Source organism: Arthrobacter sp. B0316-1-20, assembly GCF_059091865.1.
The window spans coordinates 112,737-224,748 of record NZ_JBNHHC010000006.1 but is presented as its reverse complement, the minus strand read 5'-3'; the positions used below and the strand labels follow the sequence as shown (position 1 = coordinate 224,748).

General features: G+C 69.1%; 108 protein-coding genes, 1 tRNA gene, 1 pseudogene and 1 riboswitch (2 of these 111 only partly in view). Of the genes and pseudogenes, 49 read left to right on the top strand and 61 right to left on the bottom strand.

Annotated features, from left to right (window positions below):
* From AC5RW2_RS12430 to AC5RW2_RS12405, 6 genes are all read left to right on the top strand, one after another.
* Positions 1-380, top strand: the 3' end of a protein-coding gene (locus tag AC5RW2_RS12430; protein WP_494012864.1) for an asparaginase. It extends 625 nt beyond the left edge of the window; only the last 380 of its 1,005 coding nucleotides appear in the window; its start codon lies off the left edge, out of view; its stop codon occupies positions 378-380.
* A 21-nt stretch (positions 381-401) separates the two neighbouring features.
* Positions 402-764, top strand: a complete 363-nt coding sequence (locus tag AC5RW2_RS12425) for a sterol carrier family protein (RefSeq protein ID WP_494012865.1) — start codon at positions 402-404, stop codon at positions 762-764.
* Between the two features lie 10 nt (positions 765-774).
* Entirely contained in the window at positions 775-1,263 is a 489-nt protein-coding gene (locus AC5RW2_RS12420) for a hypothetical protein (protein WP_494074001.1), read from the top strand.
* A 72-nt stretch (positions 1,264-1,335) separates the two neighbouring features.
* A complete protein-coding gene (gene purF, locus AC5RW2_RS12415; RefSeq protein ID WP_494012867.1) occupies positions 1,336-2,889 on the top strand; it encodes an amidophosphoribosyltransferase in 1,554 nt (517 codons plus the stop codon).
* Positions 2,886-4,001: a phosphoribosylformylglycinamidine cyclo-ligase gene (gene purM / locus AC5RW2_RS12410; RefSeq protein WP_494074000.1), complete on the top strand. Its 1,116-nt coding sequence runs from the start codon at positions 2,886-2,888 to the stop codon at positions 3,999-4,001. The genes purF and purM overlap by 4 nt, the downstream gene beginning before the upstream one ends.
* Before the next feature lie 102 nt (positions 4,002-4,103).
* Positions 4,104-4,604: a 2'-5' RNA ligase family protein gene (locus tag AC5RW2_RS12405; protein ID WP_494073999.1), complete on the top strand. Its 501-nt coding sequence runs from the start codon at positions 4,104-4,106 to the stop codon at positions 4,602-4,604.
* A gap of 121 nt (positions 4,605-4,725) precedes the next feature.
* Here AC5RW2_RS12405 and AC5RW2_RS12400 read toward each other — a convergent pair whose 3' ends face one another.
* Positions 4,726-4,956 (bottom strand): DUF3073 domain-containing protein, encoded by a 231-nt coding sequence (locus tag AC5RW2_RS12400; RefSeq protein WP_494000679.1) that lies wholly within the window; start codon positions 4,954-4,956, stop codon positions 4,726-4,728.
* A 264-nt stretch (positions 4,957-5,220) separates the two neighbouring features.
* Here AC5RW2_RS12400 and AC5RW2_RS12395 point away from each other — a divergent pair, with 264 nt between their 5' ends.
* Positions 5,221-6,396: a septum formation family protein gene (locus tag AC5RW2_RS12395; RefSeq protein ID WP_494073998.1), complete on the top strand. Its 1,176-nt coding sequence runs from the start codon at positions 5,221-5,223 to the stop codon at positions 6,394-6,396.
* Between the two features lie 93 nt (positions 6,397-6,489).
* Here the strand turns inward: AC5RW2_RS12395 and clpB are convergent, their stop codons facing one another.
* Positions 6,490-9,114 carry an ATP-dependent chaperone ClpB gene (clpB, locus tag AC5RW2_RS12390; RefSeq protein ID WP_494073997.1) on the bottom strand — a complete coding sequence of 875 codons (2,625 nt, stop codon included), beginning with the start codon at positions 9,112-9,114 and terminating at the stop codon, positions 6,490-6,492.
* Positions 9,115-9,372: 258 nt separating this feature from the next.
* Here clpB and AC5RW2_RS12385 point away from each other — a divergent pair, with 258 nt between their 5' ends.
* Both AC5RW2_RS12385 and AC5RW2_RS12380 read left to right on the top strand, forming a co-directional pair.
* On the top strand, positions 9,373-9,909 hold the full coding sequence (locus AC5RW2_RS12385; RefSeq protein ID WP_494012872.1) for a GNAT family N-acetyltransferase: 537 nt from the start codon (positions 9,373-9,375) through the stop codon (positions 9,907-9,909).
* Positions 9,910-9,934: 25 nt separating this feature from the next.
* Positions 9,935-10,492, top strand: a complete 558-nt coding sequence (locus AC5RW2_RS12380; protein ID WP_494073996.1) for a HutD/Ves family protein — start codon at positions 9,935-9,937, stop codon at positions 10,490-10,492.
* A gap of 76 nt (positions 10,493-10,568) precedes the next feature.
* Here the strand turns inward: AC5RW2_RS12380 and AC5RW2_RS12375 are convergent, their stop codons facing one another.
* On the bottom strand, positions 10,569-11,135 hold the full coding sequence (locus AC5RW2_RS12375; RefSeq protein WP_494000684.1) for a YceI family protein: 567 nt from the start codon (positions 11,133-11,135) through the stop codon (positions 10,569-10,571).
* A gap of 229 nt (positions 11,136-11,364) precedes the next feature.
* On the opposite strand from AC5RW2_RS12375, the gene AC5RW2_RS12370 reads away from it, so the two are divergent.
* Entirely contained in the window at positions 11,365-11,835 is a 471-nt protein-coding gene (locus AC5RW2_RS12370; RefSeq protein ID WP_494073995.1) for a pyridoxamine 5'-phosphate oxidase family protein, read from the top strand.
* 33 nt (positions 11,836-11,868) lie between these two features.
* Here the strand turns inward: AC5RW2_RS12370 and AC5RW2_RS12365 are convergent, their stop codons facing one another.
* Complete coding sequence (locus AC5RW2_RS12365) at positions 11,869-12,300, bottom strand: YccF domain-containing protein (protein ID WP_494000686.1); 432 nt, start codon at positions 12,298-12,300, stop codon at positions 11,869-11,871.
* Positions 12,301-12,506: 206 nt separating this feature from the next.
* The gene (locus tag AC5RW2_RS12360; RefSeq protein WP_494025320.1) at positions 12,507-14,204 is read right to left on the bottom strand and encodes a DEAD/DEAH box helicase; all 1,698 of its coding nucleotides are present in this window, start codon (positions 14,202-14,204) and stop codon (positions 12,507-12,509) included.
* A 237-nt stretch (positions 14,205-14,441) separates the two neighbouring features.
* On the opposite strand from AC5RW2_RS12360, the gene trmB reads away from it, so the two are divergent.
* On the top strand, positions 14,442-15,353 hold the full coding sequence (gene trmB, locus AC5RW2_RS12355; RefSeq protein WP_494073994.1) for a tRNA (guanosine(46)-N7)-methyltransferase TrmB: 912 nt from the start codon (positions 14,442-14,444) through the stop codon (positions 15,351-15,353).
* Positions 15,354-15,390: 37 nt separating this feature from the next.
* On the opposite strand, the gene AC5RW2_RS12350 is transcribed toward trmB, so the two are convergent.
* Together AC5RW2_RS12350 and AC5RW2_RS12345 are read right to left on the bottom strand one after the other, a co-directional pair.
* Positions 15,391-16,050 carry a zf-HC2 domain-containing protein gene (locus AC5RW2_RS12350; protein ID WP_494000689.1) on the bottom strand — a complete coding sequence of 220 codons (660 nt, stop codon included), beginning with the start codon at positions 16,048-16,050 and terminating at the stop codon, positions 15,391-15,393.
* The gene (locus AC5RW2_RS12345; protein ID WP_494000690.1) at positions 16,047-16,544 is read right to left on the bottom strand and encodes a sigma-70 family RNA polymerase sigma factor; all 498 of its coding nucleotides are present in this window, start codon (positions 16,542-16,544) and stop codon (positions 16,047-16,049) included. Before AC5RW2_RS12345 ends, AC5RW2_RS12350 begins: the two co-directional genes overlap by 4 nt.
* A 245-nt stretch (positions 16,545-16,789) precedes the next feature.
* Between AC5RW2_RS12345 and AC5RW2_RS12340 the strand changes: the two genes are divergently transcribed.
* Complete coding sequence (locus AC5RW2_RS12340; RefSeq protein WP_494022350.1) at positions 16,790-17,350, top strand: COG4315 family predicted lipoprotein; 561 nt, start codon at positions 16,790-16,792, stop codon at positions 17,348-17,350.
* 82 nt (positions 17,351-17,432) lie between these two features.
* Here AC5RW2_RS12340 and AC5RW2_RS12335 read toward each other — a convergent pair whose 3' ends face one another.
* The 5 genes from AC5RW2_RS12335 to AC5RW2_RS12315 all read right to left on the bottom strand — a co-directional run bounded on the left by AC5RW2_RS12335 (position 17,433) and on the right by AC5RW2_RS12315 (position 23,855).
* Positions 17,433-17,855: a heat shock protein transcriptional repressor HspR gene (locus tag AC5RW2_RS12335; protein ID WP_493978112.1), complete on the bottom strand. Its 423-nt coding sequence runs from the start codon at positions 17,853-17,855 to the stop codon at positions 17,433-17,435.
* Positions 17,856-17,921: 66 nt separating this feature from the next.
* A complete protein-coding gene (locus AC5RW2_RS12330; RefSeq protein ID WP_494000692.1) occupies positions 17,922-18,890 on the bottom strand; it encodes a DnaJ C-terminal domain-containing protein in 969 nt (322 codons plus the stop codon).
* 131 nt (positions 18,891-19,021) lie between these two features.
* Entirely contained in the window at positions 19,022-19,687 is a 666-nt protein-coding gene (locus AC5RW2_RS12325; RefSeq protein ID WP_494012881.1) for a nucleotide exchange factor GrpE, read from the bottom strand.
* A 2-nt stretch (positions 19,688-19,689) separates the two neighbouring features.
* A complete protein-coding gene (dnaK, locus tag AC5RW2_RS12320) occupies positions 19,690-21,564 on the bottom strand; it encodes a molecular chaperone DnaK (RefSeq protein WP_494012882.1) in 1,875 nt (624 codons plus the stop codon).
* Between the two features lie 146 nt (positions 21,565-21,710).
* The gene (locus AC5RW2_RS12315) at positions 21,711-23,855 is read right to left on the bottom strand and encodes an MMPL family transporter (RefSeq protein WP_494012883.1); all 2,145 of its coding nucleotides are present in this window, start codon (positions 23,853-23,855) and stop codon (positions 21,711-21,713) included.
* Positions 23,856-23,971: 116 nt separating this feature from the next.
* On the opposite strand from AC5RW2_RS12315, the gene AC5RW2_RS12310 reads away from it, so the two are divergent.
* The 5 genes from AC5RW2_RS12310 (at position 23,972) to pabB (ending at position 29,737) form a co-directional block, all read left to right on the top strand.
* Positions 23,972-24,454, top strand: coding sequence for a MarR family winged helix-turn-helix transcriptional regulator (locus tag AC5RW2_RS12310; RefSeq protein ID WP_494073993.1), 483 nt, complete (start codon positions 23,972-23,974; stop codon positions 24,452-24,454).
* A gap of 57 nt (positions 24,455-24,511) precedes the next feature.
* The gene (locus AC5RW2_RS12305; RefSeq protein ID WP_494073992.1) at positions 24,512-25,318 is read left to right on the top strand and encodes a class I SAM-dependent methyltransferase; all 807 of its coding nucleotides are present in this window, start codon (positions 24,512-24,514) and stop codon (positions 25,316-25,318) included.
* A gap of 27 nt (positions 25,319-25,345) precedes the next feature.
* Complete coding sequence (locus AC5RW2_RS12300; protein ID WP_494073991.1) at positions 25,346-26,920, top strand: phytoene desaturase family protein; 1,575 nt, start codon at positions 25,346-25,348, stop codon at positions 26,918-26,920.
* A gap of 35 nt (positions 26,921-26,955) precedes the next feature.
* Complete coding sequence (locus AC5RW2_RS12295) at positions 26,956-27,576, top strand: LysE family transporter (protein WP_494073990.1); 621 nt, start codon at positions 26,956-26,958, stop codon at positions 27,574-27,576.
* A 130-nt stretch (positions 27,577-27,706) separates the two neighbouring features.
* Positions 27,707-29,737, top strand: coding sequence for an aminodeoxychorismate synthase component I (pabB, locus tag AC5RW2_RS12290; protein WP_494073989.1), 2,031 nt, complete (start codon positions 27,707-27,709; stop codon positions 29,735-29,737).
* A 96-nt stretch (positions 29,738-29,833) separates the two neighbouring features.
* Here the strand turns inward: pabB and cls are convergent, their stop codons facing one another.
* Complete coding sequence (gene cls, locus AC5RW2_RS12285) at positions 29,834-31,312, bottom strand: cardiolipin synthase (protein ID WP_494073988.1); 1,479 nt, start codon at positions 31,310-31,312, stop codon at positions 29,834-29,836.
* A gap of 86 nt (positions 31,313-31,398) precedes the next feature.
* Between cls and AC5RW2_RS12280 the strand changes: the two genes are divergently transcribed.
* The 3 genes from AC5RW2_RS12280 (at position 31,399) to AC5RW2_RS12270 (ending at position 34,042) form a co-directional block, all read left to right on the top strand.
* Positions 31,399-32,274, top strand: coding sequence for an aminodeoxychorismate lyase (locus tag AC5RW2_RS12280; RefSeq protein ID WP_494000702.1), 876 nt, complete (start codon positions 31,399-31,401; stop codon positions 32,272-32,274).
* A gap of 61 nt (positions 32,275-32,335) precedes the next feature.
* The gene (locus tag AC5RW2_RS12275; RefSeq protein ID WP_494073987.1) at positions 32,336-32,701 is read left to right on the top strand and encodes a VOC family protein; all 366 of its coding nucleotides are present in this window, start codon (positions 32,336-32,338) and stop codon (positions 32,699-32,701) included.
* A gap of 165 nt (positions 32,702-32,866) precedes the next feature.
* Positions 32,867-34,042: a zinc-dependent alcohol dehydrogenase gene (locus AC5RW2_RS12270; protein ID WP_494073986.1), complete on the top strand. Its 1,176-nt coding sequence runs from the start codon at positions 32,867-32,869 to the stop codon at positions 34,040-34,042.
* Between the two features lie 57 nt (positions 34,043-34,099).
* Here the strand turns inward: AC5RW2_RS12270 and AC5RW2_RS12265 are convergent, their stop codons facing one another.
* From AC5RW2_RS12265 to AC5RW2_RS12255, 3 genes are read right to left on the bottom strand one after another with little or no spacing between them, the layout of a single operon-like run.
* Entirely contained in the window at positions 34,100-34,897 is a 798-nt protein-coding gene (locus AC5RW2_RS12265; RefSeq protein WP_494000705.1) for an energy-coupling factor transporter transmembrane component T family protein, read from the bottom strand.
* A complete protein-coding gene (locus AC5RW2_RS12260; RefSeq protein WP_494073985.1) occupies positions 34,894-36,411 on the bottom strand; it encodes an ABC transporter ATP-binding protein in 1,518 nt (505 codons plus the stop codon). Before AC5RW2_RS12260 ends, AC5RW2_RS12265 begins: the two co-directional genes overlap by 4 nt.
* Positions 36,412-36,419: 8 nt before the next feature.
* A complete protein-coding gene (locus AC5RW2_RS12255) occupies positions 36,420-37,040 on the bottom strand; it encodes an ECF transporter S component (protein WP_494000707.1) in 621 nt (206 codons plus the stop codon).
* 43 nt (positions 37,041-37,083) lie between these two features.
* Positions 37,084-37,216, bottom strand: a riboswitch (TPP riboswitch).
* Between the two features lie 171 nt (positions 37,217-37,387).
* Between AC5RW2_RS12255 and AC5RW2_RS12250 the strand changes: the two genes are divergently transcribed.
* A complete protein-coding gene (locus AC5RW2_RS12250) occupies positions 37,388-37,648 on the top strand; it encodes a DUF4235 domain-containing protein (RefSeq protein WP_494000708.1) in 261 nt (86 codons plus the stop codon).
* A 338-nt stretch (positions 37,649-37,986) separates the two neighbouring features.
* On the opposite strand, the pseudogene mnhG reads toward AC5RW2_RS12250, so the two are convergent.
* The 6 genes and pseudogenes from mnhG to AC5RW2_RS12220 form a co-directional block, all read right to left on the bottom strand.
* Positions 37,987-38,364: pseudogene (gene mnhG, locus AC5RW2_RS12245) on the bottom strand (monovalent cation/H(+) antiporter subunit G); the annotation flags it as partial.
* The gene (locus tag AC5RW2_RS12240) at positions 38,354-38,638 is read right to left on the bottom strand and encodes an MrpF/PhaF family protein (protein ID WP_494000709.1); all 285 of its coding nucleotides are present in this window, start codon (positions 38,636-38,638) and stop codon (positions 38,354-38,356) included. The pseudogene mnhG and the gene AC5RW2_RS12240, both read right to left, overlap by 11 nt.
* Entirely contained in the window at positions 38,635-39,195 is a 561-nt protein-coding gene (locus AC5RW2_RS12235; RefSeq protein WP_494000710.1) for a Na+/H+ antiporter subunit E, read from the bottom strand. The genes AC5RW2_RS12240 and AC5RW2_RS12235 overlap by 4 nt, the downstream gene beginning before the upstream one ends.
* Positions 39,192-40,814, bottom strand: coding sequence for a Na+/H+ antiporter subunit D (locus AC5RW2_RS12230; protein ID WP_494000711.1), 1,623 nt, complete (start codon positions 40,812-40,814; stop codon positions 39,192-39,194). The genes AC5RW2_RS12235 and AC5RW2_RS12230 overlap by 4 nt, the downstream gene beginning before the upstream one ends.
* Entirely contained in the window at positions 40,811-41,284 is a 474-nt protein-coding gene (locus AC5RW2_RS12225) for a Na(+)/H(+) antiporter subunit C (RefSeq protein WP_493989594.1), read from the bottom strand. The genes AC5RW2_RS12230 and AC5RW2_RS12225 overlap by 4 nt, the downstream gene beginning before the upstream one ends.
* Positions 41,281-44,283: a Na+/H+ antiporter subunit A gene (locus tag AC5RW2_RS12220; RefSeq protein ID WP_494073984.1), complete on the bottom strand. Its 3,003-nt coding sequence runs from the start codon at positions 44,281-44,283 to the stop codon at positions 41,281-41,283. The genes AC5RW2_RS12225 and AC5RW2_RS12220 overlap by 4 nt, the downstream gene beginning before the upstream one ends.
* 318 nt (positions 44,284-44,601) lie before the next feature.
* Between AC5RW2_RS12220 and AC5RW2_RS12215 the strand changes: the two genes are divergently transcribed.
* Positions 44,602-45,900: an MFS transporter gene (locus tag AC5RW2_RS12215; protein WP_494074070.1), complete on the top strand. Its 1,299-nt coding sequence runs from the start codon at positions 44,602-44,604 to the stop codon at positions 45,898-45,900.
* Positions 45,901-45,915: 15 nt separating this feature from the next.
* Here AC5RW2_RS12215 and dcd read toward each other — a convergent pair whose 3' ends face one another.
* The 4 genes from dcd to AC5RW2_RS12195 form a co-directional block, all read right to left on the bottom strand.
* Positions 45,916-46,497 carry a dCTP deaminase gene (gene dcd / locus AC5RW2_RS12210; RefSeq protein ID WP_494000714.1) on the bottom strand — a complete coding sequence of 194 codons (582 nt, stop codon included), beginning with the start codon at positions 46,495-46,497 and terminating at the stop codon, positions 45,916-45,918.
* A 202-nt stretch (positions 46,498-46,699) separates the two neighbouring features.
* Positions 46,700-47,557, bottom strand: coding sequence for a tryptophan 2,3-dioxygenase (locus tag AC5RW2_RS12205; protein ID WP_494073983.1), 858 nt, complete (start codon positions 47,555-47,557; stop codon positions 46,700-46,702).
* 92 nt (positions 47,558-47,649) lie between these two features.
* Positions 47,650-48,267 (bottom strand): DinB family protein, encoded by a 618-nt coding sequence (locus AC5RW2_RS12200; protein WP_494049430.1) that lies wholly within the window; start codon positions 48,265-48,267, stop codon positions 47,650-47,652.
* 52 nt (positions 48,268-48,319) lie between these two features.
* Positions 48,320-49,135 (bottom strand): DUF1684 domain-containing protein, encoded by an 816-nt coding sequence (locus tag AC5RW2_RS12195; RefSeq protein WP_494073982.1) that lies wholly within the window; start codon positions 49,133-49,135, stop codon positions 48,320-48,322.
* 219 nt (positions 49,136-49,354) lie between these two features.
* On the opposite strand from AC5RW2_RS12195, the gene AC5RW2_RS12190 reads away from it, so the two are divergent.
* The 5 genes from AC5RW2_RS12190 (at position 49,355) to AC5RW2_RS12170 (ending at position 53,931) form a co-directional block, all read left to right on the top strand.
* Entirely contained in the window at positions 49,355-50,674 is a 1,320-nt protein-coding gene (locus AC5RW2_RS12190; protein ID WP_494049428.1) for an extracellular solute-binding protein, read from the top strand.
* 14 nt (positions 50,675-50,688) lie between these two features.
* Entirely contained in the window at positions 50,689-51,648 is a 960-nt protein-coding gene (locus tag AC5RW2_RS12185; RefSeq protein ID WP_494013010.1) for a carbohydrate ABC transporter permease, read from the top strand.
* Positions 51,648-52,490 (top strand): carbohydrate ABC transporter permease, encoded by an 843-nt coding sequence (locus AC5RW2_RS12180; RefSeq protein WP_494022333.1) that lies wholly within the window; start codon positions 51,648-51,650, stop codon positions 52,488-52,490. The genes AC5RW2_RS12185 and AC5RW2_RS12180 overlap by 1 nt, the downstream gene beginning before the upstream one ends.
* A 24-nt stretch (positions 52,491-52,514) precedes the next feature.
* Complete coding sequence (locus AC5RW2_RS12175; RefSeq protein ID WP_494073981.1) at positions 52,515-53,783, top strand: ABC transporter ATP-binding protein; 1,269 nt, start codon at positions 52,515-52,517, stop codon at positions 53,781-53,783.
* 74 nt (positions 53,784-53,857) lie between these two features.
* Positions 53,858-53,931, top strand: a tRNA-Gly gene (locus AC5RW2_RS12170).
* A 72-nt stretch (positions 53,932-54,003) separates the two neighbouring features.
* Here the strand turns inward: AC5RW2_RS12170 and AC5RW2_RS12165 are convergent.
* Complete coding sequence (locus AC5RW2_RS12165; protein ID WP_494073980.1) at positions 54,004-54,879, bottom strand: hypothetical protein; 876 nt, start codon at positions 54,877-54,879, stop codon at positions 54,004-54,006.
* 138 nt (positions 54,880-55,017) lie between these two features.
* On the opposite strand from AC5RW2_RS12165, the gene panD reads away from it, so the two are divergent.
* Positions 55,018-55,431: an aspartate 1-decarboxylase gene (gene panD, locus AC5RW2_RS12160; protein ID WP_494000722.1), complete on the top strand. Its 414-nt coding sequence runs from the start codon at positions 55,018-55,020 to the stop codon at positions 55,429-55,431.
* 16 nt (positions 55,432-55,447) lie between these two features.
* Here the strand turns inward: panD and AC5RW2_RS12155 are convergent, their stop codons facing one another.
* Positions 55,448-55,927, bottom strand: coding sequence for a nucleoside deaminase (locus AC5RW2_RS12155; RefSeq protein ID WP_494000723.1), 480 nt, complete (start codon positions 55,925-55,927; stop codon positions 55,448-55,450).
* Positions 55,928-56,036: 109 nt separating this feature from the next.
* Here AC5RW2_RS12155 and AC5RW2_RS12150 point away from each other — a divergent pair, with 109 nt between their 5' ends.
* Complete coding sequence (locus AC5RW2_RS12150) at positions 56,037-57,023, top strand: hypothetical protein (protein ID WP_494073979.1); 987 nt, start codon at positions 56,037-56,039, stop codon at positions 57,021-57,023.
* Between the two features lie 79 nt (positions 57,024-57,102).
* Here the strand turns inward: AC5RW2_RS12150 and AC5RW2_RS12145 are convergent, their stop codons facing one another.
* From AC5RW2_RS12145 to AC5RW2_RS12070, 16 genes are all read right to left on the bottom strand, one after another.
* Entirely contained in the window at positions 57,103-59,142 is a 2,040-nt protein-coding gene (locus tag AC5RW2_RS12145; RefSeq protein ID WP_494025299.1) for an NHL domain-containing thioredoxin family protein, read from the bottom strand.
* The gene (locus tag AC5RW2_RS12140) at positions 59,139-61,340 is read right to left on the bottom strand and encodes a bifunctional copper resistance protein CopD/cytochrome c oxidase assembly protein (RefSeq protein ID WP_494073978.1); all 2,202 of its coding nucleotides are present in this window, start codon (positions 61,338-61,340) and stop codon (positions 59,139-59,141) included. Before AC5RW2_RS12140 ends, AC5RW2_RS12145 begins: the two co-directional genes overlap by 4 nt.
* Complete coding sequence (locus tag AC5RW2_RS12135) at positions 61,333-61,989, bottom strand: copper resistance CopC family protein (protein ID WP_494073977.1); 657 nt, start codon at positions 61,987-61,989, stop codon at positions 61,333-61,335. The genes AC5RW2_RS12140 and AC5RW2_RS12135 overlap by 8 nt, the downstream gene beginning before the upstream one ends.
* A gap of 49 nt (positions 61,990-62,038) precedes the next feature.
* Positions 62,039-62,650 carry a hypothetical protein gene (locus tag AC5RW2_RS12130; protein ID WP_494000728.1) on the bottom strand — a complete coding sequence of 204 codons (612 nt, stop codon included), beginning with the start codon at positions 62,648-62,650 and terminating at the stop codon, positions 62,039-62,041.
* A gap of 145 nt (positions 62,651-62,795) precedes the next feature.
* Complete coding sequence (locus AC5RW2_RS12125; protein ID WP_136785733.1) at positions 62,796-63,080, bottom strand: HU family DNA-binding protein; 285 nt, start codon at positions 63,078-63,080, stop codon at positions 62,796-62,798.
* 417 nt (positions 63,081-63,497) lie between these two features.
* On the bottom strand, positions 63,498-63,803 hold the full coding sequence (gene rpsN / locus AC5RW2_RS12120; RefSeq protein WP_127512988.1) for a 30S ribosomal protein S14: 306 nt from the start codon (positions 63,801-63,803) through the stop codon (positions 63,498-63,500).
* 2 nt (positions 63,804-63,805) lie between these two features.
* Complete coding sequence (gene rpmG, locus AC5RW2_RS12115) at positions 63,806-63,973, bottom strand: 50S ribosomal protein L33 (protein ID WP_127512989.1); 168 nt, start codon at positions 63,971-63,973, stop codon at positions 63,806-63,808.
* Positions 63,973-64,209, bottom strand: a complete 237-nt coding sequence (gene rpmB, locus AC5RW2_RS12110; RefSeq protein WP_136785732.1) for a 50S ribosomal protein L28 — start codon at positions 64,207-64,209, stop codon at positions 63,973-63,975. Before rpmB ends, rpmG begins: the two co-directional genes overlap by 1 nt.
* A 412-nt stretch (positions 64,210-64,621) precedes the next feature.
* A complete protein-coding gene (locus AC5RW2_RS12105; protein ID WP_494012910.1) occupies positions 64,622-65,113 on the bottom strand; it encodes a MarR family winged helix-turn-helix transcriptional regulator in 492 nt (163 codons plus the stop codon).
* A 79-nt stretch (positions 65,114-65,192) separates the two neighbouring features.
* Entirely contained in the window at positions 65,193-65,972 is a 780-nt protein-coding gene (locus AC5RW2_RS12100) for an SGNH/GDSL hydrolase family protein (RefSeq protein ID WP_494000730.1), read from the bottom strand.
* A 48-nt stretch (positions 65,973-66,020) separates the two neighbouring features.
* Entirely contained in the window at positions 66,021-66,359 is a 339-nt protein-coding gene (locus tag AC5RW2_RS12095) for a YnfA family protein (protein WP_494000731.1), read from the bottom strand.
* A 40-nt stretch (positions 66,360-66,399) separates the two neighbouring features.
* On the bottom strand, positions 66,400-67,755 hold the full coding sequence (locus AC5RW2_RS12090) for a transaminase (protein WP_494000732.1): 1,356 nt from the start codon (positions 67,753-67,755) through the stop codon (positions 66,400-66,402).
* Between the two features lie 30 nt (positions 67,756-67,785).
* Complete coding sequence (locus AC5RW2_RS12085; RefSeq protein ID WP_494000733.1) at positions 67,786-68,583, bottom strand: ABC transporter permease; 798 nt, start codon at positions 68,581-68,583, stop codon at positions 67,786-67,788.
* Between the two features lie 11 nt (positions 68,584-68,594).
* A complete protein-coding gene (locus AC5RW2_RS12080) occupies positions 68,595-69,530 on the bottom strand; it encodes an ABC transporter permease (protein WP_494000734.1) in 936 nt (311 codons plus the stop codon).
* Positions 69,530-70,693, bottom strand: coding sequence for an ABC transporter ATP-binding protein (locus AC5RW2_RS12075; RefSeq protein WP_494000735.1), 1,164 nt, complete (start codon positions 70,691-70,693; stop codon positions 69,530-69,532). Before AC5RW2_RS12075 ends, AC5RW2_RS12080 begins: the two co-directional genes overlap by 1 nt.
* Entirely contained in the window at positions 70,693-71,916 is a 1,224-nt protein-coding gene (locus AC5RW2_RS12070; RefSeq protein ID WP_494000736.1) for an ABC transporter substrate-binding protein, read from the bottom strand. The genes AC5RW2_RS12075 and AC5RW2_RS12070 overlap by 1 nt, the downstream gene beginning before the upstream one ends.
* Positions 71,917-72,287: 371 nt before the next feature.
* Between AC5RW2_RS12070 and AC5RW2_RS12065 the strand changes: the two genes are divergently transcribed.
* Positions 72,288-72,782: an Lrp/AsnC family transcriptional regulator gene (locus AC5RW2_RS12065; RefSeq protein ID WP_494000737.1), complete on the top strand. Its 495-nt coding sequence runs from the start codon at positions 72,288-72,290 to the stop codon at positions 72,780-72,782.
* A gap of 74 nt (positions 72,783-72,856) precedes the next feature.
* On the top strand, positions 72,857-74,245 hold the full coding sequence (locus tag AC5RW2_RS12060; protein WP_494001304.1) for an aspartate aminotransferase family protein: 1,389 nt from the start codon (positions 72,857-72,859) through the stop codon (positions 74,243-74,245).
* 75 nt (positions 74,246-74,320) lie between these two features.
* On the opposite strand, the gene AC5RW2_RS12055 is transcribed toward AC5RW2_RS12060, so the two are convergent.
* The 5 genes from AC5RW2_RS12055 to AC5RW2_RS12035 form a co-directional block, all read right to left on the bottom strand.
* Positions 74,321-74,872: a hypothetical protein gene (locus AC5RW2_RS12055; protein ID WP_494012911.1), complete on the bottom strand. Its 552-nt coding sequence runs from the start codon at positions 74,870-74,872 to the stop codon at positions 74,321-74,323.
* 141 nt (positions 74,873-75,013) lie between these two features.
* The gene (locus AC5RW2_RS12050) at positions 75,014-76,063 is read right to left on the bottom strand and encodes a siderophore-interacting protein (protein ID WP_494012912.1); all 1,050 of its coding nucleotides are present in this window, start codon (positions 76,061-76,063) and stop codon (positions 75,014-75,016) included.
* 103 nt (positions 76,064-76,166) lie between these two features.
* A complete protein-coding gene (locus tag AC5RW2_RS12045; RefSeq protein WP_494012913.1) occupies positions 76,167-77,033 on the bottom strand; it encodes an ABC transporter ATP-binding protein in 867 nt (288 codons plus the stop codon).
* Positions 77,034-78,131 (bottom strand): FecCD family ABC transporter permease, encoded by a 1,098-nt coding sequence (locus tag AC5RW2_RS12040; protein WP_494013011.1) that lies wholly within the window; start codon positions 78,129-78,131, stop codon positions 77,034-77,036.
* A gap of 161 nt (positions 78,132-78,292) precedes the next feature.
* Positions 78,293-79,411, bottom strand: a complete 1,119-nt coding sequence (locus tag AC5RW2_RS12035) for a FecCD family ABC transporter permease (protein ID WP_494012914.1) — start codon at positions 79,409-79,411, stop codon at positions 78,293-78,295.
* Positions 79,412-79,620: 209 nt separating this feature from the next.
* On the opposite strand from AC5RW2_RS12035, the gene AC5RW2_RS12030 reads away from it, so the two are divergent.
* Positions 79,621-80,364, top strand: a complete 744-nt coding sequence (locus AC5RW2_RS12030; protein WP_494012915.1) for an alpha/beta fold hydrolase — start codon at positions 79,621-79,623, stop codon at positions 80,362-80,364.
* Between the two features lie 37 nt (positions 80,365-80,401).
* On the opposite strand, the gene AC5RW2_RS12025 is transcribed toward AC5RW2_RS12030, so the two are convergent.
* Entirely contained in the window at positions 80,402-81,439 is a 1,038-nt protein-coding gene (locus AC5RW2_RS12025) for an LLM class flavin-dependent oxidoreductase (RefSeq protein WP_494012916.1), read from the bottom strand.
* Between the two features lie 163 nt (positions 81,440-81,602).
* Here AC5RW2_RS12025 and AC5RW2_RS12020 point away from each other — a divergent pair, with 163 nt between their 5' ends.
* On the top strand, positions 81,603-83,636 hold the full coding sequence (locus tag AC5RW2_RS12020) for an acyl-CoA dehydrogenase family protein (protein ID WP_494012917.1): 2,034 nt from the start codon (positions 81,603-81,605) through the stop codon (positions 83,634-83,636).
* A 14-nt stretch (positions 83,637-83,650) separates the two neighbouring features.
* Here the strand turns inward: AC5RW2_RS12020 and AC5RW2_RS12015 are convergent, their stop codons facing one another.
* Complete coding sequence (locus AC5RW2_RS12015; RefSeq protein ID WP_494012918.1) at positions 83,651-84,535, bottom strand: hypothetical protein; 885 nt, start codon at positions 84,533-84,535, stop codon at positions 83,651-83,653.
* A gap of 89 nt (positions 84,536-84,624) precedes the next feature.
* Entirely contained in the window at positions 84,625-85,674 is a 1,050-nt protein-coding gene (locus tag AC5RW2_RS12010) for a DMT family transporter (RefSeq protein ID WP_494012919.1), read from the bottom strand.
* An 85-nt stretch (positions 85,675-85,759) separates the two neighbouring features.
* Here AC5RW2_RS12010 and AC5RW2_RS12005 point away from each other — a divergent pair, with 85 nt between their 5' ends.
* Complete coding sequence (locus AC5RW2_RS12005; RefSeq protein WP_494012920.1) at positions 85,760-86,533, top strand: MerR family transcriptional regulator; 774 nt, start codon at positions 85,760-85,762, stop codon at positions 86,531-86,533.
* 12 nt (positions 86,534-86,545) lie between these two features.
* Here AC5RW2_RS12005 and AC5RW2_RS12000 read toward each other — a convergent pair whose 3' ends face one another.
* The 3 genes from AC5RW2_RS12000 to AC5RW2_RS11990 all read right to left on the bottom strand — a co-directional run bounded on the left by AC5RW2_RS12000 (position 86,546) and on the right by AC5RW2_RS11990 (position 90,129).
* Positions 86,546-87,304: a gamma-glutamyl-gamma-aminobutyrate hydrolase family protein gene (locus AC5RW2_RS12000; RefSeq protein WP_494012921.1), complete on the bottom strand. Its 759-nt coding sequence runs from the start codon at positions 87,302-87,304 to the stop codon at positions 86,546-86,548.
* Positions 87,305-87,308: 4 nt separating this feature from the next.
* Positions 87,309-88,433 (bottom strand): glutathione S-transferase family protein, encoded by a 1,125-nt coding sequence (locus tag AC5RW2_RS11995; RefSeq protein ID WP_494012922.1) that lies wholly within the window; start codon positions 88,431-88,433, stop codon positions 87,309-87,311.
* 76 nt (positions 88,434-88,509) lie between these two features.
* The gene (locus tag AC5RW2_RS11990) at positions 88,510-90,129 is read right to left on the bottom strand and encodes a PucR family transcriptional regulator (RefSeq protein WP_494073976.1); all 1,620 of its coding nucleotides are present in this window, start codon (positions 90,127-90,129) and stop codon (positions 88,510-88,512) included.
* 156 nt (positions 90,130-90,285) lie between these two features.
* Here AC5RW2_RS11990 and AC5RW2_RS11985 point away from each other — a divergent pair, with 156 nt between their 5' ends.
* The 3 genes from AC5RW2_RS11985 (at position 90,286) to AC5RW2_RS11975 (ending at position 94,446) form a co-directional block, all read left to right on the top strand.
* Complete coding sequence (locus AC5RW2_RS11985; RefSeq protein WP_494073975.1) at positions 90,286-91,779, top strand: CoA-acylating methylmalonate-semialdehyde dehydrogenase; 1,494 nt, start codon at positions 90,286-90,288, stop codon at positions 91,777-91,779.
* Positions 91,780-91,790: 11 nt separating this feature from the next.
* Positions 91,791-93,161 (top strand): aspartate aminotransferase family protein, encoded by a 1,371-nt coding sequence (locus AC5RW2_RS11980; RefSeq protein ID WP_494012925.1) that lies wholly within the window; start codon positions 91,791-91,793, stop codon positions 93,159-93,161.
* A 193-nt stretch (positions 93,162-93,354) separates the two neighbouring features.
* Positions 93,355-94,446 (top strand): GTP pyrophosphokinase, encoded by a 1,092-nt coding sequence (locus AC5RW2_RS11975; protein ID WP_494012926.1) that lies wholly within the window; start codon positions 93,355-93,357, stop codon positions 94,444-94,446.
* 97 nt (positions 94,447-94,543) lie between these two features.
* On the opposite strand, the gene AC5RW2_RS11970 is transcribed toward AC5RW2_RS11975, so the two are convergent.
* Both AC5RW2_RS11970 and AC5RW2_RS11965 read right to left on the bottom strand, forming a co-directional pair.
* A complete protein-coding gene (locus AC5RW2_RS11970) occupies positions 94,544-95,812 on the bottom strand; it encodes an MFS transporter (RefSeq protein WP_494073974.1) in 1,269 nt (422 codons plus the stop codon).
* A 108-nt stretch (positions 95,813-95,920) separates the two neighbouring features.
* On the bottom strand, positions 95,921-96,970 hold the full coding sequence (locus tag AC5RW2_RS11965; protein WP_494074069.1) for an iron-siderophore ABC transporter substrate-binding protein: 1,050 nt from the start codon (positions 96,968-96,970) through the stop codon (positions 95,921-95,923).
* Positions 96,971-97,223: 253 nt separating this feature from the next.
* Between AC5RW2_RS11965 and AC5RW2_RS11960 the strand changes: the two genes are divergently transcribed.
* From AC5RW2_RS11960 to AC5RW2_RS11910, 11 genes are all read left to right on the top strand, one after another.
* Positions 97,224-98,936: an amidohydrolase gene (locus AC5RW2_RS11960; protein WP_494073973.1), complete on the top strand. Its 1,713-nt coding sequence runs from the start codon at positions 97,224-97,226 to the stop codon at positions 98,934-98,936.
* Complete coding sequence (locus tag AC5RW2_RS11955; RefSeq protein WP_494073972.1) at positions 98,933-100,369, top strand: NAD(P)/FAD-dependent oxidoreductase; 1,437 nt, start codon at positions 98,933-98,935, stop codon at positions 100,367-100,369. Before AC5RW2_RS11960 ends, AC5RW2_RS11955 begins: the two co-directional genes overlap by 4 nt.
* Positions 100,370-100,380: 11 nt before the next feature.
* Complete coding sequence (locus AC5RW2_RS11950) at positions 100,381-101,859, top strand: gamma-aminobutyraldehyde dehydrogenase (protein ID WP_494073971.1); 1,479 nt, start codon at positions 100,381-100,383, stop codon at positions 101,857-101,859.
* Positions 101,860-102,005: 146 nt separating this feature from the next.
* Positions 102,006-102,518 (top strand): methylated-DNA--[protein]-cysteine S-methyltransferase, encoded by a 513-nt coding sequence (locus tag AC5RW2_RS11945; protein ID WP_494073970.1) that lies wholly within the window; start codon positions 102,006-102,008, stop codon positions 102,516-102,518.
* 47 nt (positions 102,519-102,565) lie between these two features.
* Positions 102,566-103,090 (top strand): RNA polymerase sigma factor, encoded by a 525-nt coding sequence (locus AC5RW2_RS11940; RefSeq protein ID WP_494073969.1) that lies wholly within the window; start codon positions 102,566-102,568, stop codon positions 103,088-103,090.
* Positions 103,087-103,719 carry a methylated-DNA--[protein]-cysteine S-methyltransferase gene (locus tag AC5RW2_RS11935; RefSeq protein WP_494073968.1) on the top strand — a complete coding sequence of 211 codons (633 nt, stop codon included), beginning with the start codon at positions 103,087-103,089 and terminating at the stop codon, positions 103,717-103,719. Before AC5RW2_RS11940 ends, AC5RW2_RS11935 begins: the two co-directional genes overlap by 4 nt.
* A complete protein-coding gene (locus AC5RW2_RS11930) occupies positions 103,716-104,381 on the top strand; it encodes an alpha-ketoglutarate-dependent dioxygenase AlkB family protein (protein WP_494073967.1) in 666 nt (221 codons plus the stop codon). The genes AC5RW2_RS11935 and AC5RW2_RS11930 overlap by 4 nt, the downstream gene beginning before the upstream one ends.
* A 70-nt stretch (positions 104,382-104,451) precedes the next feature.
* Positions 104,452-105,054, top strand: a complete 603-nt coding sequence (locus AC5RW2_RS11925; RefSeq protein WP_494073966.1) for a DNA-3-methyladenine glycosylase I — start codon at positions 104,452-104,454, stop codon at positions 105,052-105,054.
* Positions 105,055-105,199: 145 nt separating this feature from the next.
* Positions 105,200-105,592 carry a universal stress protein gene (locus AC5RW2_RS11920; RefSeq protein ID WP_494012935.1) on the top strand — a complete coding sequence of 131 codons (393 nt, stop codon included), beginning with the start codon at positions 105,200-105,202 and terminating at the stop codon, positions 105,590-105,592.
* Positions 105,593-105,595: 3 nt separating this feature from the next.
* The gene (locus AC5RW2_RS11915; protein WP_494073965.1) at positions 105,596-106,135 is read left to right on the top strand and encodes an AlkA N-terminal domain-containing protein; all 540 of its coding nucleotides are present in this window, start codon (positions 105,596-105,598) and stop codon (positions 106,133-106,135) included.
* Positions 106,027-106,449: a DNA-3-methyladenine glycosylase family protein gene (locus tag AC5RW2_RS11910; protein WP_494074068.1), complete on the top strand. Its 423-nt coding sequence runs from the start codon at positions 106,027-106,029 to the stop codon at positions 106,447-106,449. The genes AC5RW2_RS11915 and AC5RW2_RS11910 overlap by 109 nt, the downstream gene beginning before the upstream one ends.
* Before the next feature lie 79 nt (positions 106,450-106,528).
* Here the strand turns inward: AC5RW2_RS11910 and AC5RW2_RS11905 are convergent, their stop codons facing one another.
* The 3 genes from AC5RW2_RS11905 to AC5RW2_RS11895 form a co-directional block, all read right to left on the bottom strand.
* On the bottom strand, positions 106,529-107,440 hold the full coding sequence (locus AC5RW2_RS11905) for an aldo/keto reductase (protein WP_494073964.1): 912 nt from the start codon (positions 107,438-107,440) through the stop codon (positions 106,529-106,531).
* Positions 107,441-107,529: 89 nt separating this feature from the next.
* Complete coding sequence (locus AC5RW2_RS11900) at positions 107,530-108,825, bottom strand: MFS transporter (protein ID WP_494073963.1); 1,296 nt, start codon at positions 108,823-108,825, stop codon at positions 107,530-107,532.
* Between the two features lie 354 nt (positions 108,826-109,179).
* Positions 109,180-110,526, bottom strand: coding sequence for an NAD(P)/FAD-dependent oxidoreductase (locus AC5RW2_RS11895; protein ID WP_494073962.1), 1,347 nt, complete (start codon positions 110,524-110,526; stop codon positions 109,180-109,182).
* Between the two features lie 257 nt (positions 110,527-110,783).
* On the opposite strand from AC5RW2_RS11895, the gene AC5RW2_RS11890 reads away from it, so the two are divergent.
* Positions 110,784-111,434 (top strand): hypothetical protein, encoded by a 651-nt coding sequence (locus AC5RW2_RS11890; RefSeq protein WP_494073961.1) that lies wholly within the window; start codon positions 110,784-110,786, stop codon positions 111,432-111,434.
* Here the strand turns inward: AC5RW2_RS11890 and AC5RW2_RS11885 are convergent.
* Positions 111,431-112,012: the final stretch of an L-serine ammonia-lyase gene (locus AC5RW2_RS11885; RefSeq protein ID WP_494073960.1), read on the bottom strand. It continues 846 nt past the right edge of the window; only the last 582 of its 1,428 coding nucleotides appear in the window; the start codon falls outside the window, past its right edge — the gene reads right to left on this strand; its stop codon occupies positions 111,431-111,433. The two genes, AC5RW2_RS11890 and AC5RW2_RS11885, sit on opposite strands and share 4 nt — an antisense overlap.

Genomic DNA, 112,012 nt, shown 5'->3' with positions numbered 1-112,012 from the left:
CGAAGGCTCCGGCGGACAAGAACGCCGATGCCCGCGCCGCCACCATCGCCACCGCCATGCTGGACTACCCGTGGGCGGTGCACGGCTGGGGCCAGGAAAACACCGTGGTGATGGAGCAGCTGGGGGTCTTTGCCAAGTCCGGCGCCGAGGGCGTGATGGTGATGGCCACCCCCAATGGCGTCTCGGTGGCGGTGAAAATCCTGGACGGCAGCGGCCGCGCCGGTTCCCTGATCGCGCTGACACTGCTGGCCGCCTGCGGCGCCGTCGACGTGGAGAAGGTGGGCCCGGTGCTGGAGGACGTGGTCAAGCCCGTCCTCGGCGGCGGCCAGCCGGTGGGCAGGCTGCGGCTGGCGCCGCCCATGGTCGCGCTGCTGGACTGAGCCCCGGAAGGACCTGAATCGATGGGAGTACGACGCCGGATCCCGGCTCGGGAGGGCGACGCCGCCGTGGCTGCGTGGCGCGGCGGGGCCACGGACCGTCAGACCACTGCCACGGCGGTGCGGTACGCGTTGGAGGAACTGGCGGACCGTGCCCCCGGCAACAGCGTGGAGGTGCGGGTGCCGCCGTTCGGCGTCGCCCAGTGCATCGAAGGCCCCAAGCACACCCGGGGCACACCGCCGAACGTGGTGGAAACCGACCCCGCCACCTGGCTTGCCTTGGTGACGGGGGCGCTCGGGTGGGACACCGCCGTCGCCGAGGGCAGGGTCGCTGCCTCCGGGCTGCGGGCCGAACTGGCGGACAGGCTGCCGCTCTTCGCCCGGTAGGCTGGAACGTATGACTTCTGAGCAAGAACCGGCTCGCGACCGCAGACCCATCGAGCCGGAGCGCCGCGACGTCACCGTTCGCCGGGCGCCGAAGTATGCGCCCTTCATCGCCGTCTGGGCCGTGCTGGGCGTCGTGCTGGCCGCCGTGTCCGCCTACACCGGGCCGGAGAACGCGGAGTTCACCCGCGGCACCGTTTTTGCCTTCCTGGCCGTGCTGTTCGGCTTGGCCGGCATCCTGATTGGATCGTTGCTGTTCCTGCTCATCGACCGGGCCAGCGTCAAACGCGCGAAGCACCTGACGGCAGTTGCCGAACCCGGGCAGGAAGACTCCGCGGACCCGGCTGCGGATCCGGGCCCCGCCGACGTCCCGGAGACGCCCCGCGATCGGGACGGGAGCACCCCCGTCACCCGCGAACGGGACCGCGAAACCGGGGCCGGAACCGAGGGCGCAACCGGGGGCGAAACCGGGGGCGGAACCGAAGGCGAACGCCAGGCGTAACCTGCCGGCGGGCCCCCGTAATCCCCGTCACCCCGGTGCGGCCGCGCGCCGGGCGCATGAGAGAATGGGCGGGTGGCACGCGGTGACGGAAAACTCTCCCATGAACTTCTTCCCGGCGAAAAGGGACCCCAGGACGCCTGTGGCGTTTTCGGCGTCTGGGCACCCGGCGAAGAAGTAGCAAAACTTACCTACTACGGCCTGTACGCCCTGCAGCACCGCGGACAGGAGTCCGCCGGTATTGCCACCAGCGACGGCAAACGCATCAATGTCTACAAGGACATGGGCCTGGTGTCCCAGGTCTTCGACGAGACCACCCTCAACACGCTGAGCGGGCACATCGCCGTCGGCCATTGCCGCTACTCCACCACCGGCGGCTCCACGTGGGCAAATGCGCAACCGACGCTGGGCGCCACCGCCACCGGCACCGTCGCGCTGGCCCACAACGGCAACCTGACCAACTCCGCGGAGCTGTACGAGAAGGTGCTGGAGAAGTTCGGCAAGCCCGACCGCGGCGAGCTGGCCCAGGGCAACACCACGGACACCGCGCTGGTCACCGCGCTCATGGCCGGCGAGGAGGGCCAGACCCTCGAGGAACGCTCGCTGGAGCTGCTGCCCAAGCTGCGCGGCGCCTTCTGCTTCACCTTCATGGACGAAGGCACGCTGTACGCCGCCCGCGACCCGGCCGGGGTCCGCCCGCTGGTGCTGGGCCGGCTGGAGCGCGGCTGGGTGGTCGCCTCCGAGACCGCTGCGCTGGACATCGTGGGCGCATCCTTCGTCCGCGAAGTCGAACCCGGCGAATTCATCGCCATCGACGAGAACGGCCTGCGCTCCCAGCGCTTCGCCGAGAAAAAGCCTGCCGGCTGCGTCTTCGAATACGTCTACCTGGCCCGCCCGGACACGTCCATCAACGGCCGCAGCATCCACGCTGCCCGCGTGGAGATGGGCCGGAAGCTGGCCAAGGAACACCCGGCCGAGGCCGACCTGGTGATTCCGACGCCGGAATCCGGGACCCCGGCCGCCATCGGCTATGCCGAGGCCTCGGGCATCCCCTACGGCCAGGGACTGGTCAAGAACGCCTACGTGGGCCGGACCTTCATCCAGCCCAGCCAGACCATCCGCAAGCTCGGCATCCGGTTGAAGCTGAACCCGCTGCGGTCGGTGGTGCAGGGCAAACGGCTGGTGGTGATTGACGATTCGATCGTCCGCGGCAACACCCAGCGTGCCCTGGTCCGGATGCTGCGCGAAGCCGGTGCGGCCGAGGTGCATGTGCGCATCTCCTCTCCGCCCATCAAGTGGCCGTGCTTCTACGGCATCGACTTCGCCAGCCGGGCCGAGCTCATCGCGAACGGCATCGGGGTCGAAGATGTCAGGGCGTCGCTCGGCGCCGACAGCCTGGGCTACATCTCCGAAGAGGGCATGATCGAGGCGACCGAACAGCCGCGCGAGCGGCTGTGCACCGCGTGCTTCACGGGCGAGTATCCGATCGAACTGCCCACCGCCGACCGCCTGGGCAAGAACCTGCTGGAACGCGGCGAGGCGGACCAGGAACACGGCTCGTGCGACCCCGGGCCGGATTCGGACCTGGAGAAGCTCCTGACCGCCGACGACAAGAAAGAGCGAGTATGACCTCCCCCGAACAGGGCCAGATCACCTACGCCAGCGCCGGCGTCGACGTAGAGGCCGGCGACAAGGCCGTCGAGCTGATGAAGGGGGCCATCAAGGCCACTCACAACGCCAACGTCATCGGCGGGGTCGGCGGTTTCGCCGGCCTGTACGACGTTTCGGCACTGCTGAAGTACCGCAAGCCCCTGCTGGCCACCTCCACCGACGGAGTGGGCACCAAGGTCGCCATCGCCCAAGCCATGGACATCCACGACACCATCGGCTTCGACCTGGTCGGCATGGTGGTGGACGACATCGTGGTGGTCGGGGCGGAACCGCTGTTCATGACCGACTACATCGCCTGCGGCAAGGTGGTCCCGGAGCGGATCGCCGACATCGTGCGCGGCATCGCCGCCGCCTGCGAGGTGGCCGGCACCGCACTGGTGGGCGGGGAGACCGCCGAGCACCCCGGCCTGCTGGGCGAACACGAATACGACGTTGCCGGCGCCGCCACCGGCCTGGTCGAGGCCGACGACCTGCTGGGCCCGGAGCGGGTCAAGGACGGGGACGTCGTCATCGGCATGGCCTCCTCGGGCCTCCATTCCAACGGGTATTCCCTGGTCCGCCGGGTGATCAACCATGCCGGCTGGGCACTGGACCGGCAGGTCAGCGAATTCGGCAGGACACTGGGAGAGGAACTCCTGGAGCCCACCCGCGTCTACGCGGCGGACTGCCTGGATCTGGCACGCTACGAAGCAGCCGGTGTCCACGGCTTCAGCCATGTCACCGGCGGCGGCCTGGCCGCGAACCTCGCGCGCGTGCTGCCGCAGGGACTCATGGCCACCGTGGACCGTTCCACCTGGGAGCTGCCGGCCATCTTCAAGCTCATCGGCGAACTGGGCAACGTCCCGCAGGCCGACCTGGAACGGACCCTGAACCTCGGCGTCGGCATGGTTGCCATTGTGGACCGCGCCGGTGCCGATGCCGCCCTGCAGCGCCTGAATGAGCGCGGCGTGCCAGCCTGGGTGATGGGCCAGGTCGGTCCCGCCGACCCGTCCCTGGCCGGCATCGATTATGTCCAGGGCGCCAAGGGCGTCGACGGCGGTGCCGTCCACCTGGTGAACTCCTACGCCTAGGCCCGCCCGGACACCGGACCGCCCCTGCACCGCGAACGCGACGGTCCGGGGGCGGTTTTGTCCGGCATACCGGCCGGCCGGTCCGGGTGGCACACTGGACGGATGGGTGCGTACGTGGTGGTGGCGTTCGTCAGACCGGTGAGCGCCGGCTACGCGTTCCCGCGCAGCCGGTGGCCGCTGCACATCACGCTGGCCCGCTTCGATACCCGGGAGCCGGCCGAGGCCGTCGGTTGGCGCGTCGGCCGGACTCTCGCCGGACGACAGGGGTTTGACGTGCGCATCGGCGCCGACGACTTTTTCGGCCGGAACGGTTCCGTCCCCGTCTCGTTGGTACAGCCGGAACCACGGTTGCAGTTGCTGCACGAAGGCGTGCTGGACGCACTCGGCGAGAATTCCCATGTGCTGAGTCCGCACCATACCCGCCGGCATTTCCGGCCGCACGTCAGCCATCAGGCGGAAGGCCGCCTCCACGCCGGCGACACCGTCCATGTGGGCCAGGCGGCCCTGGTGGACATGCGTCCTGACGGAGACCCGAGGCATCGCCGGGTGATCGAGGTGTGGCCCCTGGCGGACGCCCCGGAACCGCAGCAGTCCGGCACCTGAGTTCGGGAGTCCGGGCAGGCACTTCCGCGCACGCCATGCGCCCCCGCTGGCAGACCCCGAGAGGGTGCAGGAGGGTGAGGCTGGTGCGTGATCCCGTCCGGGAAGAAACGACCGAAGCCGGCTAGCCTACGTTGCGGCTGCCGTGGTCTTCGTCGTCGTCGTACTGATCTGCGTACTTGTCCACGTAGTCCGAGTAGTCCGGCTCATATGGCTCCTCGGAAAACGTGTCGGAGTTATGGCGTTTCGCAGCGCCGAGTTCGCGCTGGAGTGCAGTCAGGTCAGTGGCCGGGCTGAAATACTTCATGTCCCGGGCCTGCCTGGTTGCTTTTGCCTTCTGACGGCCGCGCCCCATGGCGTGACCCCCTTTGTACGTCGATCCGGAAGTGGTCGCACGACTGGCGCACGAGGTCCCGGAATAATTGATCAATTCTGTCGTACCTATAGGGTACATGGTTTTCACGACCGCTCGTGGCAGGCGAACAGTGGCCGCGAGGGGCCCCTCCCGGCTCCCGAAAGGACTAAATCGTGCAGCAACGCGGGAATGTTGGCTAAAGTCATCGTGGACCGGTTCTCCCGTTCTCCCGGAAGACAACACGCACGGAAGGCAAGTTTCCCCATGAGCGAACAGGACAAGCGGCCTGACGACGACGGGAGGCCTCCGCTGGAGCGCCCCGAGAGCCCCGAGAGCCCCGAGGTACCCGACCCCAGCCTGCACATCAGCGCGGACGAGGTGGAGCTGGCCGAGCCAACCCTGGGGCAGGCGAGCATCAGCGAGGATGCCGCGGCCGAGGCCGACCTGGCCAAAGCTGCCGCCGAAGCCGAAGAGGTGGAGAAGGAAGCCGATGCCGCCGGCCAACTGGTGGGCGGCACCCGGGAGGACCGCGCCGTCAAGGCCCGCGGCACCGCGCCCGCGGGAGCACCCGCCGGCGACCAGGGCCCGGCGGGCGACGCCCCGGCGGGCGACCGGACAGCGGAGGAAGCCTCGAAGCCCGACTCGCCTCAAGCCGCCCGCGGGGCCACCGCCGTCACGGGCACACCGGTAACCTCGAAGCCCGATGCGGCCCGCAACCCCGCCCCCGGGGCCGGTGCCGCGACCGGGGCGCCGGCATCGCCGGCTGCGGCCGTCCCGCCGTCGGCCTGGGAGCCCGCGCCGCCCGGCACCGAAGGCTCCGCGCCGGAAAAGAAGTGGTACTCCACCGCCGCCGACGGCCTGCGCCGCGGCGGCGCCGGTGACGAAGCGTCCGGCGGTCCCGCCGCGGGCCCGGCCCGGAAAATGGACTGGAAGCCGCTGGTCATCATCGGCGCGGTCGTCATTGTGGCGATCGTGATTATCGCCATGATCGTGTCCAGCCTGACCGGCGGCTCCCCTGCCGGCGGGGCGGCCAGTCCGGCGTCGTCGCAGACCGCCGCAGAGACGCCCAACGGGGACGGCGTCGTCGCGGAGAACGTCTCGCCGTTCGATTTCCAGCAGGGCCAGTGCTTCACCGACTTCGAGGCCGTCATGCGTGAAGCAACCGTCGTCACCTGCGACACGCCGCACGAGGCGCAACTGGTGGGCACCTTCTCCTACGGGGACGACGAAGAGTTCCCGGGCGCCGACGAACTGAACATCAAGGCCCAGGAGGTCTGCACGGCCGTTGCCCTCAACGACTCCGCGGCCGACCAGCCGGATCTCAAGGACTCCTACGGCATGCCGTCGAAGGAGACGTGGGCGCAGGGCGATCGCCGGATCGACTGCTTTAAGATCGCCGAGGAGGGCCAGGAGATCACCGGCTCGCTGGTCGACCTGTAACCCGGCACGGAACAGTCCGGCGGTCCCGCCGTGGCGGGGCCGCCGGGGCGGGGCCGCCGGACTTCTTCCGCGACCCGGCCGGGGCCGCTCAGGTCAGCCGCCCCGGACCGCCCCCACCTTCGACTGCACGATCAGCCCGCCGGCCCCGCCGTCGACGTCGAGCTCCGGCACATCCACCAGCACGGTGTCGCCGTCGCTGATCGCGCCCGCGAGCAGGCCGCGGGCCAGCTTGTCGCCGATCTCGCGCTGGACCAGCCGGCGCAGCGGCCGGGCGCCGTAGGCGGGATCGAAGCCGGTCAGGGCCAGCCACTCGCGGGCGGCGTCCGTGACCTTGAGGGTCAGCCGGCGTTCGGCCAGCCGCGCAGCCAGCGCCGCCACCTGCAGATCCACGATCCGGGAGAGTTCTTCGATGCTCAGCGGGTCGAAGATGATCACGTCGTCCAGCCGGTTGAGGAACTCCGGCTTGAAGCTGGCGTTCACCACGTTCAGGACCGCTTCGCGCTTCGTGTCTGCGTCCATGGTCTGGTCCACGAGGAACTGCGAGCCGAGGTTTGAGGTCAGCACCAGGATCACGTTGCGGAAGTCCACGGTGCGGCCCTGCCCGTCGGTGAGGCGTCCGTCGTCGAGCACCTGCAGGAGGATGTCGAAGGCCTCGGGATGGGCCTTCTCCACCTCGTCCAGCAGCACGACGGAGTAGGGACGGCGGCGGACGGCCTCGGTCAACTGGCCGCCTTCTTCGTAGCCCACGTACCCCGGAGGGGCGCCGACCAGGCGCGACACGGAGTGCTTTTCCGAGTACTCGCTCATGTCGATCCGGACCATGGCCCGTTCGTCGTCGAACAAGAAGTCCGCCAGCGCCTTGGCCAGCTCGGTCTTGCCGACGCCGGTGGGACCCAGGAAGAGGAACGAGCCGGTGGGCCGGTCCGGGTCGCTGATGCCCGCCCGGGCGCGCCGTACCGCGTCCGCGACCGAGGCAACCGCCTTGGACTGGCCGATCAGCCGTGAGCCGATGTGCTCCTCCATCTGCAGCAGCTTCTGGCTTTCGCCCTGCAGCATGCGGCCGGCCGGGATGCCGGTCCACGCGGAGATGACCTCGGCGATGTCGTCGGCGGTCACCTCCTCGGAGACCATCTGGTCCCGCCCCGCGCCGCCCTGTTCCTCGGCGGCCTGCGCCTGGGCCAGCTCCTTTTCCAGCGTCGGGATTTCCCCGTACAGGATCCGGGATGCCTCGGCCAGATCGCCCTCGCGCTGGGACTTGTCGGCCTGCGAGCGCAGCTCGTCCAGCTTGGCCTTCAGGTCGCCCACGCGGTTCAGCCCGGCCTTCTCCGCCTCCCACCGGGTGTTCAAAGCCGCCAGCTGCTCCTTCTTGTCTGCCATGTCGGCACGCAGCGCTTCCAGCCGTTCCCGCGAGGCCGCGTCGGTCTCGTTGGCCAGCGCCAGTTCTTCCATGGTGAGCCGGTCGACGGCGCGGCGCAGCTGGTCGATCTCCTCGGGCGCCGAATCGATCTCCATCCGCAGCCGGGAGGCGGCCTCGTCCACCAGGTCGATGGCCTTGTCCGGCAGCTGCCGGCCCGAGATGTAGCGGTTGGACAGCGTCGCGGCGGCCACCAGCGCGGAGTCCCCGATCGATACCTTGTGGTGCGCCTCGTAACGCTCCTTGAGTCCGCGCAGGATGCCGATGGTGTCCTCGACGCTCGGCTCCCCCACGTAGACCTGCTGGAAGCGCCGCTCCAGCGCCGGATCCTTCTCGATGTTCTCGCGGTACTCGTCCAGCGTGGTGGCGCCGATCAGCCGCAGCTCGCCGCGGGCGAGCATCGGCTTGAGCATGTTGCCGGCGTCCATCGAGCCTTCGGAGGCCCCCGCGCCGACGACGGTATGCAACTCGTCGATGAAGGTGACGATCTGCCCGTCCGAGCTCTTGATCTCTTCCAGCACGGCCTTCAGCCGTTCCTCGAACTCGCCCCGGTACTTGGCGCCGGCCACCATCGCCGCGAGGTCCAGCGACATCAGCGTCTTGCCGCGCAGCGATTCAGGCACGTCGCCGGCCACCATCCGCTGGGCCAGGCCCTCCACCACGGCGGTCTTGCCGACCCCGGGTTCGCCGATCAGCACGGGATTGTTCTTGGTGCGGCGCGAGAGCACCTGGACCACGCGGCGGATTTCCGCATCCCGGCCGATCACCGGGTCCAGCTTCCCGGCGCGGGCGATGGCGGTCAGGTCGGTGCCGAACTTCTCCAGCGCCTGAAACGTGTTCTCCGGATCGGCGGTGGTGACCTTCCGGTCTCCGCGCAGGCCGGGCAGGGCGGCGAAGAGTGCTTCGTGGGAGGCACCGGCGTCGCGCAGGATCTTCCCGACGGCGGCGTTGTCCGCCGCGAGGCCCAGCAGCAGAAATTCCGTGGACACGTAGGTGTCCCCCCACTTTTCCGACTCCTGCCGGGCGATCTGGACCGCTTGGAGCAGGCCCCGGGAGTACTGCGCCTGCGCCACGGAGGATCCCGACGACGACGGCAGGGCCTTGATCGCGGTGCTCGCCTGAACACTCACCGAGTCCGGATCGGCCCCGGCGGACTTCAGCACGGCTACGGCCACGCCGTCGCGCTGGTCCATCAGGGCCTTGAGCAGGTGGGCGGGCTCGATCTGCGGATTGCCCGCCGTCGAGGCGTTCATCGCCGCGGCCGACAGCGCTTCCTGGCTTTTGGTGGTGAATTTAGCGTCCAACGCATCTCTCCGTTCGCTCCGGAATGGATCTGGCCAGCCCCGTTAGTGCCGGCCCTGAAACTAAGTTGAGTGTAGTCCACTCAACTTAGTATGTAAAGTTATCCACAGGCTGCGGAGCGAGGCTCACCGCCTTCCGGAGCTCTGCTCCCCCGCCACCGAAGCCTCCTTGCCCGCCTCCATCTTGTCGCCCCGGCGCCCCTGCCCGGAAGGGCGTCCGGCGAATAGGCTGTAGCGGGGACGTGCAGGAGGCGGACGGAGGTGGCCCTGACGGAAACCATGTTGGAAACTGCCCGGCTGCTGCTGAACCAGCCGACGCCGGAGGACATCAGTGCCATGTTCCGGATCCTCTCCGACCGGCGCACCACGCGGTTCAATCCTTCCGACGCGCTCATCTGGAACGAGGAAGCCGAGGGCCTGTTCCAGCGCTGGGAAAGGCAGTGGGAGGACCACGGCGTGGGCTACTTCGCCGTCCGCCTGCCCGGCCGCGAAGACGCCATCGGCTTTGCCGGCGTCAAGCACGTGGCGCTGTCCGGCCGCCCGGTGCTGAATCTCTACTACCGTTTCGACCCCGCCGTGTGGCACCGCGGTTACGGGCGCGAGGCGGTGGCCGCCGTCGTCGCCCATGTCAACGAGTTTTTGGAACTGCCGCCGATCCTGGCGCTGGTCCATCCGGCCAACACCGCGTCCCGGCGCATCGTCACGTCGCTGGGGTTCGAACGGAACGAGGCCGCGGCGGTCAGCGGCCCGGACGGCTACCAGGACGCCTATGTGCTGAACTGGGACCGGCAGCTATAACATAACATCCGGTCAAGGAGTCCCAGTGGAGATCATTCGCGCAGCCGCGCTCAAGGAACAGCGGTGGCGGAACGGCGGCGGCGTCACCAGGGAACTGGCGGCCGGTGACCTCGGCACGGACGGGCTCCCCGGTTGGCGGTTAAGCCTGGCGGACATCAGCTCGGACGGCAGCTTCTCCGAATATCCGGGCGTGGACCGGATATTCACCATTGTGGACGGCGACGTCGCTTTCCTGACCGTGGACGGCAGCCAGCACCGAATGGAACGCTACCGCCCGTTCCGCTTCGACGGCGGGAGCAGCGCGGACTGCAGCCTGCCCACCGGGCCGTGCCGCGCGCTGAACGTCATGACCCGCCGCGGGGCCTGGGGCGCCGGCCTGCTGATCGTCGAGCTCTCGAAGAAACAGCCGCTGCGGCTGTCGGACGGACAGTACCTGGTGCTGCTGCAGGGCCAAGCACAGGCGACTGCTGACGGCACCGCCCAGCCGCTGCATCCCTACGACACCGTGGTCGGCTCGGTCGCGGCCGAGGTCAGCGGCCGCGGGTTCGCGGCACTGGTGTCGGTCTATCCCGCCGGGGACTGAGGCGGCCGGGCCCTGAGGGCGCCGGGGTTTGAGGGCGGCCGGGCCTCCGGAGCCGGTTCCTCATTGCGCCGGTTCCCTACTGCGCGGCGGCGTCCTCGACCTTCACGGCGGAGACCTCGAACTCCAGCATCACGCGGTCCGACACGAGCATGCCGCCCGAGTCCAGGGCCGTGTTCCATTTGACCCCGAACTCCTGCCGGTCAATGCGCCGGGAGCCCTCAAAGCCCGCCCGGAGCTGCCCGCCCGGGTCCCGCTCCACGCCGATGAAGTCGATCGGAACCGCAACCTGCTTGGTGATGCCGCGGATGGTCAGGTCGCCGTTCACAATGAAGTTTGCGCTTTCCACCTGATCGATGCGGGTGCTGACGAACGTAATCTCCGGATAGTTCGGCGCATCGAAGAAGTCGTTCGTGCGCAGATGCTCGTCGCGTTGCGGGCTGCGGGTATCAATGCTGGCGACCTTGATCGTGACCTTGACGGACGAGTTGGCCGGGTTGTCCACGTCGGCCTGGATGATGCCTTCCACGTCGTTGAACGCGCCCCGGACTTTGGTCACCATGGCATGGCGGGTGGAAAATCCGATCCGGGTATGGGCCGGGTCGAACCGCCACTCCCCGGACAGATCAGGAGATAGTTCGGACATGGCAGCGCTCCTCCTCTGGCACAGGCACTGCCTTCCCCAAAGCCAGATGGATGCGCCCGGCCGTCTCCTTCAGCCGCATGCGGCTCGTGTGGTAATTCCAACACATAATGGGACGCAGTGCACCACCTGGGCGCCTCAATTTCGGGGCCGCCCCGGCGACCCTCAGCGGCACCCGACCGGCGGAATCCGCGCCCTATCCCAGCCTGTCAGCGGTCAATAGACTGATGCCATGACCACCGCGAACGAGATGCCTCCATCGACGACACAGCTGCCTGTGGCCGATTGCTGGAAATTGTTCCGCAGCGCTGACTTCGGCCGGCTCGGAGTCGTCGTCGATTCCCACCCGGAGATCTTTCCGGTCAATTACGTCGTGGATCACGGCAGCATCGTGTTCCGCTCCGCCCCGGGAACCAAGCTCGACGCCGCCCTCGCCGGCGAAGTGGTTCTGGAGGTGGACGGCTTCGACCCGGCCACCGGCGTCGCCTGGAGCGCCGTCGCGCGCGGCAGCGCCCAGCGGATGAGCAGCATTGAGGACGTCCTGGAATCGGCAATGCTGCCGCTGTTCCCCTGGCAGTCGGGCGAAAAGAACAATTTCGTCCGCATCGTTCCCACGGTGGTCACCGGACGGCGTTTTGTGGTGCCGGCATCGGCCCGCCGCACGCCGGGGCTCAGCGACAGCCGCCGGCTGCAGATCGAGTAGCCGCCCGCATGGCCGGCCGGCCGCACCGACGGGTCAGCGCCAGGTAACGGGTCCCGGCTGATAGCCGGGAATGTAGCCCGGGAACGCCCTGTCGGTGGGCACGATCTGTTTGCCCAGCGGCGTCAGGGACACCGGAATCATCTTGAGGTTGGCGATCGCCAGCGGGATGCCGATGATGGTGATCGCCTGCGCCACCGCCGTCAGCACATGCCCGATCGCGATCCAGATGCCGGCGACCAGCAGCCAGATGATGTTTCCCAGCGTGGACATAAAGTAGGTGCGCCCGCCGCGGTCCACCACCATGCGGCCGAACGGCCACAGCGCGTAGCCCGCGATGCGGAACGACGCAATGCCGAACGGGATCGTCACGATCAGCAGGCAGCAGACGATGCCGGCCAGGAAGTAGCCCAGCGCCAGCCAGATGCCGCCGAACAGGAGCCAGATAACGTTCAGGAGTGCCTTCATCCCACCATTCTGGCCACGGAGGCGCTCGGCCGCCATACGGGACGTCCCTGAGTGGCCCCCGATGTGCCGTTGGGGCGCGGGTCGTCGGTGGAGCATCGCAGTGCGGCCCCCGGCACGACAAGACTTCCCTGTCGAAAATTAAAGGCCGCAGGGCGGCCCCTTCCGTACGGAGGGGCCGCCCTGCGGCCTTCGGCTCTGCGCCCGGCCTAGCTGGTCCGGCGCTTTTCCTGCGAAGCCGGCGCCGTGGCGCGGCGCGGGCCGCGGCGGGCCGGACGCTCGGAAGCCGGAGTCTCCGACCGGAAGACCGGGCGGGTGCCGCCGGCCGTGGAGCGCTGCGGACCGCCGGCGGTGCGCGGCGCGCCGCCCGACCGGGCCGGGCCGCCGGAACGCGCCGGCCCCGCACTGCGGCCGCCTGCCGCGGTTCCCGACTGGCCGCGGCGTCCGGCGGTATCCGCCCCGGCGGCGCTGCGATGGCTGCCGTGGCTGCGGGCCGCAACGTCCCGGCCGGCCTGGCCGCGGTTTTCGCCGCGGGCCGGCTGGCGCTGGCCGCTCTCCGGACCGCCGGCGCGTGCGGCGCCGGAGGCCTGGCGGGCTTCACCGGAGCGGGTCCGTCCGCCGCGGCCGCCGGACCGCATGGCCCGCTTGCGCTGGGCGTTGGCGCCGGTGGAGGTGCCGCCGCCGTGCTGCGGCAGGTTCGCTGCCTGCTGCTGGGCCCGCAACTGCGGATCGACCGGTGCGGCCACCTCGCCTACCAGTTTCACCAGCAGGTCCGAGGACGCGGTGACGCTTTCGAAGGCTACGTCCACGCCGGCCGCCTTCATCAGCTTGCCGACTTCCAGCCGCTGTTCCGGCAGCGCCAGGGTCACGACGGTGCCGTCGGAACCGGCGCGGGCGGTACGGCCGGAACGGTGCAGGTACGCCTTGTGTTCGGTGGGCGGATCCACGTGGATCACCAGTTCCACCTCGTCCACGTGCACGCCGCGGGCGGCCACGTCCGTGGCGACCAGCACGCGCACATGGCCGGAGGAGAACTCGGCGAGGTTGCGGTCGCGGGCGTTCTGCGACAGGTTGCCGTGCAGGTCCACCGCCGGGATGCCGGCGGCGGTGAGGGCCTTGGCCAGCTTCCGGGCGTGGTGCTTGGTGCGGGTGAACAGCACGCGGCGCCCGGCTCCGGCGGCCAGCCGGTTGAGCACCTGCTTCTTTTCGGAGGCATCGCGGGTTACGAGCACATGGTGTTCCATCGTGGTGACCGCGGCCTGCGGGTCGTCCACGGAGTGGGTCAGCGGACTGGACAGGTAACGCTGCACCAGCTTGTCCACGCCGTTGTCCAGGGTTGCGGAGAACAGCATGCGCTGCCCGCCGGCCGGGGTGGTGTCCAGCAGCTTCTTCACCACGGGCAGGAAGCCCAGGTCGGCCATGTGGTCGGCCTCGTCCAGGACGGTGATTTCCACCGATTCCAGCGTGATGATCTTCTGCTTCATCAGGTCTTCGAGTCGGCCCGGGCAGGCAATCACAATGTCGACGCCGGCGCGCAGCGCCTTTTCCTGGCGTTGCTGCGAGACGCCGCCGTAGATCACCGTGGTGTTCAGGCCCAGCTCCGACGCCAGCGGCTCAATGGTGGCGTTGAGCTGGGTGGCCAGCTCACGGGTCGGCGCCAAGACCAGGCCCAGCGGGCGTCCGGGTTTGCGGAAATGGGCGGCCTCGCGCTCGGCGAGCCTGGCGACCAGCGGCAGCGCGAACGCGAGCGTCTTGCCGGAGCCGGTGCGGCCGCGGCCCAGCACGTCCCGGCCGGCCAGCGTATCGGGCAGCGTCTCGGTCTGGATGGGGAACGGGGCGTCGATGCCATCGGCAGCGAGCTTCGAAGCAAGGGCCTTGGGCACGCCAAGGGCAACAAAAGTAGTCATAAGAAAGTGAGAATGTCTTCCGGTCAGTGTCCCCGCGGCAGGTTAGCCCAGGGTCGCCGAAGAAAAATCAGACAGTGCCAACCGCCCGGACCTGTCCGGTCACGTCGTTAGACGGAAAGCGGCGGCGCAATTGAAAGCGTTCATCGACGCAGGGAAACGCGTCAAACTGCGCCTCCGAGTAGCACCAGTCTAGCAGCACGTCCGGGCCGCCCGCACACGGGCGATACTCTGGTGGGGATGACCAGCGACTCCCCCACCCCTGATTTTCCCGCGAACGACGACGGTGCGCGCCTCGCGCAGCCCACCCACCTCGCCCGTCCGGTCAGCTTTGTGCGCCGCGGATCCCGGCTGCAGGGCCGCCGCCAGCAGGCCTGGGACGAATACGGCCCCAGGTTCGCCGTGGACCTCCCGCGCCACGGCGGCGACACCACCGTGGACCCGGACTATGTCTTCGACGCGGCGGCAGCCTTCGGACGCGAGGCACCCCTGGTGGTGGAGATCGGATCCGGCCTCGGGGAGGCCGTCTGCCATGCGGCGGAGCAGCATCCGGAGTGGAACTTCCTGGCCCTGGAGGTCTACCGGCCGGGGCTGGCGCAGACCCTGCTGCGGATCGGCCAGCACGGCCTGTCCAACGTGCGGGTGGCGCAGGTCAACGCGCCTGACGCCCTCGCGACCATGCTGCCCGAGTCCTCGGTCGCCGAGCTCTGGGTGTTCTTTCCCGACCCGTGGCACAAGACCCGCCACCACAAGCGGCGGCTGGTGCAGGAGAGCTTCGCGGACCTCGCCGCCCGCGTCCTGCAGCCGGGCGGAATCTGGCGCCTGGCCACCGACTGGTCCGACTACGCGATCCAGATGCGCCGGGTGGCCGACGCCTCGCCGGACTTCCGCAACCTGCATGCCGGCGAGCGCACCGGCGAGAACAGCCCGCTGACCCAGGTCTGGGAAAGCGGCGTGGAAGGCGTGGTGGGCGGCGCCCCGGTGCGCGAAGGCAAGATCCCGGTCAGTACCGGAAATGCCAGCACCGGTGAAGGCATGGATGAGCACGGCGGCTGGGCGCCCCGCTTCGACGGCCGGACCATGACCAGCTTCGAGCAGAAGGCCCACGACGCCGGGCGGATGATCTTCGACCTGGCCTACCGCCGGAACTGATCCCCGCCTGAGCTAAACCGCACTGGACCCCGCGGGCTCAGTCCGTAACCACTGCCGCCAGCGTTGTGTCCGCCCCGTTGCGCAGCTCCACCTGGACAATCTCGTCGGTGGCCATGGCGCAGGCTGCGGTGAGCGTGGCGCGGCCCGCCGGCGTCGCCTGCCAGGAGGCCACCTGATAGGTGTAGCCGGTGTCTCCTGTCACCCAGAGGGTGAGTAGTCCGTCCCGCGGCAGCTGCTCCCCCGCTACCTGCATCTCGGTGCCCCACGCCTTGTGCACCAGCGCCAGCTCCAGCTGCAGGCCGCCGTCGGCGGTCATCACATAACTCTCCGTCGCCGGCGGCTGCTGCTGCTGGGTCAGCAACGGCCCGATGGCCGCCCCGGCGACCAGGCACACGCCCGCCACCGCCGCCACCAACCCGGCCCACCGCCGTCGCTCCTTCCGCCGCCGGCGGGCGAGTTCGTCCACCAGTTCCCGGGTGCGTTCCTCGACTTCGTGTTGCGGCGGTGCCGCCAGCTCCAAGGCGGCGTCGCGTGGCAGCGCGTCCAGCAGATCGGGCAGCGTTTCCAGCTCCGCGGCCTCCCGGCGACACGCGGGGCAGGAGGCCAGGTGTTCTTCGAAGCCCGCCCGTTCGCGGCGGTCCAGTCCGCCCAGCACATAGAGGCCGAGCAGTTGGTGCTGTTCCTCGTTGGCATTCACTGCTGCCCCACCCCCATCTCGTCCAGTACGGCACGCAGGGCCTTGGCCGCGTAGAACGCCCGCGACTTCACCGTGCCCAGCGGAATGCCCAGCGACCGGGCTGCTTCGGACGACGTGAGCCGCTGGTAGTGCAGGGCGAGGATGATGTTGCGGTGCTCGGGGCTGATGCGTGCCAGCGCTTCCTCCATGACCACGCGGAGCAGGAGCCGCTCCAGCTGGTCTTCTTCGCTGGCCGGCTCGTCCTCGCCCAGGCCGGTCTCGCCCGGCCGCCGGGTGCGGCGCCGGTAGCCGTCGATAATGACGTGACGGGCGGTTTGGTAGAGGTAGCCGCGCATGTTGTCGGTTTCCGGGCCGCGCTTCCACACCCGCAGGATCGTCTCCTGCACCACGTCCTCCACCTGGTCCGCGTCGGAGGTCGCCGCGCGCACGAACCGGCGCAGCGCCGTGGCGTGGTCGCGGTAGAGGCGGGCCACGGCCTCGTCGTCCAATGCCACGGCCGCCTCCTTCCTCCCGGCAGCCCCGGCCGCCCCGCCGGCGGCGGACGTCCCAGTGCAGCGTCCCACGCGGCGTCCTACCGGGTACGACGACGGCGGCGGCGTTCCGGTTCATCCAGCCCGCGGGATCCACTGCGCCCGACGTTGAACCATTGTGGGTGCGGCCGGCGTCTTTGCCAATAGCGGGCCGCGCGCCCCGCGGCACGACGTTCCGGGCACCGCCCGGGAGACCGCAAAGGAACCCCATGAAAATCACGCAGACAGCCGCGGCAGCCCTGCTGGCCGCCGCCATGATGGGCCTCGCCGGGTGCGGAGGAGGCTCGGGTACGGAAACGCCTGCCGGCCCGGAGGCACCGCCGGCAGGCGAGGCGCCGACGACGGGCGCCCCCGGAATGACCACGCCGGCGGCGCCGGAGACAGACGGCGGGGAGACCGGCGGCGCGCAGGCATCCGGCGCCGCCTCTACCCTCACGACGGCCGAATCCGACCTGGGCGAAATCGTGGTGGACGGCGAAGGCATGACCGTTTACTACTTCACCAAGGATGTCCCGGACTCAGGCGAGAGCGCCTGCACGGGCGACTGCCTGGCCGCGTGGCCGCCCGTGCTGGCCGAGGAAGAGCCGGAACTCGACGGGGTCACCGCGGAGGTGGGCCTCATCGACACCCCGGACGGGCAACAGCAGGTGACGCTGAACGGCATGCCCATCTACTACTGGGCGCAGGACAAGGCCCCGGGAGACACGACCGGACAGGGCGTGAACGACGTCTGGTTTGTGGTCGCCCCCGACGGCGAAATGATCAAGTAGCTCCACGCCGCCATCCTGCCCGCAGCCGCCTGCCCGGGGACGGCAGCTGCGGGCGTCCGATCACAGGCGCCGGCCGGACGGGTCAGCGCTGCGGCCGCCAGACCATCAGCGCCTGGCTGCGCGGACGCGGCCGCTGGCCGCGGGCCAGCGTCACCACGTCGCCGGCGAGGCCGGCGGCGAACACCCGGCTGGAGTCGGTGCCCCGGCGCTGCCGTGCCATCAGTTCCTCGGAAAGGTCCCGGACCTGGGCCTTGAGCGCGGCGACCTCGTTTTCCAGCTGGAGGATGCGCTTGATCCCTTCCAGCGAGACGCCCTCCTGGGACAGCCGCTGGACCTCACGCAGGGTGTTCACGTCCTTCTGCGAATAGCGGCGCTGCCTGCCCCGCTGGCGCGACGGAGAGACCAGGCCGAGACGGTCGTACTGGCGCAGCGTCTGCGGGTGCATGTCCGCCAGTTCGGCCGCCACCGAAATCACGAAGATCGGCGCGTTCATATCGATGCTCATGGTGCTCTCCCTCCTGCGCTTCGCGCGTTTCCCGTCCGGACTGTCCCGACCTGTCGTAACTTCCCGCTACAGCCTGGCCTTGGCGGCAAGATTCCCGCGCGGGTCGGACCCGGCAGTCGCCGCCGCGAAGGCGTTAACCGCGTCTTCGGCCTCTTTTCCAAGGTTCTGCGGGACCACCACGTCGATGGTCACGAGCAGGTCGCCGGTGTTCTTGGAGGTCTTCACCCCGCGTCCCTTCACGCGGAGCGTTCGGCCGGAGGGTGTTCCTGCCGGCACCTTGACCTTGACGAATTCACCCGTCAGGGTCGGCACGTCGATCTGCGCGCCCAGCGCGGCCTCCGGGAACGTGACCGGGACGTGGATCCGGATGTTGTCGCCGTCGCGCTGGAAGAACGGGTGGGGCTTGACGTTGACGGTCACCATCAGGTCGCCCGCGCCGGCGGGGCCGGCCTGGCCCTTGCCGCGGACGCGGACCTTCTGGCCGTCTTTAATCCCGGCCGGGATCCGCACGTCGATCACTTCGCCGCTGGGTTCGCGCAGCCCGATGGTGGTGCCGTTGATGGAACCGGCGAAGGAAATGCTGGTGGTTGCGGTGCGGTCGGCGCCCCTGCGCGGGGGCTGCTGCTGCGGGAAACCGCCGAAACCGCCGAACAGATCGGCGAACTCCGGCGGCACGGTGCCCGCGGAGCCGGGGCGGGTGCGGGTGCCTTGGCCGAACAGGTTGCCGAAGATGTCCTCGAAGCCGCCCGCGCCCGGCCCGCCGGCGCTGCCGGGACCGCCGGCGCTGAAGCGCGCGCCGCTGCCCATGGCGCGGATCGCGTCGTACTGCTCGCGCTCCCCCGGGTCCGAGAGGACCGAGTAGGCCTCGGAGATGTCCTTGAACTTCTTTTCCGAACCTTCATCCCCCCGGTTGGTATCCGGATGGTGGGTCCGCGCGAGCTTGCGGTACGCCTTCTTGATGTCCGCGTCGGATGCGTCCTTGGAGACACCGAGGATCTTGTAGAAGTCCTTCTCGACCCAGTCCTGGCTAGCCATGCAGGCGCCTCCTTTCAGTTGTCACAAAGTCTATGGGCACCGGCGCCCCCGGACGGTGACGGGTTGGCCTCCGAGCGTCCGAAGGCCAACCCGTCATCAGGGGCTGGGCGCCGTGGCGCCCGCTGCCGGTGTCATTCTGCCGGTACGGCTACCACTACCTGGGCGGCGCGCAGTACCCGGTCGCCGGCCCGGTAGCCCAGGCGCAGGACCTGGCTGACGGTGTCCAGCTCCACCTCGGCGTCGGGCTGCTGCATCAAGGCCTCGTGGATGTTCGGGTCGAATTCGACGCCGGTCTCCTCGATGCGGGCCAGGCCGTAGGTCTTGAGCACACCGTCCAGCTTGGTGGCAATGGCCGCGAACGGTCCGTCCGCGAGATCGCCGTGCTGGCGCGCCGCGTCGATGTCGTCCAAAACGGGCAGCAGCGAGTTCAGCACGCCGATGACGGCCATCTCGCCGGCCACGGCGCGGTCGCGTTCCACCCGCTTGCGGTAGTTCACGTACTCCGCCTGCAGCCGGAGCAGGTCGTTCTTCAACTCCTCGGCCTCCTGCGACGTGGTCCCCTGGGCAACAGATTCCCCGGCCGGGACCTCGGCCCCGTTCAGGATCTGCTCCGCCTGGGCCAGCGCGTCGGCGTCGGCGCCCTGGCCGGCCGCGGGGGTTTCTCCCGCGGCCTGCCCGGCGTTCCCGGCTGCTCCCGAAGCCCCGCGGACCTGTCCGGTTTCCGGATCGATCTTGCGGTTGTCGCGGAAGTTCACCGGCTCGCTCTGGTGTTCTTCTTCGTTACCTTTTTCCGCCATGGTTACTTCTTCTCGTCTTCGTCGACCACTTCGGCGTCCACGATGTCCTCGTCGGCCGCACCGGAGCCGGCATCGGAGGCGCCGTCGCCGGCGGCCGCACCGTCACCGGCCGCGCCGGAGGACTGCGCCTGCGAGTAGATGGCCTCGCCCAGCTTGGTCTGGGATGCCTGCAGCTTCTCGAACGCGGCCTTGACCTCGTCGTCGTTGTCCTGCTTTTCCAGTGCGGACTTCAGGGCGTCAACGTCGGCCTTGACCTCGGTCTTGACCTCTTCGGGCAGCTTGTCATCGTTGTCGGCGAGCAGCTTGTCCACCGAGTAGGCCAACTGCTCGGCCGAGTTGCGGACGTCGGCGGCCTCGCGGCGCTTCTTGTCCTCCGCGGCGTGCTCTTCGGCCTCCCGCACCATGCGGTCGATGTCATCCTTGGACAGCGCGGTGCCGCCGGTGATGGTCATCGACTGCTCGGCGCCGGTGCCCTTGTCCTTGGCGGACACGTGCACAATGCCGTTGGCGTCGATGTCGAAGGTGACCTCGACCTGCGGCACGCCCCGCGGCGCCGGCGCGATGCCGGTCAGCTCGAAGGTGCCCAGCGGCTTGTTGTCGCGGGTGAATTCGCGCTCGCCCTGGAAGACCTGGATGGCCACGGAGGGCTGGTTGTCATCCGCGGTGGTGAACGTCTCGGACCGCTTGGTCGGGATCGCGGTGTTGCGCTCGATCAGCTTGGTCATCACGCCGCCCTTGGTCTCAATGCCCAGCGACAGCGGGGTGACGTCGATCAGCAGGACGTCCTTGCGCTCGCCCTTCAGGACGCCGGCCTGCAGGGCGGCGCCAACGGCCACGACCTCGTCGGGGTTCACGCCCTTGTTCGGCTCCTTGCCGCCGGCCATTTCCTTGACCAGTTCGACGACGGCGGGCATGCGGGTGGAGCCGCCGACCAGCACGATGTGGTCGATGTCGGAGACCTTGATGCCGGCTTCCGTGATCACGTCGTGGAACGGCTTCTTGGTGCGCTCGAGCAGGTCCGCGGTCAGGTCCTGGAACTTGGCCCGGCTCAGGTGCTCGTCCAGGTGCACCGGTCCCTCCGGGGTGACGGAGAGGTACTGCAGGGAGATGTTGGTGGAGGAGGCCGAGGACAGTTCCTTCTTGGCCTGCTCCGCGGCTTCCTTCAGGCGCTGCAGGGCGATCTTGTCCTTGGACAGGTCGGCGCCCTTGGACTTGGCCTGCTGCAGCAGGAAGTCGACCACCCGCTGGTCCCAGTCGTCGCCGCCGAGGCGGTTGTCGCCGGAGGTGGCGCGGACCTGGATGGTGGAGAATTCGTCCTCGTCCTTGCCGACTTCCAGCAGGGACACGTCGAACGTGCCGCCGCCGAGGTCGAAGACCAGGATCAGTTCGTCTTCCTTGCCCTTGTCGAGGCCGTAGGCCAGGGCCGCCGCGGTGGGCTCGTTGACGATGCGCAGCACGTTCAGGCCGGCAATTTCGCCGGCTTCCTTGGTGGACTGGCGCTCGGCGTCGTTGAAGTACGCCGGCACGGTGATGACCGCGTCGGTGACCTTTTCGCCCAGGTAGGACTCGGCGTCGTGCTTGAGCTTCTGCAGGATGCGGGCGGAGATTTCCTGGGCGGTGTAGTTCTTGCCGTCGATCTCCACCTTCCAGTCGGTGCCCATGTGGCGCTTGACCGAGGCGATGGTGCGCTCGATGTTGTTGACGGCCTGGCGCTTGGCGATCTCGCCGACCAGCACCTCGCCCGACTTGGAGAACGCGACGACGGACGGCGTGGTGCGGCCGCCCTCGGCGTTGGCGATGACGGTGGGTTCGCCACCCTCCAGAACTGAAACAACGGAGTTGGTGGTTCCGAGGTCGATACCTACTGCACGAGACATACGCGTGTCCTTCCTTTGCGGCCGCCGCAACGGCCTGGATTACTGTGGCGGCCCGACCCCCGGAGTATCCGGGGCGGCGCCGCGGTGGGCGGCAGCCGATGTGAGCCTTCTGCACTCAAGTTTACTCGGACGACAGGCTTTGTCAATCAAGTTGAGTGCACCGGACTCAACTTCTGCTCCGCCGGGTCCCGCGGGAGGCCCCGCCGGGACAACCCGGCCGGCCACCAGATCTTCGGTCCGAGGTCGTAGGAAAGCGCCGGGATCAGCAGCGACCGCACCAGGACCGTGTCCAGCAGGACCCCGAACGCCACGATGAACGCCAGCTGGACCAGGAACAGGATCGGGATCACCGCAAGCGCGGCGAAGGTCGCCGCCAGCACCACGCCGGCCGAGGTGATGACGCCGCCGGTGGAGCCCAGCCCCCGCAGGATGCCGGGCCGGGTGCCCAGCCGCAGGGATTCCTCGCGCACCCGGGTCATCAGGAAGATGTTGTAGTCGATGCCCAACGCCACCAGGAACACGAAGCCGAACAGCGGCACCGATGCATCCGCCCCCGGGAAGCCGAAGACATGGTTGAACACCAGCGCCGAGACCCCCAGGGCGGTGAGGTAGGACAGCGCCACGGACAGCACCAGCAGCACCGGGGCCAGGATCGAGCGCAGCAGCAGGATCAGGATGAGCAGGATGACGCCCAGCACCATCGGGGTGATCTTCAGCAGGTCGGCCTGCGCCGTCAGATTGGTATCCAGCGCCACCGCGGTGACGCCGCCGACCAGCGCGCCCGGATCGGCGCCGTCCAGCGCCCCGCGCAGGTCGGCGACGGTGCCCTCGGCGGCTTCGGAGTCCGGCACGTCCCGGAGCGTGGCATTGATCAGCACCCGGCCGTCCAGTTCCACCACCGCGTCGCCGCGGGTGTAAAACTCCGCGGACGCCACGCCCTCCTGGTTGCGGACCACATCCAGCACCTCGTCCCGTGCCGCGGCATCGGCGACGACGACGGCGGGGCTGCCGGTACCGGCGTCGAAGTGCCGGCCCAAGGCCTCCTGCCCGTCGGCGGAATCCGTCTGCACCATCACCAGCTCCGACTGCGGCACGCCGTGCGCCTGCAGTTGCAGCACGCCCAGCGCCCCGGCCACCAGGACCAGCACCGAAGCCAGCCACGTCACCCGCGGCCTGCGGGCAACCAGCCGGGCCACCTGCAGCCAGAGCCCGCGCAGGCCCTCGGTCCCGGCCACGGGGCGGTCGGGCCGCGCGCGGTGCAGGTGGTGGCCGGGACGGGGGACGATCGGCCAGAAGGCGGCGCGGCCGGCCAGCAGCAGCACGGCGGGCAGGAAGGTCAGCGCGGCCAGCACGGCGAACACGATGCCGACCGCGGCGATCGGCCCGAGGCTGCGGTTGGAGTTAAGGTCCGAGAACAGCAGGCAGAGCAGGGCCAGGATCACCGTGGCGCCGGAGGCTGCGATCGGCTCGACGGACCCCCGGTAGGCGGTTTTCATTGCCGCCCATTTCGACTCCTGCCCGCCCAGTGCCTCGCGGTAGCGGGCCGTCAGCAGCAGTGCGTAGTCGGTGGCGGCGCCGATTACCAGGATGAACAGGATCCCCTGGCTCTGCCCGCTGAGCCGGATCCAGCCTTGCAGGGCGAACCAGTACACCACGAGGATGGCCGCACAGAGGGCGAACACGGAGGTGAGCAGGACCAGGAACGGCAGCAGGACCGCGCGGTAGACCAGCAGCAGGATGACGAACACGGCGCCCAGCGCCACAGCCAGCAGGAGCCCGTCGATCCCGCCGAAGGCCTCCACCAGGTCGGCGATGAACCCGGCCGGTCCGGTCACATAGCCGGTGGCGGAAACCGGGAGTTCGGCCGCCAGCACGGCGCGGAGGCCGGCGACCACCTCGCCGGTATCCAGGTCCTCGGGCACCGGGACGATGAACTGCACCGCTTCGAAGTCTTCGGACGGAATCGGGCCGACCACCCCGGCGGCGCCACCTCCCGCAGTCCCGATAGCCTCCGACAGCTGTTCGGCCAGCGGGGCATACTCCGCCAGTTGCTGCGGCTGGAGCGGGTCGTCGAATTCGACCACGACGATGGCGGGGACCGCATCGGCATCCAGGAACCGCTCCTGCCATTCGCCCGCGGCGGTGGATTCGGCGCCGGCCGGAAGGAATCCGGCCTGGTCGTTGGTGGACACCTCGGAGAGCTTGCCGAAGGTCGGTCCGCCCAGGCCCGCGGCGGCGAGCCAGGCAACCGCCACCAGGGCGGGCAGGAGCATTCTGAGCCAACGGGCCATGGGAAACCGAGCCTTTGCAAGTCGACCGACTAAAACAAGCTCCACTATAGAGTAGTTCCACCGTAGAGATAAGTCTCGGGTGAACTATCCTTGGAGAGGTTGCCGGAGGGAGGAACGTGGCGCACAGTGAAGAGCGGCTGCTGCTGTTGCTGCAGCAGTTCGTCGTGGAGAGCGAACGCTACATCGAAGCGGTCAGCCAGCGGGACGCCCTGCACCGCACCGACCTCAACGCCCTGGCCGCGATGGTCCGGGCGGCCGCCGAGGGCCGCACGGTGACCCCGGGCAGCCTGCGGAACGAGCTGCACCTCAGCTCGCCGGCGACCACCGCGCTGGTGGACCGGCTGGACCGCTCCGGCCACGTGAAGCGGACCCGCAGCGACACCGACCGCCGCAAGGTGCACCTGGAGCTGACGGACCTGGCCCGCGCCACCGGCGGCGCCATGTTCGCGCCGCTGGCCCGCAACATCGGCCGGGTGCTCTCCGACTATCCGGCGGAAGACCGGCAGCGGCTCGCGGCGTTCCTGGCGGACATCATCGCCGCCACCGAAACCGCCTGCGCCGAAGTCTCGTCGGCCGAGGTCACGTCGGCCGACAAATAGCGCAACATTCCGGCACGGCAGCCGCCTGGCCGCGGGGGCGCGGAGTAGTCTCCCACTATGAAGGACGAGGTCTACTCCCACGGACACCACAAAAGCGTGGTCAAAGCCCATGCCATCCGGACCGCCGAGGACTGCGCGGCCTACCTGCTGCCGGAGCTCAAGCCGGGGATGATGCTGCTGGACGTGGGCTGCGGCCCGGGCAGCATCACCGTTGACCTGGCCGAGCGGGTGGCCCCGGGACAGGTCACCGGACTGGACCGGTCCGACGATGTCCTGACCCAGGCGGCCGAACTCGCCGCCCTGCGCGGAATCGAGAACGCCACCTTCGTCGCTGGCAACATCTACGACCTCGAGTTTGATGACGACACCTTCGACGTGGTGCACGCCCACCAGGTCCTCCAGCACCTGACCGACCCGGTGGCTGCGCTCTACGAGATGCGGCGGGTGGTCAAGCCGGGCGGCATCGTGGCCGTCCGGGACGCCGACTTCCACGGCATGAGCTGGTACCCGGAACTGCCCGAACTCGACGACTGGATGGAGACCTACCAGCAGCTTGCCCGCGGCAACCGCGCCGAACCGGACGCCGGCCGGCACCTCATCGCCTGGGCGCAGGCGGCCGGTTTCCACGACATCACTCCGTCGTCATCCAACTGGCTGTACGCCACCGAGGAGCAGCGCCGCTGGCAGGGCGAGGTCTGGTCGGAGCGGGTCCTGCATTCCGGCTACGCGGAACAGTCGCTGGAGCGGGGACTGATCGACCGGTCCGGGCTGGAACGGATAGCCCGGGGATGGCTGACGTGGGCCGCTGCCCCGGATGCGTGGTTCCTGATTCCCAACGGCGAGATCCTGGCCCGCAAACCCTGATCCCGCCGGCGGGACGGAAGGACTGATATGCCTCACTACGACGTGATCATCGCCGGCGGCGGTCACAACGGCCTGGTGGCGGCCGCCTACCTTGCCCGCGCCGGGCGGAGCGTCCTCGTGCTGGAGCGCGAAGACCAGGTCGGCGGCGCCGCGGTTTCGGCGGAAGTCTTCCCCGGCACCGGGGCCCGCATCTCGCGCTATTCCTACCTGGTCAGCCTGCTGCCGCGTCGCATCATCGAGGACCTGCGGCTGGACCTGCGGCTGCTGCGCCGGCGCTTCTCGTCCTACACTCCCCTGCCCGGGACCGCGGCGGGCCTGCTGGTGGACAACCAGGACCCGGACGCCACCCGCTCCTCCTTCGCCACGGTGGGCGCGGCCACCGACTTCGAGCCCTTCACCGGGTTCTATCAGCGCACCGGCCGGCTGGCGCGGGCCCTCTGGCCCTCCGTCACCGAACCGCTGCCCCGCCGCTCCGAGGCGCGCAGCAGGGTCGGCGACGACGAGGCCTGGAACGACTTCATCGACCGGCCGATCGGCGAGGTCCTCGAGCGCAGTTTCGGCTCGGACCTGGTCCGCGGGGTGGTGCTCACCGACGCCCTGATCAGCACCTTTGCCGGCGCCCACGACGCCTCGCTGCAGCAGAACAAATGCTTCCTCTACCACGTGATCGGCGGCGGGACCGGTGACTGGGACGTGCCCGAAGGCGGCATGGGTGCGGTCAGCGCGGCGCTGGAAAAGGCGGCCCGCAGCGCCGGCGCGGAGCTGCGGACCCGGGCGCGGGTCACCTCCGTCTCCCCCGAGGGAGAGGTGACGTACGACGACGGCGGCGCGTGCGGCGTCGTCGTCTCGGCGGAGCGCGTGCTCGCCAACGTCTCCCCCGCCGTCCTCAACGGGCTGCTCGCCGCCGCCGGGGCCGGGCCGGCCACCCGGCCGGAAGCGGCGCCGGAAGGCGCGCAGGCGAAGGTGAACCTGCTGCTGTCCCGGCTGCCGAAGCTGCGCGATGGCCTGGTGGCGCCGGAGGCGGCGTTCGGCGGCACCTTCCACATCAACGAGTTGTACTCGCAGCTGGAAGGGGCCGCCGCCGAAGCGGCCGCGGGCCGGGTGCCGGATCCGCTGCCCGCCGAGATCTACTGCCACTCCTTGACCGACCCCTCCATCCTCTCGCCGGAACTGCAGGCAGCCGGAGCCCACACGCTCACCGTGTTCACGCTGCAGACCCCGCACCGGCTGATCACCGAGGAGAACAACGACGCGATGCGGCAGCGGCTGCAGGACGCCGTGCTGGCCTCGCTCAATTCCGTGCTCGCCGAGCCGATCGAGGACTGCATCCTGCGCGATCCACGCGGAGAGCCGTGCATCGAAACCAAGACCACCCTGGACCTCCAGCGGGAGCTGAACCTGACCGGCGGCAGCATCTTCCACGGTCCCCTGGACTGGCCGTTCGCCGAAGACGACGAACCGCTCGACACCCAGGCGCGGCGCTGGGGCGTGGGCACGGCGCACGAGCGGATCCTGCTCTGCGGGGCTGGCGCGCGGCGCGGCGGCGGGGTCAGCGGCCTGGGCGGCCACAACGCGGCCATGGCCGTGCTCGAGTCCCGCTGACCGAAACCTGCCGGTCCGCACCGTAGGATCATCTGGTGCAAATCTCCTTATGGCTGGCGCTGCTCGGCGCCACCCTGGTCATCAGCTTCACCCCCGGCGCCGGCGCCATCAACACCATGAGCAACTCGCTCAACGCCGGCTTCCGCCGTTCCATCTGGGGGATTTTGGGCCAGCAGGCCGCCCTGGTCATCCACGTGGTGATCGTGGCGTTGGGCCTGGGCCTGCTGGTATCCAATTCGCCGATGCTGTTCGCCGCCATCAAGTACGCCGGCGCGGTGTACCTGATCTACCTGGGCCTGCAGCAGTTCTTCGCCAAGCCGACGGGCACCGCGGAAATCGAAGAGTCGCGGCGCAACGAGCCCGCCTTCTCCATGTTCCGGCGCGGACTCTGGGTCAACCTGCTCAACCCGAAGGCGATCGTCTTCTTCCTGGCCTTCATGCCCGGCTTCATCCGGCTGGACCAGCCCCAGCTGCCGCAGTACCTGGTCCTGATCGCCACCGTGGTGGTGGTGGACATCCTCGTGATGTGGTTCTTCTTCGCTGCCGCGGCCCGGTCCTTCCAGCGCTTCACGCGGACCACGCGCGGGCTGATGATGATGAACCGGGTCTTCGGCACGCTGTTCATCGCCGTCGGCCTCATGCTGGCGTTCCTGTAGCCCGGTTCTCATAGACTCAAGGACATGTACCGCATCATCGCCGCCAGCGCCGGCTGCCCCTGCCGCCGCGGTCCCGTCCGGGGGCATCCCCCGGTCCGGGCCGCCGCCGCGACCGGATGCGGGGAAATCCGTGCGCACTAAGCCCGTACTGATCGCCGTCGACGGGCGCTCGGGGGCCGGCAAGACCACGCTGGCCGTGGAACTGGCAGCGATGCTGCGGGTCCACCGCACGGTATCGCTGTTCCACCTGGAGGACATCTACCCCGGCTGGCACGGCCTGGCCGGCGGGCAGCAGCGGTACCTGGAAACCGTGCTGCGGCCCCTGGCCGCCGGGGACAGCGCGCACTGGACCGCCTGGGACTGGGAAGCAAACGGCGACGGCGCCTCCCGCACCACGGAGCCGGCCGACGTGGTGGTGTTCGAGGGCGTCGGTGCCGCCCATGCCGCTGCCCGCGGGCTGCTCGACGCCGTGATCTGGCTGCAGGCGCCCTCCGCCGACCGGCGCACCCGCGCCCTGTGCCGGGACGGCGCTGCGTATGAACCGTTCTGGGACGTCTGGGCGGAGCAGGAAGAGGCCTGGCTGGCCGGCGACGACGTCGCGGCGGCCGCCGACGTCGTCGTCGAAGCCGGTCCCTCCGGCACCGATCCCCGGCAGGTGCTCCACGCGCTGGCCTCGGTGCCCGCCCTGGAACACGCTTTGGCCCCGGAGCGCGCGGCCCGCGAGGGCGTCCGCCTGGTCGCCGAACGCCTGGCCGCCTATCCGGACGCCGAAGACATCTACCGGCGCCTGTACGCCGGCTCCGGCCGCAGCGTCTGGCTGGACAGTTCAAATACCCGTGAATCCGCCGACCGGAACCGGATCAGCGTCCTGGCCGACGATGGCGGAGCCTTCGGCGCCTGGGCCGAACACCGCAACGGCACCACCGTGGTCGGCCAGGGCAACGCCACCGCCCGGATCCGTGGCGGTTTCTTCCGCTGGCTGGACACCGTGTGGGGACGCCGCACCGTCACCCTGCCGGCCGGGGTCCCCGGGAACTTCGCCCTGGGCTGGCTGGGCTACCTGGGCTACGGGCTCAAGCGCGAGACCGGGGGCTCGGACGCCGGTGCCGAGGTGCCGGACGGGGCGCCGGATGCCGCTCTGCTGTTCGCCGGCCGGGCCGTCGTGCTCGACCACGGGCGGCAGTGCACGTGGCTCCTCGCGTTGGCCGGCCCGTCCGCGGGGGACGACGCCGACGCTTGGCTCGCCGCTACCGGTGCGGTGGTCAGCGGACTGTCCCCGGCCGCCGGCCCCGCCCCGGCTCCGGCCGCGCCGCCACAGGCGCCGGAATTCCGTTCCCGCGACACGCGCGAGGCCTATCTGGCCAAAATCCGGGAAGCGCAGGCGGAAATCACCGAGGGAAACACCTACGAGGTCTGCCTGACCACGGAGCTGCAGGCGACTGCGGCGGAACTGCTGGATCCGCTGGACACCTACCTGGCCCTGCGCAGCCGCAACCCCGCGCCCTTTGCCAGCCTCCTGCGGTTCGGGCGGCTCACCGTGGCCAGCACGTCGCCCGAGCGGTTCCTGGGCCTCGACGCCCGTGGCCGGCTGCGGGCCGAACCGATCAAGGGCACGCGCCGCCGCCTCCAGGATCCCGACGCCGATGCCGCCGTCGTAGAGGAACTCGCCGGCAGCGCCAAGGACCGCGCCGAGAACATCATGATCGTGGACCTGCTGCGCAACGACCTGAGCCACTTTGCCGTGCCGGGCTCGCTGCAGGTCAGCCGGCTGTGCGCCATAGAGTCCTACGCGACGGTGCACCAGATGGTGTCCACGATCGACGCGCAGCTGTTGCCCGGGGCGGTGCGGGCGGAGGCCGTGGCCGCTGCTTTTCCCGCCGGATCGATGACGGGCGCCCCGAAGATCAGCACCATGGACATCCTGGATCGGCTGGAGACCGGACCGCGCGGCGTCTACTCGGGTGCCGTGGGCTACTTTTCGCTGGACGGGGCCGCGGACCTGTCCGTGGTGATCCGCACCCTTGTGATGGACGGCAACCGGTTGAGTCTGGGCGTTGGCGGCGCGATCACGGCCGATTCCGTGCCCGAAGACGAATGGGACGAGGTCCGCGCCAAGGCCTACGGGGTGCTCTCGGCGCTCGGGGCAACGTTTCCGGAGTAACGCAGTCCACCGCGGCGCACCCGCGGCCGGACTTCAAGCGGCAGATCCTGGCGGCGTTCACGGAGGGCAACAAGCACCGCCCCGAGCGGGGCCCGGTTACTGCAGCGTGGCCGTCAGCCTGGCCACGTTGTCCACGTAGCGCTGCCAGCGGGGCCGCTGCCTCCACTCCTCGAGCGTGAGCTCCCGGGAAATGACCCGATAGCTATCCTGGATCTCCGAGACCTGCTCAACGATGTGGTCCCCGAGCATCATGACGGAGACCTCCATGTTCAGGGAGAAGGAGCGCATGTCCATGTTGCTGGAGCCGATGACCGCGACCTCATCGTCCACGGTGAAGTGCTTGGCGTGCAGCACCAGCGGCTTCGGGTAGCGGTAGATCCGCACGCCGGCCTCCAGCAGCGCCTGATAGTAGGACTGCTGGGCGTGATGGACCAGCAACTGGTCGCCGCGTTCGGATACGAACAATTCGACCTCGACGCCGCGCTGGGCCGCCGTCGTAATGGCATAGAGCAGCGAGTCATCTGGCACGAAGTACGGGCTGCAGATGGACAGCCGCTCCACCGCCGCGTAGATGAGCGTGTTGAACAAGCGCAGGTTGTTCTCGGTTGCGAAGCCGGGGCCGCTGGGCAGGGCCTGGCAGGTCATGGGGCCGGGCTCGCGGAAGGGGGCCGGGGTGAACAGCTCGCCTTCGAGCGTGTCGTCGGTTTCGCTGGACCAGTCGGTGGCGAACACCACGTTCAGCGCCGTGACGATCGGCCCTTCGTAGCGCGCCATCAGTTCCACCCATTTGCGGCCGATCTTATGGCTGGACGTGCGGCGGTAGCCGGGCTCGATCAGGTTCTGCGACCCGGTGAACGCCACCCGGCCGTCCACCACCAGGATCTTGCGGTGGTTGCGCAGGTCGATCCGGCGCCACTGGCCCCGGACCGGCAGCACGGGCAGCATGCGGCGCCAGTCGATGTCGGTGGTCTCCAGCCAGCGGCGGAACTTGCGGTAGCCGGCGACGCGGAGGGTGCCGATGTGGTCGAACAGCAGGCGCACGCGGACACCCCGGGCGGCGGCTTCTTCCAGGGCGGTGAAGAGCTTGCCGGTGGTTTCGTCGCGGCTCATGATGTAGAACTCGATGTTCACGAACTCACGCGCCTCGCGCACGGCCTCGGTCATCGCGGCAATGGACTCGTCGTAACCCGGATACAGCTCCACGTGGTTGCTGTCCACCATGGGGAAGGCGCCGAGCCGCCGGTTCAACTCTGCAGCCGAATGCACCCAGGCCGGGGCTTCCTGCTCGCTGGTCGGCTCCTTAAGGTTGCGGGTGGCGGCCCACACCCGGCCGTTGATCTCCGACTGCTTGGCGATCCGGCGCTCCGAGAGGCGGTACCGGCCGAACATGAAGAAGAGCAGCAGCCCGATCAGCGGGATGAAGAAGATGGCCAACAGCCAGGCCATGGCGGTATTGGGGCGGCGGTTCCCGGGAATCACGCCCAGGGCGATGACGCGGATGGCCATATCCACGACGCCCAGAATCACGACGGCCCACTCGGGGAATGTGCCCAGCCCCGCAAACGACCACAGCACGCGGCTGTTCCTCCCCTCCCGCCGTGTGCCGGCGCAATCCTCCCAGCCTACCCGGCGTTTGGGGGCAGACTCACTAAGCTGGAGCCATGACAGTTCTGGTGTTTTTGGACCCTGCCCACGAGGCGGGACGTGTCGCAGATGCCTCCCGGCCCCAGCTGATGGCCACCGATCTCGGGGCCACCCGCGGAGACGGCATCTTCGAGTCCCTGCTGGCGGTCAACGGGGTCCCGCGCAAGCTGCGGGCGCACCTGGACCGGCTTGCCGGCTCCGCCCGGGCCATGGACCTGCAGCTTCCCTCCCCGGACGCCTGGGAGCGTGCCATCGCGACGGCAATCGCCGAGCACCCGCCGGCCGAGGAGCTGGTAATCAAGCTGCTGGTGACCCGCGGCGTGGAAGGTGCACCCACACCCACGGCCTGGGTTCAGGCCTCGCTGCCGCCGGCGGCAGGGCGGCGCCAGCGCACCGACGGCATTTCCGTGCTGCTGCTCGACCGCGGGTACGACAGCTCGCTGGCCGAACGCGCCCCGTGGCTGCTCATGGGGGCCAAGACTCTCTCCTACGCGGTCAACATGGCGGCGCTGCGTTATGCGCACAAGAACGGCGCCGACGACGCCATCTTCACGTCCAGCGACGGCCGCGTGCTGGAAGGGCCCACGTCCACGGTACTGATGGCGCGGGTGCGCGACGGCGTGAAGACGCTGGTGACGCCGCTGCTGGAGAGCGGCATCCTGCCGGGCACGTCCCAGTCGGTGCTGTTCAAGGCGGCAGAAGCCGCCGGGTGGCAGCTGGGCTACGGCCCGCTGGAGCCGCACGACCTCTACGAAGCCGACGCCGTCTGGCTGGTTTCGAGCATCCGCCTGCTTGCCCCGGTCAAGAGCATCGACGGTAAGGAAATCCCCGTCTCCCCCGATCTGACCCAGGAACTGACGGCGCTGCTGGCCCAGGGCAGCCAGGAGGAGTAACCGGTGAGGAAACATCGCGCCTGACGCTGCCCCGACCGAGTCTTCCGAGGAGCCACCGCCCATGTTCATGAAACTTGAATGCGTCTGCATGCCAACCCTCGACGTTGAGGCCTCCGTCAGGTTCTATGCCGGACTCGGGATGCGGGAGTCCTGGCGGATCAACCGCAAGACGCCGGCAGGACTGGCATGGACCTTGGTGGGCATGCGTTTTCCGGACGGGAACAGTTCCGAACTCGTCCTCAGCGACAACCCCGACAACCGGCGCCTCGAGGTCGAAGTCGTCGTGGGCGATGTCCGGCGCGCCTACGAGGAGCTGTCTTCCAACGGCGGAGTGGAATGGATCGAGGCGCCCTTCGCCACCGAGTCGGGGCATGTGGCCGTGATGCGTGCGCCCGACGGCAACGTCTTCGTCCTGGTCGGTTCGTAGGACGCCGTCCTGCCGTCGGACTGATGAAAAATGCCCCTCGGCCTGGACGCCTTCCGGGATCGATACCCGCTTCGACCACCGCGTTAGTGCAGTGTTAGGGTCGATTGGACCGAAAGATCAGCATGCTGTCGTTCCGTCCGGGCGGCAGCCCTGAGAAGGAGGACAATGAAGGCTCTGACGTGGCAAGGGAAGCGCTCGGTCAGCGTGGAGGAGGTCCCGGATCCGCGGATCCAGGAGCCCACGGACGCGATCGTGAGGATCACCTCGACCGGCATCTGCGGCTCCGACCTGCACCTCTACGAGGTGCTCACTCCGTTCATGGACAAGGGCGACATCATCGGACATGAGCCCATGGGGATCGTGGAGGAGGTCGGCTCGGCCGTCACGCACATCAAGGCCGGGGACCGGGTGGTCATCCCGTTCAACGTCTCCTGCGGCCACTGCTTCATGTGCCGGCAGGGCCTGCAGTCCCAGTGCGAGACCACCCAGGTCCGCGAGTACAACAACAATGCCCAGTTCCTGGGCTACTCGCGGCTTTACGGCTCGGTGCCCGGCGGACAGGCCGAGTACCTGCGGGTGCCGCACGCGGACTACGGACCCATCAAGGTGCCCCACGCCGGTGAGGACGAGCGCTACCTGTACCTCTCCGATGTGGTGCCCACCGCGTGGCAGGCCGTGCAGTACGCGGCTCCACCGGAGGGCGGCTCCCTGGCCGTGCTCGGCCTTGGTCCCATCGGCCAGATGTCCGCCCGGATCGGCCGGCACCTCGGCTACCGGGTGCTCGCGGTAGACCCCGTGGCGGAGCGGCGGGCAATGGCAGAGCGCCACGGCATCGAGACGCTGGACCTGCACGGCGACGTCGCGGACGAGCTGCGGGAGCGCACGGACGGCCGCGGGCCTGACTCGGTGGTGGACGCCGTGGGCATGGAGGCGCACGGCTCGCCCGTGGCCGGCGCGGTCCACCAGGCGGTGGGGCTGCTGCCGTCGTCGCTGGGCCGCAAGGCGATGGAGGCGGCAGGGGTGGACAGGCTCGACGCGCTCTACACCGCCATCGACGCCGTCCGGCGCGGCGGCACGATCTCGATCAGCGGCGTGTACGGCGGGATGAAGGACCCCCTGCCGATGCTGACCATGTTCGACAAGCAACTCCAGTTGCGGATGGGCCAGTGCAACGTGAAGCGGTGGATCGACGATCTGCTGCCGCTGGTCGACCACCCGTCGGACCCGCTGGGCGTGCTCGACCTGGCGACCCACCAGGTTCCGTTGGAGCAGGCGCCGGAGATGTACGAGAAGTTCCAGAAGAAGGAGGACGGCTGCATCAAGGTGGTGCTCAAGCCTTAGCCCTGTATGGATCGGCGGACCCCGGCTCTCATGGATCGTCGATCGCCGGGGTCCGGTTCACACGAAGATGAAGTTCCAGGTCCCGGCGGCCACGGCGGCGGCGGCGGCCGCGCCGGCGACGACCGCGCCGCCCAGCAACACCCACACATCCACCATGCTGTAGGTGGATTCGCGCGCCCAGGTCCGGGGCCCGGCGCCGAAGCCGCGGGCCTCCATCGCGACGGCCAGCCGGGTGGCCCGGCGGATGGCCTGCACGATCAGGCCGAACGCCTGGCCCGCGAACGCGCCCGCCTTGGCCAGCGGCCGGTTCTCCGCCCCGACACCGCGGGCGCGGCGCGCCAGACCGAGGGTGCGCCATTCCTCCACCAGCAGCCCCACCAACCGCATGGCGGCCAGCGCTCCCAGCACGAACCGGTGGGGAAGCTTCAGCTTCTGCGCCAAGGCGTCCGCCAGGTCCGTCGGGTCGGTCGTCAGGAGCAGGAAAATGCCCGGCAGCGCAACGGCGAGCGACCGCAGGCCGATGGCAACGCCGCCGGCCACCGAGTCCTCGGTGAAGATCAGCGGACCGAACCGGAACAGCACGGCCCCGGTCTTCTCGGCCAGCAAGGCCGTTGCCCAGGCCCCGACGGCAGCCGCCGCCAGCAGCGGCCAGCCGCGCTTCAGCAGCAGCCATGGGCTGACACCCAGCACGGGCATCAGCAACAGTTCGGCGGCCAGCACCACGGAGGCGCTGACCCAGTCCACACTGAGCATGACCACCACGGTGACCAGGGCGGCGGCGGCCAGCTTCGACACCGGGTTGGCGCGGCTGAACGGGGAGGCGGCCAGCCGTGGGTTCATCAGGTCCATGCTCATGCTGCCCTCCCAAGCGGCTGGGCCGGGCGAACGCCGCCGTCCGCCACCCGGATGACGGCGCCGCCGAGCGCGGCGGTGAAGTCGTCGTCGTGCGTCACCGAGACCACGCTCCGGCCCTCGGCCACCAGCTCGGCCAGCAGCGTGACCAGTTCGGCCCAGGTGTTGGCGTCCTGTCCGAAGGTCGGCTCGTCCAGCATCAGGATGTCCGGGCCGGTGGCCAGCATGGTGGCTACCGACAGCCTGCGTTTCTCGCCGCCGGAGAGGGTGAACGGGTTGGCCTGCAGCAGGCGGGTCAGCCGGAGCCGCTCGGCGATCGTGTCCACGCGCTGCCGGACGGTCGCCTCGGGCAGTTTGGCCACGCGGCGGGGACCGAATTCCAGTTCGTCGACCACCGTGCCGGTGAGGAACTGGTGTTCAGGTTCCTGGAAGACGCTGCCAATCCGGGTCACCAGCTGCGCGGACTTCCACTTCGCCGGTGACAGGCCGGCACCGCGTTGCAAGGCCGGTGTCGCCGAGAGATCCCCTCCCGCGGGTGCCAGCAGGCCGGCGAGGGTGAGGGCCAGGGTGGATTTGCCGGCACCGTTCGCGCCGGTGACGCTGAGTGCCTGCCCGGCCAACAGGTCCAGGTCCACCCCGCGCAGCACCGGCGCGGCTTTCCGGTTCCGCGACACGTCCAGTGCCGCCGCCCGCAGCAACGGCCCGCCCGGGGCCGGCGCCGCGGGCAGCTCCAGCCGCGGGGTATGACCGGGAACCCAGACGCCTGCCTCGATCAGCCGGTCGCGGGCGGCGCCTTCGGCGAGCACCTTGCCCGGCGGCCCGTCGGCCAGCACGCCGCCGCCGGCCGCGAGCACGATCACGCGGTCCACGACGTCCGCCCAGACCGCCACCCGGTGCTCGACCACCACCAGGGTGGCGCCGGTGCGGTCCAGCACCCGGGCCACGGCGTCCCGTACTTCCCGCACCCCGGCGGGATCCAGGTTTGCGGTCGGCTCATCCAACAGCAGCAGCCCCGGCCGCATGGCCAGGACGGAAGCCAGCGCCAGCCGCTGTTTTTGGCCCCCGGAGAGCGCCGACGTGGGATGTTCCAGCGGCACGGCCAGGCCGACATCGGCCAGGGATTCACGGACCCGGTCCCAGATCTGCCCGCGCGGCAGCGACAGGTTCTCCGCCCCGAAGGCCACCTCGTCGCCCACCCGGGCCAGCACCAGCTGGCTCTCCGGATCCTGCAGCACGAGGCCGGCCCGGCCGCGGGCCTCGGAGGGGCGCACCCCCGCCACGCTCAACCGGCCCGTCTCCTCGCCTTCGCCCTCGTCGCCGAGAACGCCGGCCATGGCGTGCAGCAGCGTGGACTTGCCGGCCCCGGAGGCGCCCAGCAGCAGTACCCGTTCGCCCGGGGCGATGCTGAAACTGGCCGCGCGCACCGCCGGATCCTTGCGGCCGGCATGCCGCCAGCCCCACCCCTCGGCGAGAACCGGCACCGGGCCGGGCGCCGCCGTCGTACTCTGCGCTCCCATCAAACGGCTCAGGCGTCTGCCGTGCGTCCCGCGGCGAAGGAGGACAGCGCACCCGTCTTCGCCAGGCCCCTGACCGCCAGCCACGGCAGCAGCCCGGCAATCACGACGCCGGACACGGCCGCGAAGCCCACGTACGCCAGCTGCCACTCGGCGGCCCAGAGCATGTTGTAGAGGATGTTCTCGCTGATGGACAGCGCCAGGCCTGCGCCCAGGCCGGCCAGCAGCGCCACGCCAAGGTTGAACCTGCGGTACAGGAAGAGCAGGAAGACGACCTCGGCACCCAGGCCCTGGATCAGGCCGGAGACCAGGACGGTCATGCCGAAGCTCGTGCCCAGCAGCGCGGAGACAACCGCGGCCAGCATCTCGCAGTAGATGGCGGCGCCGGGCTTGCGGATGATCAGCCCGCCCAGCACGCCCGCCATCAGCCAGCCGCCGGTGTACAGCCCGGCGGAAGGCGGGAAGGCTATGGTCAGGCCCTCAATCAACGGCCAGCCCGCCGACCAGGCCCAGAAGATGACGCCGACGGCCACGGCGACCACCGAGGCCACGACGATGTCCACTACCCGCCAGCCGTAACGCTGCTTCCGGGCAGGGGTGGGTGTGGCGGGTGCATTCGAAACGGTACTCATTGGAATCCTCCTGGTTGCAGGAGGGGAGGGCGGCCACGCGGCGCGCCCCGAGAACTCGACTCCCTTCGCCGGTACTAACCGGAGCAGGTTCGAGGGTCTGCGGTCTATCCGCACTCTCAGCGTCCCTCCCGGTCTCGGTGTGCACCGGCCGGTCGGACGCTCCCCTGTCGTCACTAGATGCTGTCTGGCAGCACGCACCAGTCTACACTCGCCCGCGGCGGCGCGGCATTCGGGGCGCAGACCCGGGGAAAATGCACGACGGCACACGGCCCGGGCGGGTGCCGGGCAGTAGGCTGGGAACCGGAACAGCAGTTGAGACGGGGCTGCGGCCCCGGAAGGGAGCGGGCATGAGCGTTGTGTTGAGGCTCTTGGGCACACTGGTGAGTATCGGCGCGGGCCTGGCAGCCAGCCAGTTGCTGGGGCTTGTTTGGAAGATGGTCACCGGAAAAGATGCGCCGAAGAGCGACGATGACCTGGAGAACAGCCTGCGGGCGGCGGTAGCCTTCGCCGTGGTGTCCGGCACCGTGGCGCGCGTGATCCAGGTGCTGACCAAGCGCGCCACCGCCAAGGCGGTCATCCGCTACGACAAGACGCGGGAAATGGTCTAAGCGGTCCCTCGAGGATTCCGATGGGGGACGGGCCGCGGGCCCGTCCCCCATCGCGTTCTGTTACCGGCCGTCGGCACCCGCCCAAGGCACGCGCCCCGTTGGTCGGCAGGTTACCGCCCCCCCTTGGTCGGCGCGTTACCTCCCCCTTGGTCGGCGTTACCTCCCCCTTGGTCCGCAGGTTATGGAGTGCCCGCGGGCCCGGCGCCGCCCCGCTCGGTCCGCCCGGGAACGGCCGCCGCCCCAGCGCTACGCCGTTCCCCCGGCTTCCCGGCGTCCTGCCCGCCGGCCACAGCACGGCTGCCGCCGTCGGCGGCGGCACCGGGACCGGCAAGCGGTGCGTCATCTGAGGACGCCGCGGCGTCTTCCCGTGCCGCCGCCTCCACCACCGCGTCGAGGTCGTCCACGCTGAGGATTTCCTTGCGCAGGTGTTTGGTGCGGTAGCCGGCCCGGCCTACCATGTGGGCGGAAACCGGCACGGTCAGCAACTGGAACAGCCAGGCTATGAGGAGCACGGGCACCGCCACCCAGTTGCGCAGCTGCAATCCCAGTCCAGTCAGCAGCAGCAGCAGGCCGAAGACCTGGGGCTTCGTGGCCGCATGCATCCGCGAGAGCAGGTCGGGAAACCGCAGCAGGCCGATGGCCGCGGCCAGGGACATCCCCGCGCCGGCGATCAGGCAGACGGCGGTCGCGATGTCGAGTATCAAGTCAGTGTTCACGGGGCCGCCCGTCCGTCACGAAACGAGCCACGGCGACCGAGCCGATGAAGCCGACAACGCTGATGACGACGACCAGCGTCAGGTTGTTCATGTGGCCGCCGGCGGCCATGTCCACGATGAGTCCGGCGCAGACGATCGCCAGCAGCACGTCTATGGCCAGCAGCCGGTCCAGCAGCGACGGCCCGCGGGCCAGCCGGATCAGCGACAGTACAGCGGCCCCGGCCAGCACTGCGCTCACGACGATTTGCGCGACCGGAATGACGTCCCCGTTCACACTGCACCTCCCCTGCCGGTACCTTCGGCCTTGACCATCGCCAGTTCTTCCTTCGTGCCCATCGTCCGGATCAGGCCGGCCTCGATCCGCCGCACTTGGGCGCGAAAACGCTCGGCGGCCTCCTCGGTGTCAACGTCGATCACGTGCAGGTAAAGCGTGGACGTCGAGCGGTCCACGTCCACCACAAAGCTGCCGGGGATCAGCGAAATGGCATGCCCGGTGGCAGTCACCAGCAGATCCGAGTGGCTTCGCAGCCGGACCGCCACCACCGCGTTGCGCAGCGTCGGGCCGCGGGTCAGGGCCAGCCACAGGACTTCGACGCTTGCGACCGCGACCTGCCAGACGAACGTGGCGGCGAAAATTCCCGCGGCCAGCGGATTGAAGCGCCCGCTGAGTTCGACCGGCGGCAGGTAGAACAGGTTCACGATGAGCAGCGCGATCAGCAGGCCGAAGATCAGGTTGCCCGGGCTGAAATCCTGCCACAGGGAGCCCCAGAGGATGACCAGCCAGGCCAGCAGCGGCAGCTCGACCCAGATGGAGATGCGCGGTTTCCTCATTGGCCCACCTCCTGCATTGCGCCCTCACCCAGGACGGCCTCGACGTACGGGGTGCGCTGCAGCATCTCCCGCGCCGCCTGGTCACTGAGCTCGAACAGGGGCCCGGCGAACACGGTCAGGGCAACGCCCATCGCCACCAGCCCGACCGTCGGCCAGACCATGGGCAGCGGCAGCAGCTGGACGACGCCGCGGCCGGTGAACCGCCCGTGCGGTTTGTTTTCCACGTGGCGGGTGGTCCGCAGTGCGGACCCGTCGGGCTTGGTAGCCACCAGGACCGGGTCCGGGTGCTCGGCGTCTTCGGGGCGGCGCCAGAACACGCGGTTCCAGACCCGTGCCATGGCCAGCAGGGTCAGCAGCGACGTGACCATGCTGCCCGCCACGAGCACCCAGGCGACCGGGGTGCCCAGTTCCACGCCGCCCTGCACCAGGCCGATCTTGCCCAGGAAGCCGGAGAACGGCGGGATCCCGGCCAGGTTCATGGCCGGGACGAAGAACAGGATGGCCAGCAGCGGCGACAGCTTGGCCAGGCCGCCCAGCCGGTCCATGTTCGTGGTTCCGCCGCGTCGTTCGATCAGCCCGGCCACCAGGAACAGGCTGGTCTGCACCGTAATATGGTGCGCCACGTAATAGACCGCCGCGCCGAGCCCCACCACCGAGGACATCGCCAGGCCAAACACCATGTAGCCGATGTGGCTGACCAGTGTGAAAGAGAGCATGCGCTTGATGTCGATCTGGGCCACGGCCCCGAGGATGCCCACCACCATGGTCAGCACGGCCACGATCATTAGGAACGTGTTCAGCCGGTCGCCGGGGAACAGCAGTGTCTCGGTGCGGATCATGGCGTAGACGCCCACCTTGGTGAGCAGGCCGGCGAACACCGCGGTAACCGGTGCCGGCGCCGTCGGATAGGAGTCGGGGAGCCAGAAGGACAGGGGGAATACCGCCGCCTTGATGCCGAAGGCCACCAGCAGCATCAGGTGCAGCGTCATCTGGGTGGCCGGATCCAACTGCCCGAGCTTGATCGCCAGGTCGGCCATGTTGATGGTCCCGGTGGCGGCGTAGATCATCGCGATGGAGACCAGGAACAGCACCGAGGAAATGACGCTGACGACGACGTACGTCACCCCGGCGCGGATCCGGGGGCTGGTGCCGCCCAGCGTCATCAGCACGTAGCTGGCCGTGAGCAGCATTTCGAAGCCGACGTACAGGTTGAACAGGTCGCCGGTCAGGAACGCGTTGGAAACGCCCGCCACCAGGATCAGGTAGGTCGGGTGGAAGATCGAGACCGGGCCTTCTTCGTCGCCGTCGGTCATGCCCTGGCCGGAGGCGTACAGCAGCACCGCCAGGCTGACGGCCGAGGAGACCACCAGCATCAGGGCGGACAGCTCGTCCACCACCAGGGTGATGCCAAAGGGGGGAAGCCAGCCGCCGAGGTTCACCGCCTGCGCGCCGTTGGCCCAGGCCGAGGCCAGCATCACGGCTTCCAGTGCCAGCGTCACCGTCAGCGTGATGGCGCCGGTCCGGCGCTGCGCGTTGGGGTGGCGGATCAGCACGAACGCCAGGGCAGCACCCAGCAGCGGCAGGACTACTGCCAGCGGCGCGATGGTGGCGGCGTTCACTGCTTTCTCTCCATCCGTGACCTCGTGGTGGCTGGCGTTTCCTCGGCTTCGTCGGGCGGGACGAACTCGGTGGTCTCGGCCGGAATTTCCGCGTCGTCCTCGGCGTCGAAGGTGGGCTGGTTGGCCACGCGGCGGTCCTCGATGTCGTCCTGCACCTCGTCCTGCCGCCCCAGCACCCAGGAGCGGTAAATGATGGCCAGCATGAAAGCGGTGACGGCGAAGGAAATCACGATGGAGGTCAGGATCAACGCCTGTGGCAGCGGATCGCTGTAGGCGTCGGCGGGGATGTCGCTGCCGAAAATGGGGGCAAGGCCCGCCGGGCCGCCGGTGCTGAGCAGCAGCAGGTTGGCGCCGTTGGTGATGAGCATGAGGCCGAGCATGACCCGGGTCAGGCTGCGTTCGAGGATCAGGTAGACGCCCACGGCGAACAGCACGCCCATCACCAGCAGCAGCGTCAGGTTCACGGTCACCGGGACACCTCCTCCTCGATCGTTGCGGGCACTTGCAGTTCGGCGGTCTTGCGGCGGCCGTGGGTCCGTTCCTCCGTGCGTTCGTCGATCTCGGCGCCGAAACTGCGCAGCACGTCCAGCACCAGGCCCACCACCACCAGGTAGACCCCGATGTCGAAGATCGTCGACGTGACGAACTTGTGGTCGCCGAAGACCGGAAGGCTGAATTCTAGGATCGCGCTCTGGAAGACCTGGCCGCCCAGGAAGAGCGGGACGACGGCGGTCAGCGCCGCGGCGCCAAGCCCCAGGCCCAGCAGCAGGCCGGCGCTGATGGGCGTGGCTTCGGCCAGTTCGATCCGTCCGCCGGCCAGATAGCGGACGGTCAGCGCGATGCCGGCCAGCAGGCCGCCGGCGAACCCGCCGCCGGGGAGGTTGTGGCCGGTCAACAGCAGGTAGACGGAGAAGATCATCACCGAGTGGAAGAGGAGGCGGGTGATCACCTCGAAGATGATGGAGCGGCGCTCGGGCGCCAGGGTGCGGCCGGCCACCAGCCAGGCGTCGCGCGGGACGACGGCGAACTTGCGGGCCGTCGCCAGGGCCGCCGCCTCGCGGTCCGAGTGCGCCACGGTCTCGTAGCCGCGCCCCACGGATCCGCTGGCGACGGCGTCCACGGGCTCCGGACGCTTCTCCCCGCGGCTCCGGATGAAGATCAGGCTGGCCACGCCGGTAGCTGCCAGGGCCAGCACGGAAATCTCGCCGAACGTGTCCCAGGCCCGGATGTCCACCAGGATGACGTTGACGATGTTCTCGCCGCCGCCGCCCTCATAGGCCAACTGCGGCAGGGCCAGGGACACCGGATCGGCCGTGCGTGCCGCCATCGCCGTCATCGCGATCACTATCATCGTGAGGCCGAAAGCGGCGCCGATGATGGCGCGCAGCAGTTTGAAGCGCCCCGGCGTGCGCAGCCACAGTCGCGCCGGCAGGGACCGAAGGGCCAGCACGATGGCCACCAGGGAGACTGTCTCAACCAGCATCTGGGTCAGCGCCAGATCCGGCGCCCCCTGCATGGCGAAGATGAAGGCCAGGCCATAGCCGGCCACCGAGACCATCAGCACCGCCATGAAGCGCTTGTTCGCGCGGATGGCACCCAGCGCTCCTGCCGCCACGATCAGCCCCGCGATGGCCTGCGCCGGGGTATCGAACCACACCACGCTCTCGGGCAGCGGAGCGTCCATCAGGACGATGGCGCTCAGCGGAGTCACGATCGCCACGATCAGGATCACGCACAGGTAAAAGACCAGCGAGCCCCGCTGGGTCCGGCCGGTGACCCAGATGGCCACCTCGTCCAGCACGCCGATGATGCCGCGGTAGATCCGGTCCGCGTCCGGGATGAAGCGGATCCTGGCCTGGAAGGCCGCTATCGGAGTGCGCAGCAGGAACAGGGCGACACCGGCGGCGATGGTGACGGCGGTCAGCCCGAGAGCCGGCGTCACCCCGTGCCACAGCGCCAGGTGCGTGGCCGCGGTGTCCAGGGTGAAGAGACCGGCGTAGGGGGCGACGGCGGCTTCCACCGGGGCGGGCCAGAGCCCGAACACCACGGTGGCCACGGCGAGCACGGCGGGAGCCGCCAGGAAGGCCCACGGAATGGGCTTGAACTCGATGGCCGCGCGGCCGGGTTTGGCCGCGAACCCGCCCCAGACGAAGCGGGCGCTGTAGGCAAAGGTCAGGATGGATCCGGCCACCACGCCGGCCAGGAGCAGGCCCCCCACCCAGCCGGAGACTTCAGCCCGGTGGATGAAGGCTTCGTAGACCGACTCTTTGGCGACAAAGCCCAGCAGCGGCGGCAGGCCCGCCATCGACGCGGCACCGATGACGGCGACCACGAACAGTTTCGGGGCCTTGCGGTACAGGTGCGACAGTTCGCGGATGTCACGCGTTCCGGCCTGGTGGTCGATGATGCCCACCACCAGGAACAGGGTCGCCTTGAAGAAACCGTGGGCCAGCAACAGGCCCATTCCGGCCAGCGCGGCTTCCTGCGAACCGAGCCCGACCACCAGGGTCAGGAAGCCCAGTTGGCTGACCGTCCCGTAGGCGAGGATCAGCTTCAGGTCGTTCTGGCGCATGGCCTGCCAGCCGCCCACCAGCATGGTCAGCAGCCCGAGCCCCAGCACGACGCCGTGCCAGTAGTCGGTGCTGGAGAATCCGGGCGACAGCCGCGCCACCAGGTAGATGCCGGCCTTCACCATGGCGGCGGCATGGAGGTAGGCGCTGACCGGGGTCGGCGCCGCCATGGCCGCCGGGAGCCAGAAGTGGAAGGGAACCAACGCGGACTTGCTGATCGCGCCGATGAGTACCAGCAGGATGGCTATGTCGATGATCTGGCCGTGTGCCATCAGCGTTCCGGCTGCCGCGAGGATCTCGGAGATCCGGTAGGTGCCGGCGGTTTGGCCGATCATGAGCAGGCCAACCAGCATGGTCAGCCCGCCGAGGGTGGTAACCATCAGGGCCTGCAACGCGGACCGGCGCGCCGAGAGGCGGTGCCTGGCGTACCCGATCAGCAGGTAGGACAGGACGGTGGTGAGTTCCCAGAAAATGTAGAGCAGGATCAGGTCATCGGCGGTGACCAGGCCGAACATGGCGCCGCTGAAGGCCAGCAGTTGCGCACCGAAAGGACCGATGTCCGGATCGTCGGCCTTGAAGTAGCGGGCGCAGTAGAACAGCACCAGGGCGCCGACGCCCAGGATCAGGATGCACAGCACCGCCGCGAGGGTGTCCATCCGAAAGGCCAGTTCCAGCTGCAGGCCCGGGACCCAGGCGAAGACCTCCGACGGCGGGGCGTTCGGAGCGCCGTCCAGCGCCGCCTGGCTGGACCCGGTGTAGTTGTCGAACGTGGCGATCAGCCAGACGAATCCGGCGGCGGGAACCGCGGCGAGGATATAGAACGTTGACCGGCCGAGCTTCCGGAAAATTAAGGGCGCTATAAAGGCCACCGCAAAAAGCAGGGTGAGCACAATCAGCACGAGGATACTCCGGAACTTCCTTCGGGTTTGCCAAGGATTTAGACGGACAGGGCCAAGGTCCATTCTACCCATGGCATAGACGGCGCGGCGCCGCCGAGGGCCGCGGACAGCCGCCGGGAGGGCCGCGGACAGCGGCCGGGAAGGCCGCGGCGGGCTCGTGATCCCGCTGTTCGCCAAAGATTCACGCGGCTCCCGGCGCTGCTCAAAGTTCGCAGCAGGCGAAACGGATAGCATCGCGGTATGACTGAGTCGGCCGGCATTCCGGCAACCCACACGGCGGGCGGCGTGGCCGCGGAGCGGTTGAATAAAAAGCAAGTCATGGCCTGGGCCTCCTGGGACTGGGGCTCCGCCGCCTTCAACGCGGTCATGACAACTTTCGTGTTCACCGTCTATCTGACCAGCGATGCCTTCGGCGGCGAGGCCTTCGCGTCCGAAATCCTCGGCTACGGGCTGGCTATCGCCGGGCTGGCCATCGCCCTCCTGGCCCCGGTCACCGGGCAACGCTCCGACACCGGGGGCCGCCGCAGGCTGTGGCTCGGGCTCAACAGCGTCGCCGTCGCGGTACTGACCGGCCTGTGCTTCTTCGTCTTCCCCTCCCCCGGCTTCCTTTTCCTGGGCGTGGGACTCATCGCGCTGGCCAACATCTTCTTCGAGTTCGCGAACGTGAATTACTACGCGATGCTCACCCAGATCTCCACGCCGTCGACCATCGGCAAGGTCAGCGGCTTCGGCTGGGCCATGGGTTACGTCGGCGGGGTCGTGGCGCTGGCCCTGGTGCTGGTCGGGTTTGTCCTGCCCGAAACCGGCTGGTTCGGGGCGACGGCGGAGAACGGGCTGAACATCCGCCTGGTGGCGGTGTTCTGCGCCGTGTGGTTCATGGCCTTCGCGCTGCCGGTACTGTTCGCCGTCCCGGAGATCCCGCGCCAGCCTGCCGCCGCGTCGCTGAGCTTTTTTGCGTCCTACGGGCTGCTCTTCCGCCGCATCAAGGCGATCTTCACCTCCAGCCCGCACACGATTTTCTTCCTGATCGCCAGCGCCATCTTCCGCGACGGGCTCGCGGCGGTGTTCACCTTCGGCGGGGTGATCGCCGCCGGCACCTTCGGCTTCTCGCTCAGCCAAGTAATTGTCTTCGCCATCGCCGGAAACGTCGTCGCAGCGGTCGGCGCGGTCGCGGGCGGGGTCTTGGACGACCGCATCGGCCCGAAGAACGTCATCGTGGGGGCGCTGGTCGGGCTGATCGTCGCCGCCGTCGCCATTTTCGCGCTGGGCCCGGGCAACCACGTGTTCCTGGGCAACGCCTGGATCGGCGACACCACGTTCTGGGTCTTCGGCCTGCTGCTGTGCCTGTTCGTGGGGCCGGCCCAGTCGTCGTCCCGGGCCTACCTGGCCCGGCTCGCGCCGCGCGGCGAGGAGGGCGAATTCTTCGGCCTCTACGCCACCACCGGGCGCGCCGTCAGCTTCCTGGCCCCGTCCCTGTTTGCGCTGTCCATCACCGTCTTCGGCGAACAGCGCCACGGCATCCTGGGCATCCTCATCGTGCTGGTCGCCGGCTTGCTGGCGCTGCTGCCGGTCAAGACACCGGCACGGATCCAGCGCGCCAGTACGCCCCGCGCCTGAGACGCCCGGCCAGGGTCAGCGTTCGATGACGGTGCGGTGGAAGTTCTGGTAGCTGCGCGAAGCCGTGGGGCCGCGCTGGCCCTGGTAGCGGTTGCCGTATACGCCCGAACCATACGGATGCTCCGCCGGCGAGGACAACCGGAAGAAGCACAGCTGGCCGATCTTGGAGCCCGGCCAGAGCATGATCGGCAGCGTCGCCATATTGGAGAGTTCCAGCGTCACGTGCCCGGAGAAACCGGGATCGATGAACCCTGCGGTCGAGTGGGTCAGCAGGCCCAGCCGCCCCAGCGAGGACTTGCCCTCCAGCCGGGCCGCGATGTCATGGGGCAGCGTCACGGTCTCGTACGTGGAGCCGAGCACGAATTCGCCGGGATGCAGGACGAACGGTTCCTCGGGGTCCACTTCCACCAGCCGGGTCAGCTCCGGCTGCTCCAACTCCGGGTCGATGTGGGCGTACTTATGGTTGTCGAACAGCCGGAAGAACCGGTCAAGCCGCACGTCCACGCTTGAGGGCTGGATCATGTCCGGCTGGAACGGATCCAGGACGATGCGTTGGGAGTCCAGTTCGGCACGTATATCGCGGTCGGAGATCAGCACCCTTCAAAAATACACGGGACCGGCGCTCTCCCCCGACGCATGACGCGGCCTCCGCCCGGGCACTTGCACCGGGCCTCTGGTCGGAACGGTGTAAGCGGTGCGACGATTGAACCAGGCGGGCCGCAGCTCTCTCGGTGGCGGCCACCGGGCCGCTGTCGGCGGGGGAACGAACGGCCTCCGCCGGCAGCTTAGAAGCCGCCGGTCAGGCCTTGCCGATTTCCGTGCGCACCGCGTACAGCTCCGGGAAGAAGGTGAGCTCCAGCGCCCGGCGAAGGAAGCCGGCGCCGGAGGATCCGCCGGTGCCCTGCTTCATCCCGATGGTCCGCTCCACCGTCTTCAGGTGCCGGAAGCGCCAGAGCTGGAAGTTGTCCTCCAGGTCCACCAGTTCTTCGCAGGCCTCGTAGACGTCCCAGTTCGCGCCGGCATTCTCGTAGACGGCCTTGAACGTCCCTACCAGTTCCTGGTTGAACTCGTGGGCCTCGGTCACGTCACGGTTTAGCAGCTCCGCCGGAACCGGGTAGCCGTGCCGGTGCAGGTAGGCCAGGAATTCGTCGTACACGCTGCTTTGTTCCAACAGCTCGCCCAGCATGGCCTGGGCGGCCGGATCGTCCGCAAAGACGGCCAGCATGCCCTTGTTCTTGTTGCCCAGCAGGAACTCCACGGCACGGTACTGGTAGGACTGGAAGCCCGACGCCGCACCCAAATCGCCCCGGAATTCGGCGTATTCGGAAGGCGTCAGCGTGGCCAGCACGGACCATTGCTCGGTCAGCGAGCGCTGGATGTGCTTAATCCGGGCAATGCCTTTCATGGCGAACCGCAAGTCGTCGTCGCGCAGCTTCTGCCGGACGGTGCGCAGCTCGTGCAGCACCAGCTTCAACCACAGCTCGGACGTCTGGTGCTGAATGATGAACAGCATCTCGTCGTGGTGCTCCGGGCGGCTGACCGGGTGCTGGGCGGAGAGCAACTGACTCAGGGACAGGTAGGAGCCATAGCTCATCTTGTCCGAGAAATCAGTCTCGATGTCGTCCTCGAGACGTCGGGTGTTCTTGTCTACGGTCATGGCGGCTTCCGTCGGTCCTCCTGCCTCGTTGCAGGCCTGCTACCAGCCTACGGCCCCGGCGCCGCGAATGCTCCGCAGCCGCGCTGGGGTCCTCAGCCGCGGACCGAGGAGTCCCACCGCCACTTCCGGCCGCGGGTTTCGGGCGTCCTGCCGCTGGCGTGGAGCAGATCCTGCCAAGGATCGTCGGTGCGCCGTGCGGCCGGAAAGATGCGGTTCAGCACCCGTCTCAAGACGGCTTCGTCAGGCCGGTAGCCGACCCCGTGGACGGCCAGTATGTCGAAACCGTGCAACACGGCTTCGGCGATGCCCATCGCCGCGAATCCGGAGGCATCCGAGGTCCCGGCCGGATGGTAACCGCGGTGGGTGCGGGTGGCCGTGGCCGTCACCGCGTACAGCAGTCCCGCGGCGGCATCGAAACAACCGACGATGCCGGCCGTTCCCGTGGCAGGGTCGGGCCAGAACAGGATCTGCGGCCCGCCCGGGCGCCAGGGCGGCGGGTCCAGCAGCGCCACGTAGCCGTCCCGCGGCGGGTTCCGCCCCGACAGCTGCAGGGCGTAGAACGCGAAGTCGTCCATGACGTGGGCCACCGTCTCGCGGCAGCTCCACTCCAGCTCCAGCGCGGGGTTGTCCCAGGCATCGTCAGGGAGCTCCGCCAAGCGGTCGGCCAGGTCATCGGTGATGGTGCGGAAGTCTCCCGCCGTTGGTTCCATCCACTGATCCTGCCGCAGAGGAGCGGCAAAGCGCCACCGTTCCCGGCGATGCTCAGCGCATGCGGCGCTCCCCGGCCTCCACCGGTGCCGCAATGATGTTGCCTTCCACCGGCATCGGGCAGGTGCCGAACGCGGTAAAGGCGCTGGGGAAGTTGGTGGCCCGGTTGAAATCGATCAGCACCGTGCCGTCGGGCCCGGGACGGCGGGTCACCACGGAACGCCAGCCGGCGGTGCTGTCTCCGTTGGTTTCGTCGTGGAAGTTCAGGGACAGGGCGCCCAGTTTCTCTTGCTCCGCCACCAAGGTATGGACGGTTCCGCCCAATTCGAAGCTGACCGTGCCGACGGCGGTGGCGATGCCTCCCACCGCCGGGTTCGAGGTGGCTATCTGCAGCGCGAGGGGCTCCGGATACGCCTGGAACCGGCCGGCCACCACCAGGTCCGGGTTGTAATCGAACACCGGGACCCCGGCGAAGTCCCGCCGCTTGGGCGAGTCGTTGTCCCGCGTCCGGATGGCGTACCGGTCGCCCCGGACGGCCAATTCGACGGCGACGCTGCCGCGGCGCACCCAGAGCAGCGACTCCTCGTTTCCCAGGGATGCCGTCAAGGTGCCGGTAGCCGGCTCCCCGCTGTCTGCCAGATACAGGCCGTCCTCGGCGCTCGCCGTCAACGAGGCGTGGCCGCCGCCGGATGCCGGCCCGTTGGCGCTCCACAGGCCGGTGATCTTTTCCAGCCGCGCGGGCTCGGCCGGCAGCCACTGCAGCGAGGTGAGCGTGAGCCAGCCGTGCTCCGCTGCCAGCGCCTGGTTCCGGTTGTCCCTGAACCGGAGCCAGCTTTCCCGCCGGCGGGTCTCGTCGCGTGGAGTTGTCATGCTCGCCGTCCCTCAAATCAATTGCCGGGCACTCCGGCAGTACGGGGCACAACGTGCCGCCCGCCGTGCGGTATTCCCCGGCCCGCAGTCCCTGACCTCCGCCGAACCATGGCGCATTCGCCTGCAGGAGAATACGCTCTATTTCACAAGGCTGCGTGGCACAAAGCGCAACGGAAGCCGGGCGGCCAGTGCGTCTACCAGAATGGGAGGCTCATGCCGATGCCCAAGGACGAAAACCGGCGGCGCCCCCGGCGCGCGACAGCCCGCGTGGGGGCGGCGGTGACGCTGGCGCTGGGAGCCACGCTGCTGGCGGGCTGCAGCCCCGAGGATGGAACTCCCACCCTGACCTGGTACATCAACCCCGACGACGGGGGGCAGGCGACGATCGCGGAACTGTGCACCGATCAGGCGGACGGCGCGTACCGGATCGAGACGTCGCTGCTGCCCAATGACGCGGCCTCCCAGCGGGAGCAGCTTGCCCGGCGCCTTGCGGCCGGCGATTCGTCGTTGGACATCATGAGCCTGGACCCGCCGTTCATCCCCGAACTGGCCGAGCCCGGGTTCCTGGCGCCGGTCCCGGACGATGTTGCGGAGCGCACCACGCAGAACGTGGTGGAAGGCGCGCTCGCGGGGGCCACGTGGAAAGACGAGCTGGTCGCCGTCCCGTTCTGGGCCAACACCCAACTGCTGTGGTACCGGAAGTCGGTGGCCGAAGCCGCCGGCCTGGACATGACGCAGCCGGTCACGTGGCAGCAGCTGATGGATGCCGCGGCCGAGCAGGAGAAGTTCCTGGGCGTCCAGGGCCAGCGCGGCGAGTCCATGACCGTGTGGCTGAACGCGTTGGTCGAGTCGGCGGGCGGTCAGATCCTGGAGAACCCCGAGGCGGACGCCGATCAGATAGAGCTGGGGCTGGCCAGCGATCCCGGGACGGCTGCGGCGGAGGTCATCTCGACCATCGGCCGGGAGGGGCTGGGCGGCCCGGGGCTGCCGACCCAGGACGAGAACAACTCCATGATCCTGTTCCAGGGCGACGAGGGCTCGTTCATGGTCAACTGGCCGTTCGTCTGGCCGGCCACGAACACCGCCGCGGAAGAAGGCACGGTGGACCCCTCGCTGATCGAGGACATCGGCTGGACCCTGTACCCGCAGATGAACGAAACCGACCCCGCCGCTCCGCCGCTGGGCGGCATCAATCTGGGCGTCGGCGCCGCGAGCGAGCATCCCGACCTGGCCTACGCGGCCATCGAGTGCATCGTCACCCCGGAGAACCAGGCCGAGTACTTCATCACCAACGGCAACCCGCCTTCAAATACGGAGGCCTACGAGGATCCGCGGATCGAGGAGTCCTTCCCGATGGCGGACACCATCCGCGAGTCCCTGGAGTTGTCCGCGCCGCGGCCGCAGACCGTCTTCTACAACGAAGTTTCCACCAGCCTGCAGCAGAATTTCGCCCCGCCGTCGCAGGTGGATCCGGCCACGACGCCGCAGGAAACCTCAGACTTCATCGTCTCCGTTCTACGGGGGGAGAACCTGCTGTGAGCACCTCGATCGAAATCCCCACCCAGCCCGCCAGCGGGACCGGACGGGCAGGACGGCGGCGCGCGGTCCAGCAGTACAGCGACCGCGCCAAGGCCGAGCGGCGGCTGGGCTGGCTGCTGGCCGGTCCCGCCTTCGTCATCATGCTGGCCGTCACCGCCTACCCGATCCTGCAGGCCGTGTTCGACTCGCTCTTCAGCTACCGCCTCACCGCGCCGGACGAGCGCGAGTTCATCGGGCTGGCCAACTACGGCGTGATCCTCACGGACATCGTCTGGTGGCGGGACCTGGGCGTCACGCTGCTGATCACCGTGGTGACCGTCGTCGTCGAACTCGTCCTGGGCTTCGCGCTGGCCTTGGTCATGCACAAGGCGCTGAAGGCGGTGCGAGGCTGGCTGCGCACCGCGATCCTGGTCCCGTACGGCATCATCACGGTGGTGTCCGCGTTCGCCTGGTTCTACATGTTCGATATCAACTCCGGCTTCGTGAACTCATGGTTCGACTGGGTGCCCGGGATTGATCCCGACCTGAACTGGTTCGCCAACACCGGAACATCGCTGAGCGTGATCATGGCCAGCGAGATCTGGAAGACCACGCCGTTCATCTCGTTGCTGCTGCTCGCCGGCCTGGCCCAGGTTCCCGACGAACTCACCGAGGCGGCGGAGGTCGACGGCGCCACCTGGTGGCAGCGGATGCGGCGCGTGATCCTGCCGAACATGAAGGCGGCGATCATGGTGGCCGTGCTGTTCCGCGCGCTGGATGCGTTCCGCATCTTCGACAACGTGTTCATCATGACCAACGGCGCGTTCGGCACCGAGGTGCTGTCGCTGCTGGCCTACCGGACCTCGATCGGGCGGCTGGAAATCGGGCTGGGTTCGGCGGTGTCCGTGCTGCTCTTCGTCTGCGTACTGCTGATCTGTTTTATCGCCGTCAAGCTGTTCAAAGTGGACCTCGCCGGCCAGAGAGGAGGCAAGTGATGAGAGCGTCGCGGACCAAGGAGCGGGTCATCTGGACCATCATCTCCGTGCTGGTGCTTATTTATGCGCTGTTCCCGGTGGCGTCCATCCTGGCCACCTCGTTCAAGCTGCCCAGCGAACTGACCTCCGGACAGTTCCTGCCCAACACCTGGACGGGTTCGAACTACGAGCAGATCCTGGTCGGCTCGGCGCAGGAGCTGTTCCTGAGCTCGCTGCGGAACTCGATCGGCATCGCGCTGATTGCGACCTTCATCGCCGTCGTGCTGGCCACCCTGTGCGCCTACGCCATCGCGCGGCTGGATTTTCCCGGCAAGAAGGTCATCCTGACCACCGCGCTGGCGGTGTCCATCTTCCCGGTGATCTCGATCGTCACGCCGCTGTTCAACATCTGGCGGAACATCGGCCTCTATGACACCTGGCCCGGGCTGATCATCCCCTACCTCTCGCTGACCCTGCCGATCTCCATCTGGACGCTGGCCGCGTTCTTCCGCCAGATTCCGTGGGAACTGGAACAGGCCGCACAGGTTGACGGGGCCACCACCTGGCAGGCGTTCCGCAAGGCCATCGTGCCGCTGGCCGCACCCGGTGTCTTTACGACGGCGATCATCGCCTTCTTCATCGCGTGGAACGACTTCGTCTACGGCATTTCGCTGACGTCCACCGAAGCGGCGCGGCCGGTTCCCGCGGCGCTGGCCTTTTTCACCGGCGCCTCCCAGTTCGAATCCCCCGTCGGCGCTATTTCCGCGGCGGCCATCATCGTCACCATTCCCATCGTGCTGCTGGTCCTGCTGTTCCAGCGCCAAATCGTCTCCGGCCTGACCCAAGGCGCCGTCAAGGGCTGAGCCCGCGGCAGGAAAGGAAATCCCATGGCATCGATCACGCTGCAGAACCTCGTCAAGGAGTACGGCGACGGTTTCGCCGCCGTCAACGACGTCAGCATCGACATCGCCGACGGCGAGTTCATCATTCTGGTGGGACCGTCCGGCTGCGGCAAGTCGACCCTCCTGCGCATGATCGTGGGGCTGGAGGACATCACCTCCGGCGACCTGTTGATCGACGGCGACCGCGTCAACGAAAAGGCCCCCAGGGACCGGAACCTGGCCATGGTGTTCCAGAATTATGCCCTCTACCCGCACCTGACGGTGTTCGAGAACATCGCGTTCCCGCTGCGCCTGGCCAAGGGCAAGTTCACCGAGGACGATATCCGGAGGCGCGTCACCGACGCCGCGAAGACCTTGGAACTGACCGACCACCTGGAGCGCAAGCCGGGGAACCTGTCCGGCGGCCAGCGGCAGCGCGTGGCCATGGGCCGGGCGATCGTGCGCCAGGCCGATGCCTTCCTGTTCGACGAGCCGCTGTCCAACCTGGACGCGAAACTGCGGGGCCAGATGCGCTCCGAGATCTCGCAGATGCAACGGCGGCTGGGAGTCACCAGCGTCTACGTCACGCACGACCAGACCGAGGCGATGACCCTTGGCGACCGGGTGGCGGTGCTGAAAAAGGGCTTGCTGCAGCAGATCGCTTCCCCGCGGGAACTCTACGAGCAGCCCGTCAACCTGTTCGTGGCGGGCTTTATCGGATCGCCCTCCATGAATTTCCTGCCGGCCACCCTGGAGGGCAACGTCCTGAAGACGCCGATCGGCGACATCCCCGTGTCCGGTGACAGGGCCAGGGCGGCCGAAGGCAGGAAGGTGGTGCTCGCGGGTTTGCGGCCCGAGTTCTTTGAGGACGCCTCCCTGGTGGAAGAACACAAGAAGGACCGGGGATCCACGTTCATGGCCGAACTGACCCACACCGAGTGGCTGGGCAACGAGCAGTACGGCTACATCAACTTCGACCCGGACCCCGCCGTGCGGGAGCTGCTGAATTCGCTGGCCAGCGAGATGGACGCCGAGGAACTGCGGCCGCAGATCGTGGTCACGCTGGACGCCGCCAGCCGGATTCGCGGCGGGCGCTCCGCCGAACTGTGGCTGGACACTCGAAAGATGCATCTGTTCGACCCCGAGACCGGTGAAAACCTGACCCGTGATGCCTCGGCCGGCGCGGCGCTGACGGAGGAAGCCAACCGTGCCCGGGCAGAGGAAATCGCCGAAGCCCGCGAACGGGAAGCCTCCACGGCCGGCCAGCCGGCCTGAATTCCGGCCAGCCGCAGAACTGGGGTAAACTCGGTTTCGTTGTTGACCGGATCCGCCTGCACGGCGGATCCTGTGCGGGCGTAGCTCAATGGTAGAGCGCTAGCTTCCCAAGCTCGATACGCGGGTTCGATTCCCGTCGCCCGCTCCACACGCACTGCGCACCCCGGCCCCTCGGACCGGGGTGCCTTTGTTTGTCCCATCCCTGCGGGAAGCGGCCGCCCTACTCGTCGTCGTCCGCCACGAAGCCGGCACGGTCGATGGCCCGGTGGTAGTGCATGCCCGCGGCACCGCCCAGAAGCGACCCGGCGAGACTCGCCAGCAGCACCACGGCCAGCGCCACCAGGCCCGGCACCGCCAACTGCCCGATGGGGCGGTCGATCACCGGCGCCGGTCCCGTCAGCAGGCCGAGCCCGCCGGCGGACAGCCCGATCACGCCCGCGATGACCGCCATGACCAGGCCCCAAAGCCAGACCGCGAAGCCCTGCCGGACGCCATCGAAGCGCGCCATCCGTCCGGCCACGTAGCCGCCGGCAAAATAGGCGATCAGGATGCCGGCCGCCAGTGCCGCCCCCGCGATCATGGCGTCCGGCCCGTTGCCGGCGGAGATGTCGTCCAGCCTGCTGCGCACGTCGGCCTCGTTGGCGAGGCCGAAAACCGCGGCGGCACCGGCGGCGACCGCGGTGAGCAACACGATCATGGCCGTGGCGGCCAGCCAGCCGAAGAACGCAGACCCCAGCCTCAGCCCGCCGTAGGCATTGTGCTGCCGCTGGTACAGCAAGTCCTCGTCGAGGGTTGGTTCGGGCCGGTAGGCGCTGGTGTCCCGGTAGCCCCGCTCGGTATACATCCCGTCATCCGGGCTCCCGCCGGCGGCGTCCGGGTCCATGTCGTCCGCCGTGGGCCGGCGGCCGAACACGGCCGTCTCCGGAGGGTCGTTGCGGGTGCGGTCCTGGCCCGCCACCGGCATGGCCTCGGTCGGCGGGGGTTCGGCCTGCGCGGGCTCGGTCCCGCCGTCCCGCGGTTCGCGGGCGGCAGCCGGAACATCGTCGCCCGGCCGCACCCCGCCGTCCCGCCGGCTGCTGCCGATTTCCGAACTCATCACATGCCTCCTGCGTCGATCGCCCTCGCTGAAGCAGGTTGTTGCCCCCTGTGGGTACACCCTAGACCTGCCGCCGGCGGCGGGCCAGATCGGGAACCCTTTCGGGGGCGGCCGGGGCGGGGACTAAACTGGTAGGCGATGATGCGCAAAATGTTCAAGTCCAAGATCCACCGTGCCACGGTCACGCACGCGGATCTCCACTACGTCGGGTCCGTGACCGTGGACCTCGACCTGCTGGACGCCGCCGATATCCTTCCCGGCGAGCTGGTCTCCATCGTGGACGTCACGAACGGCGCCCGGCTGGAGACGTACACCATCGCCGGCGAACGCGGCTCGGGCGTGCTGGGCATCAACGGTGCCGCCGCCCACCTGGTGCACGAAGGCGATCTCGTCATCCTGATTACCTATGCCGACATGACCGACGACGAGGCCAGGTCCTTCGTGCCGTCGGTGGTGCACGTGGACGCAGGCAACAGGATCGTGGACCTGGGCTCCGACCCGGCGGAGTCCGTGGACGACGGGCTGATGCGCCCGCCGTTCGCGGTCAAGTAACCGTCCCCGGCGGCGCTCAGCGCCGGTGGTACTGCCGGTGCAGCGCGCGGACCTCGTCCGCCAGTTCGCCGGACGGCCCGTCCACCAAGGTTCCCGGCGCCACCTGCTGAATCGGCAGCGCGGCCACCGGCGCCGGCCCGACGCCCCACTCCGCCAGCCACCGGCCCAGCTGTTCGGATGACACTGCGTAGACAATCCGTCCGAGGCCCACCCAGGCGTGCGCCGCCGAACACATCGGACAGTGCTCGCCCGAGGTGTAGACGGTTGCCGCCCTGCGTTCCCCGGGTGGAAGGTTCCTGGCTGCCCAGCGGGCAATCTCGAACTCCGGGTGCCGGGTGTGGTCCCCGTCCTTGACGCGGTTGCGGTCCTCGAACACGACGTTGCCGCCCGCGTCGACCAGCACCGAACCGAACGGCTCGTCGCCGTCGTCCAACGCTTCACGGGCCAGTTCAACGCAGCGCCGCAGATGCCTGAGGTCCTCGGTTGCCAGTTCCATGGGCCGATTATGGCAGAACGCCCAGCCGCCGGCATGTAACGCAGCTGACACCGGTCCGGGGAACCGCGCCGACAGGTAACGGGCGCCCTCAGCAGGTAACGTAGGGCGGGTGGGAAATTCGACAGTGCTCAGGACCGTGGCCACGTGGCTGCTGTGCCTGATGCTTGCCGTGGCCGCTGCCGCTGTGACGATCATGCTGGTCAATGCGTTCGTGTTCAGCCCGCAGCACCAGGTGAAGGCGTACTTCAAAGCGCTGGAAGACGGCGACGGCGGTGCGGCGCTCGGTCTGCTTCACGCAACCGTGCCGGACGCCAACGCCGCCATGCTCGACGGCGCCGCGCTCAAGGCCTCGGTGGAGGACATCGAAGACCTGGAAGTCGGCGATCCGGTGCCGGCGGGCGAGGACAAGGTGGACCTGCCCGTCCACTACACGGTTGGCGGGGCGCCGCACACCTCGACGTTCACGTTGGAAAAGACCGGCACGACGTGGTTCTTTTTCAACCAGTGGTCCTTCGTACCCAGCACTCTTCCCACCATCAGCGTGGACGTGATCAACGAGAACGAGGCCTCACTGAACGGTACCCGGGTGGCGCTGCCGGAAGGCAGGAATTCCTTTGCGGTGTTCTATCCCGGCACCTTCGAGGCGCACTACGCGAGCGACTACTTCGCCGCCCCGGTCGTGGAATCCGTACTGACCGGCCCGGAAAACGCGCAGGACGCCCAACTCTCGCTGGCGACGGCAGCCACCCCCAAGCTGGTTCAGGACCTGGGCGCCCAGGTCAACGCCTTCCTCGACTCGTGCGCGGAGCAGCGCGTGCTGCAGCCCTCCGGCTGCCCGTTCAGCGCCGCGATGGACCGCGTCCGGGACGACACCATCAACTGGTCGATCGTGAAGTACCCGGACGTTAAGGTAGAACCCTTCAAGGGCAGCTGGGTGCTGAGCCCGCTGACCGGCGTCGCCAAGCTGAACGTCGTGGAAATCGACTTGTTCACCGGCGCCTCCGTTGAGCGGGAGATCGAGCAGGAATTCGGCTTCACCGGCCGGCTGTCCGTCATCGACGGCAACGTGACCCTGACCCCCGTCGTGGAGTACTGAGTCCGCTCCTAACCAGACGCCGGAGGCGGACAGGCTGTCCTGTCCGCCTCCAGCGTTGTCAGTCCTGCCGCGCGGCCGCCTAGTTCAGCCCGCGCAGGTCCAGGGTCATCTCGCCGGTTCCGGAGCCAATCACCACGGGGATGCCCCAGTCCTGCTGGTACAGGTGGCAGGCGGCATGGTCCGGGATCTCGCCGCCGGGTTCGCCGTCGCAGGCCGCCGCCCGTGCGGTGATGTGCAGGACGCCCTCCGCGACCTCGTCGGACAGCACCAGTTCGCGCACCAGCCCCACGGAGGTGCCGGCGCCGGAAACCAGCAGGTTTTCCGGCGAAGAAGAGATCTTCAGCTGCGTCGGGTCTCCCCAGCGGTCATCCAGCTTCTGGCCGGTGGGGGCCGCGAAGCGGACGGTCAGTGCCAGCGGCCCGGCCGAGACCTCGGTCTTGGGCCGCTGCGTCTGCGAGGCCCCCTCGTCCACCTTCAGGGCTTCCCGGGGGACGGGAAGCCGGACGAGCTGGTGCTTGTTCGCTTCCACCACCAGCAGCAGCGGCTCGCCTCCCCCGACCACCGCAGAGGTGTCCAGCATGACGTCGGACGGCTCGGCCAGACCGCGCGCCAGGGTGGAGACGGTCCCGCTCACCGGGTCGTAACGGCGTACCGCCCCGTTGTAGGTATCCGCCACGGCCACCGAGCCGTCCGGCAGGACGGCCACGCCCAACGGATGCTGCAGCCGCGCCTCGGCTGCCTCCCCGTCGCGGAATCCGAAGTCGAAGAGACCGGTGCCGACGGCGGTGGAGACGTGCGCCCGCTGCTCGCCCTTGACCTCCACGAAGGAAATCTTGCGCAGGGCCGACGTCTCCGAGTCCGCGACCCAAATGCCTCCTGCCGCGTCCTCGGCCAGGCCCGACGACTGGGCGAACCAGGCCGCGGTGGCCTCGCCGTCCTGCAGGCCTTCCAGCCCGGTACCGGCAAGGATGGCGACGGCGCCGGAGGCCGGGTCGAAGGTGAAGATCTGGTGCACGCCGGCCATGGCGATCACCACCGCCTCCAACCGGGTCGACCACAGGACGTCCCACGGCGAGCTGAGCGAGACGGCGAGCGGATCGGCGGGAAGCTGCTCCCGGCCCGATGCGATGGCTTCCGCCAGTTCCTCCCCCAGCGCTTCCCCGGAAGCCGCTTCGTCCGCCACGGATCCGGGACCGGCTTCGGCGAGCCCCGGCGCGGTGCGCTGGGAGCCGGCATCGAGCAGCCGCTGCACGCCGCTGCCGGCGATCGTGGTCACCTCGCCGGTGGCCAGGGACAGGCCGCGGAGGCGGTGGTTCACGGAGTCGGCGACGACGACGTCGTAGCCCGCCTTCCCGCGGATTCCTTCCGGAAGCAAGGCCACGCCCTGGGGCTCGTTGAACTGCGCGGCATCGGCCGGCCCGTCCTGCCAGCCCTTCACGCCCGAACCGTAGGTCCTGAGCACGGTCGACAGGTCCGCGGCCAATTCCACCAGCCGGTGGTGGCCGGTGTCGCTGACCAGGAAGGACCCGCCGGCGGAACCGACACCGTCGGGCAGCGGAATGGCCTTGCCCGGGAAGCGCAGGTCGCCGGCGGTGGTTTCCGCGGGCACGTACGGCCCGTCGCCGCGGTGCAGCGTGCCCTTGGCTTCGTGTTCGGCCACCAGCTCTTCCACCAGCGACGCCAGGCCGCCCGAGTGGCCCTCTCCGGACAGGTGCGCCACGATGTAGCCCTCGGGGTCCACGACCACCAGCGTCGGCCACGCCCGGGCGGCGTAGGCCTGCCAGGTGTCCAGCTCCGGATCGTCGAGTACCGGGTGGTGGATTTCGTACCGCTCCACGGCCGCGGCCAGTGCCACGGGGTCGGCTTCGTGCTCGAACTTCGGGGAGTGCACCCCGACGGTGACCAGCACGTCCTTGTACTTTTCCTCCAACGGCCTCAGCTCGTCCAGCACGTGGAGGCAGTTGATGCAGCAGAAGGTCCAGAAGTCCAGCAGCACAATCTTGCCCCGCAGGTCTTCCAGCCCCAGCTGCTTGCCGCCGGTGTTCAGCCAGTTGCGCCCCACCAGGTCCGAGGCACGGACCCGGTAGTTGCTGCGGATGGTGTCGGCTGCCTCAGTCATCTGGTTTCTCCTTGTGTCCGGCCGGCGTCATCCGGTTCCGGAACGGGCGGCTGCCCGGTGGTGGTTGTCGGAAGTTCATGGTCGCCGGAGTCCGTGCCGGGCCCCGCGGCAGGCCTTGCTGCCCCCGGCGGGACCAGGCGTGCATCCTGCCGGGCCATCTTGGCAAACATATCGTTATAAGCCGCCAGTTCGGCGTCGTTATTCCTATCGGCCGAACGATCTTTACGCTTTGTTTCCCGCGCGTCGGACCGCGACCAGGCAATGGCCACTCCGACGGCGATGCAGAGGGTGGGTATTTCCCCGATGCCCCACATGATGGCCCCGCCCAGCTGCTGGTCGTCCATGGCCGGCAGTCCCCACTCGCGTCCCATGCTGCCGAACCAGGAGGCCTGGATCAGGGCCGTGGAGCTGGTCAGGGCAACGCCGAAGAATGCGTGGAAGGCCATCGTCGCGAACAGCAGCAATAGCCGCAACGGGTAGGGCGCGCGCCGCGGCAGCGGATCCTGGCCGATCATCGAGAGGATGAACAGGTAGCCGGTGAGCAGGAAGTGCAGGTTCATCAGCTCGTGCCCCACGTGCTCGCGCAGGGCGAAGCCGAACAGCGGCGAGTAGTAGAAGATGATGATCGAACCGGCGAAGTTCGCCGCCGCGAAGAGCGGATGGGTGATGACCGCGGAATACTTTGAATGCACCAGCCAGAGGATCCATTCGCGCAGGCCCTTGCTGCCGTCGCGGCGCGGCGGCAGCGCCTTCAGCGCCAGCGTGACCGGCGAGCCCAGGACGAGGAACAGCGGCACCACCATGGTCAGGGCCATGTGGTCCAGCATGTGCGCACTGAACAGCACCATCCCGTAGACTGCCGGCGCCCCCGACGTGACATAGGTGAGCGCCAGCAGGCCGACGATCCAGCTGATGGTCCGGGCCACCGGCCAGCCGTCGCCGCGCCGGCGCAGCCTGGCGGCCGCGACCAGGTAGGCGATGCCGGTGACCAGGGCGAACGTCACCCACAGCCAGTCCCACCGCCAGACGGTCAGCCAGCTGCTCCCGACCAGTTCCGGCGGCAGTTCGTAACCGGTCAGGATGCGCGCCGGGGACGCGTCCGGCGGCAGTTCCTCGGGCGTCGGCGGCGCCGTGCGGGCCAGGGCCGTCGCCACGCCGAAGACCGCCGCCATGATGAGGAGTTCGACGGTGATGAGCTGCCACAGGACGCGCTTGCCGGACTTCGTTGCGAGTTCGGGGATGATCCACTGCCGGTGCATGAAGCCGATGGCCCCCAGCAGCAGCGTGGCGAGGGCCTTGATCACCACGAGCACCCCGTAGGGGGTGGAAAGCTGGTCCAGCGAGGTGATCCGAATGGACGCGTTGATGATGCCGGAGAAGAACACCAGGCCGAAGCTGATCAGTGCCAGCGATGAGTAGCGACGCAGCACCTGCCCGGTGATGTCTCTGGTGCCCAGTGTCCCGGAAATGACCGCGAGGACGATGATTCCGCCCACCCAGAGGCAGGCACCCAGCAGGTGCAGCCCGATCGAGTTGACGGCCCCGTAGTGATCGTCGCCGCCGGCCGAGTGCCCGATCAGGGCCATCGGCAGCAGCCCGCCGATGGTGGCCAGCGCCAAGGTGGCGGCCAGCCCCGGGAGGGAGCGGAGGCCGAAGATCAGCGTGGCCACGACGGCGGCCACTATGGTGATGGCGAGCCAGGCCTGGCCGGTCCCGATGTCCGTCATGAAGCCGATGAATCCGGCGGTGTAGTTGGCGTCCCCGCTCACGGGCAGCCCGGCGACGTCGGAGAAACTGAAGACCAGCACGGCCATGGCCGCCAGCGTCCAGACGACGGCGGCGACCGCGGCCAGCCGCAGCGCGGCCGTGAAGGCGGGATGCTCGGGGCCCTGGTCGCCGTTGCCCGGCCTGCGGCCGGGACGCAACTGCCGGGGAAGGATGCCGACGGCGAAGAGCAGCGCTGCGATGACGGCTGCCAAAGCCGTGTTGTTGGCGGCCTTGGCCACTGGCAGCGCCCATCGGGTCAAGGCGCCGGGGTCGGAGAGCTGGCGGGTGGCGGCCGCCCCGGAGTACAGCAGGGCTGCCGCCAGCGCCAGGACCAGGACGACCGCACCGGCCAGGAGCCATCCCCTGCCGATCCCGTCGGCGGTGATTGCCGCAGGACGCCGGTCAGCCGCAGGGGTCAGCCGCTCAGCCACGACCGCCAGCGCCTCCGCCCCGCTTGCTCATCACGAAGGCGGCCAGTCCGGCCAGGATAGCCAGCGTGCCGGCGCCCAGCGCGAGGAACAGTCCGGCGCCGCCGGCACCGTCCTCTTTCCCGGCAGCCTCGGCGGTGCCGCCGGCCGCGGCTGTGGATGCCGGGGCCGAGGCCGTGCCGCCGGCCGCAAGGGAGAATTTTGTGGTTCCTTCGATCGGATGGCCGTCGCTGGAGACGACCCGCCAGCCCAGCTGGTAGTCGCCGTCGGGCATCCCGTCCTGCAGGGGAATGGTGACCTCACGGCCGCCGAGCACGGGTGCTCCGGCGGCCCAGTCGGTGCCGGCGCTGTCCAGGACCTGGGTGGTGGTGCCGATATCCATCACATTCGCGCTGAATTCCAGCACGATGCTCTCGGGCTGGACGTCGAGGACGGCGCCGTTTTCCGGGGTGGATCCGATCAGTTCGTCGTGGGCCGCGGCCGGGCGCGCCAGCGTCAGCGCCGCCGAAAGCCACAGCAGCATGGCGGCCAAGGCGGCCGCGAGCAGTCGGCGCAGGGCCGCCTGCCGGGCGAGGCGTCGGGCGTCGTCACGGCGCTGCCTGGCTGCCGAAGACCCGGAGGCGGCAACGCGGACGGGTGCAGGGGTGTTCATCAGGGGGTTCATCACGTTCTTTCGTCGGGGGATGCGCGGATGGCGCCGGTCAGAAAGCGTGATGCAGGGGCGGCCCCCGGTGCCGCAGCGAAAGCAGCGGCACTCCAAGCGCGGCGAGGGTACGGACAGTCCGTGCCCCGGGGCTGGCCAGCCTGGCCCGCGGTACCGGATGCCAGCCGTACAGCCGGCGCGGGATTGCCAACAGCACCGTTCCGGCCAGGGCCGCTGCAGCTTGCTCGCCGCGGCGCAGCAGCAGGACCGTTGCAACGGCAGCGGCAAGGTGGGCTGCCAGCATCGCCGGATCCTCGGCCCCGGCCGGCGGGGCCGGTGCGGCCGCCACCCAGTCGCCGGGAGGCAGCGCCGGGCCGTGGCCGGCATGGGCTCCCGCGCCGGGGGTCATTCCCGCCGGGGCGCCGTGGCCCGCCCGGAAAAGCAGGTGGTAGATGGCCTGGCTGCCCCCCACCGCGGCCAGCAGGCGCGGCCAGGACAATGACTTGCCGGCCAGGCCCACGCAGACCAGCCCGGAGAGGGCGAGGGACAGGGACCAGACGGCCAGGGCGGGCGCATGTCCCCCGCCGGCCAGATGCGACAACGCGGCGGCGGAGGTGGCCACGGCAGCGCCGAGCCAGCCGCGCAGCAGCCGCGCTTCCCGCTGGACCATGCCGAGTCCTCCGTCCCGATGCTTCCGGGCGTGCCTGTGGCGCACGCCCCGCCCGGCTATTTTACCGCCGGTAGAAGTTAAGGCGTTAAAGAGCAGGACCGCCACCGGTTGCCGGTGACGGTCCTGCGGAAGCCTGGTGGGAAAACTACTTCTTGGCGACAGCAGCCTTCAGCTTGGAACCAGCGGTCAGCTTCACGCTGTGGCCGGCCGGAATCTGGATGGATTCGCCGGTCTGCGGGTTGCGGCCGGTGCGGGCCGCGCGGTCGGTGCGCTCGACGGCGAGCCAGCCCGGGATGGTGATCTTCTCGCCCTTGGCGACGGAGGTCGCGAAGATGTCGAACACGGCGTCCAGGACACCGTTCACTGCGGTCTGGCTGGTGCCGGCCTTCTCTGCAACAGCTGCAACAAGTTCACTGCGATTGATAGCCAATTTTTGTCCTCCTGGACTGCTTCGGTTTGGTCAGAGCCTCCGCAGGCTGCGGAAAAGCTACTGAGCGAAAACTTACCAGCTTGGCCGCCCCGATCCGGCAAAATCCGCGGAATCTGGCGGAATTTTTAGCGAAATACCCCGATTTCGGGCCGATTCAGCCCCGCGGGGTCCGCTTTTTGCGCCGAGAGCATATGATGGGCCGTTTCCGCGCGCCGCGGCTGCCCCGGTTTCGTGTGGCACGGCTGGCGCGACACGATCACCGCTTCAGCGTGGGAGCTACGGCGATGGACTGTTCCAGCGGTCGATCACGGCCCTCGTTCTCCCCGCTGCCTGCCGGAGCGCTCCGGGCATGGCAAAGGCGGCGGCCCTGCTGGACCGCCGCCTTGATGCAGCTTCACCGGGAAGCCGGCCGGATTTCTACCAGCTGGACTTCTTGATGCCCGGCAGTTCGCCGTTGTGCGCCATGGTACGGAAACGCACGCGCGAGATTCCGAACTTCTGGAGCGTGCCGCGGGGGCGGCCATCGATCTGGTCGCGGTTGCGGACGCGGACCGGGGACGCGTTGCGGGGCAGCTTCTGCAGGCCCAGGCGGGCCTCTTCGCGGGCCTCGTCGGTCGCGTTGGCGTCGACCAGGGTCTTCTTCAGCTCGGCACGCTTCGCGGCGTAACGCTCGACAACGACCTTGCGCTGCTCGTTGCGAGCAATCTTGGACTTCTTGGCCATGTTTAGCGCTCCTCTCGGAATTCGACGTGCTTGCGGATGACCGGGTCGTACTTCTTCAGGACAATGCGGTCCGGGTCGTTACGACGGTTCTTCCGGGTCACGTAGGTGAAGCCGGTGCCGGCGGTGGACTTCAGCTTGATGATGGGACGTACGTCCTTGTCCTTGGCCATTAAAGCTTCACACCCTTCGCGAGGAGCTCGGCGACGACAGCGTCGATGCCGCGGACGTCAATGGTCTTGATGCCGCGGGCCGAAACCTGCAGCGTCACGTTGCGGCGCAGGGACGGAACCCAGTAGCGCTTCTTCTGAATGTTCGGATCGAACCGGCGCTTGTTGCGGCGGTGCGAGTGCGAAATGCTGTGGCCAAAGCCGGGCTCGGCTCCGGTCACCTGGCAGTGTGCTGCCATGATCTCTCCTCCAGTTGTAGTAAATATTGACGGACTTGACGCAGAAACGTAAGTAAAGCGCCTGCGAATCTGCGTGTAAGAGCGCCCGCCACCAGTTGTGACACCGTTATTACTGCGACTTTCCGGAGGTGAACCTGGCGGGGTGAGATCCAGCCGAAGTGCCTCGCCGCGGGGAAGACGGTGAAGTCAGGTGCAATAAGCCGCTTGCCTCCCGGGGGAGGCGCGGCCTATCCGCGACCCTCAATTCTAGGTAAACACGGACGCCACACAACGTTGCCATCCCCCCGCCTGGGCAAGGGGGTGCCAAGTTGCGTGACTTAACGCCTTTCCATCTTAGGGGCAGCGGCGGTTTGGATCAAACCAACGGCCGGTCCCCGACGGCGACAGCGAACCGCGGCTCCGGGAGCAAGGCTCAGCTGTTCAGCCGCGGTTCGCGCAGCACCCAGCTGTTGGGCTCCAACTGCTGCACGATTTTCTTGCCGATGCGTTCCAGGTCCTGCACATCCCGGCGGTCCAGTCCGTCGAAAACCGCCTGCCGCACGGTTTCGACGTGCCCCGGCGCAAGGGCCACGATCGCGTCCATCCCCGCATCCGTGAGCAACGCCATGGTCACCCGGGCGTCATCGGCGCACTGCGCCCGGGTCACCCAGCCGCGGCCCTGAAGCTTCTTGACCACGTGCGAGAGCCGGGACAGCGAAGAATAGGTGCGGGAGGCCAGCTCGCTCATGGGCAGCGACCGGTCCGGAGCCTCGGACAACATGGCCAGCACGTTGTAGTCGAAGAGCGTCAGCTTGCCCTCCCGGTACAGCGGGGCGTCGAGGTTGCCCGGCAACAGGGTGGACACCGCCAGCAAGGCCAGCCAGGCCTGGCGTTCTTCGGGGTCGAGCCAGCGTGCAGAAGTCATGCCTCTATTCTGCCATAAAACTTGAGGCTTCAACTGTTAGGGCCGGCGGGCCGGCACTTCCGCTTCTGCCCGTACGGCACTAGACCCGTCCGGTGGTGTGGAGCCCCGTGAGTTGCGGGTACTTCGCGGTGAGCGAGTCCCCCGAGGACGTGCCGCGCAGCCGGCGTCCCATCCACGGGCCCAGGTGCTCCCGGGCCCACCGGACATTGGCGGCCATCGCGCGCCGGCGGGTCAGCGCCGCCAGGTCCGGCAGCGCCGGCAGGTCGATGATGTCCTCGGCCTGCAGCACTTCCAACACCTTCTTGGCCATCAGCGTGTGCCCGGCCGTGGACATGTGCAGGCGGTCGTCGTCCCAGTAACGCCAGTCGCGGAACTCGCGCATCCGCCAGTAGTCAACGATTTTCGCCCCGTGCAGGTCGGCGATCTCGCGCACCCACTCGTTGTAGATGGCGGTGCGGCCGCGGGTCTTGCTGAAGACCGCCGAGGCCACCGTGTCAAAGCCGGTGAACAGCACGACGTCGGCACCGGTGGCGGCCAGCTTGGCCACGCCGGCTTCGTACCCTGCCATCAGCGCGTCGATGTCCACCCGCGGGCGCAGGAGATCGTTGCCGCCGGCATAGAGGGTGACCAGGGTCGGTTGGAGCGCTACGGCGGCGTCGATCTGGTCGTTCAGTACCTGGGTGATCTTTTTGCCGCGGATGGCAAGGTTGGCATAGCCCCAGCCGGCATCGGCGAGCATCAGCTGCTCGGCTACCCGGTCGGCCCAGCCGCGTACACCATTGGGCAGGCTGGGATCCTTGTCTCCCACCCCCTCGGTGAACGAATCCCCCAAGGCCACAAAACGCTGCGCGAAAGTCACCGGACCAGATTAACAAAGAAACCGTTCCGGCAGCGGCCCGGCGCGGCGCTACGCGACGCTGCGCGGTGCGTACATGATGACGGCGACCCCGGCGAGCGCGAGGCCGGCGCCGATGAAATCCCAGCGGTCCGGCTGGAAACCGTCCAGCAGCATGCCCCAGGCCAGTGATCCGGCGATGAACACTCCGCCGTACGCGGCCAGCACCCGGCCGAAGTTCGCATCCGGCTGCTGGGCGGCGATGAAACCGTACAGGCCCAGGGCCATCACTCCCAAGCCGGCGAACCACCAGTCCCGGCCTTCGCGCACCGCCTGCCAGACCAGCCAGGCGCCGCCGATCTCCGCGACGGCGGCGAGGACAAACAGGATGGCGGATTTGGCGATCGTCATCCATCCAGTATCCCAAGCCGACGGCTCGGCGCCCGCCGCCTCAGCCGCCGGTCAGTTCCCGGACGGCTTCTTCGAAGACCTCGTGGTGCCGTTCGACGTCGGCGCTGGTGGTTTGCGGGCACATCAGGGCCATGTTGTGGAACGGGGTGAGCAGGATGCCGCGGTTGGCCAGGTACAGGTGCAGGAAGTCCTCCAACCCGCCGTCGTGGCTGGCCGCCGACTCCGTGCCGTTGCGGGGCGCCGGGTTGGCGAAGCGGTATTCGGCCCGCGCACCCAACCGGGACACCGACCACGGCAGCGAATACGTATCGATCACCCGCTGCACGCCGGTGGCGAACTCCGTGGCACGCGCGGTCATCGCGGCGAAGGCCTGGTCCGTCAGCACGTGTTCGAGCGTGGCCCGCATGGCCGCGACGGACAGCGGGTTTCCGGCCAGGGTGCCGCCCACGCCGCCCATGTCCACCAGGTCCAAATCGGCCCGGCCCAGTGCCCGTTCGGCCAGTTCCGCGCTGAGCCCGTAGGCGCCGCAGGGGATGCCGCCGCCGATGGATTTGCCGATCACCACCACGTCCGGCTCGAGCCCCCACGCCGCGGTCGCCCCGCCGGGGCCGGCGGAGAAGGTGTGCGTCTCGTCGATAATCAGCAGCGTGCCGTGCCGGCGGGTCAGTTCCCGCACGCCGTCCAGGTAGCCCGGCTCCGGCAGCACGATGCCGATGTTGGTCAGTGCCGGTTCCATCAGCACAGCTGCCACGTCTCCGTAGGCCAGCTGGCGCTCCAGGGCGGCAAGATCGTTGAACTCGGCGACCCTGCTGGTCTCCGTAACGTCCACCGGTGCCCCGACATTGCCCGGGCGGTTCATGCCCTCGCCGTCGGGTCCGGCCACGATCAGCGATTCGTCCACCGACCCGTGGTAGCAGTACGGGTTGAACAGGATCTTGCTCCGGCCGGTCAGGGCCCGGACCAGCCGGATGGCCCACCGGTTGGCATCGGTGGCGGTGAGCGAGAAGCTCCAGCGCTCCACGCCGAACCGGCGGGCCAGCTCCGCCCCCACCCACTCGGCGTCCGCGGTGGGCAGCATGGTGGCCAGTCCCCCGTCGTCGGCGGCACGCCGGATCATCGCCTCGACGGTGGGCTGCGGGGAGTGGCCGGCCATCGCGCCGGTGTCGCCCAGCGCGAAGTCCACGTATTCGAGTCCGTCCACGTCCCACACCCGGCAGCCGCGGGCCCGGGCGAGGTAGAGGGGGAAGCTGCCCGCCCTCTTGTTCATCCATGTCATCGGGACTTTCCCGAAGAGGTGGGACGCGCCGTCGTACAGTGCCTTGGACTGGGGATGCTTGGCCTCGAAGTCCTGCAGTTCGCGCGCGAACAGCACCGCCAGCCGGTTCCGGTCGATCATGAAGGGCTCCTAGTCAGCGAGTCGGGCGGGTCAGCGTGCCGCCAGCATCTTGGCGCGGCGGTGTGCGAGGATCTGCCCGCCGATCACGATCAGCAGCGCGATGATGAACATCGCCGAGCCGATCACGTTCGCCTGGGCGGGGATGCCGCGGGTGGCGGCCACGTAGATGAACTTCGGGAAGGTATCCACGTTGCCGGAGTTGAAGTTGGTGATGATGAAGTCGTCGAAGCTGATCGCGAAGCTCAGCAGGGCCGCCGCCACGATCCCCGGCAGCAGCAGCGGGAAGGTGACCCGCCAGAACGCCTGCATCGGGGAGGCATAGAGGTCGGCCGCCGCCTCCTCCAGCTTCGGGTCGAGGCTGGCGACCCGGGCCTTCACGGTGACCACGACGAAGGAAATGCAGAAGACGGTGTGGGCGATGATGATGGTGCCCTTGCCCAGCTCCGCGCCCACGTTCAGAAACTGCGCCAGCAACGAGGCGCCGAGGACTACTTCCGGGGTGGCCAGCGGAAGGAATATCAGCATGTTGGCGGTGGAATTGAACCGGAACCGGTAGCGGACCAGCCCGATGGCGATGGCCGTGCCCAGGAGGACGGCGATCACCGTGGCAACCGCGCCTATTTGGAGGCTGTTGCCCAGCGCCTGGCAGACTGCCGGGGCGCCGCACGGGTTGGTCCAGTTGTCCCACGTGAAGGCGCGCCAGGTGAGGTTGGTGCGCCCGGCGTCGTTGAAGGAGAACACGAAGACGTAGGCGATGGGGACCAGCAGGAAGACGAACGCCAGGCCGCCGAACACAGGGACCAGCCAGCGGCCGAAGGAGTTTTTCACGTCAGAGCCCCCTACAGCAGTTCTTTGGTGCCGAAACGGCGCACGTAGATGAAGACCAGGGCGAGGATGGCCAGCATCAGCACAAAGGACAGTGCCGAAGCGCCCGGATAGTCGACGATGCGGAAGAACCGGGAGTCGACGACCTGGCCGATCATGGTCGTGTTCTGGTTGTTGCCCAGCAGGGAGGCGTTGATGTAGTCCCCGGCAGCCGGAATGAAGGTCAGCAGCGTTCCGGCCATCACCCCGGGCATCGACAGCGGCAGCGTGACGGTCCTGAAGGTGGTGAAACCGTTCGCGTAGAGGTCGTTGCCGGCCTCGATCAGCCGGGTGTCCAGCCGCTCGAGGTTCGCGTAGATGGGCAGGGTCATGAAGGGCAGGAAGTTATAGGTCAGGCCGCAGACCACGGCGAAGGCGGTGGCCGTGAGCCGCCCGTCCTCCGGAAGCAAGGCGAACGCCCTGAGCACGGAGACCACCGGGCCCTCGTCGGCGAGGATCTGTTTCCAGGCCTGCGTGCGCAGGATGAAGCTGGTGAAGAACGGCGCGATGATCAGCACCAGCAGGATGCCCCGCAGCAGGCCGCGCCCGCGCAGCCTGACCGCGATCAGGTAGGCCATGGGATAGCCGATCAGCAGCGCCGCGGCGGTGGCGACCAGCGCGAACCCGAAGGAACGCAGCAACTCCGGCCAGTAGCTGCCCAGCACCCGCACGTAGTTGTTGAACTCCAGCGCCGGCACGAACTGGCCGATGTCGGCCCCCGGCGGCTTCGTGTAGAGCGAGGTCGCGAGCAGCGAGAACACCGGGAGCACAAAGAACAGCAGCAGGAAGAAGAAGCCGGGCAGGATCAGCCAATAGCCCATCCGCCCCCGGCGGCGTTCCTCCTTAAGCTCGCCGCTGCCGCGTCCCTGATCCGGCGCCGATGACGTGTCTGCGGTGGCCAGCGCACTCATCAGACACCGTCCTCGGGCGCCCCGTACTGCGGTTCCTCGTCGCCGTCGAGGCCGAAGGCGTGTTCCGTGTCCCAGCTGAGCACGACGGCGTCGCCCGGCTGGGCCAGCTGCTGGCCGTGGTTTTGGCTGAAGACGCCCACCGTGCCGATCCCGGCAACCTCTACCAGGTACTCGGTACTGACCCCGGTGAACGAGGTGTCGAGCACGGTGCCGCGCAGGACGTTGGCGGCTTCGGCCGGCGCATCGTCCGGCCACATCATCTTCAGCTTCTCCGGACGGATCCCGATCAGCGCCTTGCCCCGGTGCACGGTCGCGCGCTCCTTCAGCACGGCCAGCCGGTTGCCGTTGGCATTGACGACGACGGCGTCGCCCCGGTCCTCGATGATCTCCCCGGCGACCAGGTTGGATTTGCCCAGGAAGTTGGCCACGAACACGGTGCGCGGCAGTTCATACAGCTCGCGGGGAGCACCCATCTGCTCCACCTTGCCGGCGTTCATGACGGCCACGGTGTCCGCCATGGTCATGGCTTCTTCCTGGTCGTGGGTGACGTGGACAAAGGTCAGTCCGACCTCGGTCTGGATCTTCTTCAGTTCCACCTGCATTTGCCGGCGCAGCTTCATGTCCAGCGCGCCCAGCGGTTCGTCCAGCAACAGCACCGCCGGCTGGTTGACGATGGCCCGCGCCAGCGCCACGCGCTGCTGCTGACCGCCGGAGAGCTGGGCCGGCCGCCGTGCGCCCAGGTGCGACAGCTCCACCAGCGCCAGTGCCTTCTTCGCCTGCTCCTGGGCGTCGCGGACCTTGCGCCGGCGCAGCCCGAACGCCACGTTGTCCAGCACGCTCATGTGCGGAAACAGGGCGTAGTTCTGGAACACGGTGTTGACCGGCCGCTGGTGCGGGCTGGCCTTGCTGATGTCCTTGCCGCCGATGCTGATGCTGCCGGACGTGGGCTGTTCCAGCCCGGCTACCATCCGCAGGGTGGTGGTCTTGCCGCAGCCGGAGGGGCCGAGCAGGGCAAAGAACTGGCCCGCCGGAATGGTCAGGTCCAGGTCATCGACGGCCACGAAATCGCCGAACCGCTTGGTCACGGACGACAGCACCAGATCCGCGCCGCTGTCTTCGCCGACGGCGTGGGCGTGCTCTGTCCTCAGTGGTGCCTGGGTCATCAGTTGCCGATCGCCTGCTGGAAACGGTTGCCGAAGTCGGTTTCCTCGTCGGCCTCCAGGCTGCGGAAGACCTTGACCTTGGCCAGGTCTTCGTCCGTCGGGAAGATCAGCGGGTTGTCGACCAGTTCCGGGTCGATCTTCTCCATGGCTTCCTTGGCTCCCTGCACCGGGCAGATGTAGTTCACGTAGGCCGCTACGGTCGCCGCGTTTTCCGGATCGTAGTAGAAGTCCATCAGCGTTTCCGCGTTCTTCTTGTGCGGCGAGCCGATGGGCACCAGCAGGTTGTCCGACCACAGGGTTCCGCCGGCCTCGGGGAGCGCGAATTGCCACTTGTCGCCCTCCTCGAAGTTCAGCTGCGTGATGTCGCCGGACCAGCAGATCACCGCCAGCGCGTCGCCGGAGATCAGGTCTTCCTTGTAGGAGTTGCCCTTGACCTGACGGATCTGGCCGTCGGCGATCTGCTTTTGCAGGACCTCCAGGGCGGCGTCGTATTCGCTCGTGCCCCAGTCACCGGAAATGTCCACGCCGTTGTCCAGCATGAGCAGGCCCATGGTGTCGCGCATCTCGTCGAGCACTTCCACGCGTCCCTTGAGCTCGGGCTTCCACAAATCGGATACCGTCCGCAGCCCGCCCGGGACCGCTTCCTTGTTCCAGGCAATGCCCGCGTATCCGGACTGCCAGGTCAGGGAGTTCTTCCGGTCCGGGTCGAAGTCCACGTTCTTCAGGGTCTCCAACAGGTTGGCCGCGTTCGGGATGTTCGCGTGGTCCAGTTCCTGGGTGTAGCCGAGCCGGATCAGTCGTGCCGCCATCCAGTCGGTGAGCGTGATGATGTCCTGTCCAATGTCCTGCCCGGCGGCGAGCTGGCCCTGGACCTTTCCGAAGTACGTGTCGTTTCCGTCGATGTCCTCGGAATAGTTGGCCTGGATCCCGGTTTTCTTGGTGAAGGCCTCCAGCGACGGGTAGGTCTGGCTGGAGTCGTCGTAGTCCAGGTACAGGGTCCAGTTGGCCCAGTTGACTTCCTTTTCCTGGTCCGACAGGTCTTCCGCCGGGGACAGCGCACCGGCCGAGCCGGTGTTCGACGAGCCGCCCGTGCCGCCCGTGCCACACGCAGCGAGCAGGCCGGCCAAAGTCAGTCCGCCGGCGCCCATCAGGACGTTCCGGCGGGACATTTGCGCAGCGATCAGGCGTCGCAGGCGTGGGTCTTCAGGTAGTCGTTTCGGCATCTGGTGCTCCTGTTGACGGATCGGGCCTCGCTGGTGCGTCGATACTTGCAGACCGCAGAGACCCCGACAATAGTTTCAGTTGTAAATTTTTGGTTACACGACGAAATCCGAAGCATGCCCCGCTGCCTGCACGTGGATTGTCCCCTCCCGGAGGGCGCATCCGCGAAGTATGCACCCGGCGGACGGAAGGGCCGCACGCGAAAGCTGAAGTGAGCTGCTTCACAAACAGATAGTAGCCTCTAGTTCTGCGTATATCGATAGCCTCCGCGGCGAATCTTTTCGGATTCAGCACTTGCGCTCTCATCACACAACGGATTCAATAGTCAGCAATCCCTGCCGGTGGCGGGTATTCGCTTAGGAGGTGGATACGCTTGACCTTGCTGCCCAGTGCCGGCCACGGCCTCATCGGCAACGGCCACAGCCCTGCGGTTGACGAGGTCTCCAAGGCCATCATCGAGCAACTGCAGGAAGACGGCCGGCGCTCCTACGCCGCCATCGGCAAGGCGGTCGGGCTCTCCGAAGCAGCCGTCAGGCAGCGGGTGCAGAAGCTGATCGACTCCGGCGTCGTGCAGATCGTCGCGGTCACCGACCCGCTGCAGCTGGGGTTTGCCCGGCAGGCCATGCTGGGCATCAAGACAGCTGCCGACCTGCTGGAAGTGTCGGACAAGATCGCCGAACTGGACCAGGTGCACTACTGCCTGGTCACCGCGGGCTCGTTCGACATTCTGGCCGAAATCATTTGCGAAAACGACCAGGATTTGTTGCGGCTGGTCAACCGGATCCGCGGCATTCCCGGTGTCCTGAGCACCGAAACATTCATGTATCTCTCTCTGCGCAAGCAGGAATACAACTGGGGAACCCGATGACACAGACATCAGCATCGCCAAGCACCAGCCTCCCGGGCCAAGGCACGCCCGCCGGCACCACGACCGACGCCCCGATGCGCCGGACCTACACCACTCCGATGGGAACGGACCGCCAGCAGGCGGCCCGCGACCACCTGTGGATGCACATGGCCCGACACTCACCACTGGTTGCCGGCGGCAACGTACCGGTGATAACCCGCGGCGAGGGCCACCTCATCTACGACGACCAGGGCCGCGAATACATCGACGGCCTGGCCGGGCTCTTCGTGGTCCAGGTGGGCCACGGCCGCGAGGAACTCGCGCAGGCGGCCGCCCGCCAGGCCAAGGAACTGGCCTTCATGCCGCTGTGGTCCTATGCCCACCCGGCGGCCATCGAACTGGCCGAACGCCTGGCGCACCACGCCCCGGGCGACCTGAACCGGGTCTTCTTCACCACCGGCGGTGGCGAAGCCGTGGAATCCGCGTGGAAGCTGGCCAAGCAGTACTTCAAGCTGAAGGGCAAGCCCAACAAGACCAAGGTGATCTCCCGCGCCGTCGCCTATCACGGCACCCCGCAGGGAGCGCTTTCGATCACCGGCATCCCGGACATGAAGGCACCCTTCGAACCGCTGGTGCCCGGCGCCTTCCGTGTCCCCAACACAAACCAGTACCGCGCGCCGGCGGGCCTGGAAGATCCGAAGGCCTTCGGCCGCTGGGCCGCGGACCGGATCGGCGAAGCCATCGAGTTCGAAGGCCCGGACACCGTGGCCGCGGTGTTCCTGGAACCGGTGCAGAATTCCGGCGGCTGTTTCCCGCCGCCGCCCGGGTACTTCGAGCGGGTGAGGGAAATCTGCGACGAGTACGACGTTCTGCTGGTTTCCGACGAGGTCATCTGCGCGTTCGGCCGGATCGGTTCCATGTTCGCCTCCACCGACTTCGACTACGTGCCGGACATGATCACCTGCGCCAAGGGCATGACCAGCGGCTACTCGCCGATCGGCGCGATGATCGCCTCGGACCGCCTGTTCGAACCGTTCAAGCATGGCGACACGACGTTCTACCACGGCTACACCTTCGGCGGGCACCCGGTCTCGGCCGCCGTTGCCATGGCCAACCTGGACATCTTCGAACGCGAGGGCCTGAACAACCACGTCAAGGAGAACGCCCCGGCCTTCCGCAAGACGCTGGAAAAGCTGCTGGACCTGCCGATCGTCGGCGATGTCCGCGGCGAGGGCTATTTCTACGGGATCGAACTTGTCAAGGACAAGGCCACCAAGGAGACGTTCAACGACGAAGAGTCGGAGCACCTGCTGCGCGGCTACCTGTCCAACGCGCTGTTCGACGCCGGCTTGTACTGCCGGGCGGACGACCGTGGAGACCCCGTAGTCCAGCTCGCTCCGCCGCTGACCATCGGACAGCGCGAATTCGACCAGATCGAGCAGATCCTGCGCTCCGTCCTCACGGAGGGCATGAACCACCTCTGACCGGCAGCAGGAATCCCGGGGAGGGGGCCTTCCCGGAAACGGCAGGGCGGTGGGTGGCGGGGCCACCCACCGCCCTCATTCGGCTTCGCCGCGGACCTGCCGCAGCCACTGACGCCGCGCGGCCAGGCAAGGCTCGATGTCGGCCACGCTTTCAAGCGCCACCGTCTGCGCCTCGAGCCCGGCCGCCTCGATGATGATGCCGTAACGCCCACGCTCGGCACCGGCCCACCATTTGCCGCCGTCCTGCCAGAGCGCGAATTCCACCCGTTCACCGTCGACGGCGATGCCCACCATGCGCGGTTCCTGGCGGTCCAACTCGTCCAGCTGCCGCAGGTAGGCGTCCTTGTCCTCCACCACGGCGCGGGCGCCCAGCCGCATGGTTCGAATCCTCTGGTTTACCTCGTGGGCCGTGGTCAGGACCTGCGCATACGGCGAACCAAGCCCCGGGTCGCCATGCAGCAGCCCGTGCGGGCCGCCGTCGAAAATCCATTCGCCGACCATGACGCCGCCGTCCCACCCGCGCAGGCCGAAACACGGCAACTCCGGAAAAGTCTCCCGAATGCGCTGCTCCCCTTCGGCCACGATGGCCCAAAATTCGTCCTGGTCCCGCTGTCCCTCAACGCCCATGGAGCAAGTATGGCAGCGGCCTGCCCGGTTTCGCCCGGGAATTTTAGCCGCGGGCGCCGTGGCCCCAGCGGGCGCGTGCACCACGCCCGTGTCCCCGGCCGGCGATGCCGCCGCCAGGAGGGACAGGCGGGTGCCGGCGCCCTACAGTTCGGCTTTGCCGGCCCGCCAGTAGCCCATGAACGCCACCTGTTTGCGGTCCACTCCCACGTCCCGGACCAGGTAACGGCGCAGCCCGCGGATGACCGCCGCCTCCCCCGCAATCCAGGCGTAGAACGGCCGGGTGGAACCGGCGGTGGTTTCCCACAGGATCACCTGGTCAATGTCCACTTCTTCGGGGTCCTCCCCCGTCGCCGGCGTCAGGCCGGCTCCGGGCACAACGACGGCGGCGCGCACCGCTTCGTCCAGCAGTTCGCCGTGCGGGCGGGCGCCCCGCGCCAGCCAGGAGATCTGCACGTCCGCCGCAGACCGGATGTCCTGGAAGTCCGCTGGGTCGGGGACCTCGAGCACGGCGTGGCCCGTCATGTGCTTCGGGAGGCTCTCCAGGATGGACGCGATGGCGGGAACGGCGGTTTCGTCGCCGGCGAGCAGCACGTGCGAAGCCAGCCCGGGCCGCCACTCAATGCCGCCGTAGCTCTTCGCCGTCGCGCAGTTGGCCGCCGCGGCGTTCGGGCCGATGATGGTGACCTCGTCGCCGGGGACGGCGGCGGCCGCCCAGCACGACGCCGGACCGCCGTTTCCGTCGGCGTCGAAATGCAGCACGAAGTCCACGTCCAGTTCGGGCCCCCGCCCGCCTTCCGCCGGCCGGAAGGCGCGGACGGTGTAGGTGCGCATGGAGCCGCGTCGGGCCGGGTCCATGGCCAGCCACTGCTGGTACCAGCCGCCGCCCAGTTCCACGGCGGTGTCCGTGTCGGCCGCCATGGTTTCCTGGTTGCCCGGCGTCACGGGAGGGGCCGGGCGCGCGGGCCCGCCGAATGCCGGCAGCGGCAGCGGACGCCCGTCGGCGCCGGTGGACGGGATCATCACCTTGATCCGCAGATCCAGCGTCGGCCCGTCCACGCCGAAACGGCGGAGCGACTCCCCGCAAAAGGTGACCCGCCGGTAGCTCGGCGAGATGTCCTCGACCCGGGCGACGGCTACGCCGAAGGCCAGCACCGGCACTACGGCGGATGTTTCAGTTGCTACGGCGGTCATCGTGCTCCGTTCTCCATGTCCGTTCCTTCGGCTGCGCGCCGGGTTTTCCTTCCGGCGCCGCCGGGCCCCTGTGCGGGCGGTTGTCGGCGCCGGCCGGCCTCGCTCACGCCGCGGGTTCTTCGTGCTTGAGGTCCGTCGTGGACAGGACCGGGTCGGCGTCGTCTTCGGCCGGGGCGGGCGCCGCGCAGTGGTGGCGGCCGACCGGAACCACCATCGGCGTTCCGGACACCGGGTCCGGGATCACCCGCGATTCCAGTCCGAACACCGTCTGCACCAGCTCCTCGGTGACCACCTGCGCGGGGGCGCCCTCGGCCACCACCCGGCCATCCTTCATCGCCACGAGCTGGTCGGCGTAGCGGGCGGCCAGGTTCAGGTCGTGCAGCACGATGGCCACGGAGGTGCCGCGGCGCCGGTTCAGGTCGGTGATCAGATCCAGCACCTCCACCTGGTGGGCCACGTCCAGGAACGTGGTCGGCTCATCCAGCAGCAGCACGTCGGTCTCCTGGGCCAGCGCCATCGCGATCCACACCCGCTGGCGCTGGCCGCCGGAGAGTTCGTCCACGTTCCGGTCGCCAAGTTCCAGGGTGTCGGTGGCCGCCAAGGCCGCGCTGACGGCGTCGTCGTCCTCCCGGGTCCACTGCCGGAACCAGCCCTGGTGCGGATACCGGCCGCGGCCCACCAGCTCCGCGACGGTGATTCCGTCGGGGGCCGCCGGGCTTTGCGGCAGCAGGCCCAGCACCTTCGCCACGTCGCGGGTGGACTGCCGGTGGATGTCCTTGCCGTCCAGCAGCACGGACCCGGCACCCGGCTTGAGCAGCCGCGCCAGCCCGCGCAGCAGCGTCGACTTGCCGCAGGCGTTCGCCCCGACGATGATCGTCACCTTGCCTTCCGGCAGCCGGACGGTGAGGTCCTGCACCACGGTGCGCTGGTCGTATGCCAGCGTCAGGTTGCGGGATTCGAGCGTGCGCACTTAGCCTCCTTGGCCTCGGCGGTTGGTGGTGACCAGCAGCCAGAGCAGGAACGGCGCGCCCAGCGCTCCGGTCACCACCCCGACCGGCAGCGAGGCGCCGTCGGTCAGATACATCGGGATGAGGTTGGCCGCGGCGAAGTCGGCGGCCAGCACGATCAGGGCGCCCACCAGCGCGGCCGCCGGCAGCGATGCCGCACCGCCCAGCAACCGGCGGGCAATCGGCCCGGACAGGAACGCGATGAACGCGACCGGACCTGCCGCCGCAGTGGCCACGGCGGCCAGCAGCACCCCCACCGTCATCAGGCTCAGCCGGGCCGGGGCCACCCGGACACCCAGCGCGGCAGCGGCGTCGTCGCCCATTTCCAGGCCGTGCAGGCTGCGCGCCAACAGTGCCACGGCCACGAACAGCACGGCCAGCCCGGCCACCAGGACCGTGGCCCGGTCCCAATTGCTGGAGTTCAGCGACCCGTTGAGCCAGACCAGCGCGCCCTGGGCTGTGCGGATATCCGTGCGGGTCAGCAGGTAGCTGACCAGCGCCTGCATCACCGCGGCGAAGCCGATGCCCACCAGGATCAGCCGCGAGCCGGCCGCCCCGGACACCGTGCTGGAGCGGTACGCAATCGCGTAGATTCCCCCCGCCACCACCAGCGCCCCGGCCATGGCGGCGGCGGAGACCGCGGCGCCGGCCGCGCCGAACACGACGATCGCGGTCACGGCGGAGGCGCTGGCCCCGTAGCTGATGCCGATGATGTCCGGGCTGGCCAGCGGGTTCCGCAGCATGGTCTGGAAAATGCTGCCGGCCAGGCCGAACGCGAGCCCGACCAGCACGCCAATCACGGCCCGCGGCAGTTTGTGCTCCATCACGATGAAGCTGGCCCCGGGGATTTGTTCGCCCGCCAGCAGCCGGAAGAAGTCCGGAATGGTCACGGTGTAGCTGCCCAGCAGGACGTTGACAAAAAACAGGACGACGACGATGCCAGCCAGGGCGGCGATGAGCGCCGCGCGCCGCCGGCTGCGTCGTCCGGCCCTGACGGAAGCCACGGCTCGCTGGCCGCCGCCTCCGCGGGTGCGGGGTAAATCTTCGAGTGCACCGTCCATATACCCTGCCCTCGACGATAAACCCTGCACTGGCCGGTCCGAAGCCTGGGGCATGGCGGCCTCGGGCATGGCGGCCTGGGGCATGGCTGCCTGGGGCGTGGCGGCCTCGGCAGCCTGCTGCGCCAATTCCGGGCGCTTTCCGCGCGGGGTGTCCACCTTGCTCACAGCCCGGCCGCCTTCCGCCGCCGGACCAGCCAGATGAACACGGGCGCGCCGATCACTGCGGTGGTGATGCCGGCTTCGATCTCGCCGGGCGGCGCAAGGAAGCGGCCGGCCACGTCGGCGCCGACCAGCAGCACGGGGGCCAGCACCATGGAGTAGGGCAGGATCCAGCGGTAGTCGGGTCCGGTCAGGGCGCGGACCATGTGCGGGATGATCAGGCCCACGAAGGCGATCGGGCCGGCGATGGCGGTCGCCGCGCCGCACAGGATCACGACGCCGAGCGCCGTGATGGCACGGGACAGGCCCACCTTTTGGCCCAGGCCCCGGGCCACGTCGTCGCCCAGCGACAAGTTGTTCAGGATCCTCCCGGTGAACAGCGTGACCACCAGTCCGACGGCGATGAACGGGGCCACCTGGCCGATCAGGTCCCAGCCGCGGCCGGCCACCGATCCCACCTGCCAGTAGCGGAACCCCTCCAGCGTGTCCTGGTTGGTCACCAGCACCGAGTACATCAGCGAGCTCAGCCCCGCGGACAGGGCGGCGCCGGCCAGCGCCAGCTTGATCGGGGTGGCGCCTTCCCGTCCCATGCTGGCCACCCCGTAGACCAGCACGGCAGCGAGCGCGGCGCCGGCGAACGCGAACCAGACGTAGCCGGAAAGTTGCGTCACGCCGAACAGGAAGATGCCCGCCACGACCGCGAGCGCGGCCCCGGCGTTCACGCCCAGGATGCCGGGATCGCCCAGCGGGTTGCGCGCCACGCCCTGCATGGCGGCGCCGGCGACGCCCAAGGCCGCTCCCACCAGCAGCCCGGTGACGGTCCGCGGGATGCGCGAGTGGACCACGGCGTGGTCTCCGTTGGCGGGGTCGAAGGCAGCGAAGGCCTGGATGAACGTCTCCACGCCGATGGGGCGCGCCCCGAGGGCCAGCGAGGCACAGCAGATCAGCGCCAGCACCACCAGGGCGGCCGGGATACCCACCAGCACCCTGCGCGGCAGCCGTGCCGCACCGGAAGCAGTGGAGGACGGCCTGCCGGTCCCGTTGGCGCCGCCCGAAGCGCGGCCAAGCCGAGGCCCGGGCCCCGGATGGGAAGGCGCCGTCGCCGCCGGATCAGCTGGCATGCGCATACCCCCTCGGGCCGGAAAAAGCGACTCAAGTAAGGCTAACCTATGTTCTCCGCGATTAAGAACCGCTTTCCTGCCCTAATTGCTGCCGGACCCGCACGCAGGCCGCGCGCCCGGACAGCGCGCGGCACCCGCCCGCATCACCCGCCCGCACACCCGTCGCCCGGCCGTCCCGTTCAGGGCGGGCTGCCGGGCATAATCGAGCCATGACGCATCCGATTGTCCTGCTGCACGGCTGGGCCTGCTCCGCCGGCTATTGGAAACCGCTGGCCGCCCGGCTCTCCGCCGGCGGCCGCGACGTCGCGGCCCCGGATCTTCCCGGCTACGGCAGCGGTCCGCCCGCCGGCTTCGACTGGACCGTGGAGAACGTCGCCGCGGCCCTGGTCGACCGCTTCGGCGGCGGGCCGGTGCACTGGGTCGGGCACTCCCTCGGCGGCAACATCGCCGCCACCATCGCGGCACGCTTTCCGCGGACGACGGCGTCGCTCACCGTGGTGGGGATGGTGCCGGTGCCGCCGTCGGCGGCAACCGTCGACAAGCTCAGCCGCCTGTTCGGCGGGGAATCTTCCGATCCGGCAGCGTACCTGGCCGCCGGCGAGGAGCTGATTCGCGCGTGGTTTAGCGGCGGCAACGAGCCGCAGGGCGCGGACCGCGTAACATTCCGGGCCCCCTTCAGGCGGCACCCCGACGTCGTGCGCCGCAGCCTGCCCGCGGGGCTGGCCGGGGCCGCACCCGAGGTCGCGGCACTGGTGGCCGCTCCCGCCCTCGTGGTGACCGGCACCCGCGATCCCACCCGGCCGCCTGCCGCGGTCGCGGACTTCCTGGCCCGGCACCCGCACTGGCACCACGTGGCCGTGCAGGACGCCGGGCACATGGTGCACTGGGAGCAGCCCGGCGCCTGCGCCGACGCGGTCCTGCGGCACGCGGAGTCCGCCGAGCGCGGCGCCTGACCCCGGCCGCGCGGGGCCCGGCCCTTCATCGAGGGCGCTAGGGCTGCTTGGCCGGATGCGTCTCCCGCTGGATGACCGGCATGATCTCGGTGGCCAGGAGTTCGATGGACCGGGCGGTGTCCGCGAACGGCAGCCCGCCAAGGCCCACCTGGGCCATGTAGCGGTCATGACCGAACAGTTGGTACTGCTCCATGATCTTGTCGATCACTTCCTGCGGGCTCCCGGCGAGCAGGCCGCCGCCCGGGCCGGCCCACGCTTCGAAGGTCTCGCGCGGGAAGTGTCCGGCCGGCCGCGGCATGTTCTGCTCGAAGTATGCGCGGTAGTACGGGTAGAACGTGTCGCGCGCCTGCTGCGAGGTCGGAGCCACGAAGAAGTGGCCGCCCGTTCCCACCGGCAGCGTGGCCGGGTCGTGCCCGTGCGCCGCGGCGGACTCACGGTAGTACTCAATGTGCCGGACGAAGTGCTGCGGACCGGAGAGCAGTGCCAGGTACAGCGGCAGCCCCAGGCGTCCGGCCCGCTCGAAGGAAGAAGGCGTGCCGCCCACGCCGACCCAGACCGGAAGCCTCTCTTGCAGCGGCCGCGGCGACACGTCCATGCCCCGGATGCTGTGATGGTAGGTGCCGTTCCAGGTCAGGTTCTCCTGTCCGCGGGCGGCCAGCAGCAACTGAAGCTTCTCTTCGAACAGTCCGTCATAGTCGGCCGTGTCGTACCCGAACAGCGGGTAGGACTCGGTGAAGGCGCCGCGGCCGGCAATGACCTCGGCGCGTCCGCCGGAGAGCAGATCCAGCGTGGCGAACTGCTCGAAGAGGCGCACCGGGTCCTGGGTGGACAGCACGGTCACCGCCGTGGCCAGACGCAGGTTGGTGGTCTCGCGGGCGATGGCAGCCAGGACGATTTCCGGCGCCGAAATGGCGAAGTCCTTGCGGTGGTGCTCGCCCAGCCCGAGGAACGAGATGCCCGCCTGGTCGGCAATCTTGGCCAGCTGGACCAGTTCCTCCAGGCGCTGGCGGGGCGACAGCGACTCCCCGCCCGGGCCGCGCGTTAATTCGCCGAAGGTAAAAATGCCGAAGTCCATGGTGCTCCCGGGGTTGCGTGCAATAACTAATTAGTTGAAGCTTCAGCTATTCGCAGTTATTCCCGTTCTCAAAATCCTCCCTCGGCAAAAGCGCTACCGGGCAGTAACATGAGGGGACAGCACAGGGCCTGGCGCCCGCAGGCCCGCGTCGAAGGGGACTGCCATGAGCGCCGAGACCGACCAGACAACTGCCGCCCGCACAGCCGCTGCCGGAACGAAGGCCGGGAACGCCGGCACGGCGCCCGACGCAGGACCATTGCCGGCCGAAGCAGGGACAGCCGGACCGGCCGAGACCGGCGAGCGCGAGGCGAGGGAACTCGCCGAGGCAGCCCGCGAAACCGAATGGAACCGGCCGAGTTTCGCCAAGGGCCTGTACATGGGCCGCTTCGACCTGGACCTGATCCATCCACATCCGCTGCCGGCTCCGTCCGAGCGCGAGGCCGGCGAAGCGTTTTTGGCGACGCTGGCGGAGTTCGCCCGGACCATGGACGGGGCGCGGATCGAGCGTGAGGCGAGAATCCCCGACGAGTACCTGGCCGGTCTGGCCGGGATCGGAGCGTTCGGCATCAAGATCCCGGTCGAATACGGCGGCCTCGGACTGTCGTTGCTGTACTACGGCCGCGCCCTGATGCTGCTGGGTTCCGTGCACCCCTCGCTCGGCGCGCTGCTCTCGGCCCACCAGTCCATTGGCGTGCCCGAGCCGGTGAAAGTCTTCGGCACCGAGGAGCAAAAGCGCGAATACCTGCCCCGCTGCGCGGCCGGCGCCGTGACGGCGTTCCTGCTGACCGAGCCCGACGTCGGCTCCGACCCTGCCCGCCTGGGCACCACCGCGACCCTCACCGAGGACGGCAACGCGTACCTGCTCAACGGCAGCAAGCTGTGGACCACGAACGGCGTGATCGCGGAACTGGTAGTGGTGATGGCCAAGGTGCCGGAGCATGACGGCCAGCGCGGCGGCATCTCCGCTTTCGTGGTGGAAGCGGATTCCCCCGGGATCACGGTGGAAAACCGCAACGCCTTCATGGGCCTGAGGGGCATCGAAAACGGCGTGACCCGGTTCGACAACGTCCGCGTCCCCGCAGCCAACCGCCTGGGCCGTGAAGGCCAGGGCCTGAAGATCGCCCTGACCACGCTGAATACCGGGCGCCTGTCCATTCCCGCGCTCTGCGCCGCGAACGGCAAGTGGTCCCTGAAGATCGCCCGCGAATGGTCCAATGCGCGGGTCCAGTGGGGCAAACCCGTGGGCAAGCACGAAGCGGTCGGCAAGAAGATCGCCTTCATCGCCGCGGGCTCCTTCGCTCTCGACGCGGTTTTTGAGCTGTCTGCCGGGCTCGCGGATGCCGGCATGAAGGACATCCGGATTGAAGCGGCGCTGGCCAAGCTGTGGTCCAGCGAATCCGCCTTCAGGATTGCCGACGAACTGGTCCAGATCCGCGGTGGCCGGGGTTACGAGACCGCCGCGTCTCTGGCTGCCCGCGGCGAGCGCGCCGTTCCGGCGGAACAAGCGTTCCGCGACATGCGGATCAACCGGATCTTCGAAGGCTCTACCGAAATCATGCACCTGCTGATTGCCCGCGAGGCCGTCGACGCCCACCTGGCCGCGGCCGGCGACCTGGCCTCGCCCGACGCAGACGCCCGGGCCAAGGCGAAGGCGGCCCTGAGCGCCAGCGGCTTCTACGCCAGCTGGCTTCCCCGGCTGCTCGCCGGCCGCGGCATGAACCCGCGGTCGTACAGCGAGTTCGGCCTGCTGGCCCGGCACCTGCGGTTCATCGAACGGTCCTCCCGCCGGCTGGCCCGGCAGACGTTCCTCGGGATGGGCCGGTGGCAGGCCGGGTTGGAAAAGCGGCAGGCCTTTTTGGGCAGGATCGTGGATATCGGCGCCGAACTCTTTGCCATGGCCGCCTGCTGCAGCCACGCCGAAATGCTGCGCAGCCGGGACGCCGCCCAGGGCAGGTCGGCCTACCAGCTGGCCGACGCCTTCTGCCTGCAGGCCCGGCAACGGATCGGCCACCTCTTCGATGACCTCTGGCGCAATTCCGACGCCAGCGACGGCCGGCTGGCCTCGCACGTGCTCGCGGGCGACTACACCTGGCTGGAAACCGGCGTGCTGGACCCGTCCGAGGGCACCGGACCGTGGATTTCCGGGCGCCCGGGCGGCGCCTCCGCCAAGGAAAACCTGCACCGCTCCTACCGCTGATTCCCCGTCTGGGGTCAGAGCAAGGGCCACACCCGGCGCTCCCTGTCGAAAACGTCCCAGGCCCGCGGCACCAGGCCCAGCGACACCTCGCACATCCGCCGCAGCTGCTGCATGCTCCCTGGGCGGAACTCCTCGGTCCCGGAGTCGCTGAACGGATCCGGGTACCGGACCCCCTGGGCGGATGCCCACTGAAGCCCGTGCGAATGTCCGCTGCAGAACTGCCAGACATACATCAACGACGGCGGCAGGTCCCCCTCCCGCAGGTCCTTCAGGATCGAAGTCTGCGTACGGTTCTTGGTGGCGTAGCCCCAGGAACCGTCGGCCTTGGCGGCGAAAATCGGCGGCAGCTGCAGCGACTCGGCGGCCTCGTTGACCGCGCCGCGGAGCCCGTCGAAGTAATCCATGGCCCGGGCATGCCGGTCCGGCCGCAGGTCGCCTAGATACGCATCCCAGAACGACGCGGCGTTGAAGACGTCGCGGGCAATGAGAACCAGGCCGCGCCGCGCCCGCTCCGTGCCTTCTTCCGGCTGGAGTGCCCACAGCACCGTGGAGGTGCATTCGATGACCGTCCGCACCAGCGAGTACGGCGAGTGCGTGTGCACCCGGTACGACGTTGTTCCGTGCTCCCCCGGTTCCTCGAACAGCAGCCGGCGCAGCGCCAGCACATTGTCCGTCGCCGCGGCCAAGGACTGGTTCAGCAGGCTGCTCACGCTGTGGACGGCGGCGAATCGATCGTCCAGCAGCGCCAGCGCGGACCCCTGCTCGACGGCGGCCCCGTCCCGCAGCAGCCATGGCTCAAGGTCGCGCAGCATCTGCAGGACGGCCAGGGCCGCGCGGCTCTCCGGATCCGCTCCGAAGACCGAGCGCACCGGGCCGCAGGAGGCACCGCCGTCGTCCATTGGGCCATGGTAGCGCCGCCCACCGCCGGGCCGCCCGCGGCACCGGCCCTCCAAGCTTGCGCGGTGGGCCGCCTGCGGCACCGGCCTTCCTAACCAGTGCGGCCGGAACGGCGTGCGCGGCCGGAACGGGCAGCAATCAGCAGCCCGGCGCCCGTCAGCGCGATGCCCACCAGCGTTTGCGGACCGACCGCGCTCCCCGCGGAGGGCCAGAAGAGATCCAATACCAGCGCACCCACCAGTTGCCCGCCGATCACCGTCAGGGTGGTCAGCAGCACGCCGGTGCTGGCCACCGCGACGGTGCCGGCGGCCAGGATCAGGGTTCCGAGCGGCCCGCCCAGGTACAACCACCAGTCGCCGGTGATCAGGTCGGTTCGCCCGGTCATCAGCGCCTGGGCCGCCCAGACCGCCAGCAACGCGGCCGTCCCTACCCCGAAGTTCAGCAGCGTGGAAATCACCGGGCTGCCGTGTGCCGCGCCCACCTGGCCGAGAACGCCTTGCTGCACGCTCTGCATCAACCCGGCCGCCAGCGGGATGAGCATGAACAGTACGAGCAGCCCCGTTGTCCTTGACGCTCCCAGGTGGGCGCTGGCGGCAATGAGCGAGGCTAGGAAAGCCAGCGCCGCGCCGGCGAACCTGGCACCGCTGACCGCGATTTTCCGTCCGGCCCCGATCCCCCACCGGTCCATCAGGAGGCCGGACGCCATTTGGCCGGACACAATGGCGATGGTGAACAGCGACAACCCGATCGGCCCGACGGTGGCCGCCTGGGCGAACACGTAGAAGGCGCCGACCAACCCGGCCCCCAGGTACCAGCGCGGATAGGCCCGCTGCCGCAGGATCCGGGGAACGGCACGCAGCTTGCCCCGCACCGACGGGTGCACCAGTGTGAAGAGCAGAACGGCCGCCAGCCCGGTACCGAAACTGACCAGGGCTGCTCCCACCTGGTCCCCCAGCTCGATGCCCAACTGGCTGTTGAGGCGGCTCTGCATGGCCAGTCCGACCCCTGCCAACAACGCCAGGAACAACGCGAGCGGCGCGGACATCCGGATGCCTTGGCGGTGCGCCACGTTCTGCCCGCCGGGCGGGGAGGCACCGCCACCGGGGTCTCGGGGAGAATCTGCGGGCCGGTCGGTGTGCACGTGCCGATGCTATCCCGGACGGCCAGGGAACCGCCGCACCGGACCACTTGACCTTGCCGCTGCGTCAAGCTCCATAGTGGTTGTCATGGGAACAGCACCGCAGGTTGGAGGGGGCGAATACTCGATCCAGGAGGTCGCCAAGGCGGCGGGAACAACCAGCAGGACCCTCCGGCATTACCAGGACATTGGCCTGCTTGAGCCCAGCCGCATCGGCCACAACGGCTACCGCTATTACGACGACGGAGCCCTCCTGCGGTTGCAGCGCATTTTGCTGCTGCGGGAGCTCGGGTTGGGGCTGCCGGAGATCGGCAAGGTGTTCGAGGGCACCCGGGACGCGTCGGCGGCCCTGCGGGGCCACCTGGAACTTCTCCTGCAGGAGCGCGACCGGCTGGAGCGGCAGATCGCCTCCGTCAAGACCACCATCGACAAGACGGAAAGGGGCGAGGATCTCGTGGCCAGTGAAATGTTCGACGGATTCGACCACACGCAGTACAAGCAGGAGGTCGAAGAGCGCTGGGGCAAGGATGCGTATGCCAAGGGCGACAAGTGGTGGCGCGGGATGTCCGACGCGGAGCGGAAGGCCTGGACGGAACGGTCCCGCCAGCTGATGGCCGACTGGGTCGCGGCCAGCCAGGCCGGGGTAGCCGCCGACAGCGCGGAGGCTCAGGCCCTGGCGCAGCGCCAGTTCGACTGGCTTTCCAGTGCCAACGGCGGCCAGCAGGTGTCCTACGGTTACTTCACCGGTCTGGGCGAGATGTACGTGGCCGACCCGCGGTTCGGCGCCAACTACGGCGGCGAGGCCGGCGCGTCTTTCGTGCGGGATGCCATGAAGGCCTACGCCGAGAGGCATTTGGCTTAGTGCCGGCCCCTGTCAGCCCAGGCTTGCGGTCGTCTTCCGGCACGCCTCGACGAAGGGCCTGAGCAGCGCCTGGAACTGCCCTTCGGGCGACCCGGGTTCTTCGGGGTGCCACTGGACCGCCAGCAGCCAGCCTTCATCGGGGCGGGCGAGTTCCAGGGCTTCCACCACGCCGTCGGCCGCAGTGGCCACGACGCGGAGCCGGTCACCCAACCGGCGCACGGCCTGGTGATGGCCGGACTGGACCGCGACTTCGCCGCTGCCGAGCGCCGCCGCCAGCAGGCTGCCGGGGGCAATCCGCACCGGATGGCTGGCCATGGGCGGCTGCGGCCGATGTATCTTGTGGAACGACTCCGGGCCCAGATCCTCAAAGAGGGTGCCGGCGAAGGCGACGTTGATCAACTGGAGTCCGCGGCAGATGCCGAGGACCGGCCGGCCGTTGGCAATAGCCCCCTTGACCAGGTCGATCTCGGTCTCGTCGGCGGCCGTGTCCACGCCGTGGACGGTTTTTTCGTCGGTGTCGCCGCCGTAGCGGGCCGGGTCCACGTCCCCGCCGCCCAGGATGACCACGCCGTCATAGTCGAGCGCGCTGAAGACGTGGCCCGACGCGGAATTCACGACGACGGGATCCGCGCCGGCGGCTTCCAGGCCTGCGGCCGCGTGCCGGGCCAGAGAGGCCAGGACGTCAGAGAACCAGGCGGGATGCGACGCGGCGTCCCGGGCGTAGCTGACGGCAATGCGGGGACGGCCGTCGTCATCCACCCCGCGGGACATGCTGCTAAGCGGGGTAGAGCGGGTTGTGGCCGGCGGTGACACGTTCGGATTCGCGCACCGGACCCGGTGCGGTGCCGTCCCCGAAGGGGCTGCCGCCGAGGGCCTCGCGGCCGTGATCGGTCAGCCAGCCGGAGAGCTCGGGGCCCTGCGGGACGATCCGGGTGGGATTGATGTCCTCGTGCACGATGTAATAGTGCTGCTTGATCTGCACGAAGTCGGTGGTGTCGCCGAAACCCGGGGTCTGGAAGAGGTCACGGGCGTAGCCCCATAGCGCGGGCATCTCGGTCAGCTTGTTCCGGTTGCACTTGAAGTGGCCGTGGTAGACGGCGTCGAAGCGGGCCAGCGTGGTGAAGAGGCGGACGTCGGCTTCGGTGATGGTGTCGCCCATCAGGTAGCGCCGGCTGGTGAGGCGCTCCTCGAGCCAATCCATAGCGGCCCAGAGCCGGTCGTAGGCGGCGTTGTAGGCTTCCTGCGAGCCGGCGAAACCGCAGCGGTAGACGCCATTGTTAACCTCGGTGTAGATGCGCTTGATGACCGGCTGCATTTCGTCGAGCTTGTCGGCCGGCAGCAGGTCCGGCGCGCCCTCGCGGTGGTGCTCCTTCCACTCGGTGGAGAAGTCCAGGGTCATCTGCGGGTAATCATTGGTGACGACGGCGCCGCTCGCCTCGTCCACGATGGCCGGCACGGTGATGCCGCGGGGGTAGTCCGGGAAGCGCTTGAAGTAATTCTCCTGCAGGCGCTCGGTGCCCAAAACCGGGTCCCGGCCGCCGGGGTCCAGGTCAAAGGTCCAGGAACGGGCATCGTGGGTGGGGCCGGGCAGGCCGAGCGAAATGGCGTCCTCAAGCCCGAGCAGGCGCCGGACGATGATGGCGCGATTGGCCCAGGGGCAGGCGCGGGCGGCGACCAGGCGGTAGCGGCCGGCCTCAACCGGCCAGGCTTTGGCGCCGTCGCCGAGGCCGCCGTTCGGGTTGCCGATGGTGCCGCCGGTCGGCCCGTCCGAGGCACGCACGGCATCGGGATCGGCCACGATCCGGTCCTCGATGTAGTTCGTGTCCCGGTCGAACTCTTCGCCGCTGTGGACGTAGGCGCCCTTGGTGCTGAACTCCGCCGTGTCGCTGCTCTGGCTCATGCCTCCACCATATCGGCCGGTCGGCCACCGCTGGCAAGGGTTCGCTGCCGGCCTAGCCTGCGCCGGGCCGGTCGGGTCAGCCGCGCATCCGGTGCAGCAGCAGGGCCACGTGCAGCGACGTCCGCGACTTGGCGTCCTCGAGCGGGACGCCGAGCTGCTCCTGCAGGCGCGCCAGCCTCGCATAAAGCGTGGGGCGGCTGAGGTAACCGTCGCGCGCGAGCCGGGCCTTGTTGCCACCGGCCTCCAGGTACCGCTGCAGCAGGTCCAGGGCGTCGCGGTCGTGGGCGACGGCGGCGAGTTCGGCGTCGGCGAAGGCGGCCACGCGCGGATCGTCGCGCAGCAGGGAGAGCACGCCGCGCAACCGGACGTCCGAAGACCGGTAGAACCGTTTGCCGGTGCCGAGCCCGGCCGCGGCCTCGGCCACATGTGCCGCTTCGTCCATCCCCGCGGCAGCGGCCAGCAGCTCCTGCCGGCCGCGGCCAACCCCCACGGTCCAGTCGGGGCTGGTCTGCTCGGTCAACTGGCCGCACAGCCGTTCCAGCACGGGGTCTTCCAGCTGCCTGGCCGGCACCGAGACCAGCAGCCCGATGGAGCCGGCCTGCAGGCTGGCTGCCAGCACCGACACCCGGGCGGCCGCGGCCACACTGTTCAGCAAGTCCAGCAGCGCCCGCTCCCGCCGCTGCAGTTCGATCGGTTCTTCGGCGGCAGGCCGCGCCAGCTGGAACACCACCGGCAGGTAGACCGGAGCGGACGCCAGCCCCAGGGCCGCAGCCCGGGCCAGGGCCTCGGCCTCTTCCAGTGCGCCGGGCCGGCGGAGTTCGTGCAGCAGGCCGGAGCGGGCCTGGTGGGCAAGTTCGCGCTGGTCCCGTTCCGCCATGCGGTTGATGGTCAGGGCCTGGCCGGCCCGTTCCAGCACCATGGCGGCGTCGGCGTCGGCGGTTTCGGCAGTCCCGTCCGCCCGCCCGCCGGCCAACGGTTCGCCCGCCACCGGCACCACGAGGCGGCCCCAGCGCTGGCCGCGCAGTCCCACCGGCGCCTGCAGCCAGCCTGCCGAGCCGGCACGGGCCGTCTCCTCGCGATAGTGCACCAGGCGCGAGCGTTCGGCCCAGCCGTCGAGCAGTTCCGAAGCAGGCATGCCGGCCGGGGCGAAAGCGAGCACCAGATGGGCCACGTCTTCCAGCACCACGGGAGCATTGATCAGTTCGGCGGCCCGGGCCACAATCTCCTCCGGCGGGGCGTTCTCCAGGCTGAGCATGGTGAAAACCTCGTGCACCTGGCGCGATCGCTCCAGCTGCGCCAGCTGTCCGGCCACCAGCATGCGGTGCACCACCTCGGTGACCTCCACAAACCGGATGCGGCGGGTCACCAGGATGACCGGCAGGCCGGCGGTGCGGCCGGCCTCGCGCAGTGCGGCGGCGGCCCGGGGCCTCTGGGCGGTGATTTCGACGATGACGGCGGCGGCCCCTGCCGCTGCCAGCTCGGCGAGGTAGCGGGTGGCTTCGGCGGCGGAGTCCTCGAACGCCAGGCCGGTGGTCAGGACCAGCTCGCCGCCCTCCAGGAGGCCGGCAAGGCTCCGCAACTCGGCCACGTGGACCCAGCGGACGGGCGAGGCCAAGGCGTCGGCGCCCGAGAGGACCTCGGGTTCGCCGGCCCGCACCACCTCGAGGTCGAGTACGTCCCGCACGCTCAGCTGCATTGACACAGTGTAAGCCCCAACGCGTATCTTCCGACAGAGTGTCAGTGGCACGGGCGGACGGGGCACCCGAGGATAGGGGAAGACCCATCGCACGTGTCCCCGTTCACCTCCTGGCCGGGGGCCAAGTGCGGGCAACAACTCGAAACAAGGAGAACCATGCAGACCATCCAGCACTGGATCCAGGGGACCTACACGGCCCCGCAGCCCGACAGCCGACTCGGCGACGTGAGCAACCCGGCCACCGGCAAAGTCTCCGCCCGCGTCGCCCTGGCCAGCACCGCCGTCGTCGATCAAGCGGTGCAGGCGGCGGCGGCAGCGTTCCCGGCCTGGCGCGACACGTCGCTGGCCCGCCGCATGCAGATCCTGTTCAACTTCCGCGAGCTGCTGAACGCGCGCAAGGGCGAACTGGCCGCCATCATCACCGCCGAACACGGCAAGGTGCTGGACGACGCGCTCGGCGAGGTGTCGCGCGGGCAGGAGGTTGTGGAATTCGCCTGCGGCATCCCGCACCTGCTGAAGGGCGGCTACACCGAGAACGCCTCCACCAAAGTGGACGTGCACTCGATCCGGCAGCCGGTGGGGCCGGCCGCAATCATCTCCCCCTTCAACTTCCCCGCGATGGTACCCATGTGGTTCTTCCCGGTGGCGATCGCCAGCGGCAACACCGTGGTCCTGAAGCCCAGCGAAAAGGACCCCACGGCCGCCAACTGGATGGCCGAGCTGTGGAAGGAAGCCGGGCTGCCCGACGGCGTCTTCAACGTGGTGCACGGCGACAAGGAAGCCGTGGACGCCCTGCTGGAGCACCCCGAGATCAAGTCCGTTTCCTTCGTCGGATCGACGCCGATCGCCCGCTACGTGTATGAGCGCGGCACGGCCTCCGGCAAGCGAGTGCAGGCGCTGGGCGGGGCCAAGAACCACATGCTGGTGCTCCCCGATGCCGACCTGGACCTGGCCGCCGATGCCGCGGTCAACGCCGGCTACGGCGCGGCCGGAGAGCGCTGCATGGCGATCTCCGCGGTGGTGGCAGTGGAATCCGTCGCGGACGAACTGGTGGCCAAGATCGCCGAGCGGACCGCAAAGCTGCGCGTGGGCGACGGCCTGCGCGGCACGGACATGGGCCCCCTGATCACGGCGGCTCACCGGGACAAGGTGGCCGGCTACATCACGGCAGGCGTTGAAGCAGGCGCCGAACTGGTGTTGGACGGGCGCAGCGTGGAGCCGGATGCGGAGGGCGACGGCTTCTTCCTGGCCCCGACGCTGTTCGACCGGGTGACGCCGGAGATGTCCATCTACACGGATGAGATCTTTGGACCGGTCCTGTCGGTGGTGCGGGTGCCGGGCTACGACGAAGGGCTGGCGCTGATCAACGAGAATCAGTACGGCAACGGCACGGCGATTTTCACCAACGACGGCGGTGCCGCCCGCCGCTTCGAGAACGAGGTGCAGGTGGGTATGGTGGGGATCAATGTGCCGATCCCGGTGCCCATGGCGTACTACTCGTTCGGCGGCTGGAAGAACTCGCTGTTCGGTGACAGCCATGCGCATGGTTCCGAGGGCGTGCACTTCTTCACCCGCGGCAAGGTTGTGACCTCGCGCTGGCTGGACCCGAGCCACGGCGGCATCAACCTCGGCTTCCCGCAGAACATCTAAAGGAGAGAGCCATGACCACCACCACAGGCACACCGTTGAGTTCGGCGGAACTGGAAGCCGGCCGCCGCGCCTATCAGCTGGACCGGCAGCATGTGTTCCATTCCTGGTCCGCCCAGGAACAGATCACCCCCATGGTTGTCACCCGGGCGGAGGGGTCCTGGGTCTGGGACGGCGAGGGCAACCGGCTGCTGGACTTCTCCTCGCAGCTGGTCAACACCAATATCGGCCACCAGCATCCCAAGGTGGTCGCGGCCATCCAGGAGCAGGCCGGGCTGCTGTGCACCGTGGCACCCCAGCATGCAAACGCCGCCCGGTCCGAGGCCGCGCGCCTGATCGCCGAGCTGACCCCCGGGGACCTGAACCGGGTCTTCTTCACGAACGGCGGCGCGGACGCCGTGGAGCACGCGGTCCGGATGGCCCGGCTCCACACCGGCCGCTACAAGGTGCTTTCCGCCTACCGCTCCTACCACGGCGGGACGGCGCTGGCGGTCAACATCACCGGCGACCCGCGGCGGGTGGCGAACGACTACGGCAACGCCGGCACGGTCCACTTCCACGCACCCTTCCTGTACCGCAGCCAGTTCCACTCCGCCGACGAGGCGCAGGAATGCCAGCGCGCGCTGGAACACCTGGAAACCACGATCCAGTTGGAGGGAGCTGCCAACATCGCCGCCATCGTGCTGGAATCGATCCCGGGCACCGCGGGCATTATGGTGCCCCCGCCCGGCTACCTCAAGGGTGTCCGCGAGCTGGCGACCAAATACGGGATCGTGTTCATCGCCGACGAGGTGATGGCCGGGTTCGGCCGTGCCGGCAAGTGGTTCGCCATCGACCACGCCGGCGTGGTGCCGGACCTGCTCACCTTCGCCAAGGGCGTGAACTCGGGCTACGTGCCGCTGGGCGGCGTGGCGATCTCCGAGGAGATCTACGCGACCTTCGCCCAACGCGCCTACCCCGGCGGGCTGACCTATTCCGGGCATCCGCTGGCCTGCGCCGCGGCGGTGGCCACGATCAACGCGATGCGGGACGAGAAGATGGTCGAGCATGCGGCGGAGCTGGGCACCACGGTGTTCGGCCCGGGGCTTGCCGAGCTGGCGGCCAAGCACCCGTCGGTCGGCGAGGTCCGCGGCGTCGGGGCCTTCTGGGCGGTGGAACTGGTGCGCGATCGGGCCACGCGCGAGCCGCTGGCGCCGTACGGTTCCTCCAGCCCGGAGATGAACGAGCTGATCGCGGCCTGCAAGTCCCGTGGGCTGCTGCCGTTCGCCAACTTCAACCGGATCCATGTGGTGCCGCCGCTGAACATCAGTGTGGAGGATGCGCGCACCGGTCTGGCCATCCTGGACGAGGTGCTGGAGCTGGCGGACACGCACGCCGCCGGCTGAGCGGGCGCGGCGGGCGCGCCGGGGCTGTGCGCGTTCGCCGCATGGCCTGCCGTGCGCGGCGAACGCGGCGGGGTTGTGCGCGTTCGCCGCGGGCCTGCGGTCCGCTCCCGACATCCTGCGGATACGTTCCGCGGCCGCTGTCTTGGTAGGTTGTTCACTTACCGCATGAAGCTACCGCAGGAGAGCCAGGAGCATGGGCATGCATTGGGATCGGTTGGATGAGCAACTGCGCCCGCAGGTGGAAGCCAGCACGGCGCAGTACGAGCGGGTTCGCCCGGCGTTGGAAACGGTCACCTCGCAGCTGCAGTCGGACATCCGCAACATCTTTCGCACCGCCGAACTCACGCCGCTGTTCGTCACGGCCCGGACCAAGAGCGTGGAGTCTTTCCGCGACAAGGCGTCGCGGATGCTCCAGCCGGCCGAACCCGGCGGCGCCCCGGCGCTGGAATTCCCCGATCCGCTGCGCGAAATCCAGGATCTGGTGGGCGTGCGGGTGATCGTCAGCCTGCCGCACCAGATCCGGCAGGCCGCAGCGTTGATCAAGCGCCAGCGCAGCGACTTCGACTGCCGTGCCGACCGGGAGAAGGATATCGGCTCGATCGAGTCAGGCACCTATGGGTACGCCAGCCGACACCTGATCCTGCGCACGCTGCAGAACAACGCGGTGAAGGCGTACCAGCAGGCCCTGGGCGAACCTGCCCGCGCCACCGGCAGCTACCTCTTCGAAGTACAAATCCGTACGATCCTTTCGCACGCCTGGTCGGAATTGGAGCACGATATCCGCTTCAAGTCCGCTGACCCGCGTGCCTGGAGCCCCTATTTCGACCGCCAGTTCACGGCCACGGCCGCCATGCTGGAAGCGGTCGAGTCGGCCTTCGCCGAACTCCACGATCGCTACGAAACCGTCACCGGCTACTGGGACGAAGAGGGCGAAGGCGCCGCGCCGCTGACCCCCCGCCGGGTCCGCGAGGTCTGGCAGACCCTGCTGCCGCACGTGGACCGCAAGTCCGACGACGACTGGGGCTGGGCGGCGGAGCTGCTGGCGGCGCACGGCCTGAAGACCACGACCGAGCTGGCGGCCCTGCTGAATCCGGAAACCATCACGGATGTCCGCGCCGCCCTGGAACACCGCTACTCCCCCGGACCGGACCGCCTGCTGGACGATCTGCTGCTGTGGCGCTTCGGCCGCCGCCACATCGAGCTCACCGCCGGCGAGGACGAGCACCGGCGCGAGTCGCTGCAGCGCCGGTTCCGGCAGCTGGAGACCTACCGCCAGGGCATGTAGGCGGCCGCCCGACAGGTCGCTTGCCCGTTCACCCGGCCGGCGCTGCGGGGCTCAGGCGGCCGGCGCTGCGGGGCTCACGCGGCCGGCGCTGTGGGGCTCACGCGGCCGGCGCTGTGGGGCTCACCGGGGTGAAGGCGAAGCGGTCCCGTCCAACCAGCAGCCCGATGGCCGCCTGCGCCACGGCAATCAGGCACAGCAGCGCCAGGGAGGTTTCCCAAGCCCCGGTGGCGGCGAAGAGCCCGCCGAAAATCGGCGGACCGGCGGCGGCCAGCAGGTAGCCGATCGACTGGGCCATCCCGGAAAGGGCGCCGGCTTCGCGGTGGGTGCGGGTGCGCAGGCCGAAGAGCGAGAGCGCGGTGACCAGGGAACTGCCGCAGCCGAAGCCCGCCACCAGCACCCAGAACAGCATGACCTGCGGCATCAGCATCATGCCCAGGCCGCCTGCCACCACCAGCAGGGGCGGCAGCGAGGCGGCCAGGCGCTGGGTCGGCCAGCGCAGGGCAACGGGGGTCAGCAGACTGGATACCACGCCGATGAGCTGGAACAGCATGAGGTCCCAGCCGGAGGCCAGGTCCCCGCGGCCGTGGAAACGTTCCAGAGTGGGCAGCCACGTGATGAGAATGTAGAAGGTCATCGACTGCAACCCCATGTACACCGTCACATGCCAGGCGAGGCCGGACTTCCACACCGAACCGCGGACCAGCGCCGGGGCCGCGGCGGCGGCACGGGCCCGCTCTTCCGCCGCGGTGCCGCCGCGCAGGCGGGGAAGCCACAGCAGCACGGCCGGCACCGCCAGCACCACGAACGCCGCCAGGGCGAAGCGCCAGCCGGCCGGTCCGCCGTTCACCGGAAGGAGCGCCAGCGGCACCGCCAGGCCGGCGCCGAGGGATGCGCAGCCGCCCAGCACGGCCGAATAGGCGCCGGTCAGCGAGGCCATCCGTTCCGGGAAGTCCCGCTTGAGCAGCGCGGGCAGCATCACGTTGCAGACGGCGATGGCCGCACCGACCAGGAAGGTACCGATCCACAGATTCGCGATGGTGCCCGGAACCGGCCGCAGGAACGTCCCGGCCACCAACAGCATCAGGGCCCCGAAAACCGTGCGCTCGACACCGAACTTCTCGCTCAACCCGTGCGCCAGCGGGGACACCGCGCCGAAGGCCAGCAGCGGGATCGCGGCGAGCACGCCCAGGGCGGTGGTGCCCAGTCCCGTGTCCGCGCCGATCTGGTCCAGCAGCGGGCCCACGCTGGTCAGCACCGGGCGCAGGTTGGCTGCCACCAGCAGGATGCCGGCAATCAGCAGCCCGGCGGACAACGACTGGCTGGCCCCGCGGGTCTTCACCGCCCCCACCCCTTCCGCGTTAGGCAATCTCCGGCAACCTTATGCGACGGGACAGGCAAAGGGGCACCCCCGGCACTGCTCACGCTGCGCGGAGCGTGGCCCCTCGCCGTCGTCCTGGGGATCGGCGGCCGCGGGCTATTTGGCGGCTGCGGCGTCAGCCGCGTCAGCGGCCTCGGCGAGCATGGGCAGAAAGGTATCCAGCGCCCACGGCAGGCTCAGCGGCGACGCGGCGGAAATGGACAGGGTCAGCGTATTGTCCGAGTCCGCCACCAGCGCGCCGTCCTTGATCGCCGGGATCTGGCCCAGCAGCGGGTCCTTGGTGATTTGCCGGGCGGTCTTGTCGTCCGGCACCCAGGTCACGAACACATCGGATTCCAGTTCGTTAACCTTCTCGGCCGACCAGGGAATGAAGAACTCGTCGGAGCCGGCGGTGGCCTCGGTGACAACATCCGCCTGGACCATGCCGATGCTGGTGAGGAACTTGGGCCGGTTGTCGTTGGCGGTGTAGACGTTCACGCCGTCGCCCTTGGCCGGTTCCAGGTTGCCGTAAATAAAGCTCTTGCCAGCTAGCTGCGGGTACTCCGCGGCCTTGGCCACGATCGTCTGCTCGGTGTCGGCCACCAGATCCTCGGCAGCCGCACTGCGCCCGAGCGCCTGACCGATCAGCCGGGTGGAGTCCTGCCAGTCCGTGCCGTAGGGAGTCTCCGGGTAAGCGACGACCGGGGCAATCTTGCTGAGCGTGTCGTAGTCCTCCTGGGTCAACCCGGAGTAGGCGGCAAGGATGACGTCCGGGGCCAGCTCGGCAATCTCGTCAAAGGCGATGCCGTCCGCCTCGGAATACAGGGTGGGCGCATTCTCGCTGCCGATCGCGGCGCCCAGCTCCTCCAGCTTGGCGTCCCGCCACGGGGTGGACCCGTTCTCGTTTCCGCCCCAGTCTTCCTTGGGCATGCCGACCGGAACCACGCCCAGCGCCAGCGACACATCGGAATTAACCCAGGACACGGTGGCCACGCGTTCGGGCTGCTCCTCGATCACCGTCTCGCCGAAGGCGTGTTCCACCGTCACCGGGAACTGGTCCGACGCCGCGGCCGACGGGCCGCCCTCGGAACCTCCGCCCGCGGAACCGGTGGAACAGGCGGTCAGGGACATCAGGACGACGGCGGCGGCGGCAGCCAATCCGCGCATGCGTGAAAGGGCCAACTCGGGCCTCCTCGGATCAAGGAACGGGAACAAAAGTAAGGGTAGCCTACGCTCACGCGGATTAAGCAACTACTTCGTTGCGTATTTCGACGCCGGAGCTCCCGGGCTGCCGGCAAAGCCGGACCGGCGCCGTCACGTACCGGGGAACCGGGCCAAAACCGTTGACAAAGGGACCCGGCCACTGTGTCATAAGTGAAACCCATTCATTTCCGGCATCCGCCGGGTCAGAGGAGCGGCCATGGCGGCGGACTGGATCTTTCACTCCGGCAGGATCTTCGATGGACGGCGCCTGCTGCCCGGAGCCCCGGCCGTCGCCGTCACGGGCGGGGTGGTCACCGCCATCGGAACCGACGCCGAAGCCCGGACGGCGGCGGGACCCCAGGCCACCGTCGTGGACCTCCGCGGCCGGCTGCTGGCGCCCGGCTTCACGGATGCCCACGTGCATGCGGTGATGGGCGGGATGGAACGGTTGGGGTGCGACCTGTCCCTGTGCGCCGGTGCCGACGAGGTGCTGGCCCGGATAGCCGCGTGCGCCTCCTCCACCGATGGGGGGTGGATCACCGGCGGCGGCTGGCACAAGGCGGATTTCCCGGGCGGCTATCCGACCCGGCAGGCGCTGGATGCGGTGGTCCCGGACCGCCCCGTCTATCTGGTCAACGCGGACCACCACAGCGCCTGGGTCAACAGCCGCGCGCTCGAGTTGGCCGGCATCGATGCCGCCACCCCCGACCCGACAGACGGCCTGCTGGAGCGCGACGCCTCCGGAAACCCGGCCGGAACCCTGCATGAAGGTGCCATGGACCTGGTCAACCGGGTCATCCCGCGGGCGACGGTCGAGGACATGCGGGCCGGCTTGCTGGAGGCCCAGCGCTACCTCCACTCGGTAGGCGTCACCGGATGGCAGGAAGCGATCCTGGGCGACTACGCCGGTTATCCGGAGGCCAGCGCCGCGTACCGGGCCTTGTTGGACGAGGGCCTGCTGACCGGCCGCGCCGCCGGAGCCCTGTGGGTGCCGCGGAGCACCAGCCTGGCCACGGTCCCCGGCCTGGTCGCGGACTTCATCGCCCGCCGTGAGCAGAATGCGGCGGCCGGTTTCCGCACCACCAGCGCCAAGATCATGGTGGACGGGGTGCCGGAGAACAGGACCGCCGCCATGTTGGAGCCGTACCTGCAGCCCTGCTCCTGTGCGGGTGCGGCGGGACACGAAGGCCCTGCCGCCGCGGGCAACGCGGCGGACGGACCGTCGGCGGGACGCGGGCTGACCTATCTTCCCGAGGAGGTTCTGGTGGCAGTGGTGACGGCGCTGGATGCCGCCGGTTTCGACCTGCATCTGCATGTGATCGGCGACCGTGCCGTGCGGGAGGGACTCGACGCCGTCGAGCGTGCCCGGCGCGCGAACGGTCCCGGCAGCGGCCGGCACCACATGGCGCATCTGCAGATCATCCACCCGGCCGACGTCGCCCGTTTCGGCGAACTGGACGTCACCGCGAACCTACAGGCGCTCTGGGCGTGCAACGATGCCCAGATGCGCGAGCTGACCGTGCCGCTGATCGGCGAGGAACGGGCCGGCTGGCAGTACCCGTTCGCCTCCCTGGCCGCCTCGGGCGCCCGGCTCGCGATGGGCTCGGACTGGCCGGTGTCCAGCCCGGATCCTTGGCAGGCCATCCACGTGGCGGTGAACCGCCGGCACCCGGACGACGGCTCCGACGGGCCGCTGCTTCCGGGCGAGGCGCTGTCCCTGCAGGCCGCGCTGGCCGCCTATACCTCCGGCTCGGCGTGGCTGAACCGCGAGGACGACGCCGGCCGCATTGCTCCCGGAGCGCCGGCCGACCTGGCCGTGCTGACCCTCGACCCGTTCAGCCTGCCCCCGGAGGAACTGCACACCGTCGGCACCGATATGACCCTGGTGGCCGGCCAACCGGTCTTCGAACGGCAGGGGGCGCCGGCATGAAAACGTTCTACGACCGTGCCGAAGAGCAGATCCCGGCCGCACGCCTCGACGCCGCCTTGGCCGGGGCGTCCCCGACGCCCTTCTGGCTGGATGATCCCTCGCGCCCCGAACCGCTGCCGTCCTTGCGCGGCACGCTAACGGCGGACCTGGCGGTGGTCGGCGGCGGCTACACGGGCTTGTGGACCGCGCTGCTGGCCAAGGAGCGCGACCCGGACCGCTCGGTGGTGCTCCTGGAGGGCAATCGCATCGGCTGGGCCGCGTCCGGCCGCAACGGCGGCTTCTGCGAGGCCAGCCTGACCCACGGGAGCGCGAACGGGCAAAGACACCTACCCGGCGAAAACGAACTGCTGGACAAGCTCGGTTTGCAGAACCTGGACGAGATCGAAGAGAGCCTGGCACGGTACGGGATCGACGCCGGCTTTGAACGCACCGGCACGCTGTCCGTGGCCACCGAAGAGCACCACGTCGGCTGGCTTGCCGAGGAGGCCGCCGAGGACCCCGCGCTTGAGTTCCTGGACCAGGCCGCCGTCCAACAGCAGGTGGCCTCCCCCGCCTACCGGGCAGGGTTGCGGGACCGGCGGGGAACGGCGATGGTGCACCCCGCGAAACTCGCCTGGGGGCTGCGCGACGCCTGCCTGCGCGCCGGCGTCGAGATGTATGAACACACGCCGGCACGCTCCCTCTCCCGGCGGGCGGGGTCCATCCTGCTGCGCACCGACGCCGGCTCCGTGGCCGCCGGACGCGTCGCGCTGGCGACTAATGCCTTCCCGTCGCTGCTAGCGCGCACCCGGCTGCATACCGTCCCGGTGTACGACTACGCGTTGATGACGGAACCGCTGACCGGCGGGCAACGGGAATCGCTGGGTTGGTCCGAGCGGTTCGGCATCGCCGACAACGACAACCGTTTCCATTACTACCGGCTGACCACCGACGCCGACGGGCAGGACCGGATGCTGTTCGGCGGCTACGACGCCGTCTACCACTACGGCAGGTCACTCCGGCACGGCTACGACCACCGCCCGGAAACGTACCGCCGCCTCGCCGCCCACTTCGCCGCCACCTTCCCGCAACTGGCCGAGGTGCGCTTCAGCCACGCCTGGGGCGGTGCCATCGATACCTGCAGCCGCTTCTTCTCCTTCTTCGACACCGCCTACGCCGGCCGGGTGGCCTATTGCGCCGGCTTTACCGGCCTGGGCGTGGGAGCGTCGCGCTTCGGCGCCAACGTGATGCTGGACCTGCTGTCGGGCCGGCCGACCGAACGGACGGAACTGGAGCTGGTGCGGCGGAAGCCGCTGCCGTTCCCGCCCGAGCCGCTCGCCTGGCTCGGCATCAAACTCACCACCGCTGCCCTGGTCCGCGCCGACCGCAACCGGGGACGACGCGGCCCCTGGTTGAAAGCCATGGACGCCGCCGGCATGGGCTTCGACTCGTAAAGGAGACAAGGATGCACCAGTACATCAACGGCGGACTTCGCGAGGGCCGCGGAGAACGCGCCACGCGCGTGAACCCGGCCACCGGCGAGGCCGCGGAGGCCATCGCCTATGCCTCCGCGGCCGACGTGGACGACGCCGTGGCGGCGGCCAAGACCGCCTTCCCGGCCTGGGCCGGCGCGACGCCCGCCGAACGTTCCGAGGCCCTGCTGAAGCTGGCGGCCGAACTGGACCGCAGGGCCACGGAACTGGCGGCGGTGGAGACCGCGCAGACCGGCAAGAGCATCCGCCTGGCCACCGGATTCGACGTTCCCGGGACGGTCGACAACGCGGCGTTCTTCGCGGGCGCGGCCCGCCAGTTGCAGGGAGTGGCGGCCGGTGAATACGGCACCGGCGGCACCTCGATGATCCGGCGCGAGCCGATCGGCGTGGTGGGTTCCGTGGCGCCGTGGAACTACCCGCTGCAAATGGCCGCATGGAAGATCCTCCCGGCGATCGCCGCCGGCAACACCATTGTGCTCAAGCCCTCCGAGCTCACGCCGGGCACCAGCCTGATCTTCGCCGAAGCCGCTGCCGCGGCCGGAATACCGGACGGCGTGGTCAACATCGTCACCGGCAGCGGCCGGGAAGCGGGCGAGGCCCTGGTGACCCACCCGGATGTGGCCATGACGTCCTTCACCGGCTCCACCGCCGTCGGACGCCGCATCATGGCGCTGGCCGCGGCTCGGGGGAACCGCGTGCACCTGGAGCTGGGCGGCAAGGCACCATTCGTGGTGTTCGACGACGCGGACCTGGAAGCCGCCGCGCACGGGGCGGTGGCCGGCTGCACCATCAACGGCGGCCAGGACTGCACCGCCGCCACCCGGGCGTACATCCAGCGGCCGCTGTTCGACGCGTTCACCGCACGGGTGGCCGAGCTGATGGAACTGGTGGTGGTGGGCGACCCGACCGACGAGGCCACCGACATGGGCTCCCTGATCAGCCGGGCGCACCGGGACAAGGTGGCGGGTTTCGTGGACCGGGCCCGGGACACGGGGGCGAAGATCCTGGCCGGCGGCGCCGCTCCCGGCGCCGACCTGGCGGACGGTGCGTACTACCGGCCCACGCTGGTCACCGGCATCGGGCAGGACGCGGAAATAGTCCGCGAGGAGGTCTTCGGCCCGGTGCTGACCGCGATCCCGTTCGACACCGACGGCGAGGGCCTCGCCCTGGCCAATGACACCCAGTACGGGCTGGCTGCCTCCGCTTGGACCAGCAGCCTGGCCCGTTCGCTGCGCGCATCGGCCGAGATCCAGGCCGGCTGCGTCTGGATCAACGACCACATCCCGATCGTCTCCGAAATGCCGCACGGCGGGTACAAGGCGTCCGGTTTCGGCAAGGACATGTCCGCCTATTCGCTGGAGGACTACACGAACATTAAACACGTGAGCATGGGCAGCGACCCGGCCGCGCACAAGGAATGGCAGGACACGGTGTTCCGCTACCGCGGCTGATCGGCACCCCGGAGGCACGTCGTTGCGGAGGCACGTCGTCCCCGGCTGCCGCCGCCCGGAGGAAGCCGGAACAGTAGCGCGGGGCTCACCTTAACGCGCGCCGGAACGTCTGCACGGGAGAGAATGAAAGCGGACGAAGGAGCGCCATGACCCGCGTGCACACCCTCATCGACACCCCGCTTGGGGAACTGACGGCCGTCGCCGAGGACGGGTCGCTGACCGCGCTCTACTTCCCGGGCCACAAGCGGCTGCCGGCTGCCGACACGTTCGGCGAGCGCACCGCCGTCGGCCGCGAAGCAGTCTTTGCAGCAGCCTCTGCGCAACTGGACGAGTACTTTGCCGGCGGGCGCAGGGAGTTCGACCTGCCCCTGGCGCCGAAGGGCGACCCCTTCAAGCAGAAGGTGTGGGCCCTGCTGCGTCACATCCCCTACGGCCAGGTCCGCTCCTACGGCCAGCTGGCGGCCGAGCTGGGCGACCCGCACCTGGCCCAGGCCGTCGGCCATGCCAACGGCCAGAACCCGCTGTCCATCGTGGTGCCGTGCCACCGGGTGGTCGGAGCGGACGGATCGCTGGTGGGTTATGCCGGCGGGCTGGAACGGAAACGCTTCCTGCTGGAGCTGGAAGAGCCGGCGGATAAGAAGGCGGGCAAGCTTTTCTGATGCCCGCCTCACGGAATGCGCCCCGCGGGCGTCTACAGGGTGTGCAGATGAAACCCTTCGAGCAACTGGTCAGCGACCACGGCGCCACGGTGCTGCGCGTCTGCCGGGTGGTGCTGGGCCCCGGGCCGGACGCCGAGGATGCCTGGTCGGAGACCTTCCTGTCCGCGCTCAGGGCCTATCCGGGGCTGCCCGCCGCCGCGAACCATGAGGCCTGGCTGGTCACCATCGCCCACCGCAAGGCCATCGACGTGGTCCGGCGGCGGGAGCGCGCTCCGGTGCCGGCAGGGTATCTGCCCGAGTCGCCGTCGACGTTGGGAATCCCCGGGAATGACGACGACGAACTGCACCAGGCCGTCGCTGCCCTGCCCCTGAGGCAGCGCGAAGCGGTCGCGCTGCATTACCTGGCCGGGTTGCCGTACGCCGAAGCCGCCGCACTGACCGGCTCCACCACCGGAGCCGTCCGCCGCGCGGCCGCCGACGGCATCGCCAAGCTGCGGGCGTCGTACCGCGGCGGCCGGGAGCAGGACGCGGGAGCGGCCGCACACCACGCGAGTGAAGGAGTTTTGCGATGACCAGCGCACAATCGGCGGCCCGGGCCGCCGCGCCCGGACCCGGGCTCGACGTGCTGACCCGCCTGGATCCGGCGCTGCTGGAGCGGCTGCACACCAGACTGGAACATGAAGCCGCCGCCGAAGGCACCCTCGACCTGGCCTACGCTACCGCCGACACGCCGCTGGGGCAGCTGCTGCTGGCCGCCACGGAGGAAGGACTGGTCCGCGTGGCCTTCGAGGACGAAAACCACGATGCCGTGCTGGCCGGCCTGGCAGCCAGTGTCAGCCCCCGGATCCTGCATGCTCCGGCCCGGCTTCAGGCCGCCGCCCGGCAACTGGACGAGTACTTCGCGGGCCGGCGGCGCTCCTTCGACCTCCGGCTGGACCGCCGGCTGTCCAAGGGATTCCGGGCGGAAGTGCTCAGGCACCTGCCCGCGATCCCCTACGGCCGGACCGAAAGCTACGCGCAGGTGGCCGCCGCCGTCGGAAATCCCAAGGCGGTGCGCGCGGTGGGCAGCGCTTGCGCCACCAACCCGCTGCCCGTCGTCGTGCCCTGCCACCGCGTGCTGCGCTCGGACGGCGCCTTCGGCGGCTACCTCGGCGGGCCGGAGGCCAAGGCCTACCTGCTGGGACTGGAGGCAGCGGCGTGAGCACCCTGTTCGAGGACGCTCCGGCCGGCCCGCGCGAGATCGCGCCGGGCGCGGTGCATGTGCCCGGCTGGCTGACCGTGGAACAGCAGCGGGAACTGGTCCGGGCCTGCCGGGAGTTCGGCCGCGGACCGGTCCCCTACCGTGCCGCCAAGCTGCCGGGCGGCCACGAAATGAGCGTGCGGACGCTGTGCCTGGGCTGGCACTGGGCGCCGTACAAGTACACCCGCACCGCAGACGACGTGAACGGCGCGCGCGTGCTGGAGTTCCCGGACTGGCTGGCCGAGTGGGGCCGTCGGGCGCTGGCCGACGCATCGGGGGATCCGGCCGCGGCGCAAGGCTACGAGCCGGACACGGCCCTGATCAACTTCTACGACGACACCGCGAAGATGGGCATGCACCAGGACAAAGACGAACAGGCGGACTTCCCGGTGGTTTCGCTCAGCGTGGGCGACGACTGCCTGTTCCGCTTCGGCAACACCGAAACGCGGACCAAGCCGTACACGGACGTCCGGTTGCGCTCCGGCGACCTGTTCGTCTTCGGCGGACCGGCCCGGTTCGCCTACCACGGCGTGCCCAAGATCTACCCGGGCACAGCCGATCCCGCCTGCGGGCTGACCGGCGGCCGGCTGAACCTGACCATGCGGGTGACCGGCCTGGCATAAGGGTTCGCGGTCTTCCACAGCATGTGGGGGCGGGCCTGCGGGCTGTGCCGCGGTAGGAGAGAATCGAATCATGGAGACAACCGCTTCCGGCGTAGTCCTCTGCGAGGACGGCCTGGCCCGGCCCACGTGGGCGGCGACGGATCCGCTGCTGCGCGAGTACTACGACACCGAATGGGGCATGCCCGTCCGCGGCGAGCAAGGCGTCTATGAGCGCATCACGTTGGAGGGCTTCCAGGCCGGGCTCTCCTGGGCCACGATCCTGCGCAAACGTCCCGCCTTCCGGCAAGCGTTCCATGATTTCCACGTGGATACCGTCGCCGCGTTCACCGAAGACGATGTCGAGGCGCTGATGCAGGACGCCGGAATCGTGCGGAACCGGGCCAAGATCCGCGCCGCCATCACCAACGCGAACGCCACCATCGACCTGCGCGCAGAAGGCGGCCTGAGCGACTTCGTCTGGTCGTTCCAGCCGAAGGAGACGCCCGCGCCGCGGCACATCCAGGACGTGCCCACCACATCGCCGGAGTCCGTCGCGCTGTCCAAGGCCCTGCGCAAGCGCGGCTTTGCCTTCGTCGGCCCCACCACCATGTTCGCCCTGATGGAAGCCATCGGCATGATCGACACCCACCTGGTGGACAGCCACCGCCGCGGCTCCTCCGGCGTCTGGAACTGACACCGGCTTTCACAATCACTTCACGCATCCGCCGCACCGTGGGATGCGTGCCACAATGATGTGCACCCGCTGGCTTCGGGGGAACCGGACGTGCATGTTCGACCTGGAGCCGGCACCGCAGGAGTTATCCGGTAAGGAGAGCACGTTGACGATTCTTGTTGCCTACGCCCCGCGTCCCGAGGGCCGTGCGGCCCTGAGCAAGGGCATTCAAATGGCCACGCAGAACAATGAGAAGCTGGTGGTCGTCAACGCCAGTCCGGGCGGGGCGCAGAAGGACGAGTCGTTCTCGGACGCCCACGACGCGGCCTGGGTGCAGCAGGAACTGTACAATTCCGGCCTGCAGGCAGAGTTCAAGCAGTATGTCCGCGGCAAGGACGCCGTGGACGAGATCGTGGAACTGGTTGACGAGCTCTCGGTCTCGCTGCTGGTCATCGGCCTGCGCCGGCGCTCCCCGGTAGGCAAGCTGATCATGGGCAGCACCGCCCAGGAGATCCTGCTGACCGTCGACTGTCCGGTCCTGGCGGTCAAGGCCCGCTGACCCATGCAGGTCGGCCTGCCGCTGCTTCCGCCGTTCGACTCCCGGGCCGCGCTGGCTGCCCTGGCCGCCCATGCGGTACCCGGCCTGGAAACCGTCGACGTGGCCGCGGGCACCTGCACCCGCCTGTTCAACACCGGCACCGGGCCGGTGCCGGTCACGGCCACCCTGTCGCCCGACGCCGTCGAGTTGGACGTCGGCAGCGACTCCCCCGCCGCCCTGAGGGAGATTACGACGGCGGTGCGCGGTTGGCTCGACCTGGACCTGGAACCGGAGCGGGTGGCGGCGGCGTTGGGTGCCGACCCGGTGCTCGGGCCCCTGCTCGCCGACCGCCCCGGGCTGCGGATCCTTGGGTACCCGGACGGCTTCGAAGGTGCCGTCTCCACCGTGATCGGCCAGCAGGTCTCCTCGCCGCGGCCCGCACTTTCACGGCCCGGCTGGTCGCTGCCTTCGGCCCGCGGACGGTCACCGGCCTGGCGCTCTTCCCCACTCCGGAGGCCCTGGCCGCCGCCGGCCCCGACGCCGTCCGCGAAGCCGTCGGCCTGACCGGCGCCCGCGCCCGGACCGTCCAGGTCCTGGCCGAAGCCTGCGCGGACGGGCTGGACCTCTCTCCGGATGCGGACCACGCAGACACCCGCCGCCGCCTGCTGGCGCTGCCCGGCATCGGCCCGTGGACGGTCGAATACCTCGCCATGCGGGCGCTGCACGACCGCGATGCCTATCCCGACGGCGATCTGGTGCTGCGGCGGGCCCTGGGAGTGAAAACCGCGGCCGAGGCCCGCGTGCTCGGCCGGCCCTGGTCGCCGATGCGGGCCTACGCCGTCTTCCATCTCTGGACCGCCTCGGCGTACCTGCCTTAGGAAAGCCCTGCACCGGCGGCCCGTGCAGGGGCGAAAGCGGCGATTCATTCCGGCCGCTTCGGCTCCGGGGCGTGCACCCTCATCCCCGCGCCGTAGAGCCTGCCTGCTCGATGCGTTCCAACAGCTCCGCCGGCAAACGGACCTGCGGCGCCTTGAGGTTGGAGCGCAGGTGTTCCGGTTTCACGGTGCCGATCACCGCACTGGAGACCCCTGGATGGCTGAGCACGAAGGCCAGGGCGATCTCGCTCGCGGAGAGGCCGTCGACGTCGTTGATGAACCGGTACTTCCGGCCTTGCACAAACTTGTGCCGGTGGTTCTTCAGCGCCCGCAACAGGTACCAGACGTCGCTGGGGCCGGTGATCTTGAAGATGTCGCGCGAGTAGAGGGTCTGGGCCAGCGGTGACTTGAGCTTGACGCCCACTCCGGCTTCCTGCGCCTCGGAGATCACCGGCGCCAGGGACCGGTCCACGATGTTGTATTCCAGCATGAGGGCGTCGAAAATGCCCAGCTTCAGCGCCTTCGCTGCCCCGCCGCGGCCGGTGGAGACGCCGAGCGCCCCGACCTTCCCCTGTTCCTTCAGCTTCAACACGGTGTCGATCGCGGGACCGGCCGGACGGGGGAAACCATGGAAGTGCAGCAAGGGCAGGTGGTCCAGCTGGAGCCGCCGCAGGCTGCCGTGCACGCTCTTTGCGATGGCCCGGGCCGAGTAATCCTTCACATTCCGGTTGTTGATCCAGTGGGATCCGACCTTTGTGGAGATCACCAGATTTTCGGTGCGGCCCTTGAGGAGCCGGCCCAGCCGCTCTTCGGCGTTGCCGCGGCTGTAATTCGGGCCGGTGTCGAAGGCGGTGATGCCGCCGTCGAGCGCCTGGCCGATCAGATGCGCCGCCTGCCGTTCGGGGAAAGCCTTCATGCCCCAGTACCCGCCGGCCCCAAAACTCAGTTCCGAGACGTGCAATCCCGACCGTCCGAGTGCGCGCTTTTTCACCATGTGCCTTCCTGCAACTACAAACCTAACCATTCACCAAGCTACCCGAGGCGACTCGCCGGCCCTGCCCCGGACCGGTCGGGCCAGGCAGGTCAGCGCACGACGCCGGCGCGGTTGCCGTAGGCGCGGAGGGCGACGGCCAGCCCCGAGCACAGCAGGTATCCGGCGCCCACCAGCAGCCAGCCGGTATCGAAGCTGCCGGTGGCCTCGAGCAACAGGCCCATGAGCAGCGGACCGGCGGCGAAACCGGCATACATCCCCATCGAGACAATCCCGGAGGCTGCTCCGACCCGTTCGGCCGAAACCACGCGCATCACCCCGGCGATCACCACCACGTTGGTGCCCAACACGGTGGCCCCGTGCAGGACGACGCCCACCCAGAGCAACGCCGGGATTCCGAGCGACCCCGCGGCCAGGAACGCCCCCGCTCCGCCGAGCGCCCCGATGCCGAGCAGGATGAGCAGCGTGGAGGCCCGCACGCCCTTGGCCATGCGCCGCCCCCACAGCACCCGGGAGGTCACCCCGACGACGCCGGAGACGCCGGCTGCCACGCCGCCCATGACCAGGCTGAAGTCCAGTTCCCGGACCGTGAACAGCGGCAGATAGACGTTGGTGGCCTGCATGCCCAGGCCGGACAGCAGTGCGTAGCCGGCGAACAGCCAGACCGAGAGCGGGAACCGGGCCGGCGCGCCGGCGCCCTCGGTTTGCTTCGTGCGGCCCGGCGGGGCGGTCGGGGCGCTTGCGCCAGGTGCGGCCGGGGCATCGGCCGCCGGGGTGGCGGAAGGCGCCGCGTGGGCGCGAGGCCCCTTCGCTGCCGTCGTTTCGGTGCCCCGTTCCGGGAGTTGGCGCAGGCCGTAGAGCAGCAGCCCGACGGCGACGACGGCCGCCAGGGCAGTGGCGCCTTGCCAGCCGGCCCAGAGCGCGGCGACGGGGAAGAACAAGCCCGAGAACAGCTGGCTGCCCTGAACGCCGGACTGCTTGACCCCGATCCAGCCCGGGCGCTTGGGCGCCGGAACCTGGGTCATGATGATCCGGTTCGTGGTCGGGTTGGAAATGGCCTGCGCGGGGCCGGCCAGCAGCGCGGCAATCACCAGGACCAGATAGTGGTGGGACAGCGCGGCGACCACCAGGGCCACCGCCGTGCCGGCGAAGATCAGGATCAGCTGGGCGCGGCTGGAAATCCGGTCGCTGAGTTTGCCCAGCCACATGCTGGAGACCGCGGCGCTGGCGAAAATGGCCGTGGCCAGCAGGCCGAATTGGCCCTCGCTGATGCCCAGGTCGTCAATGACCAGCGGGCTGACGGTGCTCAGGCCGTAGTTCAGCAGCGGGCCGACGCCCATGGCGCAGGTCAGGACGAAAAGCAGTGCGCCACTGGGGTGTCTGGACATACTGCTCTCCTCGCTGCCCGGGTCGGGCTCCGTCCAGCAGGCTACTCCCCGCGCCGAACTTCCGGCGGCAGGCTTCGCAGCAGAAGGGTCTCCCGCCGTAACAATGGAGAGTTGGCTCACGTTTGGCGGCGCCGGCTGGACTCGGTTGCCCTCGTGGTGCCAGGACGGACGCGGGAGGGCGCGGGCATGGAGGGGGCTTCCGCACAGCCGGCGGGCAGCCGCGGAGCCACCGGCGGCGACCCGGCACCAACTCAGCCGCAGCCCGGGCCAGCGCCCTGCCTGCGGCCTGTCCGACACCTTGCTCTTGCCCGGGCCCTTCCTGCGGCCTGCCGGCCCGCCTGCTTGCCCGGGGGCCTACATCCGGCCCTTCTGCGTGCCGGCGTGCGCCTCCACGAAGGCGCGGCGCGGGTGCTGGGTCGCGCCCATCGATGTGATGTCCCGGCCGCCGAACACCAGCGGGCTCCAGCCTGCCAGCAGGCGCCACTTATGGATCCAGGTGGGCAGCGCCAAGGCGTGGTAGCCCATGGCGGCGTACCAGGCGGGCTTGCCCTTTAGCTCGTAGCCGAAGATCTTCGCGGCGCCCCGGCCGACGCCGTAGGTCGCGACCGTGCCCAGCGATTTGTGCCGGTACTCGGCCGGCGGCCGGCCTTGCACGGCGTTGACCACGTTTTGGGCGAGCAGCTTGGCCTGGCGGACCGCATGCTGGGCGTTCGGCGGGCAGTAGGCCGGCTGCTTCTCCGCTTCCAGATCGGGTACCTGGGCGCAGTCGCCGGCGGCCCATGCGCCGTGCACTACCTGGCCGGCATCGTCGATGACCTGCAGCCGGGCGTTGGCGTTAACGTGTCCCTTCGGGCCGCGCGGCACGTTTGTGTCGTCCAGCACGGGATTGGGCTTCATGCCGGCCGTCCAGATGATGAGACCGGCCGGAATGCGCTCGCCGGTACTGAGCTCGGCCACCGAATCCTCGCAGGACGGCATGGTGGTGTTCAGCCGCACATCGATGCCGCGCTGGCGCAGCTGGCCCAGGGTCCACTCCGAGAGATTCGGTCCGACCTCGGGGGCAACCCGGTCCAGCGCCTCGACCAGCACCCAGCGCAGCTGCGAACGGTCCAGCTCCGGATGCGCGTCCACGGCGAGCTTGGACAGGTCGCTCAACTCGGTCAGGGCCTCGACGCCGGTATACCCTCCGCCGACCACCACGAACGTGAGTGCCCTGGCCCGTTCCTCCGGGTCGCTCGTGCCGGCGGCCAGGGCCACGTTGTCGAGCACCTTGTCACGGCAGTAAACGGCCTCTTCCACGGTCTTGAACCCGATGCCGTGCTGCTCCAGCCCAGGCGTGGGGAAGGTCCTGGTGACCGCACCGACGGCGAAGACCACATGGTCGTAGGCCACCGAAAATTGGTCGCCGCCGAGCTCGAGCAGCCGGGCGTTCTTCGCCTGGACGTCCAGCGATACCAGCTTGCCGCGGACGATGTCCACCTTCTTCAGCGCGCTGCGGAGGTTAACCGTGACGATCCGCGGTTCGATTTCTCCGCCGCCCACCTCCGGCAGCAGCGGCTGGTACGTCATGTAGGAGTTGGGCTCAACCACCGTGATCCGTGCCGACGACGGTCCCAGCCGCTTGCGGATTCCCCAGGCAGTGTAGAGGCCGACGTAGCCGCCGCCCAGGATGAGTATGTGGGGCGTCGCTGAATTGGTCATGGTCCAGGTTTCCTCCCTGTTTGTCGACAGTGATTCGGTGGTCCTGGTGCATCCTTCGCCGGCAGGTGCGGGGCCGGCCTGCGGCCAGACTAGCACCGCCCCAGACGCAGCTGAACCCTCGGTCGGGCCCCGCTTCCGGCAGGGCCGCATTCGCCGGCCCGCTCCCCCCGGCGTGCCCTGCGCGCCGGGCGCACGCGGCTGCCTACAATGTGCTCAGGTGCCCCTATTCGTGGGGCTGTCGTTGGGGAGTAGGAAGCGTGGAGGCGGCTAAGCACACCGTGCGCGGGCGGTCGCTCCGCACCTACCGCCGGGCCCGCGCCACGCTCTGCGGCGTCATGGTTTTCTGGCTCTGGCTGCTGCTGGGAGCCGCGGCCTTCGTGACCGGCCTGTTTGATTCCCCCGCCAAGGTTTTCCTGGCCATGTATGCCGGCGCCGTTGCCGTGTTGGTCTCCATCCCGGTCGCCTTGCTCGCGGCCATCCTGATGGTGCTCAACCGGCCCGAGGCGGGTGGCCGGCGCCGGGCTGTCGAACGGCTTTCGGCCGCGGCACGCGCCGCCGGCCCGGCGATCTCCGCCCTGCCATGGGCGGAGGCCGCGGGTCGTGCCAAGGAGCTGGGCGGCAAGATTGCTCCCGCTTCGCGCAGGATTGGCGCTGCCGCCAAGTCCGGTACGGGGCGGCTGCGCGCCGGTGCCGGACAGTGGCGCGGCGTCGCGGGCCACCGGCCGGGGACATCGCGTGCGCCGCAGCCCGCACCTACCCGGCCGCAGCCCGCCGAACGCCCGTCCGCCGACCTGCTGGGTGCCCGAAAGCCGGTCGTCCCGCGCCGGCCGCCGATGCCGCCGCGGCGTCCCGCGGGCCCGCCGGCCGTGCGCCCGTCAGGACAGGACCTGGAGGACGTGGCCTCCTAGCACTCCACGACGTTGACGGCGAGGCCGCCGGTGGCGGTTTCCTTGTACTTGTCGCTCATGTCGCGGCCGGTCTCGCGCATCGTGATGATGACCTCGTCCAGCGACACCCGGTGCGTGCCGTCCCCCATCAGCGCCATCTTGGCCGCGTTCACGGCCTTGGCGGCACCGATGGCGTTCCGTTCGATGCACGGGATCTGCACCAGCCCGCCGATCGGATCGCAGGTGAGCCCCAGGTTGTGCTCCATCGCGATTTCGGCCGCGTTTTCCACCTGGGCCGGAGTTCCGCCGAGGATTTCGGCCAGTCCCGCGGCAGCCATCGACGAGGCTGAGCCGACTTCGCCCTGGCAGCCGACCTCGGCGCCGGAGATGGAAGCCTGCTCCTTGTAGAGAACCCCGATGGCACCGGCGGTCAACAGGAACTTCACGACCACCTGCTCCTTGTCCTCGCGGCTGGCCTGTTCCATGCCGGGTGCGTAGTGCGTGGCGTAGAACAGCACGGCGGGGATGATGCCGGCGGCCCCGTTGGTGGGCGCGGTGACCACCCGCCCGCCCGAGGCGTTCTCCTCGTTCACCGCCAG

Coding starts and splice junctions, on each gene's coding strand:
- AC5RW2_RS12105 (WP_494012910.1), bottom strand. CDS start 65,113: ATGACTTCTGCACGCTGGCTCGACCCCGAAGAACGCCAGGCCTGGCTG.
- AC5RW2_RS12155 (WP_494000723.1), bottom strand. CDS start 55,927: ATGGAACTGGCAACCGAGGACCTCAGGCATCTGCGGCGCTGCGTTGAA.
- AC5RW2_RS12200 (WP_494049430.1), bottom strand. CDS start 48,267: ATGGAACCAACGGCGGGAGACTTCCGCACCATCACCGATGACCTGGCC.
- AC5RW2_RS12305 (WP_494073992.1), top strand. CDS start 24,512: ATGAAGGACGAGGTCTACTCCCACGGACACCACAAAAGCGTGGTCAAA.
- AC5RW2_RS12365 (WP_494000686.1), bottom strand. CDS start 12,300: ATGAAGGCACTCCTGAACGTTATCTGGCTCCTGTTCGGCGGCATCTGG.
- AC5RW2_RS12015 (WP_494012918.1), bottom strand. CDS start 84,535: ATGGACGACGGCGGTGCCTCCTGCGGCCCGGTGCGCTCGGTCTTCGGA.
- AC5RW2_RS12195 (WP_494073982.1), bottom strand. CDS start 49,135: ATGACAACTCCACGCGACGAGACCCGCCGGCGGGAAAGCTGGCTCCGG.
- AC5RW2_RS11955 (WP_494073972.1), top strand. CDS start 98,933: ATGAAAACGTTCTACGACCGTGCCGAAGAGCAGATCCCGGCCGCACGC.
- AC5RW2_RS11995 (WP_494012922.1), bottom strand. CDS start 88,433: ATGAGCCAGAGCAGCGACACGGCGGAGTTCAGCACCAAGGGCGCCTAC.
- AC5RW2_RS12080 (WP_494000734.1), bottom strand. CDS start 69,530: ATGAGTGCGCTGGCCACCGCAGACACGTCATCGGCGCCGGATCAGGGA.
- AC5RW2_RS12370 (WP_494073995.1), top strand. CDS start 11,365: ATGACCACCGCGAACGAGATGCCTCCATCGACGACACAGCTGCCTGTG.
- AC5RW2_RS12075 (WP_494000735.1), bottom strand. CDS start 70,693: ATGACCCAGGCACCACTGAGGACAGAGCACGCCCACGCCGTCGGCGAA.
- AC5RW2_RS11905 (WP_494073964.1), bottom strand. CDS start 107,440: ATGGTGAAAAAGCGCGCACTCGGACGGTCGGGATTGCACGTCTCGGAA.
- AC5RW2_RS11900 (WP_494073963.1), bottom strand. CDS start 108,825: ATGTCCAGACACCCCAGTGGCGCACTGCTTTTCGTCCTGACCTGCGCC.
- AC5RW2_RS12330 (WP_494000692.1), bottom strand. CDS start 18,890: ATGGCTAGCCAGGACTGGGTCGAGAAGGACTTCTACAAGATCCTCGGT.
- AC5RW2_RS12275 (WP_494073987.1), top strand. CDS start 32,336: ATGTTCATGAAACTTGAATGCGTCTGCATGCCAACCCTCGACGTTGAG.
- AC5RW2_RS12000 (WP_494012921.1), bottom strand. CDS start 87,304: ATGTCCCGCGGGGTGGATGACGACGGCCGTCCCCGCATTGCCGTCAGC.
- AC5RW2_RS11990 (WP_494073976.1), bottom strand. CDS start 90,129: ATGCAGCTGAGCGTGCGGGACGTACTCGACCTCGAGGTGGTGCGGGCC.
- AC5RW2_RS11960 (WP_494073973.1), top strand. CDS start 97,224: ATGGCGGCGGACTGGATCTTTCACTCCGGCAGGATCTTCGATGGACGG.
- AC5RW2_RS11975 (WP_494012926.1), top strand. CDS start 93,355: ATGGGCATGCATTGGGATCGGTTGGATGAGCAACTGCGCCCGCAGGTG.
- AC5RW2_RS12335 (WP_493978112.1), bottom strand. CDS start 17,855: ATGAGCATCGATATGAACGCGCCGATCTTCGTGATTTCGGTGGCGGCC.
- AC5RW2_RS12025 (WP_494012916.1), bottom strand. CDS start 81,439: ATGGACTTCGGCATTTTTACCTTCGGCGAATTAACGCGCGGCCCGGGC.
- AC5RW2_RS11945 (WP_494073970.1), top strand. CDS start 102,006: ATGACCCGCGTGCACACCCTCATCGACACCCCGCTTGGGGAACTGACG.
- AC5RW2_RS12135 (WP_494073977.1), bottom strand. CDS start 61,989: ATGAACACCCCTGCACCCGTCCGCGTTGCCGCCTCCGGGTCTTCGGCA.
- AC5RW2_RS11950 (WP_494073971.1), top strand. CDS start 100,381: ATGCACCAGTACATCAACGGCGGACTTCGCGAGGGCCGCGGAGAACGC.
- AC5RW2_RS11980 (WP_494012925.1), top strand. CDS start 91,791: ATGACCACCACCACAGGCACACCGTTGAGTTCGGCGGAACTGGAAGCC.
- AC5RW2_RS12260 (WP_494073985.1), bottom strand. CDS start 36,411: ATGGGAGCGCAGAGTACGACGGCGGCGCCCGGCCCGGTGCCGGTTCTC.
- AC5RW2_RS12395 (WP_494073998.1), top strand. CDS start 5,221: ATGAGCGAACAGGACAAGCGGCCTGACGACGACGGGAGGCCTCCGCTG.
- AC5RW2_RS12095 (WP_494000731.1), bottom strand. CDS start 66,359: ATGACGATCGCCAAATCCGCCATCCTGTTTGTCCTCGCCGCCGTCGCG.
- AC5RW2_RS11940 (WP_494073969.1), top strand. CDS start 102,566: ATGAAACCCTTCGAGCAACTGGTCAGCGACCACGGCGCCACGGTGCTG.
- AC5RW2_RS12205 (WP_494073983.1), bottom strand. CDS start 47,557: ATGACCGTAGACAAGAACACCCGACGTCTCGAGGACGACATCGAGACT.
- rpmG (WP_127512989.1), bottom strand. CDS start 63,973: ATGGCCAAGGACAAGGACGTACGTCCCATCATCAAGCTGAAGTCCACC.
- rpmB (WP_136785732.1), bottom strand. CDS start 64,209: ATGGCAGCACACTGCCAGGTGACCGGAGCCGAGCCCGGCTTTGGCCAC.
- AC5RW2_RS12030 (WP_494012915.1), top strand. CDS start 79,621: ATGACGCATCCGATTGTCCTGCTGCACGGCTGGGCCTGCTCCGCCGGC.
- purM (WP_494074000.1), top strand. CDS start 2,886: ATGACCTCCCCCGAACAGGGCCAGATCACCTACGCCAGCGCCGGCGTC.
- AC5RW2_RS12035 (WP_494012914.1), bottom strand. CDS start 79,411: ATGCCAGCTGATCCGGCGGCGACGGCGCCTTCCCATCCGGGGCCCGGG.
- AC5RW2_RS12090 (WP_494000732.1), bottom strand. CDS start 67,755: ATGATCGACCGGAACCGGCTGGCGGTGCTGTTCGCGCGCGAACTGCAG.
- AC5RW2_RS12265 (WP_494000705.1), bottom strand. CDS start 34,897: ATGAGCATGGACCTGATGAACCCACGGCTGGCCGCCTCCCCGTTCAGC.
- AC5RW2_RS12280 (WP_494000702.1), top strand. CDS start 31,399: ATGACAGTTCTGGTGTTTTTGGACCCTGCCCACGAGGCGGGACGTGTC.
- AC5RW2_RS11925 (WP_494073966.1), top strand. CDS start 104,452: ATGGAGACAACCGCTTCCGGCGTAGTCCTCTGCGAGGACGGCCTGGCC.
- AC5RW2_RS12165 (WP_494073980.1), bottom strand. CDS start 54,879: ATGAGTTCGGAAATCGGCAGCAGCCGGCGGGACGGCGGGGTGCGGCCG.
- AC5RW2_RS12215 (WP_494074070.1), top strand. CDS start 44,602: ATGGCCTGGGCCTCCTGGGACTGGGGCTCCGCCGCCTTCAACGCGGTC.
- AC5RW2_RS12005 (WP_494012920.1), top strand. CDS start 85,760: ATGGGAACAGCACCGCAGGTTGGAGGGGGCGAATACTCGATCCAGGAG.
- AC5RW2_RS12060 (WP_494001304.1), top strand. CDS start 72,857: ATGCGCCGGACCTACACCACTCCGATGGGAACGGACCGCCAGCAGGCG.
- AC5RW2_RS12420 (WP_494074001.1), top strand. CDS start 775: ATGACTTCTGAGCAAGAACCGGCTCGCGACCGCAGACCCATCGAGCCG.
- AC5RW2_RS11895 (WP_494073962.1), bottom strand. CDS start 110,526: ATGACCAATTCAGCGACGCCCCACATACTCATCCTGGGCGGCGGCTAC.
- AC5RW2_RS12145 (WP_494025299.1), bottom strand. CDS start 59,142: ATGACTGAGGCAGCCGACACCATCCGCAGCAACTACCGGGTCCGTGCC.
- AC5RW2_RS12315 (WP_494012883.1), bottom strand. CDS start 23,855: ATGGCCCGTTGGCTCAGAATGCTCCTGCCCGCCCTGGTGGCGGTTGCC.
- AC5RW2_RS12270 (WP_494073986.1), top strand. CDS start 32,867: ATGAAGGCTCTGACGTGGCAAGGGAAGCGCTCGGTCAGCGTGGAGGAG.
- AC5RW2_RS12400 (WP_494000679.1), bottom strand. CDS start 4,956: ATGGGGCGCGGCCGTCAGAAGGCAAAAGCAACCAGGCAGGCCCGGGAC.
- AC5RW2_RS12360 (WP_494025320.1), bottom strand. CDS start 14,204: ATGACTACTTTTGTTGCCCTTGGCGTGCCCAAGGCCCTTGCTTCGAAG.
- AC5RW2_RS12180 (WP_494022333.1), top strand. CDS start 51,648: ATGAGAGCGTCGCGGACCAAGGAGCGGGTCATCTGGACCATCATCTCC.
- AC5RW2_RS12040 (WP_494013011.1), bottom strand. CDS start 78,131: ATGGACGGTGCACTCGAAGATTTACCCCGCACCCGCGGAGGCGGCGGC.
- AC5RW2_RS11965 (WP_494074069.1), bottom strand. CDS start 96,970: ATGCGCGGATTGGCTGCCGCCGCCGCCGTCGTCCTGATGTCCCTGACC.
- AC5RW2_RS12405 (WP_494073999.1), top strand. CDS start 4,104: ATGGGTGCGTACGTGGTGGTGGCGTTCGTCAGACCGGTGAGCGCCGGC.
- AC5RW2_RS12375 (WP_494000684.1), bottom strand. CDS start 11,135: ATGTCCGAACTATCTCCTGATCTGTCCGGGGAGTGGCGGTTCGACCCG.
- AC5RW2_RS12250 (WP_494000708.1), top strand. CDS start 37,388: ATGAGCGTTGTGTTGAGGCTCTTGGGCACACTGGTGAGTATCGGCGCG.
- AC5RW2_RS12255 (WP_494000707.1), bottom strand. CDS start 37,040: ATGAGTACCGTTTCGAATGCACCCGCCACACCCACCCCTGCCCGGAAG.
- panD (WP_494000722.1), top strand. CDS start 55,018: ATGATGCGCAAAATGTTCAAGTCCAAGATCCACCGTGCCACGGTCACG.
- dnaK (WP_494012882.1), bottom strand. CDS start 21,564: ATGTCTCGTGCAGTAGGTATCGACCTCGGAACCACCAACTCCGTTGTT.
- AC5RW2_RS12020 (WP_494012917.1), top strand. CDS start 81,603: ATGAGCGCCGAGACCGACCAGACAACTGCCGCCCGCACAGCCGCTGCC.
- AC5RW2_RS12175 (WP_494073981.1), top strand. CDS start 52,515: ATGGCATCGATCACGCTGCAGAACCTCGTCAAGGAGTACGGCGACGGT.
- AC5RW2_RS11915 (WP_494073965.1), top strand. CDS start 105,596: ATGCAGGTCGGCCTGCCGCTGCTTCCGCCGTTCGACTCCCGGGCCGCG.
- AC5RW2_RS12325 (WP_494012881.1), bottom strand. CDS start 19,687: ATGGCGGAAAAAGGTAACGAAGAAGAACACCAGAGCGAGCCGGTGAAC.
- AC5RW2_RS12300 (WP_494073991.1), top strand. CDS start 25,346: ATGCCTCACTACGACGTGATCATCGCCGGCGGCGGTCACAACGGCCTG.
- rpsN (WP_127512988.1), bottom strand. CDS start 63,803: ATGGCCAAGAAGTCCAAGATTGCTCGCAACGAGCAGCGCAAGGTCGTT.
- AC5RW2_RS12130 (WP_494000728.1), bottom strand. CDS start 62,650: ATGGTCCAGCGGGAAGCGCGGCTGCTGCGCGGCTGGCTCGGCGCTGCC.
- AC5RW2_RS12340 (WP_494022350.1), top strand. CDS start 16,790: ATGAAAATCACGCAGACAGCCGCGGCAGCCCTGCTGGCCGCCGCCATG.
- AC5RW2_RS12190 (WP_494049428.1), top strand. CDS start 49,355: ATGCCCAAGGACGAAAACCGGCGGCGCCCCCGGCGCGCGACAGCCCGC.
- AC5RW2_RS12070 (WP_494000736.1), bottom strand. CDS start 71,916: ATGCCGAAACGACTACCTGAAGACCCACGCCTGCGACGCCTGATCGCT.
- AC5RW2_RS11935 (WP_494073968.1), top strand. CDS start 103,087: ATGACCAGCGCACAATCGGCGGCCCGGGCCGCCGCGCCCGGACCCGGG.
- AC5RW2_RS12055 (WP_494012911.1), bottom strand. CDS start 74,872: ATGGGCGTTGAGGGACAGCGGGACCAGGACGAATTTTGGGCCATCGTG.
- trmB (WP_494073994.1), top strand. CDS start 14,442: ATGACCAGCGACTCCCCCACCCCTGATTTTCCCGCGAACGACGACGGT.
- AC5RW2_RS11985 (WP_494073975.1), top strand. CDS start 90,286: ATGCAGACCATCCAGCACTGGATCCAGGGGACCTACACGGCCCCGCAG.
- AC5RW2_RS12235 (WP_494000710.1), bottom strand. CDS start 39,195: ATGAGGAAACCGCGCATCTCCATCTGGGTCGAGCTGCCGCTGCTGGCC.
- AC5RW2_RS12050 (WP_494012912.1), bottom strand. CDS start 76,063: ATGACCGCCGTAGCAACTGAAACATCCGCCGTAGTGCCGGTGCTGGCC.
- AC5RW2_RS12425 (WP_494012865.1), top strand. CDS start 402: ATGGGAGTACGACGCCGGATCCCGGCTCGGGAGGGCGACGCCGCCGTG.